Raw genomic sequence first — 112,019 nt, 5'->3', positions numbered from 1 at the left:
GTAGAACACCTCCTCGAACGCCGTCACCGCACCCGGGTTCAGACCCGCGTCGCCCGGCGCGAGGTCCAGCGCCAGCTCGCCGTCCGCCCCGACAGACGCGTACTCGCTGTCGGTCGCCGGCAGCAGCTCCACCTCGCCGCGCGCGTCCACGGCGTCGCTGGGACCGCCCAGCAGCGGCGCGGCTGCCGACGGGAGGACGAGTGTCCCCGCGAGCGCGAACGCCGCAGCGAGTGCGAGTGTGCGTCGACCCATGTGCCTCGTGCCGGACGACCCCCGTCCAGTCACCCGGGACAACGACCCACTAGCGGGTAGTATTGGGGAGCCTGAACGGAGTCAAAATGGCATTATCCGGCAGGGGCTTCACCCCAGAATCTCGACGTGATATCTTCCAGCAGCGGTACGCGGTCGAATTAAATGGACAAGACCCGTCAGGGTTTGTCCCGGCGGTCTTCGGTTAACGAGACTATTCGGTACTATCTGTGAAGAGGTCCGCTATCTCTTCGTTGATTGCCTCCCGGCTTATGTCCTGGTCGGAGAGGTCGAACTCGGTGTTGATCATCTCTCCGTACGTGCTCAGTGTTGGGTCATCTGCCATGGTTTACATCTCCCGAGCGTGGATCTCGACTTGGTCGCTGATGCTGGCGTTGCCTATCGCCTCGGCTGACACCACCAGTCCGATGAGATTGAACGTCAGTTTTTGTCCCGGATCCAGGTTCTTAATCCCAATAAATGAGATATCTTCGGGAACAGGGAACCATCCCGAATAGTCCCATTCAATGTCGACCTCGACGTTGTCGTCTGGGTTCTCTGGAACGAGCAGAACTGCGAGTGCGCCATCAACTCCCGGCGGGAACACCGAACCCTCGATGTCACCATACGCGAGCGGGGTGACCGTCACTTCGACAGTCTGCGCCTGCTGGTTCTTGATCTCGAACACGTTCGCGATGCTGGTAATCGCGTTGGCGTTCAGCCCCTGGCCGCCATGGAGGCCGTCACCAATATTGTTGTTGCTCCCCGTGAGATTAATCGCCAGCGCGTCGTTCGAGGTTGTGTCGACGTAGTTCCCGTTGGGGCCATCAGTCGGCTGAATTCCTAGAAGCGCATTCGAGTCACTGGCGACGGTTACGTCGATGTTCCGTTCTGCTTCAGTACTACTGAATGCACCCGTTCCGATGGCAGCTGCGCCCCCGCTTCCAATCACCCCCAGGCTAGCTATGAATTGTCTCCGGTTCATGTGTCAATCCTCGTATTACGGGCTAGACGTCGCCGCGGCGGTGAAGGTGACCGAGTCGAGCAGCTCGTCGCCGTCGCTGACACCCTCTCCTTCAGTGTCGATCTTGATGCTGATGGTCTCCGAACCACCAGCCGCCAACGTGAGTGGGTTACTACTGATCGAGTCGGCGTAGCTGGTGCTGGGATAGAACTTGACTAGGCCGTCGTTGTCTCCCGCTTTACTGATGGAGAGTTCGACCTCCTGAGTCCCCTGGTTCTTGATCTTGAAGACCTGGTTGATTTTCGTGACTGCATCGGGGTTGACTCCGTCACCACCGTTCGCCGTGCTGTTACCGGAGTCCAGGTCGATAGAGAGCGTGCTACCGCTGCCGTCGTCGGTCACGTAAGAGGAGCTCGATGCAAGACCTTTGAGCTGAAGGTACGCCGAATTGTCTCCCGCGACTTCGACATCCACGTTCCGCGTTGCAGTCACTTGCGTGAACGCGCCCGTACCAATTCCTGCTGCCCCGGCGGCAGCGAGCGATCCGAGTCCTGCGATGAACTTGCGACGTTGCATTGTTGTGGATACCTCGTTGCTGCACTCCCGCGGGCACCGCACGCCCCGGAAGCGCTCACTCGACCCATCATCCCCTTGGTAGGTAGTATTGACACACCAGAGACAGATTCACGCACGGACTGAGAATCGGCGGCGCGGCGAAAGGCGCGGTTATCGGTCGGAGCGAAACCGGATGGAGCGCTCTGACCGCAGGGGTCGGACACGGTTCCGAGCGAACGACACGCCTGAACGACCGCTTAATCTAGGCGGAGGTGCGCCGAACCGTCACCGATGGCGGGTGGAAAAACCACCAGCTTGAGACGCTGTCTCGCGTCATCTCGTTCGGCAGCCGCATCGTATCGCGCCGATTACAGCAGATGCGTAACCAGTCAGCGAGAAATAAAAGGTAGCCAACATTTATTAGCCGTGCAACTGGTTGTCGGATTGTTGTGTCATCCACACGTCAGCGGGGGGACGTGGCGGAGTCGCCGGAGCCGTCGGAGCCGACGGAAGACGAGGTCTTCGACGTGCTGTCCAGCCGACGCCGCCGGTACGCGCTCCACATGCTCAAGGGGAGAGACGAAGCCGTCGAACTCGGCGACGTCGCCGAGCAGGTCGCCGCGTGGGAGTACGGCGAGGACGTGGCCGACGTCTCCTACGACGAGCGCAAGCGCGTCTACACCGCACTCCAGCAGTCCCACCTGCCGAAGATGGACGACGCGGGAGTCGTATCGTTCGACAAGAACAGGGGGGTCGTAGAGCCGACGCCAGCCATCGACGACGTCCGCGTCTACATGGACGTCGTGAAGGGGCGAGAGATTCCGTGGAGCGAGTACTACCTCGGACTCTCCGCCGTCGCGGCGACGCTGCTCGGCGCGGTCGCGCTGGACGCGTGGCCGTTCGCGATGCTTCCGGACCTCGCGTGGGGGGTGGCCGCCGTCGCAGCGTTCGCCGTCTCGGCCGTCGTCCACCGGTACTACGCCCGGCAGACGGCGCTTGGACGCGGCCCCGCGCCCGCGGAGCTCGACAATGCGTAAACTCAGAGCCGCGAGCGTCGCGCTGCTGGTCGTCGCGAGCGCCGGCCTCGTGTTCGGCTCGATGGGGTTCAGTTCGGTGGCCGCCGACCGCGGTGTCAGCGTCGCAGTCGCCGACGACGACAACGCCCTCGTCGGCTACCATACGGAGGACCTCGAGAAGGTTGAAGACGGCCGATTCACCCTCGTGGCCGTAGAGAACCAGCTGGCGAGCGACGCGAATGTCACGGACGTCACCGTGGGGACCAATGATGACGCGGTCGAGGTGAACAATGTTTCAGAGCCGTTCGTCGGCACAGGCCAGACGAGTAAGGTCCGCGCGGACGTCGACTGCCAGCCGGGCGGGTCGGCGACGCTCACCGTCTCCGTGACCGTCGAGGCCGAAGGCGTCACGGCGGAGATTTCCGGCGACACGGCGACGCGGACCTTCGACGTGACGTGCGAGGACATGGAATCCCGCGACAGCGACGTCCGGTTCGACGGCTGGGGGAACGTCCACTTCGACGGCTGGAATCAGGAAGCGTTGAACGTCACGTACTGGGTCAAGTCGAAGGGCGGTTTCGACCGCGACACCGTCGAAGTCGGTCACTCGGAGACCCTCAAGCACGCGATTAGTGGGAAGGACACGAAGTTCGTCGCCGTCTACGTCGAGGCGACCAACAGGACGTACTTCAATTCGAAGTTCGAGGACGCGCCCGACGAACACAGCGTCGACGGCAAGCAGGGCCCGGGCGACGACTGACAGCGGCCGAGTTCACATCTGCTGCACCGGAGGCGAGACGAGGACCCCTCAGAGACGACAGGAACCCACACGACGCGACTATTCTGGAGAGAGAGTGGGTCGAGCGAATCGACGGCAGTCCGGCAGTCACTCCCCGACGGCCCGGCCCGACCCGCCTCGCCGGCCGCCGAGCGTGACGAGGTACAGCAGCCCGAGCCCCACGAGGTACATCGCGACCATCGGGAGCGCGATGACGAACATCGTGTAGAGGCTGTCCGGGGTCAGCAGCGCGGACGCGGCGAAGATGGCGAGGACGGGCACCCGCCAGCGTGCCCGCATCGTGTCGAAGGAGACGATGCCGCCGACGTGGAACAGCACCATCGTCACGGGGATGTCAGCGAGCAGCCCGATACCGACCGTCAGTAGGAAGATGAGCCACGCGAACGTGCTGACGGTGTAACTGATGACCATCCCCTCCCGGAGCGCGTCGTACACGAGGTAGGAGATGACTTCGGGCGCGATGAAGCTGTACCCGAGGTAGCTGCCGGCGGCGAGCGCGACGACGATGCTACCGCCCCAGACGAGGATGGTGCGGCGGTCGCCGGTCACGACCCCGCGGTCCGAGAGCGCCGGCCAGAGGTAGTAGACGATCATCGGGAGGACGGCGATAGCCGCGATGACGACGGAGAGTTTCACCTGGAAGACCAGCGCCTCGACCGGGTGGAGGGTGATCGGCCAGGCCGCGGCCTCCGGCTGGACTTCGGCGGGGATGCGGGCGATGAAGTCGTCCCGGAGGTCGCCGAAGCCGCCGTAGTACAGCCAGCCGAACAGCGCCACCATGACGACCATGAACGTCCCGACGATGTGGAACGCCCGCGAGCGCAGGCTGGAGAGCACGAACCGGATGTCGTAGTAGTAGCCGCCGATGTCGTCTTCCGTGGTCTCTTCGTCGGTGAACGCGTCCATCATGCCCGCCGCCGTGCTCTGGACGGGGTTCGAGTCGTCGCCCGCTGCCTCGTCCGCGTCCTCGGCCTCGGCCGCCTCCTCGGCGGCCGCCTGGATTTCGTCGAAGCGGTCGAGGACGAGCTGAGCTTTCTCGTCGTCGCCGTCGTCGAGCGCGCGCTGGGCCGTCGCGAGCGCCTCGTCCTCGCTCAGCGCCGCGAACGCCTCCGGCGGCGCGCCGCGGACGCCCGCGGCGTCGAGTTCGTCGAGGTCGATGGCCGCCGGGTCGGGCCGGCGGTTCCGTTCGGCGACCACGCGGGCGGCGCGGTCGACGGCGACGTACGCGTAGTACAGCGCCGCAGCTACCAGTGCGAGGACGGCGACGAGGCCACCGAGAAGCAGGTAGCCGGTCTCCGGTGGCACGCCCAGCGCCTCCGCGACTGTCGGTACCCGTACCTGGGAGCCGATGAACGCCAGTCCGTCGTTGAACGCCCCGACGGCACCGTACATCCCGGCCGCGTAGCCGCCCGCGAACCCGAGCACGCCGACGCCGAGGATGCGGTTCCAGCGCTCCCGGAACACCCCGGAGACGTCGACGTGTTCGCGGCCGCGCTTCATCGTCACCAGTATCTTCGAGATGTAGAGGCTCAGGCCGTAGAGGAGGATGAGCGGCGTCGCCCACAGAATCTGGGTGAACGGGTCCGGCGGGGAGAAGAACGCGCCGAACGCGAAGATGCCCATGACGGCGTACTTCCACTTGTCGCGGAACACCTCGTAGGGGACGACCCCGGAGTACGACAGCGCCCCCATCAGGAGGGGGAGCTGGGCGGCCAGCGCGAACGACAGCGCGAGGAAGAAGATGAACTCCGTCCACTTCACGATGGAGTACTTCGGCGCGAGTCCCGCGCCGACCGCGTTCCCGGCGAGGAAGTCGAACATCAGCGGGAAGAACAGGAAGTACGCGTACAGGATACCGAGCGTCGCGAGCCCGATGCACAGCAGGCCGACGACGGCGGCGTGCCAGCGTTTGACCGTCACGTCGGGGATGATGTCTCGGTCCCGGAGCGGCTCCCGGGCGTGGTAGAGCAGAACTGGAACCGCCGCGGCGACGCCGCCGAACAGCCCGATTTTCACCTGCATCAGGATGACGTCGAACGGCGTCTGTGCGATGACCTGCGCTTCGGCCGCCAGCAGATCTGCCTCGAGTTGCGGCCAGATGTACAGCCGCATCAGGAAGATACCGCCGAGCAAGCCGACGACGAACGCGATGAAGACGTGCTGGAGGCGCTCCTGGGCAGCGCGGAGCACGACGCCGATCGACTCCCGGCCAGTGCCGATGGCGCGCGCCGTCTCCGGGCCGACGATGCCGTCCGAGCCGGAGCTACTCATTGTGACGGCGTACCTCCCTCGCAGTTATCAATCTTCCCGTCGACTGGCAAAAGAAAGCCTATAACGGACCGGTCGACAAGAGCCACACGAATGGCCGAGGAATCGGACGGCGGACGCGACCTCGCCGGCGAGCGCCCGTCTCGCCCCGACTGGGAGAGCCTCCAGTCCGCCGTCCGCCGCGTCGACGAGTCGAGCGACGACGCGCCAGCCGCGTCAGCCGAGGAGTCGGCCGGTCCGACGCCAGCAGCACAGCGGGTCGACGACACCCCGAACCGGGTCGACTGGGACGACCTCGACACGGCCGTCGAGCGCGCCGACGACGGCGACAGCGGCGACGGCTGGGAGTGGGGCACCGACGACGGGGTGCCACCGGACCTCGCCGAGGGCGAGTCCCCGGCGACCGACCCGGAGCTGCTCGCCGACGACGACCACCAGTCGGACGGGCCGGCCGCCCACGAGGGAGACCGGCCGGCCGCCCCGGGCGAGGACGACAGCGTCATCACGGCCGACTCCGCACCGGAGCCTGCGGGCACCGGCGGCATGGGGATGAGCGCCCCGGAGACTGACGAGGAAGCGCCGCTCGCGGAGCACGTCGAGGAGATGATCAAGCGGCTCGCCATCGTCATCACCATCGCCGGCCTGGCGAGCGTCATCGTCTTTCCGCTCACCGAGTCACTCATCTCGACCATCTGGAACGGCGTGTTGCCGAGCGGAGAGGCCGTCGACCCCCGCATCTACCAGCCCCTCGAACTCCTCATCACCCAGTTGAAGGTCGCGAGCCTCGCCGGCCTCATCGTCGCGCTGCCCGCGTTCGTCTACGAGTCCTACGCGTTCATGCGGCCCGGGCTCTACCCGAACGAGCGGCGCTACTACCTCGCCTCGGTTCCGACGAGTCTGGTGCTCGCCGTGCTCGGTGTCGTGTTCGCGTTCTTCGTCGTGCTCCCGTACACGATGGACTACTTCGTCGGGTACACCAACCCGACCGCCGACGTGGCGTTCGCGCTCGGCACCACCTTCAATCTCATTCTGATGGTGATGGGGTATCTCGCGGTCGTCTTCCAGATTCCGCTGTTCATCATGCTCGCCATCATGCTCGGCGTCGTCACGCGACGCTGGCTGGAGGACCGCCGGCTGCTGTTCTGGGCGGCGTTCGCCGGCATCTCGGCCGCGACCGGTGCCATCGACCCGACCGGTGTCCTCCCGGTCATCGTCGCCGTCACGATGATTGTGCTGTTCGAAGGGACGCTCGCGCTGCTGCGGTGGACCGGGAACTGAACGGCACGTTTTGCGCTGCGGGGGTCGCCTCCGGCGCACCTCCTCGGCAAAAACGTGCGGGAAAGCACTCCTCACTCCCGCCGGTCCACGAAAACCCTTTCACCCAGGGCGCGTACACCTCGCCCGATGGAGTTAGAGGCGATTCCGGGCGTCGGGGCGAAGACCGCCGACGCGCTCCGGAGCCTAGACGACCCCGAGAGCGCGCTGGAACGCGGCGACGTGGCGGCCGTCGCGGGCGCGCCCGGCGTGACCGAGGGGCGGGCTGCTCGCATCGTGCGGAACGCGATTCGGGCGCGCCACGACGACCCCGGGGGGTTCCTGGCGACCGACCGCGCAACGGAGATTCACGAGCGCGTGCTCTCGCTGCTGCAGGACCGTGCCGTCACCGGGTACGCCCGCCAGCGACTGCGCACGTTCTACCCGAGCGCGGCCGACTCCCGCATCCGGGAGGTCAACGAGTTCGCGGAGCGCGCGGTCGAGCGCGACCCCGACCCCGCCGTCGTCGAGGCGCTGGACGGCGTCGAGCCGCTGTCGCGGCCGGCCGGGCTCTCCGTCCGCGACCGGTGTCTGGCGACGACGGACGCAGAGACGTACAGCGAGGCCCAGGACGTGTTCCCGGAACTCTCCGTGGAAGTCGTCGAGGACGCCCGGGGACTGGCGGACCTCGCCCGCGGGTACTCGACGGTCGTGGCGCTCGACGAGGCGTTTGTCGGCGTGGAAGTCGACGGCGACGTCAGGGTGGAGCCGGACGCCCTCGACCGACCAGAGGAGGTCGTGCCCGAGCGCGTGCTATCGTTCTTCGCGACGAACCGCGACCGCATCCGGGCGGCCGTCGAGGTCCACGAGGCCGCGGGCCTGGAGACGGACGTCGACCTCGGAGAGCTGGACGACGCGCTCGCGCAACTGGAGGGTGACGGCTCTGTCGCCGGCGACGACGAGCTCGACCGGCTGACGGTCGCCGTGAACGATTTGGACGCCGCGGTCGGCACGGCCGAGTCGGTCGCCAACGACCGGCTGCGGGAAGCCATCCAGGAGCAGGACGTCACCATCGAGGGCGCGGACCTCCTGAGCCTCGTGGAGCGCGGCGCGGGCGTCGACAGCCTCCTGAGCCGGGAGCTCGCCGACGAGTACGCCGACGCGGTGGCGGCCGCCCGCGACCATCTCGTGGACAGCCTCGACCTCGACGGCAGTGAAGTGGACATCGCGCAGCGCGCGTTCCCCGACGAGCCGACGTTCCCAGTCGACCGCGACGAGGAGGCCGTCTCCCGGCTCCGCGAGGAGCTGACGGCGGCCCGGGACCGCCGGGCGGCCGAGCGCAAGCGCGACCTCGCCGCGACGCTCGCGGACCTCCGAGAGCCGACCAGAGGGCTCGTGAACGACGCGCTCGACCTGGACGTCGAACTCGCCGTCGCGCGGTTCGCCGAGGACTTCGACTGCGTGCTCGCGGAGCGCGGCGGCCGCGGCTTCGCCATCGAGGGCGGCCGCAGCCCGCTACTGGACGTCGCGTTCGAGGACGTCGACCCCGTGGACTACGGCGTCGACGGCGTGGCGCTGCTCTCGGGCGTGAACTCCGGCGGGAAGACGAGCACCCTCGACCTGGTGGCGGTCGTCGTCGTGCTCGCACACATGGGCCTCCCGGTCCCGGCTGAGTCCGCCCGAGTCCCCGAAATCGAGGAGCTACACTACTACGCGAAGACCCAGGGGACGCTCGACGCGGGGGCGTTCGAGGCGACGCTCCGTGACTTCGCGGGACTCACCGAGGGAGCGAGCAGCCGGCTGGTGCTCGTCGACGAACTGGAGTCAATCACCGAGCCCGGCGCGTCCGCGAAGATCATCGCCGGCATCCTCGAAGAACTCCACGAGGCGGGGGCGTCGGGCGTGTTCGTCTCCCACCTCGCCGGCGAGATTCGGGACCAGTGCGGGTTCGCCGTGACCGTCGACGGCATCCGCGCGGAGGGCCTGGAGGGCGGCGAACTCGTCGTGGAGCGCTCGCCCGTGAAAGACCACCTTGCACGGTCGACACCGGAACTCATCGTCGAGAAGCTCGCCGACGAGTCCAGCGGGAGCGCGGGCGCGGCGGCCGACGGCCGGAGCGACGGGGCGTCGGGCTCGGGGTTCTACGGCCGGCTGCTGGAGAAGTTCTAGTCGGCCGAGTGCGCCTCGGGAGCGCCCGACCTGCTGGCGGCCGCGAACACGCCCGTGGGAACGGTTAAGTGGCTGCCCGGGCGTGGTGAAAGTGATGGACGAGGACCCCGAGGAGGGGATGCTGGGCTGGGACGAGACCGTGTTCCGGGACGAGCACGTCTTCGAGATCGACTACGTCCCGGAGGTGTTCCGGCACCGCGAGTCCCAGCTCCAGACCCTGCAGTACGCGCTCCGCCCCGCAGTCCGGGGGTCCCGCCCGCTGAACGTGATGGTCCGGGGGCCGCCGGGCACCGGGAAGACGACCGCCGTCCAGAAGCTGTTCGGCGAGCTGGGCGGCCAGCCCGGGGTGCGGACGGTGCGCGTAAACTGTCAGGTCGACTCCACGCGGTACGCCGTCTTCTCGCGGGTGTTCCAGGAGATATTCGAGTACGAGCCGCCGTCGTCGGGCATCTCGTTCAAGAAGCTGTTCGGGCAGGTGGCCGAGCGCATCGCGGACGACGACGAGGTGCTCGTGGTGGCCTTGGACGACGTGAACTACCTGTTCTACGAGGACGAGGCCAGCGACACGCTGTACTCGCTGCTGCGGGCGCACGAGACCCACGCCGGCGCGAAGGTCGGCGTCATCGTGATATCGTCGGACCTCGACCTCGACGTCATCGAGGACCTCGACGGCCGCGTGCAGTCCGTGTTCCGGCCGGAGGAGGCGTACTTCTCGGCGTACGACCGGTCGGAGATTACGGACATCCTCCGGGACCGCATCGAGGTGGGGTTCCGGGAGGACGCCGTACCGACGCCGGTGCTCGACGAGGTGAGCGAACTCACCGACGAGGCGGGCGACCTCCGGGTCGGCATCGACCTGCTGCGGCGGGCCGGCCTGCACGCCGAGTCCCGCGCGAGCAAGACCGTCGAAGTCGAGGACGTCGAAGCGGTCTACGAGGAGGCCAAGCACGTCCACCTCTCCCGGAATCTGCGGGCGCTATCGGACAACGAGCGCGCGCTCGTGGAGACGGTCGCGGACCGCGACGGCGACCAGGCGGGCGACGTCTACGACGCGTTCAACGACCGCACGGACCTGGGGTACACGCGGTACACGGAGATCGTGAACAAGCTCGACAAGCTCGGGCTCATCGACGCCGAGTACGAGCAACTGGAGGGCCGCGGCCGGTCCCGGACCCTGCGGCTGACGCACGACCCCGAGGCGGTCAAGGAGCGGCTCTGAGCCCGACTCCTCTTCTTCAGTGCGGCGTCGTCGACTCGAAGAACACCTCGCCGTGGGAGAGGACGTCCTCGCAGTCGTGGCAGTGCAGCGTCCCGCCGGCGGCGGCGACGCGACCGGCGACGACGGCGAGCCAGCGCTCTGTCGCGCGGTCGCTGGCGTACTCGCGGACGGGGTCGAGCGTGTCGACGCAGACGGCGGGGGTCGCCGCGTCCGGAGTGGTGCGGAGGAACTCCTCGACTGCGGCGGCAATCGTCGTGAGACTGCCGGGGTCGGCAATCGTGCGCACGCAGTCGGGGTGGGGGTAGGTGGCGACGAACGAGGGGCGGACGGTGGCGTCGCAGTCGGCGAGCCACTCGCGGGGGGTGTCGTCGAGCGTGACGACGAGCGCGTCGTCGGCTCGCGCGAGCCGGCGTCCGCAGGAGCCGGCGTCTGCGAGCGCGTCGCGGGCACCCCGCATCACCAGCGGCTCCCGCGTGGAGGTCATTGTATTCGGTCGACAGACACCCCACCACCTTCGGTAATTGGGCGTTAACCCTCGGACGCGCACCACAATCACCCGGATAGTGCGGCGTGAACGCGGTCAGAGTGCCCCTGACGGATGGGGCTTTTTGCCGGCCGGCGACCGAGTGGGCTGCATGAAACAGTCCGGCGGCAGCGAGGAGCAGAAGCGGCGGGCGGGCGAGGCCGCCGCAGACGAGGTCGAGGACGGGATGGTCGTCGGCCTCGGGACGGGGAGCACGGCAGCGCACGCTATCCGCGCGCTCGGTGAGCGCGGCGTCGAGGTCGAGGGCGTGCCGACGTCGTTCGAGTCCAGGCAGCGCGCCGTCGACGCTGGCATCCCGCTGACGAGCCTCGACGAGTCGAGCGTGGACCTCGCCATCGATGGTGCCGACCAGGTGGCCGGCGACGCGCTCGTGAAGGGCGGCGGGGCGGCCCACGCCCGAGAGAAGTACGTGGACGCGAGCGCCGACCGGTTCGTCGTCGTGGCCGACCCGTCGAAGGAGGCCGACGCGCTCGACGCCGCGATTCCGGTGGCAGTGCTGCCGGACGCCCGGCCGGTCGTCGCCGAGCGCGTCGGAGGGCTGGGCGGGGAGCCGACGCTGCGGGCCGCCGAGCGCAAGGACGGGCCGGTGGTGACAGACGACGGTGCTCTCGTGCTGGACTGCGAGTTCGGGCGTATCGAGAACCCCGGCGAACTGGCGACCGCTCTCTGCGGGATTCCGGGCGTCGTCGAGCACGGACTGTTCGTGGACCTCGCCGACGCCGTCTACGTCGGAACGGCCGACGGCGTCCGCGTGACCGAACTGTAGCCGGTGGTAGCGAGGGAGGCCGGACCGAGTGGGTGGTCAGCGATGGGACTGACCGAGTGCGAATCCTGCCGACCGGGAGTCGCGTCGCTGGCCGGCTGGAAAATACTGAGAAGGGTCGCCGTCGTTACAGGTCGCGCGGCTGAACGGTCTTGCGACCGTTGGACTCTGCACGCTCGGCGGCGTCGGCGAGGAGCTCGTCGACTTCGTCGTCGAGCGCCTCGTAGAAGTCGGAGGCAACGTTCTTGTCGTCGAGTGCTTCCTTCACTGCGGCCTTGACGATGAGGTCTGCCATACACCCCGGCTTTTCGCTGCCCTGCTTATAAGGCTTCCCATAATCGGGCGCGTAACGGCCCGGTCACGGCTTGTGCATGCCGAACTCTGCGTTACCAATACCCGTTGCAGGTGAAACGAAGGGGGTGAAGCAGCCCGCGACCGCTCCGAACTCAGATTCGGTCTGGGTGAAACTATGTTCCAATTTGGGAAAACTGCTTTATTTCCATGCGATGTATACTCATAGTGCCGGCGTCCAGTCGGCACCCCCTATGCCCCGTTGCACCCACTGCGATGGCCACGTCTCCGATGACTTCGTCCGCGTCTTCGCGGCCGAAGACGGACAGGTGCGTGCGTGTCCGAACTGCGCGGCAAACGCGGGCATCGCCGAGGTGTCCCGCGACCGGGGACGGAAGGCCTGACCGAAAGAACAGTACCGGCCCGAACACTCGTCTCTTCTGTGCACCACGTGTACGTCGTCGAGTGTAGCGACGGCACCTACTACACGGGCTACACCACGGACGTCGAGCGACGGGTCGCCGAACACGACGCCGGCGAGGGCGCGAAGTACACCCGCGGCCGCACCCCGGTCGAACTCGTCCACACCGAGTCCTTCGAGTCGAAGTCGGCCGCGATGTCCCGGGAGTACGAGATCAAGCAGCTCTCGCGGACGGAGAAGGAAGCGCTGTTCTGACGGTCAGTCGTCGCCGGCAGCCGCCGACCCCGACACAGCCATCCGGCGACGAGCGGCGGCGACCACGTCCTCGGCGACATCGTCGATGCGGTCGGCGATGTCCGGGTCCGCGACGGTCCCGTCGTCGTCGAAGTTGTCGCTGGCGTTCCGGATGCCGACCTGCCCGGGAATCACGTCGGCGTGGACGCCCCGGAGCGTGATTCGCATGTGGTCCATCGTGGACGCGATGGTGCCACCGCCGGCGACGACGAGGATGCCGACGACGGTGTCCTCGTACTCGTCGAAGCTGCAGTAATCGTGGAAGTTCCGGAACGTCGATGAGTAGCTCCCGTGATAGACCGGAGAGCCGACGATGACGGCGTCGGCCCGGCGAACGCGCTCCATGAGGGCAGCGGCGTCGCCGGAGTCTGCGGTGCTGCGGTCGGGGTTGTACAGCGGGAGGTCGACGGCCCCGAGGTCGACGAGGTCCGTCTCGGCACCGGCCGCTTCGGCGGCCGAGAGCGCGCGGCGGACGCCTTTCAGGGTGTAGCTGCCGTCGCGGCGGCTGCCGGAGACGCCGACGACGAGCGGGGTGGCGGTCATCGCCCTAGTGTTGGGCCTCCTGTCGTAAGTTCAGCGCGGTCTTCGACCGGAGTTCCGGCGGTTCGTTTCAGTCCAGTCACCGCTATGTAGCGGCAACACAACCCGGTTCGTCCGCCCGACCACAGCGCCTTTGGGGAATCACAGCGACGATTCGGGTATGGACGCCATCAGCTTCGGGACGGACGGCTGGCGGGCGACGCTCGACGAGTTCACGAGCGAGCGCGTGCGCATCGTCGCCCAGGGGACCGCCGACTACCTCGCGGACGCCGGCCACGCGGGCGAGACGGTCGCCGTCGGGTACGACGCCCGCGCGACCTCCCGCGGGTTCGCCGAGGACGTCGCAGACGTGCTTGCGACCAACGGCTTCGACGTGGTCCTCCCGGAGCGGGACTGCCCGACTCCGGCGGTCTCCCACGCCATCGTGGAGCGCGACCTCGCCGGTGCACTCGTCATCACGGCCTCCCACAACCCCCCGGAGTACAACGGCGTGAAGTTCATCCCGGGGGACGGCGCGAGCGCCCTGCCCGAAGTCACGGAGGGCATCGTGGCGCACCTCGCAGAGCCAGTCGAGGGCGAGCAGACCGGCGAGATTCGGGCGGTCGACTTCGCCGGCCCGCACGTCGCGCAGTGCCGGGACCTCGTGGACGCCGACCTCTCCGGCCTCACTGTCGTCTACGACGCGATGCACGGGAGCGGGCGCGGCGTCACCGACGACGCCCTCGAAGCGGCTGGCGCGGACGTCGTTCGGCGGCGCTGCACGCAGGACGCCGAGTTCGGCGGCACGCCCCCGGAGCCGACGCCCGAACACCTCGCGGAGCTGGCCGACGCCGTCCGCGAGCACGACGCCGACCTCGGCATCGCGAACGACGGCGACGCCGACCGAGTCGCGGCCGTCACGCCCGAGCGCGGCGTCCTCGACGGGAACTGGTTCTACGTCTTGGCATACGACTACCTCCTCGAATCAGACGCTGGTCCGGCAGTTCGGACCGTCTCCACGACGTTCCACGTGGACAAGCTCGCCGAGTCCCGGGACTGCGAGGTCGTGGAGGTCCCGGTCGGCTTCAAGTGGGTGGCCGAAGCCGTCGGCGAACACGACGCCCTGTTCGGCGGCGAGGAGTCCGGCGGGTACACGATGCGCGGCCACGTCCGCCAGAAGGACGGCGTGTTGATGGCGCTGCTCGCCGCTGCCGCCGCGAGCGAGACCGGCCTCGACGAACGCATCGACGCCATCGAGGCCGCCCACGGCGAGATTCACCAGGACAAGGTGAGCGTCGACTGCCCGGACGACCGCAAGCAGGCCGTCCTCGCCGACCTCGCCGAGGCACTCCCCGACTCGGTCGCGGGCGTGAGCGTCGAGGAGGTCAACGACACGGACGGCTTCAAGATTCTGCTCGCGGACGGCTCGTGGCTGCTCGTGCGCCCCTCGGGCACGGAGCCGAAGATGCGGGTGTACGCCGAAGCCGGCAGCAGCGACCGCGTCGGCGCGCTCCTCGACGCCGGCCGCGACCTGGTCGAACCACTCGTCTGAGACCGCCCTTTCCAGTTATCCCAGCGTGCCCCGGTAGCGTTCGCCGCGGCGCTCGCAGTCGAAGCCCAGCGCGTCGTAGAACGGTTTCACGCCGGGGTCGAAGTCGGCCGTGACGGGACGCCAGCGGGCCACCGCGGCACCGACGAGCCGCGAGCCGATGCCCTGCCCGCGGCGGCGACGCCGGACCGCGATGGCTTCCACGTGCATCCCCGTCCCGTCCCGTGGGACGCCGAGGAGCGCGCCGACGATGCGGTTGGCGTCGTCGGCGACGAGCACGGTGCCGGCGTCGATGCGGTCCTCGACGACGCTCGCGTCGACTGCGAGGTTGGCACCGTCGAGCACCCGCATCACGCCGAGGTGGTCCCGGGAGCCGGCGGGCCGGACTGCGAGGTCGCTCGCGGCCGCCACGCTACCCGCCCTGAATGAGTCGCAGCACCCGGACGTGGTCGGCGTCGACCGGCTGGTCCTCCGGGACCGGCGTCCCGTCGACCATCACGGACACCTCGTGGGGACTCAGGTCGAGGTCCGCGAGGAGGTCGGCGTACGTCTCGTCGGTCACGTCGAACTCCCGGGTCTCCCCGCCGACCACCTCCACGGTCACGCGCATACCGGCAGTTGCCCGCCGACGCCCTTCAGCCCCGCGGTCAGGCCGCCGCGGTGTCGGTGTCGTCGCTGCGGCGACGCCGAACGTGCCGCCAGCCGGCGGTCGCGAGCGCGCCGAGCCCGAGCAGGAGCACGACGAACTCCACGATGCCGCCGACGAACGGGACCCGGCCGACCGCGAACACGGCGAGCACGCCGACGAGCAGCGCCACCCACCGGTTCTCGAAGTCCGCCAGCGACAGCAGCCACGCGCCGACCGCGTACTCGCCGAGCACGAACCCGACGAGCAACAGCAACACGTAGACGAACAGCCACAGCAGCGCGAGCGGGATGCCGACGACGGTCAGCAGGAGCGCGATGAATAGCGCGGGGCCCGCGATGAGCGCGACCAGACCCGCGCCCGCCGTTCTGGCGGGCTGTTCGCGGCTGTCGAAGCCGGCCGCGGCGGCGACGCCGGGCGCGAGCAGCAAGAGGATGGCACCGAAGACGAACGTCAGCGCGAGGCTGTACGCGGTGAACAGCCATTCCGCGACCCCCGTCAGCCCCTGAAATTCGGCTCCGGAGAGGCTGGGGTCCTCGCGGACCTCGCCGTCGACAGTCGCGCCGTCGGCTCGTTCGAGGTCGCCGTCGTAGACGAAGTCGCCGCCGACCGACGCCGTCGACCCGAGCAGGATGGAGCCGGCCCCGACCCGGACCGTGCCGTCGACGCGGCCGTCGAGGCTGAACGACCCCGCGCCGGTGTCGACGTCGCCGCCGATGGTGGCCGACTCCGCGATGTCGATGCTCCCACCGGCGATTTCGACGTCTTCGCCGACTGTCCCGGCGATGGTGATGCTGCCGGCCGCGCCCTGTACGTCGCCGGTGACGGTCCCCGACTCTTCGACGACGACCGTCCCCGCGAACGCCTGGAGGTCGCCGTCGACGGTCCCGCGGACGAGGACGGTGCCGCCGACGGCCTGAAGGTCCTCGTCGACCGTCTCACCCGCCTCGACGACCATGGTGCCGCCGGTTCGTTCCTCGGCCGCCGCCACGCCCGACAGCACGGGCAGCGCGGCGACCAGTACGAGCGCGAGCGCGACGGCGCGGAGCTGCGTTCTGTCCATGGTCGGAGTGTCAACGCCGCCCGCCTTAAACGTGTACGTGAGTTGATTTATCGGTCGTCGGACGCTCGGTCGCGCCTCGCGGGTCGCTCCGCTCCCCCGCTCGTCCACTCCGAGGCTCTCACCCACGTCTCGCGGCTCACTCCGTTCACCGCTCGCAATCCCGAGACCCTCGTTCGCTGCGCTCGCTCGGGTCTCGCACTGTTTAAGTCGAACACGCTCCTGTCTCCGGGCATGGCAGACGCCGCCGGCGGACGGCAGGAAATCTGGGTCGAGAAGTATCGACCGGAGCGCCTCGAAGACGTCGTCGGGCACCCCGACATCACGGAGCGCCTGCAGAGCTACGTCGACCGCGACGACCTCCCGCACCTCCTGTTCGCGGGCCCGGCGGGCACCGGGAAGACGGCGTCGGCGGTCTCCATCGCGAAGGAGATCTACGGCGGCGACTGGCAGGACAACTTCCTCGAACTGAACGCCAGCGACCAGCGCGGCATCGACGTCGTCCGGGACCGCATCAAGGACTTCGCGCGGTCGTCGTTCGGCGGCCACGACTACCGCGTCATCTTCCTCGACGAGGCGGACGCGCTCACCGACGACGCCCAGTCCGCGCTCCGCCGGACGATGGAGCAGTTCTCGAACAACACGCGGTTCATCCTCTCCTGTAACTACTCCTCGAAGATCATCGACCCCATCCAGTCCCGGTGTGCGGTGTTCCGGTTCGCGCAACTCGGCGACGACGCGGTCGCCGACCACCTCCGCACCATCGCGGAAGAAGAGGGACTCGACTACACGTCGGACGGCATCGACGCGCTCGTGTACGCCGCCGACGGCGACATGCGGCGCGCCATCAACGCCCTGCAGGCGGCCTCCGCGACCGGCGAAATCGTCGACGAGGAAACCGTCTACGCCATCACGGCGACCGCCCGCCCCGAAGAGATAGAGGACATGGTCACGGAGGCGCTCGGCGGCGACTTCACGGCCGCGCGCGCCACCCTCGACGACCTGCTCACGAATCGCGGGCTCGCGGGCGGCGACATCATCGACCAGATTCACCGCTCCGTCTGGAGCTTCGACGTGGAGGAGGCCGCCGCCGTCCGGCTGCTCGACCGGCTCGGCGAGGCCGACTACCGTATCGCCGAGGGCGCGAACGAGCGCGTCCAGCTCGAAGCCCTGCTCGCTTCGGTCGCGCTGAACGCCGAGGCGTCGGCATAACCGCGGACCCGGCCGCCGGCGAGTAACAGCACCTTCTTCAGCGCGCGGACGAACGCTCGCGCATGGTAGACCTCACTGACTTCCAAGAGGACGCCGTCGAGATGATCAGCGCGGACGAGGAGTCCCCGACGGCAGTCATCCAGATGGGCGACGAGGGCGGCGCGAACATGCTGCTCAACGACGGGAAGTTCGCCACGCAGGGCCCGAACCCCCAGTTCGACCTACTCGCGGCGTACGTCCTCCACCTCGCGAACGAGAACGACCTCGACGTCGGCGAGGTGTTCGAGGCCGTCGACGAGCGCCTCGAACTCTGGAGCGAGGAAGGCGGCATCCAGGTCGGTCACGAGCAGCGCTAGTTCAGCGTCCAGAAGCCGTAGTTGAGGACGGCGGCGAAGCTCACCCACGCGAGGTACGGGACGAGCAGGTAGCCCGCCGCGCGGCGCACGCGGACGAACGCCGCGAGCGTCGCGACGATGAGCAGCCAGAGCCCGGTGATGACGGCGAGCCCGCCCGTGATGTTCTGGTCGCCGAAGAAGACGAGCGTCCACGCGACGTTCAGGACGTACTGTGCGACGAACAGCCCGAACGCGACGGTTCGCTGTCGGCCCTCGCCGTCCCGGAGAACGAGGTAGGCGGCGACGCCGAGCGCGGCGAACAGCGCGGTCCACACGGGGCCGAACACCCAGTTCGGCGGCGCGAACGCCGGCTGGGCGAGCGAGTCGTACCACGTTCCGGAGCCGGTGGCGGTGACGAGCGCGGGGGACGCGCCGACGGCCTCGCAGACGAGGACGGCGAGCGCGAGACCCGGGAGGTCGTCGCGGGAGAGGTCCATGCGACCGGAGACGGCTGGCGCGCGGAAAACTGTTCAGTCCAGCAGCGCCTCGGGCGGGCCGCCGGGCAGTTCGTCGCGGTCGTGGGGCGCGGAGAAGTCCGGGTTCGGGCCCGTGGCGACGAGCCGCTTCGGGTTGAGCTGGCCGTGGCTCCGGTAGTAGTGGTTCTTCACGTGGTCCATGTCGAGGGTGTCCGCGACGCCGGGGAGCTGGCAGAGCTCCCGGAGGTACGGCCAGAGGCTGTCGTACTCCGCAATCTGGCGGCGGTTGCACTTAAAGTGCGTGTGGTAGACCTCGTCGAAGCGGTAGAGCGTGGTGAACATCGCGACGTCCGCGAGCGTGAGGCGGTCGCCAGCGAGGTACCGCTGGTCGGCGAGCAGGTCGTCGTAGCGCGCGAGCGCCGAGAACAGGTCGTCGACGGCGTTCTCGTAGGCGCGCTGGGTGTCCGCGAACCCGGCGCGGTAGACACCGTTGTTGATGGGGTCGTAGATGTCCTCGATGCGGTGGTCGATTTCGTCCCGGTAGCCCTCCGGGTAGAGGTCCACGTCGCGGGCCGCGAGGTCGTCGAACGCGCCGTCGAACATCCGCATGATCTCCTCGCTCTCGTTGTTCACGATGGTGTCCGTCTCGGTGTCGAACAGCACCGGCACCGTCACGCGGCCCGAGTACTCGGAGTCAGCCTCGGTGTACACGTCCCGAAGGTAGTCGTGACCGAACAGGTGGTCCGGCGTCGACCCGGGTTTCTCCGCGTCGAACTCCCAGCCCTGGTCGTACCGGACGGGGTCGACGACGCTCACCGAGACGGCGTCCTCCAGCCCCTTCAGCGCCCGCACGAGGAGGGTGCGGTGTGCCCACGGGCACGCGTACGAAACGTAGAGGTGGTAGCGTCCGGACTCGGCCGGCACGTCCTCGCCGACCCAGTCACGGAAGCTCGTCTCCTCGCGCTCGAACTCGCCGTCCTCGCCGTGGTCTATCATCTCCTCGTCCGTGTGCCACTCGCCGTCGACCATTCTGCCCATACCCCCGGCTACACGAGCCGAGGGTAAAGTACCGCGGGCGACAGCCGGCCTCGCCACTTCGCTCCGCGACGGGCGGGCGAGTCGCCGCCGGGCTACGTGTAGGCACGGACGTAGTTGTCGTATCGGGCACCCATCTGGTCCTTGATGCAGACGCCGACGAACAGGGCGTCGCCGGCCGCGACGGGCGCGCCGTACGCCCCGTGGTACTCGTCGACCGGGAGGTCGAAGCGCACGTCGCCGGTCGCCGTGTCGAGCGCGAACAGCGGTTCGCCGCCGACGTAGAGCGTGTCGTCGGCGACGGTCGCGCCCGTCATCTGGGTGCGCTCGCTGCCGGCGCGCCACGCCTCCTCGCCGCCCGCGTCCAGCGCGACCACGTCGCCCACCGTCACGACGAACAGCCGGTCGTCGGCGTGCGTCGGCCGCGAGTATATCGACGCACCAGTGTCGGCGGTCCACGCGGTGTCGCCGGCGAGCGTGAACGCGTGGACAGTGCCGTCGCGGGCTGCGGCGAACACGCGGTCGCCGGTCACGACCGGTGCCACGTCGAGCGCACCGGGCGTGCCGACCGACCACGCCACGCTCCCGTCGCTGGCGTCGAGCGCGTACAGTCGGCCGCTCGTCGACCCGTCGCCACCGGTCAGGGTCGCGGTCACGTAGACGACACCGTCGGCGTGCGCCGGGGTGCCGGTGACGGAACTCCGGTCGGCGTCAGGGACGTCGAACCGCCAGCCGCGGTCCCCGGACTCCGGGTCGAGCGCGCGGACGTACCCCGCGCCGTTCTCCTTGGCGGCGACGTACAGCCGGCTGCCGTCGTGGGCGACCGTCGACGTCGCCGGCACCGACGTCGACCACAGCTTCCCACCGGAGCTGGCGCTGAGCGCCTGCACGGCCCCCGACGCGCCGGTGTCGACGCCAGCCCCCTGCTTCGAGACGGTGTACAGCGTCCCGTCTCGGTGGGTGGGCGCGAAGTGGTGTGCCATCCCGCCGAGGTAGGTCTTCCACTCGTCCTCGCCGGTGGCCGCGTCGAACGCCCACATCGTCTGCTTGCTCCCGACGAACAGCCGGCCGTCCGCGACCGCCGGCTCGCGGAGCGTGTAGATGCCGTCGACGCCCGACTCCCAGACGGAGACGGCGGTGTCGCCGACCGACGACGCGTCGGGGTTGTAGCCCGTGTGTCCGCCGTCGTAGCCGTAGGTCGCCCACCGGTCGTCGCCGGACAGCGACAGGTCCGGGTCTGGCGCGTCGCTGTCGCTCTCGCTCGACCGGGAGCGCGTCGTCGACTGCGTGGTCTTCGTCGGCGCGGTACAGCCCGCTGCGGCCGTCGCGGCGGCCGCGCCGACGCTGGTGAGGAGGGCGCGTCGGGAGCATCGTCGGGAACCCATTGCCCCACGGTTGGCACACTGGCGTCGTAAGCGTGTCGGACGTTGACAGGCACCGATTCGGGGTCGCCGTTCGCACTATTCGAGACCCTGACGGCGTCTCGCAACTCACGGCGCTACCGCGCCATTCGCCCGTTCGGAGACGCCTCGCGGCGCTCGGCGTCTCGCGGCTCACGCATCGCTTCGCTCCGCGTTCGCGTGTACCGAGACGGCGCGTTCGCGATGCTCACGCGCCGTCTCGCGCTCCCGGAACTGTTTTACTCACTCGTCGGCACCCTACTCCCAATGAGCGACCTCGAATCCGCCTACCGCCTCGACTACTTCGAGGAGGAGGGGTTCGCCCGGAAGGAGTGCGTGGAGTGCGGCGCTCACTTCTGGACCCGGGACGACACCCGAGAGACCTGCGGCGAACCGCCCTGTGAGGACTACCAGTTCATCGACGACCCCGGCTTCGGCGAGGAGTACTCGCTGACGGAGATGCGCGAGGAGATGCTGTCGTACTTCGAGCGCGAGGGCCACGACCGCATCGACCCCTACCCCGTCGCGGCGAACCGCTGGCGGGACGACGTGCTGCTCACGCAGGCGTCCATCTACGACTTCCAGCCACACGTCACGTCCGGCGAATCCCCGCCGCCCGCGAACCCGCTGGTCGTGAGCCAGCCCTGCATCCGGATGCAGGACATCGACAACGTCGGGAAGACCGGCCGGCACACGATGGCCTTCGAGATGCTCGGCCACCACGCGTTCAACGCCGACGAGGGCACCGACTACGCCTACGACGGCGAGGTGTACTGGAAGGACCAGACCGTCGAGTACTGCGAGGGGCTCCTCGAAGAAGTCGGCGTCCCGCTCGACGAGGTCACGTTCATCGAGGACCCGTGGGTCGGCGGCGGCAACGCCGGCCCCGCCTTCGAGGTCATCTACCGGGGCCTCGAACTGGCGACGCTCGTCTTCATGAGCCTCGAACTGGACCCGGACGGCGAGTACGAGATGAAAGACGGGAACACGTACGCGGAGATGGACCGCCGCGTCGTCGACACCGGCTACGGCGTCGAGCGCTGGACGTGGATGAGCCAGGGCACGCCGACCGTCTACGAGGCCGTCTACCCCGAGACCATCGACTTCCTCAAGGAGCAGGCGGGCATCGAGCACACCGACGAAGAGGCCGACCTCGTCCACCGCGCGTCGAAGCTCTCCGGGAACCTCGACATCGACGAGATCGACGACATGGACACGGCGCGCGCCGCGGTCGCCGACGAACTCGGCGTCGACGCCGACTACCTCACCGAACTCGTCGAACCGCTCGAAGACATCTACGCTATCGCCGACCACTCCCGCGTCCTCGCGTACATGTTCGGGGACGGCATCGTGCCGTCGAACGTCGGCACCGGCTACCTCGCGCGCATGGTGCTGCGCCGCACCAAGCGCCTCGTCGACGATGTGGGCGCGGACGTGCCGCTCGACGAACTCGTCGACATGCAGGCCGAACGCCTCGGCTACGAGAACCGCGACTCCATCCGGAGCATCGTGCGCTCGGAGGTCGAGAAGTACGCCGAGACCCTCGAACGCGGCGGCCGCCGGGTCGAGCAGCTCGCCGAGGACTACGCCGAGCGCGGCGAACCCGTCCCGACCGACGAGCTCATCGAGCTCTACGACTCCCACGGCATCCAGCCGGACATGGTCGCCGACATCGCGGCCGAGGTCGGTGCCGAGGTCGACGCCCCCGACGACTTCTACTCGCTGGTGGCGGCCCGCCACGACGAGGGCGACGGCGGGACGGCGACCGCCGGCGACGAGGACGAGCGGCTCGGTGACCTCCCGAACACGGAGACGCTGTACTACGACGACGCCTACCGCTCCGAGTTCGAGGCCGTCGTCCTCGACGTTTTCGAACGCGAGAACGAGGACGGCGAGGCCGCCTACGACGTGGTGCTCGACCAGACGATGTTCTACCCGGAGGGCGGCGGTCAGCCCGCCGACACCGGGACGCTGTCGACCGACGACCGCACCGTCGACGTGGTCGACGTCCAGAAGCGCGGCGACGTGGTCCTCCACCGGACCGACGAGAGCCCCGGGAAGGGCGAGTTCGTGCGCGGCCAGATCGACGTCGAGCGCCGCCGCCGGCTGATGGCCCACCACACCGCCACACACGTCGTCGTCCACGCCGCCCGCGAGGTGCTCGGCGAGCACGTCCGGCAGGCCGGCGCGCAGAAGGGCACGGACTCCTCGCGCATCGACATCTCGCACTACGAGCGCCTCGACCGTGAGACCACGAAGGAGATCGAGCGCGTCGCCAACGACATCGTCACGTCGAACACGAGCGTACAGCGCGAGTGGCCGAACCGAAACGAGGCCGAGGAGAAGTACGGCTTCGACCTCTATCAGGGCGGTATCCCGACCGGGGAGAACATCCGGCTCGTCCACGTCGCCGAGGACGTGCAGGCGTGCGGCGGGACGCACGTCGACCGCACGGGCGAAATCGGCTCCATCAAGATTCTGAACACGGAGCGCGTCCAGGACGGCGTCGAGCGCATCACGTTCGCCGCGGGCGCGGCCGCCGTCGAGCGCGTGCAGTCGATGGAGGACGACCTGCTCGCGGCCGCCGACATCCTCGACGTGACGCCGTCGGAGGTCCCCGAGACCGCCGAGCGGTTCTTCACCGAGTGGAAGGAACGCGGGAAGACCATCGAGGACCTCAAAGAACAGCTCGCCGAGGCCCGTGCGTCCGGCGGCAGCACCGGCGAGGAAGTCGATGTCGCCGGGACGACCGCCGTCGTGCAGCGCGTGGACGGCGACATGGACGAACTTCGCGCGACCGCGAACGCACTGGTCGACGGCGGGAAGGTCGCCGTCGTCGGGTCCGGCGCTGACGGCGCGCAGTTCGTCGTCGCCGTGCCCGACGGCGTCCCCGTGAACGCGGGCGAGGTCGTCGGCGAACTCGCGGGGATGGTCGGCGGCGGCGGTGGCGGCCCCGCCGACTTCGCGCAGGGCGGCGGCCCCGACAGCGACGCGCTGGACGACGCGCTGGAGCGAGCGCCGGACGTGCTCGCCGACGTCGCGAGCGCCGAGTAACTAGTACGTCTCCTCGGGGTCGAACACTTTCTCACCGACGACATCGCCGTCGAGCGTGCGGTGGAAACAGGACTCGTAGCCGGTGTGACAGGCACCGCCGGACTGGTCGACTAGATACAGCAGTGCGTCACCGTCGCAGTCCACGCGAATCTCCTCGACGGCTTGGGTGTTGCCGCTGGTCGCGCCCTTCTCCCAGAGTTCGTCCCGGGACCGCGAGTAGTAGTGCGCCCGCCCCGTCTCAGCGGTCTTCGCGACGGCCTCGCGGGTGGCGTACGCGAGCATCAGCACGTCGCCGCTGTCGGCGTCCTGCGCGACCACGGTGACGAGGCCGTCGCCGCCGTCCGTGCTGCCGGCACCCCCGAAGTCGAGGTCGACGTCGAACTCCATACCGGAGCGTGGCGGGCAGCGGGGTTAGTGGTTGTGTCCCGGCGTCAGGCCGCGACGCCGAACGCGTCCAGGACGTAGAACAGCACGTCGCCGAACGTGAGCGCGACGACGAGACCGACGAACAGCGGCACCAGGAACGGGACGCCGGGCGTCACCCAGACGTCCTCGCGGTCGGCGACCAGGTCGAGTCCCTCCCGGAGCTGGGCGGGCGTCGTGCCGTAGGCGGAGTGGTCGATGTCGTCGAGGAACGCGGCCGCGCCCCAGGGGTCGCCGCTCCCGTCCGTGACGACAGCGCCGTCGGTCGGCTCGTTCGGCTCGTCGGGGAGCGTGTCGGGGTCCCTGAGTTCGGGGTCCACGCGGAGGTCCGACAGCGTCAGGCCGCGCCACCGGAGGTACATGCGGAGCGCGTCGAGGTCGAGCCCGTTCCGCGTGAAGCCGCTGCCGTCCTCGAGGAGGCTGCCGTGGACCTCGGGGAGGTCGTCGACCGCGACCCGACGCCCGACGAACATCACGACCGAGAACTCACCGGCGAACGCGTTCCGCAGGCCGAGCACGAGCGGGTACGCCAGCCCGATGAGGACGGTATTCGTCAGAATCGTCAGGGAGAAGACGCCCAGCGTGGTCTGGACCTCGGGGAACGCCGAGCCCGCCACCTGATAGTAGGGGTACGTCGGGAACAGCACCGCGAGCACCATGAACGCGCGAGCGTCGGCACCGCCGAACCCGCCGACGTACCAGAAGCCGTACGCGAGCGGAATCACGAACAGGAGGCTGAACGCCGCCCGCACGACGAACGGCGTGAACGCGCCCGGCTGGCCGAGCGCGACGAAGCCGTCCCACAGCAACAGGAGCAGGCCGAGGAACGCGAGCGGGCCCCAGAGGTCGTTCGGCACGCGGCGCGTGCTCACGTCGCGTATCGCGGCCCAGCCGAGCGCCGGCACGGCAACGAGCCGCAGGAGGTCCGGTATCGAAGCGTCCACCACTACCGGGTGACGGACCCGTGGTTGCTTAGCCCTTTTGCACGCGTCCGGCGAAAAAACGGTGTGGGTCGTCGCGTCGCCGCGTTAGATGACGCGGTTCTGCAGGTAGTCGAGGTGCTTCGCGTTGTAGACGATCTTGACCTCGTCGGCGGCCGGCGAGCCGATGCAGGTCAGGCGAACGTTCTTCTCCTCGACCTCCTCGTCGCTGAGGATCTGCTGCATGTCCATGTCGATGTCGCCCTCCTTGACGATGGACGCGCAGTTCGCACAGGCACCGGCGCGGCACGAGAACGGCCAGTCGTAGCCCTGCGCCTCGGCCGCTTCGAGGATGTACTCGCCCTGTGCGACTTCCAGGGAGCCGTAGTCCTCATCGTCGAGGCCGGCGTCGGCAGCCTTCTCGAAGAGGTCGTCGTCGTCCATGTCCCAGCCCTGGTCGTCCAGAGTCTCGTAGTTGAGGTATTCTACGGTCGGCATCACCTCAGCAGTTGGATTCCCCGAGTCATAGTAGTTGTTGTTCGCTCCCGGTCGGGGCGGCTCTCCCGCCGCCCGTCCGGGATGTGACCGGCCGGAGACCGCCGCCAGCGTGGGGTTTTATACGCGGCGGCTCGTGGTGACAGTATGACCTTCGAGTCGTTCGCGGTCGTGCCCGCCGTCGACATGCAGGACGGGGAAGTCGTCCAGCTCGTTCAGGGGGAGCGCGGGACGGAACGGACGTACGGCGACCCCGTGGAGGCCGCAACTCGGTGGGTCGACGAGGGCGCGGACACGCTCCACCTCGTGGACCTCGACGGCGCGTTCGAGGGCGCTCGCGCGAACGCCGACGCCGTCGACAGCATCCTCGACGCGACCGACGTCTCCGTGCAGGTCGGGGGCGGCATCCGGACCGCCGAGGACGCCGTCGACCTGCTGGACCGGGGCGTCGACCGCGTCATCCTCGGGACCGCCGCCGTCCAGAACCCCGACATCGTCGGCGAGGTAGCCGCCGAGTACGGCGACGGCGTGATGGTGAGCCTCGACGCGAAGGGCGGCGAGGTCGTCGTCGAGGGGTGGACCGAGGGCACCGGCGTGGATCCCATCGAGGCCGCCGAGCGCTACGTCGACCTCGGCGCGGCCGCCATCCTGTTCACGGACGTGGACGTGGAAGGCCGCCAAGAGGGCGTCCGCACCGAGCCCGTCCGCGAACTCGCCGAGCGCGTCGACATCCCCGTGATAGCGAGCGGCGGCGTCGCCACCGTCGACGACGTGCGCTCCCTCAGGGACGCGGGGGCCGCCGGCGTCGTCGTCGGCACCGCGCTCTACGAGGGGTCGTTCACGCTCGAAGAAGCGCAGCGAGCAGTGGAGTAACTGGTTTTCGGGCAGACTCCGACGAGCGCAACGACCATGAGGCCGGGGCCGAGACAGACAGCCATGACAGACCGCGCGGCCGCGGTGACGCGGGAGACGGCCGAGACCGAGGTGGAGGTCACGCTCGACCTCGACGGGGACGGCGAGAGCACGGTCGACACGGGCGTCGGGTTCTTCGACCACATGCTGGCGTCGTTCGCGAAACACGGACTGTTCGACCTGACGGCGCGCTGCGACGGCGACCTGGAGGTCGACGACCACCACACCGTCGAGGACGTGGGCATCGCGCTGGGGGACGCCTTCGACGAGGCCGTGGGCGACAAGCGCGGCATCGAGCGGTTCGCGGACCGCCGCGTGCCGCTGGACGAGGCGGTGGCGTCGGTCGTCGTGGACATCTCCGGCCGGCCGCTCTACCGGTTCGACGGCGAGTTCAGCCAGAGCGAAGTCGGCGGGCTGACGAGCCACATGGCCACGCACTTCTGGCGGAGTTTCGCGACGAACGCGGGCGTCACGCTGCACTGCGAGGTCACGGGCGAGAACGCCCACCACGAGATAGAGGCGCTGTTCAAGGGCGTCGCGCGGACGCTCGACGACGCGACCCGCGTGGACGAGCGCCGGGCGGGCGAGACGCCGTCGACGAAGGGCGAGCTCTGAGCACGGCGTGCCGACGGCTCGCTGGCTCGGTCAGTCCGCGTCGTTCGGGTCCATGAGGTAGTAGACGACGGTCATCGCGACCGCCATCGTGACCGCCGAGAACGCCGACGCGTCGCTGAACAGGCCAACCACGAACACGCAGACGCCGGCGACGAGCCCGGCGACCAGCGCGTACTGCCCGCGGGAGAGCGCCCGCGCCCAGTCGTCCAGCCGGCGGTACAGTCCCTTCGCGTCGCGCATACGTCACGTCGAACGGGAACCGACAAGAGTGTTCGTCCGGTCGACAGTCGCTGCGAACCCGGGGCCGGTCCGACAGGCGCTGCCCGCTACGTCCGGCGGAGGCCGCCGCTCGTGTCCTCGACGTCGCCGTTCTCGACGGCGGCGTCGACGGCCGTCTCGAACGTCCGCTCGTCGAGGTCGTAGGCGTTCGTCGCGAGCGCGCGGAGGTCCCCGCGGGGCATCCCGCCGTCTCGGTTCTCCAGCAGGCGGAGGACTTGCGCGTAGCCGTCCGGCCGCTCGGCGGGCGTACTCCCACCCGACTCGATGGTGACGCCGTCGTCGTCCGAGGAATCGGCGTCGGTGCTGTCGGCCTCGTCCGCGTCGGGCGAGTCCCGCATCGCCGTGGGCGTGTTCGGTGCCGCGTCGGCGGCGTCGTCGCTGTCGTTGCTATCGTTGCTGTCGTCGCTGTCGGCGGTGGCGGTCCCGTCGCTGGCCGGCTCCGTGTCGCTCGCGTCGGCGGCGAGCAGCGGGTCGACAACGGTCTCCAGCGTGGTCCGGCAGTCAGCGCAGAGCGCGAGCCGGACGGGGCCGTCGGAGACGGCCGCGGGCACCACCTCAAAGACGCCGTCCGGGGCGTCGCCACAGAAGTCACAGGTGTCTACCTGACGCATACGCCAGCGGTCGGGGTGCGGGACCAAAAGCCTGCTCGCCGACTCGCGGCGGCGGGCCACGCGGCTCGTTCGAGGCGGTGTCGCTCACCGCGGCGCGAGCGGCACGGAGCCGCTAGAATTGCCTACGTTGTGCAACCCTGAGGGCGTGGTGAGAGAGTATCCGCTGCCTTCGTGCGTTTTCACTGTTCGGGAATTGTGCGGAGTCGACTTAGACGTGAGTCGCGAACGCCACAACGAGCACGACCGCACCCACACCATGACCGACCACAATCACCACGACGAGTGCGGGCACAGCCACCGCGAGGCCAGCGATTCTCGCGGCGTCTCGCGGCGGCGCATCCTCGGTGCGACCGCCACGGCCGTCGCCGCCACCGGTGGCCTCGCCGGCTGCCTCTCCGGGGGCGACGGGAGCGGCGAGGCACCCGAGCCGGTGACCCTCGACGAGTCCGACAGCTGCGATGTCTGCGGGATGGTCGTCCCAAACCACCCCGGGCCGACCAGCGAAATCTTCTACGCCGACGAGGAGCCCGCGGGGCACGCCAACCCCGCGCGCTTCGACTCGACGTGGGAGGCCTTCCAGTTCGACTTCGCGCGTCAGGACGATGGCTGGAGCAGGGAGGCGTTCTACGTCACCGACTACTCGGCCGTCGACTACGAGGTCTTCGAGGACGGCGGCGACACGCTCGTCTCCACGCACCCGGAGGCCGACGCGTTCGCAGAGGCCGAGTCCGTGACGTTCGTCGTCGGCTCGGAGGTCGTCGGCGCGATGGGACGGGACCTCCTCGGATTCGGCGGCGAGAGCGACGCCGAAGCGTTCCAGTCCGAGTACGGCGGCGACCTCGCGGAGTTCGGCGACATCGACGAGTCCACCGTCGCCTCCCTCGGGATGTAGCGATGGCGGCCAGAGCCCTGGCGGGCGCGCTCGTCCTCGTGCTGGCGCTGCTGAGCGTCTCGCTGGCGGTGCCGGCCAGCGGCGGCGCGGACCGCGAGCCCGTCGCCTTCGAGGACACCTTCGACCTCGGATTGACCGGGACGACCGTTCAGGCGGTCCGCGAGCGCGGGCTCTCGGTGCCCCGGGTTCAGGCGTTCTACTCGGGCTACGAGTACGTCGTCGGCTACTGGGGGCTGACGGCGTTCGCGTCCGAGCACGCCCGCACCGGCCACGACCGCCAGTTCGGGCGCACCGTCGCCGTCTACGTCACGGACTTCGCCGGCGCGAACGTCTCCCTGACCGACGACGGCTACCTGCGGGCGACCCGCCACGTCGCCTTCGCGCCGGCCGACGACACCCACGTCGTCGTCGGGAGCGAGGCCCGCGTCCCCCACGGTGGCGCGGTCGCCGTGCCGTTCTCGGGGCGGGCCGCTGCCGCCGCGTTCGCCGACGAGTACGGCGGCGAGGTGGTGTCGTGGCGCGACGCCACCGACCGGCTCGCGGACAGCGACCGGCTCTCACAGGACCGCTTCGAGCGGCGGGTCGACGCGCGGTCGGCGTGGGCGAACGACACCGTGGCGGACGCCCGCGCGCTCCGTGACCGCCCGACCTCGATAGTCGTCGGCGAGGACGCGCCGACGCTCGCGGCCGCGCTCGACGCCGCGCCGCCGAACACCACCGTCGAACTGCCGCCCGGCACCTACGACACTGACGGCGTCACCGTCTCGAAGCCCGTCACGGTCGCGGGCGCTGGCGACGACGCCACCACCGTCCGCGGCGACGGCAACGGCTCCGTGGTCGACGTCGACGCCGACCGGGTCGGTCTCGTCGACCTCCGAGTCGAGGGCGTCGGAGACGTCGGCAGCCGCCGCAGCCAGCTGAACGAGTCGGAGCTGGACGTCTCGTGGTCGGAGAACGTCGAACTGGCGTACGGCCGCGGCGACGCCGCCGTGCGGCTGTTCGGCGCGAACGAGTCGCTGGTCGCCGGCGTCCGCGTCGAGACGCCGTCCAGCGGCGTCATCGCCGTCGACAGCCGCGCAACCGTCGTCCGCGACCTCGACCTGAACGGCACCGACACGCCCGAGGACGGCTTCATGGGAGTCGTTGCGATGTACGAGCCGGTGGTCGTCGAGGACAGCGCGTTCGTCGGCGGCCGCGACGGCGTCTACACTCACCGCGCCGACGGCGTCGTCGTGCGGGACAACCGCATGCGCGAGGGCCGGTTCGGCGTCCACGAGATGTACACGGACGGCGCGCTCGTCCGGAACAACACGGTCCGCGACGCGAACGCGGGCGTCATCGTGATGACGCGGCCGACCGGCAACCTCGTCGTCGGCAACGACGTCCGGCGCTCGGAGACCGGCGTCTCGACAGCGGGCAGCGACTCGTACTTCGCGCGGAACGTCGTCGTCGACAACGGCTACGGGGTCGCCGTCCTCGGCCTGCGGTCGCTGCTCGCGGAGAACACCGTCGTCGGCAACGACGTCGGGCTGCGCGGCGAGGCGTCGCTGCCGACGAACCTCGTGACGCGCAACGACGTGGTGGACAACGGCCGCCCGGTGTCGAGCCGGCTCGGGTCGCTGCGCGTCTGGACCGTCGGCGATACCGGGAACTACTGGGGGGCGCTGCCCGGCAGCGCCGACGCCGCCACCTACGACCGGCCGTTCCGCGCGACCGGCGGCGTCGACGGCCACATCCACGACGCTCCCGGAGCGTACACGCTCGCTCGCTCGCCGGCGACGAGCCTGCTGCGGGCCGTCCAGGGCTCCGTGCCGGGGCTGCGGTCGACCGGCATCGTTGACACTGCGCCACTGACCGAGCCGGCACGCCCCGGCGTGCTCGCGGCCGCTCGGAACACCTCGGAGGTGCGCGCGTCGTGACCGCCCCCGTACTCGCCCTGGAGGACGCGAGCTTCGCGTTCGGTGACCTCACCATCCTCGACGAGGAATCCGTGGCCGTCGAGCGCGGCGAACTCGTGGCGCTGGTCGGCCCGAACGGCTCCGGGAAGACGACGGTGCTGGAGCTGCTGGCCGGCCTCCGCGACCCCGACTCGGGGACGGTCAGGCGGCCGGCGAACGCCGCGCGGTCGACGGCGTACCTCCCGCAGTCGCCGGGGTTCCGGAGCGGGTTCACCGTCCGGGAGACGCTGTCGTTCTACGCCGGCCTCGTCGGCGGCGGCGTCGACGCGGACGCCGTCCTCGACCGGGTCGGGCTCGGTGACGCCGCCGACCGCCGCGTCGAAGCGCTCTCTGGCGGGATGACGCGGCTGCTCGGGCTCGCGCAGGCGCTCGTCGGCGACCCGCCGGTCGTCGTGCTGGACGAGCCGACCAGCGGCCTCGACCCGGACGTCTCGGACAGCGTCTTCGACGCGACGGCCGCGCTCGCGACAGACGACCGCGCGGTTGTGGTGTCGAGCCACGACCTCGCCGCCGTCGAGGCGCGCGCCGACCGCGTCGTGCTGGTCGCTGACGGCGCGATCGCCTTCGACGGGCCGCCCGAAGACCTGCTCGCGGAGACCGGTGCGGGCACGCTCCGAGCGGCGTTCTCGCGGGCCGTCGCGGGCCGGGAACTCGACGCCACCGCTGCGGCTCCATCCGGGGGTGACGCGCAGTGAGCGACGCCGCCGAGACGGGGGCTGACGCTGCGGGGCTTCGGGCGGCCGTCGACCGCGTGTTCGTCGTCGCGGAGCGCGAGCTCCGGACGCTCGCGCGGAACCGCGCGCTGCTCGCCGTCGCCGCGGCGTTCGTCGCCGTGGTCGTCGGGCTCGCGGGTGCCGCCGCGGGCTCGCCGGGCGGCTACGTCTCCCTGACGTTCGACCTGCTGTTGCCCGTCGAGGTGCTGGTGCCGGCGGTCGCGTTCGCGTTCGCGTACCGGACCGTGCAGGGCGACGGCGAGCGCGGCGAACTGGCGGTCTTCCGGACGTACCCGCTGACGCGTCTGGAGTACGTCCTCGGCGTGTTCGTCGGGCGCGCGAGCGGCGTGCTCGTGGTCGTGCTGGCGTCGCTGGCGGTCGCCGGCGTCGTCGCCACCACCGGTGCCGAGCAGCCGGTGTCGTTCTTCGCGTCGCACAGCGCCGGCGACACGCCGGTCGTGTTCGCTCGGTTCGCGCTGTTCACCGCGGGGTACGCGCTGGTCGCGACGGCGCTCGCGGTCGCGGTGTCGGCCGCCGTCGGCACCACCCGGGGCGCGCTCGGCGGGAGCGTCGCCGCGCTCGTCGCGCTCGCCGTCGGCCTCGACCTCGCGCTCGTCGCCGCCGTCTCCGGCGGGCTCGTGGACGCCGGGTCGATAGCCGTCTTCGCGGGGTTCAGTCCCGCGAGCGCGTTCCGCGGGCTGGTGTTCGAACTCGCGCTCGCGCCGGCGCTCGCGACGCCGCCCGTCGCCACTGCCTCCCCGGCGGCGAGTCTCGCCGGCCTGCTCGCGTGGCTCGCCGTCGGGCTCGGCGGGGCGGCGCTCGCCGCGTGGCCCGACACGGGGTAGGCGAGGAGACCCCCACGGTTTTCACCGCACGCCACCACCTCCGGGGTATGTTCGAGGACATCATGCAGAAGTTCGAGGGGAGCCCGGGCCAGCAGGCCGTGATTCGGCTCCTGCTCGAACGCGGCTTCTCCGTGAACGACGACGGGCGGGTGGTCTCCGGGGACATCGAGATTCCCTACACGCAGGTCGCCCAGGAGGCGGGCGTCGACCGGCGGGTCGTCGACTCGACGACGGAAGCCATCCTCGCTGACGACGAACTCACGCGCATCTTCCAGAACATCAGCCAGATTCCGAGCCTGATGGACCTCGCGCCCGTGCTGGACCTGCACGTCGTCACGGTGGCGGTCCAGGACGCCGACGAGCCCGGCATCGTCGCGGACGTGACCGGGCTGCTGGCGGACCGGGGCATCTCCATCCGGCAGACGATCAGCGAGGACCCCGAGTTCACGGACGAGCCGCGGCTCTACCTGGTGACGGACGAGGAGTTGCCGGGCGAGGTGTTCACGGAGCTGGCGTCGATGCCGTTCGTGCGGTCGGTCGAACTCTCCTAGTCGGCCCGGTAGACGACGCTCCCGAGGATGAACAGGTAGCCGACCGTCGTAATCGCGTAGTTGACGGTGAGCAGGAGAATGGCGTTCTCGAAGTTCTGGGCGAACGCCGAGACGGTGGTGGCGATTGCCGCCGCGACGACGATGCTGAAGCCGAGCGAGAGGAACAGCATCTCGCGGTGCTCGGTCTGGAGGTAGGCGTTGGCAGCGAACGCGACCATCGTGAGCCCCGACAGAGAGAGCGCGACGCTGGCGGCGACGTACAACAGTTCGAGCGTCGTCAACGCGGCCATCTGACGGTGCTTGCGTAGACGCACGCATAACCTTTTGGGGCGACGAACCGCAAGCGGGAACTCGCTCGCGGCCCGAATCCGGAGTGTGACTGACGCGTACCGCACGGTCGCCGGCCGGGGGGACGCCAGCTTCGAGGTGCAGGGGTCGGAGTTCGTCGGGTACGCGAGCCCGGCGGCCACCGTCGAGGCGGCGGAGGCGTTCGTCGACGAGGTGCGGGAGCGCCACGCGGACGCGACGCACAACGTTCCGTGCTACCGGGTTCGGGTGGAGTCCGGGGGCCCCGGTTCCGGGCACATGCTGCGGGAGTACCAGAGCGACGACGGCGAGCCGACTGGCTCGTCGGGGAAGCCCGCGCTGAACGTCCTCCAGCAGCGGGACGTGGAGAACGCCGTGGTGGTGGTGACGCGGTACTACGGCGGGACGAATCTCGGCGTCGGCGGGCTGGCGCGGGCGTACTCGAAGGCCGTGAAGGACGCCGTCGACGACGCCGGCGTGGTCGAGCAGCGCCCGCAGGAGCGGTTCACGGTGACAGTGGCGTACGACGATTCGGGCACCGTCCGGGGGATTCTGGAGAGCGCGGACTGCGAGTTCGACGCCGACTACGGCGAGGACGTGGGGTTCGACGTGACGGTGGCCGTGGCGGACGCCGACGGCCTCCGGGAGCGAATCGCGGACGCGACCAGCGGCCGGGCGGACGTGGCGTAGTTTTGGCGCGCCTAAAAATCGAAGCGCGTAAGTATTGTTAGGCGAGCCTAAAATCATGCGCAGCGACGACAGCACACCGACGCGACGGCAGTTCCTCGCCGGGAGCGCCAGCCTCGCAGCCGCAGGCGCGGCCGCCGGCTGCACCACGAGCACCCCAGAGGGCAGCGACGGCGGCGACTCGTACACCGTCTCGATGGCACCGGTCGGCGACGTCGAGTTCGAGTCCGTCCCCGAGACGTGGGTCACGAGCAACGGCAGCTGGGCCGACATGGGCATCGCCCTCGGTCTCGAACCGCCGGAAGCAGTCACGCTGACCGACCGCTACCACACCCACTACTACGACAGCATCGACGGCGTCAGCGTCGACACCAGCGAGATGACGTCGCTGTACCAGGACGGCGTCAACGTCGAACGGTTCTACGACCTCGACGCCGACGTCCACGTCATCGACCCGAACTTCCTCGAGAACCGCACCGAGAACGTCTCCGGCGCGGACATCAAGGACATCGAATCCCGGGTCGCTCCCTTCTTCGGGAACTGCATCTACGCACAGCACTACCCCTGGCACGACGACTACCGCTACTACACGCTCATGGAGGGCTTCGAGAAGCTCGCGACGGTCTTCCAGCGCGAGGAGCGCTACGAGGCCTTCGAAGGCGTCCACGACGACTTCCAGTCGAACCTCGCGCCGGTCGTCCCCGGCGAGAGCGAGCGCCCCTCCGCCGCCGTGGCGTGGGGCGTCGGGAAGGAGCCCACGAAGTTCTACCCGTACGTCATCGGCGGCGGCACCGGCTTCAAGAACCTCCGCGACCTGAACGTCCACGACGCGTTCGCCGCGTCCGGCGTAAAGGACTTCCACGGCACCCGGGCCGCCATCGACGTGGAGACGCTGCTCGACGTCGACCCCGAGGTGTTGCTGCTGCGCGGCTACGAGAACCTGAGCGAGGCCGAGTTCCAGGACGCCGTCGTGTCGTTCCTCCAGAACCACGAGACGGCCGGCCGCATCACCGCCGTTGCGGACGGCGCGGTGTACCGCGCCGGCGGCCTCTACCAGGGCCCCATCACGAACCTCGTGCTGACCGAGCGGCTGGCCGGCGACCTCTACGGCTTCGACGGCGAGCTGTTCGACCGCGAGCGCGTCGCCGACATCGTCGCGGGGGAGTTCTGACGTGACCGACTCCGACGTCGACGAGGACCGCGACGTGGTGGTCGTGGGTGGCGGTCCGGCCGGCTGCTCGGCGGGCGTGTTCACCGCCCGGTACGGCCTCGACACCCTCGTCTTCGACCGCGGGAACGCGGCGCTCCAGCGCTGCGCGTTCGTCGAGAACTACCCCGGGTTCCCGGGCGGCGTCGACGTGCCGACGCTCCTCGGACTGTTCCGCGACCACGCCCGGGAAGCGGGCTGCGACCGCGTCGAGGACACCGTCGAGCGCGTCGACCGGCCGAACGACGGCGACGGATTCGTCGTCGAGACCCAGGACGGCCGGCGCGTCCGAGCGAGCTACGTGCTCGCTGCGGCGTGGTACGACGGCTCGTACCTCCGGCCGGTCGTCGGCGAGGCGGGCTTCGAGGTCCACGACCACCACGGCGAGACCAGCGAACGCTTCGACCACGAGTACGCCGACGACGACGGCCGCACGCCCGTCGACGGCCTGTACGTCGCGTCGCCCGGCGGCGACCGCAGTGCGCAAGCCGTGATTGCGGCGGGCAACGGCGCGCACGTCGCTCGCTGTCTGCTGGCGGACCACCGGCGAGCGCGGGGGTTCCCGGACGGGGTCGCCGCCCACTACGACTGGAAGCGCCCGGACTCCGAGTTCGCGGGCGAGTGGGGCGACCGCGACCGCTGGCGGGAGTGGTTCGAACGCGAGGCCGGCGACGACCACGGACTCGACGACGAGACCTTCGCGGAGCTCCGGGAGTCCGACATCGACCGCGCGTTCGACACGCTGCTGACCGACGAGGAAATCGAGCGCCGGACCGAAGCGGGCTACCACCGGCTGCTCGACCACGTCGACGACGAGTACATCGAGTCCTACCTCGACGCGCAGAACTGACGGGGCATGTGACGGTTCCCCGAACCAAATCGTTTTGCGAGCCCCGGGCGACCCACCGGTATGCAGCCAGTCGAGGCCAGCGACTACCGCGAGTTCGACAGGCTCGGCCACCCGGCAGTAGCGCCGGGCGGCGACCGCGTCGCGTTCGTCCGGACGACGCCGGACGGCGACGACGAGTACGAGGCGACCGTCCACGTGGCGAGCGTCGGCGGCGAGGGCAGCCGGCGGTTCACCGTCGCAGAGGGCGTGGACTCGGAGCCGGCGTGGAGCCCCTCGGGCGACCGCCTGGCGTTCGTCTCCACCAGAGGGGCGGACGACGACCGCCCCCAGCTGTGGGTGCTGCCGGTCGGCGGCGGCGAGGCCGAACAGGTCACCGACGTGGTCGGCGGCGTCTCCAGTATCGCGTGGGGGCCTAACGGCGACCGCATCGCGTTCCTGCAGTCCGTGCGCGACGAGGAGCGCGACGAGGACATGGACCTCGAACGCGACGAGGAGTACGAGCGGGAGGCCCCCGACCCCCGCGTCATCGACCGGCACGTCTACCGCGCTCACGAGAACTACCGGGACGGCGCGCGCAGCCACGTCTACGTCCTCGACCTCGAATCGAGGGGCGTCGACCGGGTCACCGAGGGCGTCGCCGAGTGTCTCGGGCCCGCCTGGGGCGACGACGAACTCTACTACCCGATTCGACGCGGGCTGGAGGGCGACGACCGACTGGAGTGGGAGGTCGAGGCCTACAACCCCGACACAGGGGACAGCGAGGTCGTCACGACCGTGGAGGGCTGGGGGCCGACGCTGGCGGTCGACGGTGCGCAGGTGGCGTACACGACGACGCCGAAAGACGACTCGACGCTCGCCCAGACCGAAATCGACGTTCTCGACCGTGAAACGGGCGATATCGAGCGGCTAACCGCCGGCCTCGACCGCACACTCGAACTGTGGAGCGCGAGCCACGCGCCCGAGTGGGGGCCGGACGGCGAATACCTCTACGTCTGCACCCCCGACGAGGGCAGCTACGTCGTCCGTCGGCTGGACGCCGACTCGGGCGACGACCACGTCGTGCTCGGCGGTGACCGGCACGTCGACGGCTTCTCCGTCTCCGCGGACACCGTCGGCGTCGTGCAGTCCGAGTGGGACCACCCCGGCGAGGTCCTAGCGTCGACGCCAGCAGGCGGCGAAGAACACGTCCTCACGCGCGCCAACCGCGAGTTCCTCGACGACCGCCAGGTCGCCCAGCCCGAGGAAGTGTGGTTCGACGCTCCCGGCGGCGAAGTCCAGGGCTGGGTGCTCACGCCGCCGGACTTCGACCCGGACGAGGAGTACCCGCTGGCCGTCGAGATTCACGGCGGGCCCCACCGGATGTGGTCGACCTCGGGGTCGATGTGGCACGAGTTCCAGACGCTCGCGGCCCGCGGCTACGTCGTCTTCTGGTGTAACCCCCGCGGGTCGACTGGCTACGGGGAGGAGTGGATGCGCGCTATCGAGCGCGACTGGGGCGATGTCACGCTCGAAGACGTGCTGGCCGGTGCCCGAGCGGTCGCCGACCGCGACTACGTGGACGACGAGAACGCCTTCGTCACGGGCGGCAGCTTCGGCGGCTACATGACGGCGTGGGCGGTCAGCCACACCGACTTCTTCGACGCCGCCGTCGCCCAGCGCGGCGTCTTCGACCTCACGGGGTTCTACGGGTCGACGGACGCCTACCAGCTAATCGAGGGCGACTTCGACGCCGTCCCGTGGGAAGACGCCGAGTTCCTCTGGGAGCACTCCCCGACGGCCCACGTCGAGCACGTGGACACGCCGACGCTCGTCGTCCACTCCGAGAACGACTACCGGACGCCCGCCAACACCGCGGAGCTGTTCTACATCTCCCTGAAGAAGCAGGGCGTCGACACCCGAATGGTGCGGTACCCCCGTGAGGGCCACGAACTCTCGCGGTCCGGCGAGCCCGCCCACGTCGTGGACCGCATCGAGCGTATCGCGCGCTGGTTCGACGGCTACAGCGACCACCACGACGCCGACCGCGCGCTCGACCGCGAGCGCGGCGACGGCCTCACCGCCGGCGAGGACGCGGACGACGAGTAACGGCGTCTCGGGAGCTCTCCGGAGCCGTCGGGGGGACCGTTTCCGACTCCCACACGGACGGGGAGAACCGCACGACCGCGGCGACCCGTGGAGGTGAAAGAAGGGGGTTCAGTCGACGATGATGTCGGTGTCGTCGTCGACCGGCGTCGGCCCGGGGTCGGCGGACTCGTCGGCGTCGTCGGACCGCATCTCGGTCTCGTAGCGGTCGATCCAGTCCGCGAAACACTCGGGGCAGAGCCGCTGGCTGTCTATCTCGGAACGGTCGACCGTCACGCGGACCGTCCGCGAGAGCGGGTCGGCGACCGGCTCCCCGCACCAGTTACACGGCTCGATGTCGGCGTCGTCGCTCATACGCGGCGACTCGCGGTCGAGCGCCTTCAACGTGGGGGTCGGCGGTTACGTCGTGCGGAACGCGCGGTCGCCGGCGTCGCCGAGACCGGGGACGATGAACCCCTCGTCGTTGAGGCGGTCGTCGATGGCGACCGTCAGCAGGTCGGCCTCCGGGAACTGGTCGCCCACCCGGAGCAGGCCGTCGGGCGCGCTCACGGCCGACAGCACGAAGAGGTCCTCGACGCCCGCGTCGGGCATCTCGTCCGTGACGTGGTCGAGGACGGTGCACATCGTCGACCCCGTCGCGAGCATCGGGTCGGCGACGATGACGGTGTCCGTCTCCGAGATTTCGGGGAGTTTCACGTAGTCGATGGTGATGGGGAACTCGCCGTCGTCGTTCATGCCGGCGTCCTCGTCGCGGCCGGCGCTGATGACGCCCTGCTTCGCTCTCGGGAACGCCTTCAGCAGCCCCTCCACGAACGGCGTCGCCGCGCGCAGGACGTTGATGATGACGACGTCGTCGAGGCCTTTCACGCGCTCTCCAGTGGTCTCGGTGAGCGGCGTCTCCAGGGACGTGAACTCCGTCTCCATCGCGCCGTCGATGATCTCGTACCCCGAGATGCGGCCGAGTTTCACCAGCCCCTTCCGGAAGCCGACCTGCTCCGTCTCGACGTCTCGCAGCCGCGAGAGCGTGTCTTTCGCCAGCGAGTGCGTGATGACGTTCGCGTCGCCGCGGTCCTCGATGGTCATTGTCGTCTAGCGCGTGAGCGGGCGGCTTCAAACCTGCTATCCGGTCGAACGCGGGCGGCAGTGTCGCGCTACGAGCCAGCACACCGCCGGCAAGAGGTTTAAGCGGCGCGCGCCTAGACGGACCAATCATGGAGGAGAGCGTCGCCGGGTTCAAACGCCGCGGCACGTGGGGTGACGTGGTCGAACACGGGGAACGCATCACGACTGCGCTCCGGGAGGCGGACGCCGACGAGGCGTACCCGGACGCCTTCGAGGCGTGGGACGAGTGGCGGCCGAAGTCCCACGAGCGCATCGAGGAGGAGGTCAACGAGAAGACCGCCGACCAGGCGAGCGTCGCCGAAGGCGAGGGCGAGAAGGCCGGGAAGTCGGCCGACGAGGACCTGCAGGCGGCCGGTGAGGAACTCTCGGAGTCCTACGAGGCCCTGGAGGACGGCGAGAACGGCGACGCCGTCGAGAAGTGGCAGGACTCCCTCGGGCACGTGAAACGCGCGGCGGACACCGCCGGCCGGAAGGCCCTCCGCAAGGTCGAGGACGTCGTCTACCGGAACGTGATGACGCAGGTCGCGCCGTACTACTTCGACAACGACCTCGTCTCCGCGAACGTCCAGCGCGTCCGCAGCCAGCAGGAGTTCGTCTTGGAGGTGAACGTCAACGACGACGACCTCAAGGACGCCGTCCGCGCGTACCTCGACTCCTTCGAGGAGGACATCGACCGCTGGCACGTCGACACCGAGCGCGAGACGGAGGCCGCCGAAGCCGCCGAGGGCGTCGAACCCCCGGAGCAGCGCGAGGACGCGAAGTCCACGACGAACTGACCGCGGTCAAGATAGCCGACGGTCGCGGCCGCCGCGGAGTCCCGGCGGGACGGCGGCGTGTCGGTAGGCTCTTTGCTCGTCCCCACGGAACACGGACAAGAAACGATGGTTGGTGCTGGACTGGCGACGCTTGTCGTCGCCGCCCTGGCGAGTCTGTTCATGGCGTGGGCCATCGGTGCCGGCTCGTCGGGGTCGACTCCGTTCGCGCCCGCAGTTGGCGCGAACGCCATCACCGTGATGCGGGCGGGGTTCGTCGTCGGCATCCTCGGGCTCGCGGGCGCGGTCCTCCAGGGCGCGAACGTCTCTGAGGCGGTCGGCAGCGAGCTCGTCGTCGGCGTCACGCTCTCGCCGGTGGCGGCGACCACGGCGCTGTCGACGGCCGCGATTCTCGTCGCTATCGGCGTGTTCGCCGGCTACCCGATCGCCACCGCGTTCACCGTCACGGGTGCCGTGGTCGGCACCGGGCTGGCGATGGGGGGCGGCGCGGCGTGGCCGAAGTACCAGCAGATTGCGACGCTGTGGGTCCTCGTGCCGTTCGTCGGCGGCGGCACCGCGTACGCCACCGCGCGCGGCCTCCGTGACCTCGACCGGGACGCCGTGCTCGTCCCGCTGCTCGCTGGCGTCGTCGGTGTCATCGTCGCCAACATCCAGTTCGCGTTCCTCGGTGCGCCCGGCGAGGGCGCGTCGCTCGCGTACAGCGTCGCCGAGGCGGCCGGGAGCACGGCACTCGCGGCGCAGGCTGCCGTGACACTCGCGTTCGCGGCGCTGGTCGCGGCCGTCCTCTACCGGGACGTGGCCGGCGACCCCGAGCGCGGCCAGCGCCACTTCCTGCTGGCGCTCGGCGGGCTCGTGGCGTTCTCCGCGGGCGGCAGTCAGGTCGGACTCGCCGTCGGACCGCTGCTCCCGCTGGTCGACGGCGACGTGCCGCTCGTGTACGTGCTGCTCGGCGGCGGCATCGGGCTGCTCGTCGGGTCGTGGACGGGTGCGCCACGGATGATAAAGGCGCTCGCGCAGGACTACTCCTCGCTGGGGCCGCGACGCTCCATCGCCGCGCTCATCCCGAGTTTCGCCATCGCGCAGTCCGCGGTCTTCTTCGGCATCCCCGTGTCGTTCAACGAGATCATCGTCTCCGCCATCGTCGGGTCGGGCTACGCGGCCGCGAACAGCGCCGGTGGCGGCGTCAGCGGCCGGAAGATGCTGTTCACGGTGCTGGCGTGGGTGGCGTCGCTGGCGCTCGCGCTCGCGGTGAGCTACGGCGTGTTCGTCGGCGTGGACGCGGTCATCTAGCCGGCGCGAGCAGGCGGACGCTCGCCACCGCTGCGGCACGTCCGGCGGCAGCCACTGCAACCGCACCAGCCACGGCGACGGCGAGCCCGACGCAGGCCGCGCCGAGCGCCATCGGGAGCGTGTCGACGGTCCAGGCTCCCGCGACGCCCACGGAGACGTCAGGCCGGTCGTAGACCAGTGGCGTCGCCAGCAGCGCCGCCGCGGTCGCCAGCCAGGTGACGACGGCCGCGAACCCGGCGACGCCGACGGCGAACCGCGTGAGCAGGTAGCCGGTCGCGCGGTAGCTGTCGGGGCACAGGAGTTCCGCTCTCGCCGTCGCGAGCAGTCCGCCGTCGACGCACGGCGACGCCAGGTCCGGCACCGGTGTGTCGTACAGCCGAGCGGCGAGTCGGGCGTCGGCCACCGCCAGCCGGCGTGCGACGGCGACGCCACCGGCGAGCACGAACACGCCGACGACGAACACGAGCAGGGAGACACCGGCGGACGCAGCGCCGACGACGAACGCGAAGTACGCGACGCCGAGCGGGAACGACGCGAGGAGGTACGCGGGAGACCGGAGGACGTCGAGCGGGCGGAGGGCCATCGACCGGAGTGTCACACACCGACCACGTAAAGCCCTGTGCCGTCAGTGACTGCGAGAGAACAGCGCCAGCAGCGTGAGTTACGCGTCGTCGTCGCCGTCGCCGTCCGCGGTCAGCGTTTCGGCGTCGGCGTCCACGGCGTCCTCGGCGGGCAGCCGCTTCACGCGTGCCTTCATGATGCGCGTGTTCTCGACGTGCTCGACGGTGAGCTCGACGTTCTCGTACTGGAACGTCTCGCCCTCCTCGACCAGCCGGCCGGCGCGGTTGAAGATGAACCCCGCGATGGTCTCGAACTCCTCGCCTTCCGGCAGGTCGAGTTCGAGGGCCTCGTTGACCTCCTCGATGTTCACCTCGCCGCGAACCCGGACGGTGTCCTCGTTCACGAAGTCGATGGGGAGTTCCTCCTCGCCGTCCAGAATCTCGCCGACGATCTCCTCGGTGATGTCCTCGGTCGTGAGCAGCCCCTCGGTCGTCCCGAACTCGTCGATGACGACGACGAGCTGGACGCGCTCGTCCTGCATCTCCTGGAGGAGTTCGTCGACGTTCTTCGACTCGGGGACGTGCAGCGTCGGCTCGATGAGGTCGTCCAGCTCAACGTCTTCGGTCTCGCCGTAGAGGTACTCGCGGACGAGGTCTTCGAGGCTGACGACGCCGATGACGTTGTCGAGTTCGCCGTCGTAGACGGGCACGCGCTCGTGGCCGGCCTGCGTGCACGTCTGGATGGCTTCCTCGATGGTGGCCTCCTTCGAGACGGCGACCATGTCCAGCCGCGGCGTCATCACCTCTTTGGCGATGGTGTTGTTGAACCGGAAGATACGCTGGAACATCTCCCGCTCGTCCTCCTCGATGACGCCCTCGCGCTCCCCGGTCTTGATCATGTCCTGAATCTCGGAGCGCGTGACGTAGCTCGTCTCGATGGCCGCCCGGCCGCCCGTGACCTGATTGAGGATGCGGGTGAGGTAGTCGAACAGCACCACCAGCGGGTACAGCAGGCGCTCGCTCCACTTCAGCGGCCCCGCGATGGACAGCGCCCACGACTCGGAGTTCTCGACGGCGTAGGACTTCGGCGCGCTCTCCCCGAACAGGAGGACGAGCGCGGTCACGCCGAACGTCGCAGCGAGCACGGCCTGACCCTGTGAGAGGAACATGCCGAACAGCCCCGTGGCGATGGAGGACATCGCGATGTTGACGAGGTTGTTACCGACGAGAATCGTGATGAGCAGCCTGTGTGGGTCCTGCTTGAGGTCGGCGACCGTCTCCGCGCCCGGAATGTCGTCCTCGACGAGCGCGTCGATGCGGTGACGTGCCAGCGAGAACATGGCGATTTCCGAGGACGAGAAGAACGCCGACAGTACCATCAGCACGACCAGCGTCGCGACACCGACGCCAATGATGACGTTCTGTCCGATGTCGACGCCGAACACCGACGTGGCGAGCAGGGACATCAGTGAGCCCATTCAGTAGTGGGTCTTGCCGCCCGGCCGTTTAATGCTTTGCTCACCGAAGCCGCGGGGACCGCCGGTGGCGAAGCGTTTACCCGAGATTCCGGCGAATGTGCGAACATGAGCGCAGCAGAGACGCCGCCGCGGCCGCCGCACAGCGACGCCCACATCACGCTCTACCGGCTGCAGGCGTGCCCGTTCTGTGAGCGCGTCGTGAACCGACTCGACGAACTCGGGCTGGAGTACCAGTCGCGGTTCGTCGAGCCGATGCACGCCGACCGGGACGCGGTCAAGCGCATCGTCGGCGCGCGCACCGTGCCCGCCATCGTGGACGACGAGACCGGCGTGGCGATGGCCGAGAGCGCGAACATCGTCGACTACCTCGACGCGACCTACGGGGGTGGGGAGTGATGGAACTGGACTTCGACGTCGTCGACCTCCCCGAGACGGACCACGTGGTGGAGGGCGACGAGGCCCCCGATTTCACCCGGCCGCTCGTGAACGACGAGTACTGGGAGGACGTCTCGCTCTCGGACCTGCTCGCCGAGGGACCTGTCCTGCTGGTGTTCACGCCGATGGACGGCGCGTTCCCGGCGACCTACGTGTACAACGAACTCCGCGACCGGGGCGTCGACGAGCACGCGCAGGTCGTCGGCGTCTCCGTCTCGTCGCCGTACGAACACAAGACCACCATCGAGGAGCGCGGCATCGAGCACTTCACCGGGCTGTTTAGCGACCCGCAGGCGGGCATCGCCGAGGCCTACGGCGTCGTCAACGACCTCGACGGGATGGCGGGTGTCAAGGAACATCGCCCGTCGACGTTCGTCGTGGCCGAGGACGGCACCGTGGAGTACGCGTGGGTCGCCGAGGAGTGGCCGGACTTCCCGAACTACGACGAGCTGGAGGGCGCGCTCGACGACCTGTAATCCTTTTTCGCGACGGCCGCCTCGACGGACACATGGTCACCGACGAGGCACTCGACGAGGCCGCCGCGGCGCTCCGCGACGGCGGGCTGGTCGTGTTCCCGACGGAGACGGTGTACGGTCTCGCGGCGGACGCCCTCGACCCCGACGCCATCGAGGCGGCGTTCGAGGCGAAACGACGCCCCCGCAAGAAGCCGCTGTCGTTCGCGTTCCCCGACCACGAGGCCGCGCTGGAGCACGTCCGCGTCGGCGAGACGGAGCGCGCGTTCATGGCCGAGTTCCTGCCCGGTCCGGTCACGGTGGTCTGCGAGAAGACGGAGGCGGTCCCGGACGTGCTGACGGGCGGCCGGGACCGCGTCGGGGTGCGGGTCCCCGACCACGACGTGGCGCTCGCGCTCCTGGAGCGAGTCGCGCCGCTGACGGCGACGAGTGCGAACGTCTCGGGCGAGCCGAGCGTCACCCACCCGGACGACCTCGACCCCGCGTTCCGAGAGCGCGTCGACGCCGTGGTGGACGACGGCGAGACGCCGGGCGGGACTGGAAGTACGGTTGTCGACGCGGCGAACGGCGAGATTCTCCGCGAGGGCGCGGTCGGCGACGCCGTCCGCGAGTGGCTCGCCGAACACCGATAACAGCCGCGCCGCTCAGTCGTCGCCGAACGACAGCAGCGACCCGAGCGTCCGGGTCTTCGTCCCGCACTCCTCGCGGTACTCGCAGGCCCCGCACTTCGCGTCGTCGTGGATGCGCGGCGGCGGGCCGTCGAGGGCGCGGGCGGTCCGGAGCGCGCGGCGATACGCGGCTTTCTTGCGGGTGGTGAGTTCGACGCGGCGGACGACGCCGTGGCGGGCGTACTCCACGAACGCGTGGTCGACGGGCGTCTGCTCGCGCCACGACAGGGCTTTCGCGGCCGCGACGGCGCGCACTGCCTGTGGCTCCCAGACCCCCGCTTCGGGTGGGCTCCCCGGGGTCACCAGCGAGGGGGCGAGGGGACCGCGGTGGACTTTCGCTGCCTTGCCGTGCGCGTCCTTCCCACGTAGGTAGACGGCAGTCTCGGCCGGGTCGTCGACCGAGTGAGCCGCGAGGCTGGCGGCGAGGTTCGACTGGAACTCGGGGGGTTCGACGGCGAGGTCGTAGGTGGCGAGCGCGGCCTCGGAAGCGACCGAGAGCGACCCGTACTGGGTCGCGAGTTCCCGGGCAGCGTCGTGTGCCTCGGGCGGGTCGCGGTCGTCGCGACGTGCGTAGTAGAGCTGTCGCGGGCAGTAGGCGGCGAGCGCGAGGTCACTGAAGGAGACTGAGTCGGGGGCCGGCTCGGGCGTCGTCTCGTCGGACACGGGGCGTGGTGGTCTCGTCCCCGTACTTGAACGTTCGCGGGCTACTGGCCGCTGCGAGTGAGCCACCAGTCCTCGACGGTCTCTGCGACGCCGAGGAGGTGGGCCTGCCCGAACACGGCGACGATGAGCGCGCCCAGCGAGTTGTACATCAGGTCCTTGATCGTGTCCTCGAGGCCGTGCTGGGCGAGCGGCATCGTCAGACCGGTCGCCTGCGAGACGACGTCGAGCGCGAACTCGAAGAGCTCCCAGACGACGCCGAACGAGAGGACGACGACGAAGATGTAGATGAACGCGACCTCCCTGGGGAGCGTGATGTCGTCGTGGTGGAGGTCGATGGCGCGCGCCACCGTGTAGCCAGCGCCCGCAATCAGGGACGCCGACAGCGAGTGCGTGACGTGGTCCCACCACGAGATGTGGGCGTACAGCCCCGAGGAGCCGAGCGAGTGGAGGAACGCGGCCGCCGAAATCCAGAGGACGAGCCACGGGTCCATCGGGAGGTTGTAGTTGCGTTCGAGGATGGCGGGGAGGAACGTGATGAGGAGGGTGATGGAGCCGTTCACGACGGCTTTCGAGTTCCCCTGCAGGAAGCCGTAGGCGACCATACCGACGAGGACGACCTGCATGGCGCGCGTGAGCAGGCGCTGGTTCGCGACCGACGGTCTCGGGAGCAGCGTCATCGGCGCACCACCCGGTTGAACGCGCGGCGGAGCCAGCGGTCGCGCCGCCGGAAGTACGCGTCAAAGACGAGTCCCGCCGCGAACCCGGCGAGGGTCATCCAGAGGAACTCCACCATCAGGGCGTCGTTCGTGCTGATGTACGGCGCACCGAGGTACTGGGCGGCGTTCCACTGGACGACCGCCCACGCCGCGCCCGAGGCGAGCGTCGTCATCACGACGAGGACGATGGCGAACCAGTGCGTGACTTCCATCGACGTGAACAGGTGGAGTTCGACGACAACGACGAGCGCGACGGCGGCCAGCGAGAAGTAGACGGCGAACGTTCCGACGGTGCCACCGAACAGGCCGCGGACGAGAACCGGGAGGAGCGCGAGCACGAGCAGTTCCCACGGGAGCATGACGCGCCACGACCGGAACGCGGCGGGCGGCACGAGGACGATGGCTCCGACGACGGCGACGAACAGCATCCACTGCTGGTCGAAGTCCACCACGCTGTCCACGAAGACGCCCGCGAGCACCGCGACGAGCAGCCAGCCGATGATGGCGTTCACGACGCTGTCCCGGAACAGCCGGTCGAAGACGTCCTCCGCGCTGTGGATGTCCAGTAGCTCCTCGACAGACTCGACGTCCGTGCGTTCGCTGTCAGCGCGCTCCCCGTCGCTCATTCGTAGACGTGGAGGCACGAAGCGAACTTAAAGCCGCTGGCATGGGTCGTCGGGGACGGACACAGCAGAGAAGACAGCGCGTGGTGTGAACGCCGCCGTCAGCTACATGTCGACGTCCGTCTCCTGACCCTCGGTGGCGTCGTCGAGGCCGTCCTCGTGGACGGTAGCGGTGAGGCGCTCGGAGAGTTCGCGGTCGCGGAGCGCGTTCTCGAACTCGGCGCGGTAGCGGTCGTTGACGCGCTGAATCTCGTTTCTCGTGTGCAGGACGGCGAGAGAGCGTTCGACCGCCGCGGGGTCGGCGTCGACGCGGTCGACGACGGTCCCGAGGTCGGGGTCGGTGGGGTCGTCGGCGGCGTCCCGGACGGCGTCGAGGTCGACTGGGGCGTCGTCGTCGCGGACGAGGTGGAGGTCGTGGCGGGCGTCGCGGACCGTCTCGGCGTCGACGTCGACCTCGTCGGCGACCTCGGCGTCGCTGTCGCCGGCGTAGAACCGTCGGACGACGGTGGCGAGTGCGTCGGTGTCGAGGCTGGTCTGGAAGTCGAGCCGGTCGCGCATCGTGGAGACCGTGTCCCGCAGGCGTTCCTCGACGTCCGCCTCGGAGGCGAGGGAGCCGTGGGTGTCGGCCTGGGACTCCGTGACGGTGTCTTCGTCGGTGACGTTCTGGAACAGGTCACGGAGTTCCTCGGTCTTCTCGTCCATTGGGTACTGCGAGAGTCTGTGCTCGCGGCGACAAATGTCTGACGCCTGAACGCGCAAGGCGTAAACCGCTGATTTGAACTTGGTTGACGAGACAGAGCGAACCATGAGTACCGAGACAGACAGCGTGGAATTGGTCGGCGACGAGACCGTCGAGAACGTCGCGCGAGCCGCCGTGTTCGCGGCGCTCACCGGTGCGATGGCGTACGTATCGTTCCCGAACCCGGTCTCACCGGTGGAGGTGACGCTGCAGGTCCTCGGCGTGTTCCTCGCCGGGCTCTACCTCGGGCCGCTGTGGGGCGGGCTGTCGCTGTCACTGTACGTTGTCGCGGGCGCGGTCGGCGCGCCCATTTACGCCGGCGGCGGGAGCGGGCTCGCCGCGCTGCTCGGCCCGACCGGAGGCTACCTCTTCTCGTACCCGTTCGCAGCCGCGCTCACCGGCTTCGTCGCGCACGGCACGAGCGGGCTCGCAGACCCCCGGAACGTCGGCGTGCCGCGACTGGTCGCCGCGATGGTTGCAGCCACTGCGCTCATCTACGCGGCCGGGACGGTCGGGTTCTCCATCGCGCAGAACGCCAGCCTCGCGGCTGCGATGACCCCGTCCGCGCTCGTTGACGCGTTCCTCGTCGCGGGCGCGGCGTTCGTCCCCGCCGAGGCGTTCAAGATTGCGGCCGCAATCGGCATCACGCGTAGCGACCAGTTGAACGCGGCCTGATGCTGTCGGTCCGGAACCTCGTCCACCGGTACGGCGACACAGTGGCCGTCGACGGCGTCAGCCTCGACGTCGCGGACGGCGAGTGCGTGCTCGTCGCGGGCGCGAACGGCTCCGGGAAGACGACGCTCGTCCGGCACTTCAACGGCCTCCTGGAGCCCGACGAGGGCGACGTACTCGTGAACGGCACGCCGGTCGAAGACGACCTCGTGGCCGCGCGGGCGAGCGTCGGGATGGTGTTCCAGAACCCCCGGGACGGCTTCGTCGGCGCGACAGTCGGCGCTGACGTGGCGTTCGGCCCGGAGAACCTCGGTCTGTCCCGCGACGAGGTCGACGCCCGCGTCGAGGAAGCCCTCGACGCCGTCGAACTCGGGGGCCGGGGCGACGAGCGCGTCGCCGACCTCTCCGGCGGCGAGCAGGAGCGAGTCGCTATCGCCGCCGCGCTCGCGATGCGGCCCGACCACCTCGTGCTCGACGAACCGTTCACGGGTCTGGACTGGCCCGCCCGCCAGTCCGTCCTCGACCGCCTCCGGGCGCTCTCCGAGCGCGGGACGAGCCTGGTCGTCGTCACTCACGACCTCCGAGACGTCTGGGAGTTGGCCGACAGCGTGGTCGCGATGCGCGACGGCGAGGTGGCGCTCCGCGGGACCCCGGACGAGGTGCTGGACGGCCTCCCCGGCGTCGGGGTGCGGCCTCCGTGACACTCACCTACCGACCCGGCGACGGCGTACTCCACCGCCTCGACCCGCGTGCGAAGCTCGCGCTCCAGGCCGGGTTCGCCGCCGCCGCGTTCGCGCACACGACGGCGGTCGGGCTGGCGGTGCTGACGCCGTTCGCGGCGGTCGCACCCCGGCTCGCCGGAGCCTCCGTCCGGGACGCAGTCGGGGAGTTCCTGCTGGTCGCGCCGTTCCTGCTGGTCGCGCCGCTCGTCGCGGGACTCACGCTCGGCGAGCCGTGGTTCCGGACCGCTCCCGCCGTCCAGGCCGCGCTCGCGTCCTACCGCGTCGTGCTGTTGTTGCTGGTCGCCGCCGCGTACGTCTACAGCACGCCCGTCCGGGACTCGCGGGCGGCCCTCCGCTGGCTGCTGCCCGGGAAGCTGGGGGCGGCGACGGGGGTCGGTGTCGCACTCGTCTTCCGGTTCCTTCCCGTGCTCCAGGGCGACCTTCGAGCGCGCCGAGACGCCGTGAACGCCCGGCTCGGCGACGACCGGTCGCTGCGCGAGCGCATGCGGCTCGTCGGCGTGGGCGGACTCGGGCGCGCACTCTCGCGGGCCGACCGGCTCGCCGTCGCGCTCCGCGCCCGGTGTTTCGCGTGGAATCCAACGAGCCCGCCGCTGGCGTACGCGCGCCGGGACTGGCTCGCGACGGCCGGTGCGCTCGCGCTCGCCGCGGCCGCGGTCGCCCCGCTCCTCGCAGCCTGAAGAAACCACTGGCGCGTGGCCGTCCGGTTAACAACCTTTATGCGAATCCTGTCCGGGGATATGGGTATGTATTGGACCGTGCTTTCCCAGGCGGGGGGCGAGACGACCCGCCCGACGTTCTGGCGCATCGGGCACGTCGGCGAGGCCGTGTTCTACGGGCTCTCCGCCATGGCCATCGCGCTCTTCCTGTACGGCGTCTACCACCGGTTTGCGACGTACGCGAAGGGCAGCGAAGACCCGACCGAGCGGCTGTCTGACCTGCCGGGACGAGTGGTGTCGGCCGCGAAGCTCGTCGCGTCGAACGAGAAGCAGTTCGACCGCGACCTGGTCGCGGGGCTGATGCACACGTTCATTCTCTGGGGCTTCCTGACGCTGCTCATCGGGACCACCATCCTCGCCATCGACATGGACATCTGGACGAAGGCGCTCGGCCAGGAGTCGTTCTTCGTCGGCGACTTCTATCTGGCGTACTCGCTGGTGATGGACGGGATGGGGCTGCTGTTCGTCGTCGGCGTCGGCGTCGCGCTCTACCGCCGCTACTGGGTGCGCAACGAGCGGCTCTGGGGGAAGCACACGAGCGCCGAGGACGGCCTGTTCGTCTGGGCGCTGTTCCTGCTGGGCGTCGGCGGCTACGTCACCGAGGGCATCCGCATCCTCGGCACGGGCTTCCCGGACTTCGAGACCGTCTCGTTCGTCGGCTGGTTCGTCGCCGACGTCTTCCAGCTCGCGGGCGTCAACGCGGACGCGGCGGCCAGCGCCTACCCCATCGTGTGGTGGAGCCACTCGATACTCGCGCTGGCGTTCATCGCGGCGCTCCCGTACGGGAAGCCGTTCCACATGATTTCGAGCTACGCGAACCTCGTCACGCGCGACGAGGACGCCGGCCGCCGGCTCCCGAAGGTGCCCGAGGACGCTAGCCCCGAGGAAATCGGACCCTCGGAGATCGAGGATTTCACCTGGAAGCAGTTGCTCGACCACGACGCCTGCACGAAGTGCGGCCGCTGCTCGTCGGTGTGTCCGGCGAAAGCGTCCGGCCGCCCGCTGGACCCGCGTGACGTGATTCTCGACCTGAAGAACTACCGCGAGGACCTGGAGTCCGGCGACCGCGAGGAGGTCGACATCGTCGCGGACGGCGGCACCTCGGTCATCGACGCTGAGACCATGGAGTCCTGCATGTCCTGTATGGCCTGTATGGACGCCTGCCCGGTCGACATCGAACACGTCACGCAGTTCACGGAGATGAACCGCCGCCTCACGGAGTCCGGCCAGATGAACAAGAACGTCGAGGACGCCGTGATGAACGTCTTCCAGAAGGGCAACACGTTCGGCGACCCGGACCGCAAGCGCCCCGACTGGACCGAGGAACTCGACTTCGAGGTGCCGGACGCCCGCGAGGAGTCCGTCGAGTACCTCTGGTACGTCGGCGACTACCCGAGCTACGACGAGCGCAACCAGCACGTCGCGCGCTCGCTCGCCAAGGTCTTCGAGGAGGCCGGCGTCGACTACGGCATCCTCTACGAGGACGAGCAGAACGACGGCAACGACATCCGCCGGGTCGGCGAGGAGGGCCTCTTCGAGATGGTCGCCGAGGACAACATCGAGGCCTTCGAGTCCTGCGACTACGACAAAATCGTCTGCACCGACCCGCACTCGTACAACACGTTCTCGAACGAGTACGACCAGTTCGGCTTCGAGAACGCCGACTCGGTCTACCACTACACGCAGGTCGTCGAGGACCTCGTGAACCGGGGCGCGCTCGGGCTCTCCGGCACGGAACTCGACGACACGGTCACCTACCACGACCCCTGCCACCTCGGCCGCTACAACGGCGAGTTCGAAGCGCCCCGCGAGGTCGTGCGCGCGACGGGCGTCACGCTCGACGAGATGCCGCGGAACCGCAGCGATTCCTTCTGCTGCGGTGGCGGCGGCGGCGGCCTCTGGATGGACTTCGACGAGGAGCCCAAGCCCAGCGAGGAGCGCCTGCGTGAGGCCCTCGAAGACACGGACGCCGGCCACGGCGTCGACCGCTTCGTCGTCGCGTGCCCGATGTGCATGACGATGTACGAGGACGGCCGGAAGACCGGCGGCTTCGAGGACGACATCGAGGTGACGGACGTCACGGAACTGCTCGTGGAAGCCATCGAGGCGAAGGGCGGCGCGGCGGGTAGCGTCGGCGAGACATCCGCAGCGGCCGACTAGCGAGCTGTTTTCACCCCAACAGTTTTAGTACGAGTGACAAATGGTGTGGTATGGCGAGTGCCGCCCTGAACTCTAACGAAGTACAGGCGTACGTCTATGACCACGCACAGGACGGGTTTCGGGGATTGGCTGTCTACGACGGTGACGACCTCAACGTCCGCTACACGCGGACCGACATCGAAGCCGACGTCAGGGAACGCCTCAACTCAGTCCACGACTGCATCCAGTCTGCGAGACGGGCAGCCGAGGACAGCGACGGGGACTGCTGGAATCCGCTGTGTGCCGGCCGGGCAAGCATCCAGTTGTGGGACGACGCGGCCCTGATGCATCTCCGACCGGACCAGTCGCCGTCAGTCGAACGGGGGATACTCGTCGAACTCGACCCACGGGTCGCCGCGTCGTGTGCCGATTTCGTCTCGTCCGTCGAAGAGATCGTGGTCGACGAGTCGTGACCGAGTGAGAGAGTGTGCGCTGCCGTCGTGAGCCGGGTCAGTCGTCCAGCCACTCGCGGTCGAGCAGACCGTAGGTGTAGGTGTCGACGTACTCGCCGTCCACGATGGCGTCGTCGCGCCGCCGTCCCTCGCGCTCGAAGCCGAGTTTCTCCAGAGCGGCCGCCGACGCCTCGTTCGGCACGAGCACGCGGGCGTCGACCTTGTGGAAGCCGCACTCGCCGAACGCGTAGTCGAGGAACAGTTCCGTCCCCTCGGTGACGTAGCCGTTGCCCTGGTGTTCGGGCGCGACCCAGTACATGAGGTTGCCGCGCTCGCCGGGCGAACTGACCCAGCCGAACGCCACGACGCCGACGGGCTCGGGGTCGCCGTCGTCGCTGCTCGCGGCTGCGCCGCTCGCCTGTTCCGTGGACTCGCGTTGCTCGTCCACGCAGATGAGGAAGTGGTAGTCCTCGTCCTCGAGCATCTCGGCCACGTCGTCGACGGACTTGATAGACGTGTCCGTCAGCGGCACCCGCACGTCGGGGTGGTTGCGGCCGTACTGGATGAACTCGTGGTCCTCGTCCTCGATGGGGTGGAGGGAGACGGTGTCGCCCTCCGCGAACGCTGGTCCTGGCATAGTCGACAGTGACGCCCGCGAGCGGTTATAGCTTCGCTGAAGCGAGTTTCACCCGGCGAGGCGGGCTACCACTCGGTGAGCGCTTCGGCTCCGTGGTCGCGCACCAGAACGGCGACGAAGATGGCGACGGCGGTGAGCGCGAACGCGCCGCCGACGTAGAACGCCCACTCGATGCCGTACTCGGCCATCAGCCAGCCGCCGAGGACGGGCGCGAGCACGCTGCCGGGCCGCCAGACGAGCTCCCGGATGCCGAAGGAGGACGCGACGCCCTCGCCGTCGATGCCTTCGTCGGCGAACAGCGCCATGCTCGCGGGCTCCCGGAAGGAGTCGGCGACGCCGAGCAGGCCGTTGACCGCGACCAGCGGGAGGAACGCGGGCGAGAGGTCGCCGAGGACGGGCGCGGAGGCCGCCAGCCCGAGTGCGTCGCCGACGGCGGGCGTGAGCGGGACGAGCATCGCGGCGACGCCGTAGCCCGCGCCGCCCGCGGCGACGAACAGCGACCGGCCGAAGCGGTCCGAGAGCCGGCCGGTGAACGGCTGGCAGAGCATGTTCGTGAACTTCTCCGCGCTGAGCACGACGGCGAGCACGACCCCGGTGTACGCCAGCCCGCCCCGGGATGCTTCGAGGCCGGCGTAGACGGCGACCCACGACCGGACGAGGGTGACGGCGACGGCGTACGGCGCGCGGAAGCTGGTGAGCGTGAGGATGCGGCGGTTCACCGCGAGGTCGCTGAACGGGAACCCCCGGATGCGGGTGTCGTCGGCGTCGAGCAGGACCCAGACCGCGGCGAACGCGACGACGAACAGCACGGCGAGTACGTAGAAGACCGGTTCGAAGCCGTAGCGGTCGTAGAGGACGCCGGCGGTGCCCAGGCCGAGCAGCGATGCGGCGAGCCGCCACGCGTTCGCCTTCCCGATGCGGTTCGCGCGGGTGCCCTTCGACGCGAGTTCGCCGACCAGCGAGAGGCTCAACAGCCCCATGCCGGTGGCGAGGATGCCCTGACCCCCGCGGACGGCGACGAGCTGCCAGGACGTCTCGACGAAGGTGAACGCCAGCGAGACGACGACGCCGAACGCGAGCAGCCCGAGGAAGATGGCGCGCTTGTCGTAGCGGTCGCCGGCCCACGCCATCGGGACAACGATGAGCGCCTGCGACACGGTGAAGCCCGTGTAGAACAGGCCGATCATGAGGTCGGAGGCGACCAGTTCGTTGGCGTACTTCGGGAGCAGCAGGGCGAGCGCGCTGAGGCCGAAGCCGCCGGCGAATCGCGAGACGTACAGCGAGTAGAACTGCAGTTGGTCCCGGTCCACACTCGCGGGTGGGCCAGCCCCGGCAAGGCCGTTGCGGATTCCCCGCAGTCGGCGGGGCTGTCGGGTCGATTCGGCACCGGTGGACGCTCCGACGCGGCGGGAACGGGTGCGAAGGTGTTCGGGTGAAGGCGCTTGCTGGCCCGCCGTCTACGCCCGCACATGTACCGTCGCGCCGGTCGTCCGCCAACGGTTTGTGGAGCCGAGTCCGCGAGGGGGCGGCGATGAGCGAGTGCGCGCTCTGCGACCTGCCGACGCCGGACCCGCCCGTCACGGAGGACGGCGTGGACGGCGAGTACTGCTGTCGCGGCTGCCTGGAGGTCGGCCGCCGGCTCGACGACGTGACGGCCGCCGACCCCGAGAACCTGAACGCGGCCGCCGTCGACGACTCCACCCCAGACGACAGCGACGTGCCCGAGAGCGCCGAGACCGCCTACCTCGACGTCGACGGCCTCCACTGCTCGGCGTGCGAGCTGTTCTTACAGGCCGAAGCGACCGACACCGCGGGCGTCCACGACGCCGACGTGAGCTACGCGACGGACGCCGCCCGCGTGACCTACGACCCCGAAGTCGTCGACCCGTCCGACCTCCCGGGCGTGTTCGACCGGCTTGGGTACGGGGCATCACTTCCGGACGGCGACGAGTCGGGGATGGGAGACGCCGGCGGCTGGCTGGCGGGCGACGACCGCCGGGTGGTCGTGGGAAGCCTGCTGGGAATGGTCGTGATGCTCGGCTACGGCCTCGTGCTGTACGGCTCGTACCTCGACCTCGCGCCGACGGCCGAACTCGGGGTGCTGGCCGCCACGCTCGCGCTCGGCACCGTCTACTGCGCGGTGACCTTCGGCCTCGTGTTCGGGCTGCTGGAAGCCGTCGCGCTGCTTGCCGTCCTCCAGAGCGTGTCGTTCGCGGCCATCCTGAACGCCGACTCGCTCTCGGTCGGCACCGCCGTGCCCGCCGTCGCCGCCCTCGCGTCCGTCGTCGTCTTCCACACAGGTCGGCCGTTCCTCAGGGGGGCGTACGTGAGCCTGCGGGCCGGCCGCCCGAACATGGACCTCCTCGTCGCGCTCGCCGTGCTGGCGGCGTGGGGGTACTCGGTGGCGGCCTACGCCGCCGGCAGCGCGCACGTCTACTTCGACGTCGCCGTGATGGTCGTCCTCGTCGTCACGCTCGGGAACCGCATCGAGGAGCGCGTCAAGTCGCGTGCCGTCTCCGGCCTGTCGGCGTTCGCCGCCGCCAGCGTCGACGACGCCAGCAGGCGGACCAGCGAGGGCGGCACCGAGACCGTCCCCGTCGACGACCTCGGTTCAGGCGACGAGGTCGTGGTGCGGGCCGGCGAGCGCGTCCCCGTGGACGGAACAGTCGCGGAGGGCGCGGCGGCGGTCGACGAGTCCCTCGTCACGGGCGAGTCCGTGCCGGACAGGAAGCGCCCGGGCGACGAGGTGCTCGGCGGTACCGTCGTCACCGACGACGCGCTCGTCGTGGCGGTGGGCGAGGGACCCGACTCGACGGCCGACCAGCTGGTCGAACTGCTGTGGGACGTCCGGAGTGCCCGGCCGGGCGTCCAGCAGGTCGCCGACCGCCTCGCCGCTGTCTTCGTCCCGCTGGTCGTCGCGCTCGCCGTCGTCACGGCCGGCTACTATCTCTGGAGCGGTGCAGGCGTTGCCGACGCCGTGCTAACGGGCGTGGCGGTGCTGGTCGTCTCCTGCCCGTGCGCGCTCGGCCTCGCCACCCCGCTGGCCGTCTCGGCAGGCGTCCGGGAGGCTCTGGACGCCGGCGTCGTCGTCACGGACGCCGGCGTCTTCGAGCGCGTGCGGAACGTCGACGTCGTCGTCCTCGACAAGACCGGGACGCTCACCACGGGCGAGATGGCCGTCGAGGCCGTGACGGCGGTCGGCGGCATCGACCCGGAGAGCGTCCTCACGCGGGCTGCCGCCGTCGAACAGTTCTCCACGCACCCCGTCGCTGAGGCCGTCACCGACCGCGCCGACCCGCCTGCGGTCGAGGTGACGGACTTCGACCGGAAGCCGCGGGGCGTCACCGGCACCGTCGACGGCGACCGCGTGCTCGTCGGTCACCCCGGGCTGTTCGACGACGGCGAGTGGAGCGTCCCAGACCGCGTCCGGGAAGCGACCGACTGCGTCGACGGCGTGCCCACGGTGGTCAGCTGGAACGGCGAGGCGAGAGGGGTGCTCGCGGTGGCAGACCAGCCCCGCGAGGAGTGGCTGTCGGTCGTGGAGGACCTGGCCGCCGCCGGCCGCGAGGTGGTCGTCCTGACTGGCGACGACCCCGACGCAGCAGACCCGTTCCGCGAACACGACGCCGTGTCGGACGTGTTCGCTGGCGTTCCACCCGAGGGGAAGGCCCGGGCCGTCCGGGCGGTCGGCGAGAACGCGACGGTGGCGATGGTCGGCGACGGCAGCAACGACGCGCCCGCGCTCGCCGCCGCCGACCTCGGGGTCGCTATGGGATCGGGCACCGAACTCGCGGCCGACGCCGCCGACGCCGTCGTGACGGCGGACCTCGACGCCGTTCCCGAGATGTTCGGGCTCGCGGACGCCACTAGGTCGCGCATCCGACAGAACCTCGCGTGGGCGTTCACGTACAACGCCGTCGCGATTCCTCTGGCGGTGGCAGCCCTGCTAAATCCGCTGTTCGCGGCGGCGGCGATGGCCGGCTCCAGCCTCGTCGTCGTCGGGAACTCCGCGCGCCCGCTGCGTGGCGGCCTGCTGTCGGGGCTGCTCGCGGGGTAGCGGCCACGGGCGTCGGTTCCGCGAACCCTTTTGGCGCGGCGGCCGGAGGAGCCGGTATGGACCTCACGCACCGCCCCCGGCGGCTCCGCCGGGACGGCGTCCGGGGCCTCGTCTCCGAGACGAGCCTGTCGGCCTCGGACCTCGTCGCGCCCGTGTTCGTGGACGCGACGACCGACGAGCGCCAGCCCATCGAGTCGATGCCCGGCCACGAGCGCGTCCCGCTCGACGACGCCGTCGCCCGGGTCGAGGAAGTGCTGGAGACGGGCGTCGAGGCCGTCATCCTGTTCGGCATCCCCGAGTCCAAAGACGAGGTCGGGAGCCGCGCGTACGCCGACGACGGCGTCGTGCAGGAAGCCACGCGGCGCATCACGGGCGAGACGGACGCCTACGTCATCACGGACGTCTGCCTCTGCGAGTACACGAGCCACGGCCACTGCGGAGTGGTCGAGGACCACGCCGCCGACGACCCGGACCTGACTGTGGACAACGACGAGACGCTGGACCTGCTCGCGGAGACCGCCGTCTCCCACGCCGAGGCGGGCGCAGAGATGGTCGCGCCGTCCTCGATGACCGACGGGATGGTGGCGGCGATTCGCGAGGCGCTGGACGACGCCGGGTTCTCCGACATCCCCATCATGAGTTACGCCGCGAAGTACGAGTCCGCGTTCTACGGGCCGTTCCGGGACGCCGCCGACGGCGCGCCCGCGTTCGGCGACCGCCGGCACTACCAGATGGACCCAGCCAATCGGCGGGAGGCCGGCCGCGAAGTCGCGCTGGACGTCGAGCAGGGCGCGGACGTACTGATGGTCAAGCCCGCGCTTCCCTACCTCGACATCGTCTCGGACGTGCGCCGTGAGTTCGACCGCCCGGTCGCCGCCTACAACGTCTCCGGCGAGTACGCGATGCTGCACGCCGCCGCCGAGCAGGGCTGGCTCGACCTCGACGCGGTCGCCCGCGAGAGTCTGCTGTCCATCAAACGAGCGGGCGCGGACCTCATCATCACGTACTTCGCAGAGGACGTGGCCGAGAGCCTCTGACGGCGGATGGACCGGGTGGTCGTCCTCGTCGGCCTCGCGCTCTCCTTCGGCGGCTTCGAGGCGGTGTCCCGGCTGCAGGACCGGCTCGGCCGGCCGAGCGACGGCCTCGAAGCCCACGCCTGGAAGTGGCTGGTGCCGGCCGCCGTCGCCGGCTACGTGCTCGCCGTCGAGGGCCGCCCGCTGGCCTCCATCGGCTGGACGTTCGCCGGCCCGCTGCCGTTCGCGTACCACACCGCCGTCGGGCTCGCCGCGATGCTCGGCAGCGCAATCCTGCTCTCGCCGCTCTGGGAGGCGCTCGGCACCGCGGACGCGATGCAGGACGGGATGGCGGCCTTCACGGACTTCTCGGTGGCCGAGCGGCTGGTCGTCGCCGGGACGGCCGGCGTCACCGAGGAGGTGCCCTACCGGGGATACGCGGTCGAGCGCGTGACCGCGCTCACCGGGAGCCCGCTGCTCGCGGCCGCCGTCTCCCTCGTCGCGTTCCTCGCCGCCCACGTCGGCGAGCACTGGTCGCGGGCCGCCGCCGTCCAGATGGCCCAGCCGACCGTCGTGTTGCTCGCGCTCTACCTCTGGACGCACAGCCTCCCGGTCGTGATGGCCGTCCACGCCCTCAACGACGCCGTCGGCCTCCTGCTCGCCGACCGTGCCGGCGAACCGGACTCGGCGTGAGCGTGCCGAACCGGACGGGACTGCACGCGCTGCGAGCACGCGATGGGTTTTCGGTGGTCACCCACCCAGCCGGCGGTGTGCATTCGACATCGAGGGTGAGTGCGCGTGCTCGCTGAGGCCGTCGGCGTGGCGCTCGTGCTCGCGGTGGCGCTCGGGCTTTCGACCCGAGAACTGCCAGAGGAGTACGACTGGGCGACGTTCCGCCGCGCGCAGGGCCGCGTCTGGCTGCTCGGCGCGGGCGTGCTCGGCTGGGTCGTCGCCGTCGAGGGTGCGGGGCTCGCGTCGCTGAACCACCCGCCAGTCGTCGGTTTCGCGTGGTCGGCCGCGCTCGCGTTCGTCGCCGTCGGCGTCACCGGCATCGCGACCGGACTGGTGATGCGGCGGGCGGGACACGGTATCGACCCCGCGACGCGTGCGCTCCTCGAACTCCCCAAGAGCCGGGCGTTCGTGCTCGTCGTGTCGACCGGTGTCGCGGAGGAACTGGTGTTCCGAGGGTTCGTCCTGACCCGCGTAGCTGCCCTGACCGGCAGCGAAGTCGCCGCAGTCGCCGTCTCCGCGGTGGGGTTCGCCGCGTCCCGGGCGGCTGGCCTGAAGCGCGCGCAGGTCGCACAGGTGGCCGTCCTCGGGGTCGCCATCGCCGCCGCGTTCGCGTACACCGGGAACCTCCTCGCGGTGATGGTCGCGCGGGCCGGCTACGACACCCTCACGACGCTGTCGACGGACCCGGCGGACGTCCCGAACGAGTGACCCGACACCTATTTTCGGGGACCGACCCAACCCGAGAGCATGAACCGCGAGACGTCCCGGGAGCTCTACGACCGGTCGCTCGACGTGCTCGTCGGCGGCGTGAACTCCACCGTGCGCGCCGCTCCACAGCCGTACCCGACGTTCGTGCAGTCCGGCGACGGCGGCCACGTCGTGGACGCCGACGGGAACCGGTACGTGGACTGGGTGATGGGCCTCGGCCCGCTGCTGCTGGGCCACGACCTCCCGCAGCCAGTCGAGTCCGCCATCCAGCGCCGCGCCAGCGAGGGACCGATGTACGGCGTGCCGACCGAACTGGAGGTCGAGCACGCCGAGTTCGTCGCGCGCCACGTCCCGAGCGTGGAGATGCTGCGCTTCGTGAACTCGGGCACCGAGGCCACGGTGTCGGCCGTGCGGCTCGCCCGCGGCTACACCGGCCGGAACAAGATTGTCGTGATGCAGGGCGGCTACCACGGCGCACAGGAGTCGACGCTCGTGGAGGGCGACGCCGACCACCGCGGTCCGTCGTCGGCGGGCATCCCACCCGAGTTCGCGCAGCACACGATTCCGGTGCCGTTCAACGACACCGACGCAGTCACCGAGGTCTTCGAGGAACACGGCGACGACATCGCCGCCGTGCTGGTCGAGCCGATTCTCGCGAACAAGGGCATCGTCGAGCCGGTCGAGGGCTACCACGAGACGCTGCGTGACCTCACCCACGACCACGGCGCGCTCCTCGTCTGGGACGAGGTCATCACGGGCTTCCGGGTCGGCGGGCTGGGCTGCGCGCAGTCCGAGTTCGGCATCACGCCCGACGTGACGACGTTCGGGAAGATCATCGGCGGCGGCTTTCCGGTCGGCGCTATCGGCGGTCGAACGGACGTGATGGAGGAGTTCACGCCCACCGGCGACGTGTTTCAGGCGGGGACGTTCTCCGGCCACCCGGTCACGATGGCCGCGGGGCTGGAGACGCTCCAGTACGCAGCCGAGAACGACGTCTACGAGCACGTGAACCGGCTCGGCGACCGGCTCCGCGAGGGCCTAGTCGAGGTCGTCGCCGAGCAGGCTCCCGAGTACACCGTCGTCGGCCGCGACAGCATGTTCAAGGTCGTGTTCACGCGCGGCGGCAGCGCCCAGTCCGGGCCCTGTGCGGCGGGCTGCCGGCAGGACCCCGACTGCGAACGCCACGACGCCTGCCCGACGGACGCCAGCGACGTGGGCGACGCCGCCGTCGACCGCTGGAACCGCGTGTTCCGCCCGCAGCTGCTCGACGACGGCGTCATGCTCTCGCAGAACCAGTTCGAGTCCCAGTTCGTCTCCTACGCCCACACCGAGGAGGACGTCGACCGCACCGTCGAGGCGTACCGCGACGCGCTGTAGCGCGGCCGGCGGCTTTTTCTCGCGACACGTCGAACCGCCGGCTATGGTCCCCAACACCGACGACAGCGGCGACGACAGCCCCGGCACCGGGGGCGCGGCCGCCGGGAACGGCGACACGGCAGCGAGCGTCGACTCGAAGCGGTGGTACTGGGTGGCTGCCCTCTCACTGTACTGGGTGGTGGCGACGGTCGCCGGGTCCGTGTTCACGCTCGTGGTGCTGGCGTTCGCGGTCACGGGCGTGGCCAGCGTCGGGACAGTCGCGGGCGAGCCGACCGTCGCCATCACCGGTGGGCTGGGCCTCGTCGGCCTCGTGCTCGTCGCGCTCGCGATACTGCTGGTGTTCGTCGGCGGAGTCCTCTCGCTGGTGTTCCCGGTCGCCATCTACCTCGACGCCGAAGCCGTCACCGACGCCCGGCTGGACTGGCAGCCCGACCCGGCGCTGTACGGGCTGCTCGGGCTCGCCGGCGTCGTCGCCCAGCCGCTTCAGGTGCCGCTCGCCGTGTACTACCTATACAAGAGGCACGAGTCCGTAGGGCGACCGTGAGCGAACTCCGAGTCCGGTCCCGGTGGTGGTACTGGGTCGCCGCGGTCCCGCTCGTGGCGGCGTTCTGGGTAGTCACCGCGCTCTGGATGGTCGCCGTCGTCGCGCTCGTTCCGGAGGCCGGCGCATCGACGACTAGCGCCGTCGTGTCGATTCCCGCCGTGGCGCTCGGCCTCCCGGCGCTGGCCGCCTACCTCGTGATGCCGCTGGCCGCGCACATGGACGACCGCGCGATTCGAGCGGCGGGCGGCCAGCTCCCCGGGCTCGCCGCCGACACCGCGAGAGTCACCGCGGTCGTCGACCTCGTACTCGTCGCCGGCGTCTACCGGTTCTTCGAGGGGAGCAACGTCGTCAGCGAGCCGGACCCCGTCGGCACGCTGCTGGTCGCGGCGGCGGTCGTCGCCGGCGCGTGGCTCGCGGTCCGGTACGTGCGCGCCCGGCGCGAGGTGGTCGTGATGCCGTCGGGCTTCAGCGAGTGGCGGGCCGAACTCCGCGAGGGCGAACGCGTCTAGGCGCTGCCACGACAACGCTGAAGTGAAGGGGCGGCGAGCGTCCAGTCGATGCAGCGCCGAACCCGCTCTCGGGAGGTGACGGCGAGTGGTCGGTGACCTCGCCGCCGTCGACTTCCCGACGTGGGCAGTCGTCGCCCTGCTCGCGCTCCCTGTCCTCGACTTCCTGCACAGTCTGACGCCGTGGTCTCGGCGGCTCTGGACGCAGTTCGACCACGAGCCGTGGTCGCGGTTCTGGAGTGTCGCGACCGGCATCCGCTGGGTGCAGACCGTCGTCGCCGGCTGGCTGGTGGTCGCCGTCGCGGACGCCCCGCTCTCGGCGGTCGGTGTCCGTCTGCCGTCGCTGCCAGTCACTATCGGCAGCGCCGCGGCCGCCGTCGGGCTCACGGCGTGGTACGCCTACGCCGCGGCGACCGAGCCGTCGGTCCCGGTCGCGGACGCGCCGACGGACTTCACGACGACGTACCCCGCGAACGGCCGGGAACGCGCGCTCTGGTACGTCGCGGGCGGCGTCACGGCGGGCGTCTGCGAGGAGTTCGTCTACCGGGGCGCGGTGCTCGCCGCGCTGCTCGGAGTCGGGCTTCCGTGGCCGGTCGCGGTGCTCGGCGCGGCGCTTGCGTTCGCCGCGACCCACGGCCTCGCCGTCCTGAACCCCGTGGCACTGGCGTTCTACGTTACGTTCGCGCTGGTGATGACCGCCGTCGTCGCGCTCACGGGGAGTCTGCTGCCGGCAATCGTCCTGCACGGCGCGACCAACCTCTGGGAGGTCGTGAGCGCGTTCCGCGCGGACGGGCTGCCGCAGGCGGACGACGCCCCGGCCGCCTGACGCCGCGACCGGGAACGCAGGGGGTTTCAAGCGGGAGCGCGGAGTTCTAGACATGAGCAGTCAGATTCGGCTCGCGACACGGGGGTCGGACCTCGCGCTCCGACAGGCGAGCGAGGTCGCCGACGCCCTCGAAGACCGACGCCACGACGTGGAACTCGTGGAGGTGGAGACGGAGGGCGACCGCGTGACGGACGCCCTGGTCAACGAACTCGGGAAGACCGGCGCGTTCGTTCGCGCGCTCGACGAGGAAGTCCTCGACGGCAACGTCGACGCCGCCGTCCACTCGATGAAGGACGTGCCGACGGACGTGCCCGAGGACCTCGTGGTGGCGGCCGTCCCGCACCGCGAGAACCCCGCGGACGTGCTCGTCACGCCGGACGGAACGGGGCTGGAGGACCTGCCGGCTGGCAGCGTCGTCGGGACGGCGAGCCTGCGGCGGGGCGCACAGGTGCAGGCCCACCGGCCCGACCTGGAGGTCGAACCAATCCGCGGGAACGTCGACACGCGCGTGGAGAAGCTGCTGGCACCCGACCTCCAGCGCGAGCACGAGCGCCGCACGGAGGCCGCGAAGAAGGCGCAGTCCGAGGACGCCCGCGAGCAGCGCCGCGGCGACTACAGCGCGGACGTGGAGGCCGGCGTCGAGAACATCGAGAACGAGCGCGAGGACAGCGAGCGCCAGAGCGAGGACGGCGACACCGACAGCGGGAACGGGGAGTTCGACCAGTCCGTCGAGGAGTGGTTCGCCTCGCTGACGCCGCTCCAGCAGTCCGCACTCGAACGCGACCCGGACACCGAGTACGACGCGCTCGTGATGGCCCGCGTGGGCCTCGACCGAACCGGCCTGCTGCACCACGTCGGCATCGAGGAACTGCCGACGAACACGCACGTGCCGGCGACCGGACAGGCGGCGCTGTGCGTGACGGCGCGCCGGGACAGCGACGTGGTCGACGACCTCCGGGACGCGCTCGAACACGTCCGCACGCGGGTCGAAGTGACCGCCGAGCGCGTCGTTCTCGAGGAGCTGAACGGCGGCTGCATCGCGCCCATCGGCGTCCACGCGCTCGTGCAGGGCGACGTGGTTCGGACGGCGGTCCAGGTGTTCAGCCGGGACGGCAGCGAGCAGGTCGGCGAGACCCGCGAACTAGACGCCAACAACTACGCGGCAGAGGCCCGCGAACTGGCCGCAGACCTCCGGGAGCGCGGGGCCGCCGACCTCGTCGAGGAAGCGCGGCGGGAGGCCTGAAATGCCCGGCACCGTCTACCTCGTCGGCAGCGGGCCCGGCGACCCGGAGCTGTTGACGGTGAAGGCCAAGCGACTGCTGGAGGAGGGGGACGTGGTGCTCCACGACAAGCTCCCGGGCCCCGACATCCTGGAGTCCATCCCCGCCGAGAAGCGCGAGGACGTGGGGAAGCGCGCGGGCGGCGAGCGCACCCCGCAGTCGGAGACCAACGCCCGGCTGGTCGAACTCGCGGAGGCCGGCAACGACGTGGTGCGGCTGAAGGGCGGCGACCCGTTCGTCTTCGGGCGGGGCGGCGAGGAGATGCAGTACCTCTCCGAGCACGGCGTCGACTTCGAGGTCGTGCCGGGCATCACGTCTGCCGTCGCGGCACCCGCGGCCGCCGACATCCCCGTGACTCACCGCGACCACACCTCGTCGGTCTCGTTCGTCACGGGCCACGAGGACCCCGAGAAAGACGAGTCCGCGGTCGACTGGGAGGCCCTCGCCGAGACGGGCGGGACCATCGTCGTGCTGATGGGCGTCGGGAAGCTCCCCGACTACACGCAGGCGCTCCGCGACGCCGACATGGACCCGGAGACGCCCGTCGCGCTGATAGAGAAGGGGACGCGGCCCGGCCAGCAGGTCGCGACCGGTACCCTCGACACCATCGTCGACGCCCGGGACGAGGCGGGCATCTCGCCGCCCGCCGTCACCGTCATCGGCGGCGTCGCGGGGCTGTGGAGCGAGGATGACGAGACGAAGGGGGAGGACGCGTGAACGTCGCCGTCTTCCGGCCGGACGACGAGCGCCTCGCGGACGCCGTCGCGCTCCTCGAAGACCTGGGCGCGGAGCCGGTGCCGGACCCGATGCTCGCCGTCGAGCCGACCGGCGCGGCTCCCCGCAGCGACGCCGCGTTCGTCGTCGTGACGAGCAAGACCGGCGTCGAACTCGCCGCGGCCGAGGGGTGGACGCCCGGGGACGCGACGCTGGTCGCCATCGGGCCGGCGACCGCGGACGCCTGCCGCGAGGCGGGCTGGACCGTCGACAGGGTGCCCGAGGAGTACACGAGCGCCGGCCTGGTCGCCGAACTCGGCGACGAGGTCGACGGCGCGCGCGTCGAGGTCGCGCGCTCGGACCACGGTTCCGCCGTGCTCACGGACGGTCTGAACGACGCGGGCGCGTTCGTCCACGAGACCGTCCTCTACGAACTCGTGCGGCCGGCGGGCGCGGGCGACTCCGCCGACCTCGCCGCCGACGGCGACCTCGACGCGGCGCTGTTCACCTCCTCGCTGACCGTCGAACACTGGCTCGACGCCGCCCGCGACCGCGGCGTCGAACGAGAGGCGCGGGACGCGCTCGCCGAGGCGACGGTCGGCGTCATCGGCCCGCCGACCGCCGAGACGGCCGAAGCCCACGGCATCGACGTGGACGTCGTCCCCGACGACGCGGGCTTCGAGGAGCTCGCGCGGGCCGTCCTGGAGTAGCCCGGAGTTTTTACGCGGTGGCGCGCAACCACAGAGTGATGGACGGCCCCGTTCCGGAACTCGACGAGCGCGCGGCGGCCTGTGCGGACGCCATCGAATCTGCCGACAGCGTCCTGCTCGCCTCCCACATCGACGCCGACGGCCTGACGAGCGCGGGCGTCGCGTCGACCGCGCTGGAACGCACCAGCGTCCCCCACGACGTGGTGTTCTCGAAGCAGCTCGACGACGAGGAAATCGCGGGCATCGCGGCCCACGACCACGACACCGTGCTGTTCACGGACTTCGGGAGCGGTCAGCTCGACATAATCGCCGAGCACGAGGAAGAGGGCGACTTCACGCCCGTCATCGCCGACCACCACCAGCCCGCCGACGCCGACACCGAGTACCACCTGAATCCCCTGCTGGAGGGCGTCGACGGCGGGAAGGAACTTTCGGGTGCGGGCGCGAGCTACGTGCTCGCTCGGGCGCTGCTCGGCGAAGACGCCACTGACCTCGCGGCGCTCGCGGTCGTCGGCGCGGTCGGCGACCGCCAGACCGTCGACGGAGAACTCGTCGGCGCGAACACCCGAATAGCCGCTGAGGGCGTCGAGGCCGGCGTGCTGGACACCGCGAAGGACCTCGCGCTGTACGGCACCCAGACCCGCCCGCTCCCGAAGCTCCTGGAGTACGCCAGCGAGGTGTACGTCCCCGGCATCACGAACGACGAGCAGGGCGCGATTCGGTTCCTCGACGGCCTCGACGTGGACCTCCACGACGGCGGCGACTGGCGGACGTGGGCGGACCTCTCCCACGAGGAACGCCAGACGGTCGTCAGCGCGCTCGTCAAACGCGCGGTGCGGAACGGCGTCGCCGGCGACGAGGTGACGAAGCTCGTCGGCACGACGTACACGCTCACCGAGGAAGCACCGGGCACCGAACTGCGGGACGCCAGCGAGTTCTCCACGCTGCTAAACGCCACGGCGCGCTACGAGCGCGCGGACGTGGGGCTCGCGGTCTGCCTCGGCGAGCGCGGCGAGCCCCTGGACGCCGCCAGAGAGCTCCTGCGCGAGCACCGCCGGAACCTCTCGGAGGGGCTCGGCTGGGTGGAACGCGAGGGCGTCACCGTCGAGGACGAACTCCAGTGGTTCCACGCCGAGGACCGCATCCGGGAGACCATCGTCGGCATCGTCGCCGGGATGGCCCTCGGGTCGGACGCCACGCGGAGTGACCGCCCCATCGTCGCGTTCGGAAAGAAGAGCGGAGACGACGACGGCGGCGAGCCCGAAGTGAAGGTGTCGGCGCGCGCGACCGGCAGCCTCGTCGACGACGGCGTCGACCTCTCGGCCGTGCTGCGGGACGCCTCGCAGGCAGTCGGCGGCGACGGCGGCGGCCACGAGGTCGCTGCGGGCGCGACCGTCCCGGCCGGCGAAGAAGGCGCGTTCCTCGATGCCGCCAGCGACATCCTCGCGGAACAACGCAACGACGGTTGAAGAACGCCTATTCCGGCCGACCGCCAACCCCGGGCCGTGCTGCCGACGCTCTCCGACCTGCGAACCGAACTCTACCGGCTCGGGTTCTCCTACTACCCCTCGTACTGGACGACGGGCGCGCGGGTCGTCTCACTGGCGAACGACTTCTCGCGCATCCGCGTGAAACTCCCGCACAACTGGCGGACGAAGAACCCGATGGGCGTGACCTTCGGCGGCAGCATCTACGGTGCCGTCGACCCCATCTACGTGGTGTTGCTGCGCCACCGGCTCGGCGACGACTTCACCGTCTGGGACAAGGCCGCCGACGTGCGCTTCCGGAAGCCCGGCGAGTCGACGCTGTACGCCGACGTCCACCTGCCCAACGACGAGGTCGCCGCGCTCCGGGACCTCGGGCCCGGCGAGTCGACCGACCGCGTCTACGACGTGGAACTGGTCGACGGCGACGGCGAGTGCCACGCCGAAGTGGAGAAGACCGTGTACGTGCGTCGGGACGACTGACTACGACGCCCAGACCGCGTCGAGCACGCGCAGCCAGTTCTCGTGGGCGAGCTTCCGCAGGTCGCGCTGCGAGTAGCCCGCATCCCGGAGCGCAGTGAACAGGGTCGGGAGTCCGGCGGCGTCACCGATGGAATCCACGACGGTCGCGCCGTCGAAGTCGGAGCCGAGCGCGACGTGGTCGACGCCCATCCTGTCGACGAGGTAGTCGACGTGTTCGACGACCACCGACAACGGGACCTCCGGGTCGTTCTCGCCGTCCGGCCGGAGTGCGTTCGCGGCGAACGTCAGGCCGACGACGCCGCCCGTGTCGGCGACAGCGTCCAGTTGGTCGTCGGTGAGGTTCCGGGAGAGCGGACAGACGCCGTGAGCCGCCGCGTGCGAGACGACCAGCGGGTTCGTCGACACCTCGTGGACATCCCAGAACCCCTCGCTGGCGAGGTGCGCGCAGTCCACGAGCACGCCGCGGTCGTCACAACGCTCGACCAGCCGGCGGCCCGCGTCGGTGAGTCCGTCCGCGCAGTCCGGGCCGCTCGGGTACCGGAACGGCACGCCGTCGGCGAACTGCGTCGGCCGCGACCACGCCGGGCCGAGCGACCGCAGTCCGCGGTCGTAGTACGCCTCGAAGTTCGAGAGGTCCGGCGCGATGGCCTCCGAGCCCTCGAAGTGGAGGACGGCACCGAGTTCGTCGCCGTCGACGCAGGCCCGGAGGTCGTCGACCGTCGTGCACTTTCGGACGCCGTCGAATCCCGTGATTGCGTCGAACACCCCGATCAGGTCGTCGGTGACGCGGCGGGCCGCTGCCGGGGACAGCGGGGGCGGGCGCTCGATGCGGTAGCCGTCGGCCGTGTCGCTGCGAGCGCGCTCCGGGCCGAAGCGGTCCTCGGAGGGGACGAAGATCGCAAACAGACCGGCTGCGAGACCGCCCTCGCGGGCCCGCGGCAGGTCGAGGTCGCCCCCTGCGTGGCCGTCCCGGAACACCGACGGGTCGGCGCTCGCCCGTCGGAGCGCGAGCAGGCTGTCGTTGTGGCCGTCGAGGACGGCCGGCAGTTCAGTCACACCCACACCTCCAGCGGTGTCCACAAAAGCGTTCGCTGGCAGGGACGCGGGAAGCTCGGCGTACCGCGGCCACCCCTTATTCTGTATCGTGGTATGTGGTTTATTGGCGAGAGATAGGTGCGACCAGCCGAAATGGAGGGCGAGGTACAGAGCCGTGCAGAACACGTCCGGGAGACGGTTTCTGGAGCAAGCAGGCGGAGATTCACCACCAGAACTAGAGCGTCACCGGCGGCTACACCGGGCGGAGCGAACAGCGCCGGCGGGGTCAAGCGGCGGTTGCGGTCGGTCGAATCGGTCACTCCGGTGTTCCGGCGAGCTGGCTCCGCGGGAGCCCGGTCGGCGAGTCTGTCAATCGGCTGCCGGTGTATCGAAGGAGCCCTGAAACTGGTTGGTGATGTCTGGGACGAGCGGCGGTGCCAGCCGCTGGCAGTTCACGGCCCAGTGCGGCCTAGTGTGTGTCTTCGTTGCGAGCATCTCACTGAAGTCCGGCGAGAGTGACGAAGGCTCGGTGGCACGGGTGCGGTGGCCAGCGAGTACCTGACGCAATCGGTCGAGAGTCCCGCGTCCGCGAGACGGCGTGATGAGCCGCCACACTGACCAGTGGTTCGCTGACTGAGAGACTCCAGGCCGTCAACCCACAGATTTCGAGCTGTATCGCCGGTCCAGCCCCTGAATCGAGCCGACGTGCAGCGAGCGACAAACAGCCCACCGCACCATCTATAAACCGCATGCTGCGATATAGAATTAGCTAATGGGGCCAGTCACCGACCGACGGGCACTTGTCCAGCGGCGTCCAATCGCCGGCAATGAGCGAGCTGACGGCCGAAGAGTTCGAGGAGCAGAAGTACGTCGACTACTTCCCGAAGCTCGAAACCGCGTACAAGCGGGCGTTCGACGACGTGAACGGCAAGTACGACCGAGACCTCGTCCACGCAATCGACCAGATGGTGCTCTCCGAGAGCGAGCCTCACTACGAGGACGGCGAGTTCACGGTCGACCTCCCCGAGGACCCGCTGGGGCGAATCAGCGGCGTCGACTTCGACGAGGAGTACGGGCAGGAGGCGCTCGACGAACACGTCGAACGCATCCGCGCGCACCTCCGCGACCAGTTCGAGGTCGGTGACGCGGGGGACGAAAAGGCCTAAGCAGGGTGAGCGCCAACCCGGGGACATGAGCACAGAGAGCCAGGACGGGAGCGACCTGGAGGAGCGCGTCAACAACTTCCTCCGTCGGAACTTCCCCCAGATTCAGATGCACGGCGGCACGGCCGCGATTCAGAACATCGACCGCGAGAACGGCGTCGTCGACCTCCAGCTCGGCGGTGCCTGCTCGGGGTGCGGTATCTCTCCGATGACGATTCAGGCCATTAAGTCCCGGATGACCAAGGAGATTCCCGAAATCGACACCGTTCACGCCGACACCGGCATGGGCGGCGGAAGCAGCGGTATGAGCCCGTCGTTCCCCGGCGAAGAAGACGGCGAGGAGTCCGGCGACGACGAAGGCCCGCAGGCCCCCTTCTAGGTCGGTCCGTCCGGCTCAGTCTTCCGTCCAGTAGTAGATGTCTTCTTTCTCTGTCCCGCAGCTCGGGCACTCCTCGGGGAACGAGTCCCGGAGCGCACCCATTTCGCCGCACTCCGCGCAACGCCACATGAGTTCGACTTCGCCGAACTCGTGGCCCGAGCGCTCGTGTTCGACGGACAGCGACTCGATTCCCTCCCGAGTAGTGACGTAGAAACCGTCGCCGTCGAACCCGCGGACGGTACCGAGCGGTTCGCCGTCGTCGCTGTACACGGTCGCGCCGAGGCCGAGTGCCGGTGGGTCGTCGGTCATGGCAACTCGTTCGTCACGAGCCCGCATAAACCCAGTCGCCGCCGTACCGGAACCGCAGGACAGCAGTGGGCTGCGAACGACAACTGGTTGGCGAGCAGTGGCAGTTGCTGCTCGTGGCCGCGACATCGAGTGGCGACTGGGCCAATGACCATAAACCAGATAGCGATTCAGCGAACCTCGTCAGGGTGCCGACCGGACCAGCATCCGGACGGTCGCTGGATGCAGTGCAGCCACCGAATGCACGGTACAGCAGGCAAAGTAGAACAGCGGACTGCAGCGAGCAGGAGCGTCTACGAGCCGTCGCTACATGAAATCCGCAATCCCTGACTGTTTGTTCTTGTCGTTCTCGAAGATAGAGGACAGCCGGCGGTCCATGATTTCGAGGCGCTGTTTCGTGTACTCCCGGCAGTCGTAGTCCTCCGCGACCTGGATGGCGGTGTCCATGTACTTGTTCACCGAACCCTGGTGGACAGTGAGGTTCACGCGGCCGCCACACTCCCGGCAGTCCCCGGTGAGCGGCATCCGGCGGTACTTCTCCCCGCAGTCCAGACACCGCGTCTCCTGCCGGCTGAACGCCCGGAGGTTCCCGATGAGGTCCGGGAGGAAGTGGTACTCGATGACGCGCTCGGCGACGTCCGTCTCGTCTACCGCCCGGAGCTTCCGGGAGAGCTCCAGTTGGGCGTCCATCTTGTCCATCATCGACCCGAGCGTCTTGTACGCTGACAGCTCCGGTCCGAGGTGGATGTTCGATGTGTCGTGCGTGTGCCCGAATCCAGTGTACTCCTCGTCGGTCTCCAGCGTGGCCTCGGCGATGGTCACGAGGTCCTCGACGTCCTCGGGGTCCGCCAGTTCTCGGGTCGCCTCGTAGAACTCGCGCGGGTATTCGCGGTCGATGTCCACGTTGTGCGCCTCGTCGTCGATCTCGCTCGGGTCGATGCGCGAGGACATCACCAGCGGCGCGTCCATCCGACCGCCGCGCTTGTCCGGCAGGAACGACTTCGAGAAGTTCACGAGGCCGTCCATCAGGAGCATCACGCAGTCCTCGTCCCCGTCGCACTGGCCAGTGAACAGGTCGTTCGCGACGAGCGTGTTGGTCTCCTCGACGGTCAGGGAGTACGTGTGCTCGACGCCGGACTGGACAGTCTCGACGGACACGACTTCGTCGACCCACACGTCACCGCCGTCGCCGAGGAGGCGCTGGGAGCGCGTGTCGATTCTATCCAGCGCGTTCGAGAGGGTCTCGGATTTCCTGTCGAGATGGAAGCCGACACGGGCGTCGAACCGAACGGCGTTCTGCGACGTGACCTTGAGAACCCACGTTTCGAACGACCGCTCGTCGTCGTAGAATTCGGCGACAGCGCCCGTCTTCGGGGTGCGTTCCTCGCGGTAGACCTTCGTCGCAATTCCGAATCGTTTGAGCGCCGCAACGAGGTCGGACTGCAGGTCGTCGCTCACCGTATGAGCGCGGATTTCGACGCGGTCGCTCGATGCGCTGCCGTCCCCGGAGAAGTACGCGGCGAGGAACGCTCGCACGACGGGGTCTGGCGCGGACATGACACAGTTGGGGACTCGCTTCGTCTCCGCGCGACTGCCAGCGTCGAGGACGTCCGAGAACAGTGTCGCGACGAGTCGGCTGGAGACCGTGACTTTCCACTCGTTCTCCTCGAACGCCTCGACGTTCAGTACGTCGTCGAAGACGTCGATAATCTCGGCGCGGGGTGCGTCGTCCGGCGTGCAGATGGTCGTCTGGTAGAACGACCCGACTTCCCGCCGAGTGAACCCCTCAGCGGCGTAGTATCCGAGCATCGTGCCGACAGTTTCGTCGACCTCGAATTGGCGGGAAACCGAGGCGGTGTCGCGGCGAACACCGAGCAGCACGTCGTCCGGAGTACGGTCGATGGCCGTCGCGCGGTCGAACAGTTCGAGCAGGACACTCGCGGGGATGCTGTCGCGGGACACCCAGTTGTACACCGTCGACTGACTCACGTCGAGCCGCTCGGCGACTGACTTCAGGTAGCTGTCCGCGTCCGTCGCGTCGTCGAGTAGCTGCTTGAGTCCGGATTCGCCGATTCCGCGGACCATCAGGTCGTCGTTCGGAATCGCGTCTGCATCGAGGAACTCGGCGAGCAGGTCGAACGTCGCCGTCTCGCCCTCGACGGGAATCTGCTTCGGTGCAGGGACGGCGTCACTCGCCGTCAGTTCCCGGGCTTCGACGCGCTCGATACTGTCACCGGTCCACCGCCGCATGGAGTGGTCGGGTGTCACCGTCAGTTCCCGTCCGCTCTTCGTTTCGATTTCGACGAGGTGGTCCGGAGCGCGGTGTTTCGAGACGGCTTCGACACGCTGGAGCGTCTCTTCACCGTCCTCGGTCACCGAGGGGACGAGCACGTCGCCGTCGAGTTCCTGCACGAGCGTCCCGAAGTCGTCCTCAGAAATCGAAGATTTCTGATGGGCTGCACCGGACTCTGTCCGAGGAACGTCTTCCTCAGCCGTCTCGGGGTCGAGACGGTCCTCGACCAGTGCTTCAATGCGCTCGTAGTACCACTGGTCATCCTCGTCCTCGAACCAGACCTTCGTCTCAGGATGGAAGCAGTTCCGGCGTTTCGCGGCGTGAAAGTACGGGTGTGCGTACCCGACGGACGCCGACGTGAATCCGATGACTCTGCCGACGACGGCGGCGGAAGTGTGGGGTGCCATCCCGAAGACGAGTTCGCCGACGAGGTCGTCGCGCTCCTCGACTTCGTAGAAGGCGTCGAGGCCGTAGTACTGGGTGAGAAGGTCGTCGACGAAGTCAGCGGTCTTGAGCATGTGTTCGGCCGCCCCGTCCGAGAGCACGACGTCCTGCACGCGGAGTTCGACGACCTGGTCGTCGTGTTCGAGGGGGTCGCCGTGGACGTCCTCGGTGTAGCCGAGTTCTCGGAAGTGGTCGGCGGTGACGTCGAGTTCGCTCGGTTTGACCGCGGTGACCGGGAGGTCGGTCATGTCGTAGCGGACGGTACCGTCCTTGAACGCGGTGACGCCGTGTTTGGCGCGGAGGACGCCTTTCTCCATCGGTTCGGGGACTTTCTCCGCGGACATCAGTCCCTGAACGCCCTTGAGCTGGTCGAAGGCGTTCTCGCGCTCGCCGACGGCCTGAAGGGCGCTGCGGTATTCGTCGCCGACGTCGACGACCTGCGTGGTGACGTTGTCCAGTTCGCGCTCGCAGCGCGGACACTCGACCCGCCCGGACTCGTCGGGTTCGGCTTCGACACCGCAGTCCTCGCACTCGTAGTAGGGGTCGGTCCACTCGCCGCAGTCGGGGCACCGGGCGTCGTACGTGTGCTCGCCGCAGTCCGGACAGACGCGGTCCCCGAGCCGGACGGGAATCTCGCCCGGGGTGTCGGCCATGTCGGGCGCGTACCGGGCGGCGTCGCCGACGTCGCGCTGACTGCCGCCGGCCTCCCCGATGGGGAAAAGGGTGTGGACGGCCGGCGAGAGGTCGCGGGACTCGGACTTCTCGGGGCGGCCCATGCGATTGCCGATGCGGGTGGGGGCGCGCTCCTGAACCTCGAACGGCGCGACCTCGTTGACGGCGCGGAGCGCGTTCGGCCAGTCGCGGGCGTCCGCGGAGAGGTCGTCCCACGCTTTTTCGAGAGACTCGGTGACGCCGAGCGAACGCGCGAGCGGCAACCAGTCGTCCACCCGGAGGGCGTCGTCGTCCTGGTGGTGTGTGACGAGCAGGGCCTCCAGTGATTCGCGGACGGCCTCGGTTCGGTCGAGGACGAGTTCGTCGCCCTCTCTGTCGGCATCGGCGACGGCGTCGGCCAGCACCTCGAAGTGCTCGACGTCGAGGTCGTGCCAGAGGTACGTGTACGCGGGGTGCAGCGGGGCGTCGTACTCGGTCGCCCACTCGATGGCCTGCTCGGCGTCCGGGTTCTCGAGGTCGACGTACGGCGAGTCCCGGAGCGCCTGCACGTCTGCACCGGCGGCCTCGATGTCCTGCACCCACCACTCGGGAGCGTAGGACGCGGGCGCGAGTTCGTGGTTGTTCTCGACGAACTCGCCGTAGTTCACGAGGTACTCGCCGACGTCCAGAATCTCCTCGACGCCGTTCCTGACTTCGAGAGCCTCAGCTGGGTCCTCGATGTGCCGAACGTCGCCGTTCGCGAGCTTCACGGTCGGCCCCTCGATGGAGTCGACGGGGACGACCCCCGCCGCCTTCCCCGGGAGTTCGGTCTTGATCTGGGTGCCGGTCGCGAGGAAGTCGTCCAGCAGGTGCATCGTCGCCGGGTGGACGCCCGCCGTCGCGTTCCCGTGGTTCCGGGCGCGACCGTACCGCAGCCGGAACCCCCCCTCCTTCGACGGGTGGCCGAACACCGGACGGCCGGCGATGAGGTCGCGGAGGAACTTCTCCGAGGCGTCCACGCGCGGCGGACCGTCGGGCTCGTCGTCGACTGCCTCGACTTCGCCGTCACCGTCGTCGCTCGCGGCGTCTGCTGCCTCCGCCTCGTCGGCGTCGTCGCTATCGTCTTCTCCGATAGTGCCGTCGATGAGGTCCTGAAGCCACGGCCACTCGACCTCGTCGAGGTTCCGGGTGTAGCGCTGAATCTTCGGTGCCTTCAGCGCGATGCCCTCCGCGAGCACGAGACACATGCCGCCCCGCGGGGAGTTGGTCTCGATTCGCTCGAGGTCTCGGAAGCCGTCGACTTCCTCGTTGCCGGTCGCCTCCCCGTCCAGCATCACCGGACAGTGCTCCGTGATGAACTTCGTCTCCTTGTCCTTCGGCGAGTACTGGAGGCCGGTCTCGGAGTCGTAGAGCGCGACCTCCTCGGCGTACCGCTCGACCTCGTCGTCGCGGGGCGCGAACTCGTCGATGTCGAGGAGGGACCGAGCGTAGTCGGCGACGAGCACGGAGAGCGCCTGCGCGGTCCCGCCAGCGGACCGAATCGGACCCGCGTAGTAGACGGCGACGTACTCGCTGCCGTCGTCGTTGGCGTTGACCTCGACGCGGTCGATCCCCTCGATGGGTGCCGCGACCACGCCCTCCGTCAGCAGCGCGACGGCCGTCCGGACCGCGCCCTCGACTTTCCCGGCCTTCGTCTCGTAGTCGCCGACCCGGCCCTCGACGAAGTCCTCGACGAGTTCCAGCGCGGCCTCCTCGCGGCTCATCTCGCCCTCCAGGTCGCGGACGCGCTCGGCGACCCCGTCGATGCCGAGGATGTTCTCGACGCGGTCGGCCATGTCCTTCGCGACCGGAATCTCGACCTCGGGCTCGGGGTCTTCGCCGCGCCGCTTGGCGCGCTCTGCGACATCGAATGCGTCGTCGAGACCCGCCTCCAGAGACGCGAAGTAGCGTTCGTCTTCCGGCCGCATTACAGCCAGAGGTCGAGGTCGGTCGTCGGGTCGTGCTCGCGGACGAGTTCGGTGTCGAGTTCCCGGACGTACACCTCGCCGGCGAAGACGGTGGCGCGCTCCAGGTGGCCGGCGAGCGCCTGACCGGACCGTCTAGACAGTGTTACGTGCGTGTGTGCGAACGGCTCGCCGTCTAGGTCGGAGATGTTGCCGACGCAAGTGGCGACCTCGAGTGGCTCGTCGAACTCGGCGGACTTGTACTCGAAGTCGTCCTGATCGTAGTACCAGAGTTCGGCGTCCTGAACTGCCCCCATTCCGACGAACCAGGCGGCGTCGAGGCCCTCGTCGGCGGCCAGCGTCTCGAGTTCCCCGCGCCACTCCGCGCCGTGGTCGAGGCTGACGACGAACTCGCGGTCGCCCGTGACTTCGCGGACGTTCATGGGGCGACCAACGGGGTGGGTGAGGAAAAGTCCTCGCGTTGGGGTCGGCTGCGCCGTCCTTACCGCCACGCCGAGAGCGGCGTGGCGTCGGCTTCCGTTACGGACATCCACGCGTCGTCCGTGGAGATGTCCGCGATGACGAGTCGGGACTCGGGGCCATCGTCGTCCAGTGAGGCCATCACGTCGGTCCCGCAGTGTGCCGGGTTGGCGGCGTCAGTCGACATGACGTGTGACACAATGTGACAACCAGTACTTAAGTTCGTCGGACCGCGCGTGGAGGCAATACCGTGGTGCATGCTACCGCGTTGTGCGAGACGGCGGTGGAGAGCGGCCCCGTACCCCGAAAACCGAGTGGATTCTACCCTAAAGAAGCGGTAAGTTTATCACTATAGATTAGTAATCCGAGGGTGGATGACAGATACTGACAACCTCTCCCGGCGTCGGTTCCTGCAGGGAACTGGTGCCGCTGCGACCGCAGCCGCCCTGGCTGGATGTACTGGCGACGGAGACGGCGATGACTCCGAAACCACCGCGCCCGGCGACAGCGACGACGACGACGGAATGGGCGAGGGAGAAGTCGACACGAGCAAGCGCGTGCGCTCGCTCAACGGCGGGACGATGGACACCCTCGACCCGATCAAGGCGACGGACTCGACGTCCGGCGCGAACATTCAGAACATCTTCGACACCCTGACTAACTACCCGAACGGTCAGACCAACGTCGAGAATCTCCTCGCGAAGAGCCTCGAAACCGAGGACAACGGCGCAGTGCTGACGTTCACGCTCAAGGAGGGTGCCCTGTACAGCAATGGCGACGAAGTCACCGCACAGGACTTCGTCTACTCCTTCGAACGGCTCGCCGCCTCCGACAACTCCCGCCGCAAGACATTCATCCTGAACTCGCTCGGCGTCGCACACGAGACGATGACGGACACTCGGGAGAACGACGACGGCGAAGAAGAGGAGGTCGAGGTCTACAAGCCCGGCACGCTCGCCGTCGAAGCCGAGGACGACTACACGCTCCGCATCGAGCTCGAAGAGCCGTTCTACGGGGCGACGAGCCTGCTCGCGTACACGTCGTTCTCCGCTGTGCCGGAGGGCATTGTCGGCGACATCGATGACTACGAGGGTCAGATGGAATACCGGAAGTTCGCGACCGAGGAGCCGGTCGGTGCCGGCCCGTACGTCCTCGCTAGCTGGGAGCAGTCCTCCGAGGTCAAGCTCGACGCCCGCGACGACTACCACGGCAAGGAGCCGCGGAACGCCGGCATCGACAAGGCCATCTTCAACGAGACCAACCCGCGGTACACGTACGCGACCGTCAACGTCAACGCCGACTCTCCGGTCTTCCCGTCTGCCCAGTACGACCCCGACCTCCGGAACTTCGAGGGCACCGACGACCGTGGCCGCCGCTACGGTACCTACGGGCCGATGGAGGAGAACGGCATGACCGCACAGTACTACGAGGTCGCAACGCTGTCGACGTTCTACCTCGGGTTCAACGCCCTGAACGTCCCGAAAGCGGTCCGCAAGGCCGTTGGATATACGTTCAGCCAGCAGCAGTTCGTCAATGAGGTTTACCCGCGGCCCGCAAAGCAGGCGTATCACTTTACGCCGCCGTCCATCTTCCCGGGTGGCCCGTCCGAGTACACGAGCCGCGCAAAGGAGTACGAGTACGGCTACCAGACAGGGCCGCAGCTCCAGAAGTCGATCGAAGTCATGGAGGAGGCAGGATACGGGCCAGACAACCGCTTCTCCATGACGTTCAACATGTCGTCGAGTACGGCGTCGTCGTGGGGCAGCGACCTGTTCACGCTGCTGCGCGACCAGCTCACCGAAGCGTACATCGACATCGAACTGCAGTCCGCTGACTGGAACGCGTTCCTCAACACCGGACGGCAGGGTAACTTCGACATGTTCTTCCTCGGCTGGATTGCCGACTATCCGGGTGCCGACAACTTCCTGAATCTCGCGTACCCGCCGGCGACGAACACCTCGAAAGGCGAGCAGGTCGGCTACACTAACTGGCGGGGCGACAACGCGACTGCGGCTCAGAAGGCCAAGGACGGCTGGGCGAAGATTCAGGACAACTACGGTTCCGGTCAGAAGGAAGGACGCGCGGAAGGCGGCCAGATGATGGAGGAAGCAATCAAAGAGGACGCCATCTACATCCCGATGATCCACCAGATAGCGCAGTTCTACGACTATCCGTGGGTCGACTCCCCGCGCGTCGGTGCGATGGACAGTTCTCGCTCGAAGTCCAACAGCATCGGCATCGGCGACCGCGGCGAGTACGAGTAATCGAATCAGTCGGCGAGCCGACCGAACCGTCCCCCGTTTTTTCGAACGCGGCAACGACGTAGTCGTATTTCGGTACGAACGCCCTCAACGCGCCCCGAACCCTCCGAAGCGCAAGACCTAAACGCGAATATGAGACAGAGAAGAATGCAAACCAGTCGCACAACCCGAGGCACGCACATATGAGCCGGTGGACATACTTCGCGAAACGACTCGTACTGTCGATCCCAGTGATAATTTTCGGTACGTCACTGACGTTCTTAATCATCTACGCCGGGCCGATAGACCCGGCGGCGGCAATCCTGGGAATGCAAGCAACCTCGGAGCAGATTGCAAACCTCGAACGGTCACTGGGGCTGAATCAGCCGCTCTGGGAGCAGTACTTCAGGTTTATGGTGGACATGTTCACCTTCGACCTCGGAGAGTCGTGGGTCATTCGACCCGACGTTCCTGCGAACGAGGTCATCCTCTCGTACGCGCCCCGGACCGTGCTGATGGGGGCGCTCGCAGTCATCCTCCCGCTGTTCGTCGGTATCCCGCTCGGCTTCTACGCGGGACTGCGGCCGAACACGCTGGGTGACTACACGGCGTCGTTCACCGGTATCGTCTGGCGTGCAATGCCGAACTTCTGGCTCGCGGTCCTCATGTTGCTGGTGCTGTCCAAGTCGGAGACCTTCCTGTTCGGCTTCGACTGGCAGAACTGGATCGTGTCCACGAACGTGGCGGGGACGCCGGACATGGACAACCTCCTCCAGCCGATGAACTTCATCGCGGCGGTGAAAGTCGTGCTCCCGGGCGCGCTCGTGCTCGGGTCCGCGTCGATGGGCAACGAGATGCGCATCGGACGGACGGCGTTCCTCGAAGCCAAGAACTCCAACTACGTCGAGATGGCGCGGGCGAAAGGCGTGCCGGGGCGTAGCATCGTCTGGAAGCACATCTTCCGGAACGCCCTCATCCCGCTGATTCCCGTCATCACCGCCGAGGCTGGCGTACTCGTCGGTGGGTCCGTTCTCATCGAGAACGTCTTCGGTATCAATGGAATCGGGTTCCTATTCTTCAGCGCGATGACACGCGGTGACCTCCCGCTGGCCGTCGCGATGATGTACCTCATTATCCTGCTCATCGTCGGGCTGAACATCCTCCAGGACTTCCTGTACACAATTGTCGACCCCCGCGTCGGCTTCGAGAGTGAGTGAACAATGTCAGTGAGTGAGAACAAAAACGACAGCATTGTCGCGCGAGTGAAAGAGAACCCCGGCCCGGCCGCCCGCTGGGGAGCCGTCATGGCGTTTCTGGTACTGCTGGAGTTCGGTGCCATCTGGAGCGCAATCATGTCCATTCCGTGGGGGGTGCCGGTCAACGGCGTCGCCGACATCCTGCCCGCAGCTATCGGCGGCGTCATCACGGGCGTCGCTGGCGTGTTCGCGGACATCGGGAACGCACTCGCCAGCGTGCCGACGCTGCTCGAACGTGGATTGGTTCCGAATCAGGGCTACCACGTTCCGGGCGAAGGCTGGCAGGGAACGTTCCTCGGTCTGGAGCCCGCGTACGCGTGGCTCGTTCGACTCACGCTCGTCTACGCCTACGCCGCGGTGACGCTGTACTGGGCGTGGCGCGGCTACATGACGTTCCGGCGGCACTACCGGTACGCCGACTGGACCCCCGGCGACGACATGGTCGACCGGTTCCGCAGCCACAACTGGGGCCGATTCGGTCTGGTCCTCGTCGCCGCATTCCTCGTCATGGCGCTGTTCGCGCCCGTGGTGAGTCCGACAACGGAGTCCCAGAACCTGACCAACCCGTACGGCAACCAGATCGAGTACTACAACGACGACGCCGGCGAAGTCCAGACGACGACGGTCGGTACCGCAAACGTCGCGGCGAAGTCGAAGGGCGACCGGCAGAACTTCGGCGTGTGGTCGTACGACAAATTCGATCGGTTCCACCCGGTCGGGACACTGACGACCGGAAAAGACCTGTTCACGTTCATGGCGTTCGGGGCGCGAATCTCGCTGTTCATCGGGATATTCGCGTCCGCGCTCGCTGGCGGCATCGCGCTGTCGCTGGCGCTACTGACATCGTACTACAAGGGGCTGGTCGACCTCGCGGCCGTGTTGACCAGCGACGCGTTCTCCGCGATGCCACGGCTACTGGTGCTCATCATGTTGGTTACAGTACTACAGGACCACTGGATATCAGACATCTACAGCGGTGCGTTCATCCTCGCGTTCCTGTTCGGTATCTGGGGATGGATGGGGCTGTGGCGCGCCATCCGCGGCCCCTCGTTCCAGATTGTCGAGAACGAGTGGGTGACCGCCGCGAAAGGCTTCGGTGACCGGCCGTGGAGCATCGTGAAGAAACACGTGGCTCCGTACGTCATCGGCTACCTGCTCATCTACCTCTCGATGAGCCTCGGCGGCTACATCATCGGCTCCGCCGGCCTAGCGTACCTCGGCCTGGGCGTGACCGCGCCGACGCCGGAGCTCGGTCGCGCAATCGCTGGTGGGCAGAGCTTCATCACCACTGATTCCTGGCACATCTCCGTGTTCCCCGGTGTGATGATTACGCTCATCGTCCTCGGGTTCAACGCGCTCGGTGACGGCATCCGTGACGCGATCGACCCGCAGAGTTCGAGCGACGACTCGGCTGGTGAAGCCGCGGCCGCAGGGGGTGGTGCGTGATGAGCGACAGTCAGTACGCACCCGACAGCCGCGTCGACGAGGAGGCACTGCTCTCCGTCGACAACCTCCAGACCGCGTTCTTCACCGACAAGGAGACGATTCGCGCCGTGGACGGCGTAAGCTTCGAAATCGACCGTGGTGAGTCCGTCGGCATCGTCGGCGAGTCCGGCTCCGGGAAGTCCGTGACCGCCCGGTCCATCATGGGGCTCGTCGACTCGCCGGGCCGCATCGTCGGTGGCTCCATCCAGTACAAGGGACGGGAGCTCGTCGGCAACACCGAGAAGGAGTGGCAACAGATTCGCGGCGGTGAAATCGCGATGGTGTTCCAAGACCCGCTGTCGTCGCTGAACCCCGTCTACACCGTCGGGAACCAGATCAAGGAGTCGCTGCGACTCCACCAGGGGATGCGTGGCCGGGAGGCGACCCAGAAGGCCATCGAGCTGCTGGAAGACGTCGGCATCCCGGACGCGCCGCGCCGCATCGAGGAGTACCCTCACGAGTTCTCCGGGGGGATGCGTCAGCGCGCCGTCATCGCGGTGGCGCTGGCCTGCGACCCGGACCTGCTCATCTGCGACGAGCCGACGACGGCGCTGGACGTCACCATCCAGGCCCAGATTCTCGACCTCCTGCACGAACTGAAAGAGGAGAAGAATCTCGGCATCATGTTCATCACGCACGACATGGGCGTCATCGCCGAGGTGGCCGACCGCGTGAACGTGATGTACGCGGGCGAGGTCGTGGAGAAAGCGCCCGTCGACGAGCTGTTCTCGAACCCGAAACACCCCTACACGCAGGGGCTGCTGGAGTCGATCCCGAGCCGGAACGAGCGAGGGTCGGAGCTGACGACCATCGAGGGCGAGGTTCCGACGCCGAACGAACCGGCGACGTACTGCCGGTTCGCTCCGCGGTGTCCGAAGGCGTTCGACGACTGCGAACAGGTGCACCCAGTGCCCGTCGAGGTCGACGACGAGACCGACGACCACGAGGCCGCCTGCCTGCTGTACCCCGAGGACGTCAATCAGAGCGAAGCCGTGGAGCTACACCGGTCGCGTGAGGACGCAACCGAACAGGAGGTGCCCGAATGACGACACTCTACCAGGAGCGACGCGAGGACGCGACAGTTGGGACGCAGACGGGCGAGACGCTCGTCGAGATAGACGGTCTGAAGACGTACTACGGCGGCGACGGCATGTTCAGCGGGAAGCCCGTGAAGGCCGTCGACGACGTGAACTTCGACGTGCGCCGGGGGGAAACCCTGGGACTGGTCGGGGAGTCCGGCTGCGGGAAGTCGACGCTCGGCCGGACGCTGATGCAACTGGAGACCGCGACCGCCGGCGACGTCCGCTACGACGGAACGGACATCACGACGCTGTCCGGGAAGGAACTCAAGGAGTGGCGGCAGAACGTCCAGATGGTGTTCCAGGACCCCGACTCCAGCCTGAACACCCGGATGACCGTCGGGGAGATCATCATGGAGCCGTTGAACGTCCACGGCTGGAAGACGCCGCAGAAGCGCCGCGAGCGCGTGCGAGCGCTGCTGGAGATCGTTGGGCTCGCCGAGGAGCACTACTACCGGTATCCGTTCCAGTTCTCCGGCGGCCAGAAGCAGCGCGTCGGCATCGCTCGCGCGCTCGCGCTGGAGCCGGACTTCCTGGTGCTTGACGAGCCCGTGAGTGCGCTGGACGTCTCCGTGCAGGCGAAAATCCTGAACCTCCTGGACGACCTGCAGGACGAGTTCGGGCTGACGTACCTGATGATCGCGCACGACCTCTCCGTCGTCGAGCACATCTGTGACCGCGTCGCCGTGATGTATCTCGGGAAGATCATGGAGATCGGACCGGTCGACGCAATCTTCGACGATCCGGCGAACCCGTACACGAACTCGCTGCTGTCGGCGATTCCGGAGCCCGACCCGAGCCAGGAGAAGAGCCGAATCACGCTGCGTGGGACGCCGCCGAGCCCGCGGGACCCGCCGGCTGGCTGCGTGTTCAGCACGCGGTGTCCGTTCAAGATTCGGCCGGAGAAGTACGAGGACCTCGACGACGACGTCTGGGAGGCCGTCGAGGTGTTCCGGGAGGTGCTCCGCGAGCGCAGCGACGTGACGAAGTCGGCCGGCGAGCGCGTTCGGGAACTCCTCGGAATGGAGACGAAGGGGATGGACGTCGAGGAGGTCGTCGAGGACGCGTTCGGCGACCTGAACACGCCGAGTGACGTCCGCCAGACGGTCGACGAGGCCGTCGAGTACGTCGAACGCGACGACCTGGAGTCCGCCCAGGAGACGCTCCGCGACGAGTTCGGGAGCGTCTGTGAGGGAGAGCAGCCCGAGCAACACCAGGTCGGCGGCACGGACCGAGTGAGTCGGTGTCACCGCCACCGCGAGGAGTACATGGACACCCAGGAGTACCTGCGGACCCACGACTTCTCGTAACTGATGTCGGTGCCCTCCAGCGACTCGGGACGCTCCGGCGTGGCGGACGTCGAGACGGACCGAGTGGCACAGCTGTTCGACCTCGTGACGTACGTCGGCGTCCTGCTGGCGGTGTTCGTGGCGCTGTCGACGCTGGGGGCGCTGGCCACCGGGAGTGCAGTTGCACCGGGCGTGAAGCTGGGGTTGTTCGTGTTCGGGTGGCTGTCGGTGTTCGCGGGAACGATGATGCTGCGGCCGACGTCCGCGTGGAAGAACGACGACGACGACGGCCTGCTGGCGTTCAGTGGAGAGACCAGCGAGGACCCGGAGACGAAGTTTCAGGGGTTCGTCCAGCAGTTGCCACCGGCGAGCCTGCGGCCGCTGCCGCCGTCGGGGCGGCTGCCGACCGGGGTGCGCGTGTTCCTCGGCGCTATCGTGACGCTGCTGGTGTCGCTGGCGATGGAACAGGTGTTCGGCGTCGGGGTGTAGGTCGGCGTCACGGAAGGATACTTGAGTGTGAGTCGATAACGCGGCGACATGGTAGACGCACCCGGTCACGTCGACGGTGACGACGACGTGCCGACGACCGCGGCGACTGACACCGCGGAGGCCGTCGAGGAGCAGAATCGACGCGCCGACAGAATCGAAGCGCAGGCCGGCCAGCTGAAGGCCGCGTGGAAGGACACCATCGCGGACATGGAGGCCATCGCCGAGGAGTGGCGCGAGGAGGGGTACGAGGTCACGGACATCACCTCCGTAGACGCGGGTCCGATCGGCCGCGACTCGAACGACGACGACGGCGAGTACGGGATGGAGTTCGTCATCCCGGACGACGACGCCGACGAGTTCGTCGACGCGTTCGAGGCCGGCGAGTACGGCCAGTACGACGTCTACCGCGGCGAGGTAGAGGCCGACGCGTTCATCGTGGAGGAGTTGGTCGACCACGATGTCGAACGCGTCATTCTACTGGCCGGTGCGTACCAGCTGCGCGACACCCAGATGTGCGCGTACGCCGCCCGCGAGGAGGGCGAGATGTTCACGTTCGTTCGGACGCTCGACAAGACGCGTCTGGGGACGTTCCGGCACGACGGCTACCGGAAGTTCTTCCCGCGGGCCGACGACCTGCCCGAGGACCCGATGGAGTTCGAGCTGCTCTGAGCGGCCGCGAATCGGTGGAACGCGGTGTCGTAGCCTACAAATGGATGGGGGCCCACCACGTCGGTATGAACGTCGCTGACGCGATGACGCCCCGGTCGGACGTGGTGACGGTCGAGCTGCCGGGGACGCGGGACGACATCCTCGAATACCTCCAGGAACGGGCGTTCTCTTCCGTGCCCGTGGTGAAGCCGGGCGAGGACGGCGAGCAGTACCGCGGCCTCATCTCTCGGAACGACCTCATCGAGCGGCCGGAGGAGGACCAGCTCGCGCTGTTGATGCGTGACGTCCCGACGACGACCAGCGACACGACGATTCCCGAGGTGGCGTCGCTGATGGTCGATGCGAGGACGCGTCGCGTGCCCGTGGTCGAGGACGACCACCTCGAGGGGATCGTGACCGTGACCGACGTGGTGCGTGCCATCGCGGACGGGCAGGCCGACGGCGACACGGAGGTCGGCGGGCTCGCGCGACGCGACGTGAACACGACCTACGAGGGGACGCCGCTGCCGGTGGCGGAGCGCGAAATCTCGTACGCGCAGGTCCCGTACTCGGTGGTGCTGGGCGACGAGGGCGACATGGCGGGCGTGCTGACGGAGGTCGACATCCTCGAAGTCGCCCGAGTCGTCGAGGGCGAGGACAAGACGGGCGACTCGATGGCCGCCGACGACGACGACTGGAAGTGGGAGTCCATCAAGGCGGTGGGGAGCCGCTACCTGCCGACGCGGAACGTCCAGATTCCCGCGGAGCCGGTTCGTGGGTTCATGACCGAGGACGTGGTGACGGTGACCGGCAAGCGGAAGGCCCGGGAGGCTGCGCAGACGATGCTGAGCAAGGACATCGAACAGATTCCGCTGGTGTCCGGCGACGAGCTCGTCGGCATCGTTCGGGACGTCGACCTCCTCACTGCGCTGACCGATGAGTGAGGAGCTGAGTGAGCTCGCGCGCCGCCGCGGGTTCTTCTTTCAGGCGAACGAGGCGTACGGCGGTGTCGCGGGGTTCTACACGTACGGCCCGGAGGGCGCGGCGCTCAAGCGGAACGTCGAGGAGACGTGGCGGGACCGGTTCGTCACCCGCGAGGGCAACATGGAGATCGATTCGCCGACAGTGACGCCGGAGCCGGTGTTCCGGGCGTCGGGTCACCTCGACGACTTCGACGACATGCTCGTGGAGTGCCCGGAGTGCGGCGAGAGCCACCGGGCGGACCACGTCGTCGAGGACAACACGGACGTGGAGGACGCCGAGTCCGTGCCGACCGGGGAGGTCGAAGACCTCATCGCCGAGCACGACCTCGTCTGCCCGGACTGCGGAGCGTCGCTGGTCGGCCAGCCCGTAGAGGGCTTCAACCTCATGTTCGAGACGACCATCGGGCCGGGGTCGGGGCAGGCCGGCTTCCTGCGGCCGGAGACCGCACAGGGGATGTTCACGGAGTTCCCGCGGCTCAAGGAGTACGCGCGGAACCAGCTGCCGTTCGGCGTGGCGCAGGTCGGAACGGGCTACCGGAACGAGATTTCGCCGCGGAACGCGCTGCTGCGGACCCGCGAGTTCACGATGGCCGAGCTCGAGCACTTCGTGGACCCGGAGAGTGAGGGGCCGGACCTCGACCGGGTGGCGGACGTGGAGCTGCCGCTGTACCCCGTCGAGGCGCAGCAGGCCGACGGCGAGGAGTACGTCCACCTGACCCCCCACGAGGCGCTCGACGAGGGCGTCGTCGCGGGCGAGTGGGTGGCGTACTTCCTCGCGCGGTCGAAGCAGTGGTTCGAGCGCGTGGGCGTGGACATGGACCGGTTCCGGTTCCGCCAGCACCTCCCGGGCGAACTCGCACACTACGCCTCGGACTGCTGGGACGCCGAGGGCGAGGTCGGCGGCGACTGGGTGGAACTGGAGGGCGTCGCGTCCCGGACGGACTACGACCTCTCGAAGCACGAGAAGCACGCCGACGACAACTTCACCGTGTTCCAGGCGTACGACGAGCCGAAGACCGTCGAGCGCGCGACCGTCGACCCCGAGATGTCGTACCTCGGGCCGGAGTTCGGCGGGGACGCGGCAGACGTTGCTGACGCGCTCGCCGACCTCGCCGCCCGCGACCGGTCGGCGTTCGACGACGATACGGTGACCGTCGAGGTCGACGGTGAGGAGTACATGATTCCGGCCGAGAAGACGGGCTTCGAGGTCGCCGAGGAGACCGAGTCCGGCCGACACATCGTCCCGCACGTCGTCGAGCCGGCGTTCGGCGTCGGCCGCGCCGTCTACACGGTGCTCGCGCACCGCTACGACACCGACGAGGTCGACGGCGAGACCCGGGACGTGCTGCGGCTGCCCGCCGAGGTCGCGCCGACCACCGTGGGCGTGTTCCCGCTGATGGACAAGGACGGCATGGGCGAGACCGCGCGTGACCTCGCCGCCGACCTGCGCGAGGCGGGGCTGGCCGTGACCTACGACGACTCCGGGAACATCGGCCGCCGGTACCGCCGGCAGGACGAGGTCGGGACGCCGTACTGCGTCACCGTCGACTACGAGGGGCTGGAAGACGGCACGGTGACGCTCCGCGACCGCGACACCACCGACCAGACCCGCGTCGAACTCGACGGGCTCGCGGAGCTGCTGGGTTCGCTGCGGGACGGCGAGGTCTCCTTCGAAGAGCTGTGAGCGAACTCGACCGCCGGCTCGTCCACGCCAGCGGTGCAGTCGTCCCCGGCGCGTTTCTCGCGAGCGTGGTGTCGTGGACGGCGGTCAAGTGGTTCATGATTGCGGCGTCGGTTCTAGCCGCGGTTCTCGAAGTACTGCGGCTGTACGGTCACGTCTCCTGGTGGGTGTACGACCGACTGACCCGGGAGTACGAGCAGGAGAACGTCGCGGGGTACGCGCTGTACACGTTCTCGTGGACGGTGACGGCGTGGCTGTTCGACCCCACCATCGCCGTCCCGGCGATGCTGATGCTGGCGCTCGGCGACCCCGCCAGCGGGCTGCTCTCGGGGAGTAGCGGCCTCGGCATGAAACCGGGGTGGGTGCTGCTGGCGACGTTCGGCATCTGTCTGGCCATCGCGGGGCTGCTGGACGTCCCGCTCCTTCCGGCCGTCGCGGGCGCGCTCGCGGCGACGCTCGCGGACGGCGCGACGCCCGTGGTTCGCGGGTACGTCGTCGACGACAACGCGACCATTCCGCTGGGTGCGGGCGTGGCGATGTGGGCGGTGTTGGCCGTGCTCTGAATCTACTTTCACCCTGCTACGCGAAGCCTTAACCGCGAGAGCGACGTATCCGTCGTCGAATGACGGAGACGGGGTACGTCGACCACCCGATGCTGACACCGGACGTCATCGAGGCCCGCCAGTACCAGCTCCGGCTGGCAGCGGCGGCGCGGCAGGGCCACACGCTCGTCTGTCTGCCGACGGGCCTGGGGAAGACGACGGTGAGCCTGCTGGTGACGGCGTACCGGCTGGAGGCGGACCTCGCGGGGAAGTCACTGCTGTTGGCACCGACGAAGCCGCTGGTCGAGCAGCACGCCGCGTTCTACCGGGAAGCGCTGACCGTGCCGGACGACGAGGTCGTCGTGTTCACTGGGGAGACGCGGCCCGACGACCGCGAGGAGATGTGGACGGACGCTCGCGTGGTCGTGGCGACGCCGCAGGTCGTGGAGAACGACCTCGTGGGCGGCCGCATCAGTCTGCGGGACGTGGTCCACTGCACGTTCGACGAGTGCCACCGAGCGACCGGCGACTACGCGTACACGTACATCGCGGAGCGCTACCACGCCGACGCTGCCGACCCGCTGGTGACGGCGATGTCCGCCTCGCCCGGCGGGAACGAGGAGGAGATTCGGACCGTCTGCGAGAACCTCGGCGTGGGGAACGTCGAGGTGATGACCGAGGACGACGCGGACGTCGGCGAGCACACCTACGACACGGACGTGCAGTGGGAGCGCATCACGCTCCCCGACGACGTCCTCGAAATCCGGGACGCAATCAACGAGGTCATCGAAGACCGTCTAGAGAAGCTCCGGGACCTCGGCGTGACGAAGGCGTCCAGTCCCGACATCAGCCAGAAGGACCTGAACAAGATTCGCGCGCGCCTCCAGCAGCTCATCGACAACGACGACAGCGACGGCTACCAAGGCATGTCGGTCCACGCGGAGGTGATGAAGCTCAAGCGCGCCGTCGAACTCGTCGAGACGCAGAGCGTCGAGTCGGTGCGCCGGTACTTCGAGCGCCAGCGGAACGCCGCGAACTCCTCGGGGGCGTCGAAGGCGAGCCAGCGCCTCGTGAGCGAGCCGAAGGTCAAGCAGGCGATGCGGACGGCCGACGCCTTCGACGGCCTCCACCCGAAGTTCCGGAAGGCCCGGATGCTGCTGGCGGAGACGCTGGGCATCGAGGGCGGGGACCGCGTCATCGTGTTCACGGAGTCCCGCGACACCGCGGAAGCCCTCACCGAGTTCCTCGGCGAGCACTTCGAGACGCGGCGGTTCGTCGGGCAGGGCGACGCCGACGGCTCGGATGGGATGACACAAAAAGAACAGCGCGAGACCCTCGACGACTTCCGGAGCGGCGAGTTCGAGGTGCTGGTCTCCACGAGCGTCGCCGAGGAGGGCCTCGACGTGCCCGAGGTCGATTTGGTGCTGTTCTTCGAGCCCGTGCCCACAGCGATTCGGTCGGTCCAGCGGAAGGGACGGACCGGCCGGCAGACCGAGGGAAAGGTCGTCGTGTTGATGGCCGAGGACACTCGCGACGAGGCGTACTTCTGGATAAGCCGGCGGCGCGAGCAGGAGATGGAGGACGAGCTCCGCGAGCTGAAGGGTCTCGCCGACGAGCTGGAGACGGAGCTGGGCGGCAGCCAGCAGGCCCTCGACGAGTTCGCCGACGAGGACGGCGGTGCCGAGGAGGCAGCGTCTGGGTCCGCCGGCGACGACACCGAGCAGCCGACGGCGGCAAACGGAAGCGGTGAGGGGAGCGAGACGAGCGCGGACGGCGGTGACGACGGCCAGGTCGGGCTGAGCGAGTTCGACGCGCCGGACCCCGAGGATGTCGAGGCGAGCGAGGACGACGAGGGCGTGGCGGCGCGCGCGAGCAGCGACGGCGGCGAGACGGTCGAGGTGGTGGTCGACCAGCGCGAACTCGACTCGAACATCGCTCGCGAACTCTCGAAGCGCGAGGGCGTCGAGACGCGCCTGGAGACGCTCTCGGTCGGTGACTACGTGCTCTCGGACCGCGTGGCCGTCGAGCGGAAGTCCCACGGCGACTTCATGGACACGCTGCTCGGCGGCGACCGCTCCATCTTCGAGCAGGCCAAGGACCTCACGCGGCACTACACGCGGCCCGTCCTGCTGCTGGAGGGGGACGGCGACCTCTACGCCGAGCGGAACGTCCACCCGAACGCGATTCGGGCCGCACTGGCGTCGCTGGCGGTGGACTGGGGCGTCAGCGTCGTCCACACCAGAAGCGAGGACGACACCGCCGAGATGGTCGAGACCATCGCGGAGCGCGAGCAGACCGAAAACGACCGCGAGGTGAGCGCGCACGGCGAGAAAGCCGCGAAGACCCTCGGCGAGCAGCAGGAGTACGTCGTGTCGTCGATTGCGGACATCGGGCCGGTGACCGCGCGCTCGCTGCTCGACGAGTTCGGGAGCGTGGAGGCCGTGATGACGGCCAGTGAGGACGACCTCACGGCGGCAGATGGCGTGGGTGGCGTCACCGCCGAGCGCATCCGGGAGGTCGTCGGGACGGCGTACCAGCCGTAGTCGGTCGAGTGGTGCGTTCGTACTGTGATAATTAGTGACGCTGGGGCGTGTGATTCCTGTCGTGAGTGCTGGCTGTGGGTCGAGGGGACCTGCGTCGCGGTGCTAGCCCACTAGGGCGGGCTCAGGGCGTCAGCCTGCGGGAAGGGAGGGATGTTGGTGACGATACAGTTCAGGTGACAAACCACTAGTCGTCGATTGAAAAACTATTTTTCATTTTTCTTCGTTGTCTCAGTCGCTCAGTTGTGTATTAAAATATATATACTGCCTCTTGTATGTGTGTGCCATGCCACACGGAGACAAGAGTGAGAGCATCTCACTCATCGAAAAGCTAGCCGACACGGAAAGCAGTTCGTCACGGCGAGATGTGCTGAAGTACCTCGGTGCGACGAGCGTCGCAGCGAGTACTGCAGGTTGTCTCGGTGACGGCAGTTCGCAGTCGTCGACGACCGAGCCAGGTGACGAAACGTCGGAATCCAGCAACACGACGATGCAGCAAGAGAACATCCCGAGCGGCGGGACGTTCAGAACCGCATCGACGGGCACGACCAACGGCCTGAACGCGTTCCGCATCGGCGACGGCGAAACGAGCGACCGCGTCGAGCAGGTGCTGGACGGTGGGTTCACGCGAAAAGGGGAGGCGTACGAGGACATCCTGCCACTGTGGTTCGAGGACTTCTCGGTGAAACAGCCCGTCAACGAAATCGAAGTTACGCTCCGAGACAACCTCCAGTACGGCGAAGGATACGGACAGCTAACGGCTGACGACTACCTCTGGAACATCGAGAACCTCTGGCGGCCGGACTGGTCGGCGTTCACGTACAGCCACCTCTTCCACGTCGGCGAAGACAGAGTGCCAATCGAGTTCGAGAAAGTCGACAAGTACACGATTCGGGAGACGATTCCCGCGTCGCGTCCGTTCTTCCCGTACAACGAACCGCTCGCGGGAATGTTCCCGATTCCGGAAGAACTCGCGAAGCCGTACGTCGAGGAGCAGGACGCCAAGGGCCTCGAACAGGACGAGGAAGTGATGAAAGCCTCGTTCAACGGCAATCTCGGGCCGTGGGACCTCAAGCGCTGGTCCCAGCAGTCGGTTATGGCCTTCGAACGGGCCGAGGACTACTACCTGCGGAAGTGGGCGAAAGAAGACGACCGAGTCCCAGAGGTGATGGCGGAAGCGCCGTTCTTCGACGAGTACCACATTCAGTACTTCAACAAATCGAGTACGGGCCGTGAAGCGCTCAAAGCCGGCGAGATAGACCGCTCGTCCATTCCGTCCACGGACGTCCCAGAGTACCGCGACAAGAAGAACCTCGAGCTGTACAAGAACCCGTACCGCTCGTGGTCCGGCTACCTAGGAATTAACCACCGGGCGAACGGCTGGAGTCAGCTCCGGAACAAGAAAGTCCGGCACGCGATGGCCCACATCTACCACAACGAGTTCATCGTCGAGAACCTACTCAACGGCCGGGCTGGCGTGCAAAATACGCTTCACCCGACGTGGGGACCGTACGCGCCGGAGAATACGAAATCGTTCTCCGGGTCACTGGACAAGGCCCGCGAACTGCTCAAGGAAGGAACGTCCAGCGACTACGGCTACAGTGGCGACAAGTTCGTCGGGCCGGACGGCGAACAGGTCACGCTGAAGCTCGTCTATCAGTCCGGTCAGACCGACGACCTGCGTGCGTCGTATCTGAAAAAGCGCCTCGGGCAGGTCGGCATCAAACTGGAGCAGGACACGACTTCCTGGACGAATCTCCTCGGGAACTACTTCTCGGCGAACCAGAAGGCAAAGGGGTTCTCGGGTGAGATGGGGTACGGCGAGGAGAATCGGCAGCCGTCCAACTACAACAAGGGTCCGTGGGACGAGGCGGTGTCCGCACAGTCCTGGGACTTCATGCTCACGCTCGGGTTCAGTTACGGACCGAACACGCCAGCTAGTACGATTACGAATCTGTTTGGTGAAGACCAGTCGTTCAACGCGTACGGCTACGTGCCGGACAAGAGTCTCACCACGCTGCGTGACGAGGCCCAGACTGCGGAGAGCCGGGAAGCAGCCAAATCGAAGATCACGGAGATGCTGAATTACCTCGCCGAGGAGCGGCCAGTGATCTTCGAGTACAACCCGTACAACTACTACGCGTACAACAAGAACGTCGAGAACGTTCCAGAGAGTCCTGCGAGCAGCTACTACGAGACGCAGAACCACGACATCATGTACTTCTCTGACGGGTCGAGCGGCCGGTAATCACGCAAAATCAAATTTTTCAAATTTCATGAAGTGGTACATCGCTAAGCGCGTTCTCTGGACGTTCGTCGTGATGTGGATCGCGTTGACGCTGACGTTCGGGCTTCTCATGGCCTCGCCGAACGCCGGACAGATGGAGTCCGTCATGAGCTGTTCGGCCGGAGGCGGAGACGCTCAGGAGTGTAAGGAAGACTTCCAAGAGCGACAGAACCTCAACGAACCGGTTACGGAACAGTACGTGACCTACCTGAAGAATATGGCGACGCTGAACTGGGGGTGGTCCGATTCGCGGTCGCAATCAGTCATGTCAGCAATCTCGGAAGCGTGGCCGTACACAGCCCAGTACGCGATTCCCGTGTTGGTCATCTCGACACTACTCGGATACGGGCTCGGGCTGTACTCGGCCTACAAGCCGTACACGAAAGCCGACTACCTCGGTTCGTTCATCGGGTTCTTCGGAATCAGCATTCCGAACTTCTGGTTCGCTCTGGTGCTGATCATCGTGTTAGGGACGCAGTTCGAGTTCATTCCGACGTACTACCAGAGCGGGATACCAGTGAACCAAGGGTGGCTGACACTTGCGAACCTCAAGCAACTCTTGATTCCGATGTTCGTTCTGCTCACGGCGTCGCTCGCGTGGCAGATGCGGTACTCTCGCGCACAGGCAATCGAACAGATGAACCAAGAGTTCGTGAAGGTCGCGAAGGCGAAAGGAGCGAGCCAGTGGCGGCTCATGATCCATCACGTCTTTCGGATGGCAGCAGTGCCGCTCGCGACGAGTTTCGTCAGTAGCTTGCTCGCCATCTTCTGGTCTGGCTCGATCATCATCGAGCAGATTTTCGCCATCCCGGGACTGGGGATGATGACGTTCACGGCGATTACAGAGCAAGACACGACGCTCGTCTTGGCGACGACGATGATTACTGTGTTCCTGGCAATCATCGGGAATCTCATCGAGGACATCTCGTACACCATCCTCGACCCGCGGATAGACTACGGTGATCGATAGCATGGCAACTGAAGACCGCGAACAGACGGCGACGTTCGAAGACATCGACTGGGACACGCAGAAGGTCTCGACGGGGAGCATCTCCCGGTACGGCCTGGCAGAGCTGTTGTCCTACCTCGGCCTCGTCGCGCTGTTCGTGTACGACCACGAAATCGCGGAGGGACCGCTCATCCTCAACTGGGACGTGCTGAGCGTCGAATGGCTGTTCATAGGGACGCTGATTGCGATCTTCTTCCACGCAGTCGTCCCGCTCTACAGGAAACCGCGGCTGCGGCAGTTCTACTGGCGGCGGTTCAAGAAGAACAAGGTCGCCGTAGTCGCGCTGTGCTGGCTGGCGTTCATCTTCGCCGTCGGCATCCTGGGTCCGATATTCATCGACCCGCCGGCGACTCGGTTTACGAACCGCATCGTTCCACCGGTCGGTGTGACCGAAACCATCAGCGGCACCGTGAAGACTGGAACGTGGAAATTCCCGTTCGGGACATCGGCAGAGGGGAAGGGAATTCTCACGCTCATCGTCTACGGGATGCGAGTGAGTATGGAGGTCGGCCTGATCGCGACCGTCTTCTCCGTCATCATCGGGTCCGCCGTCGGTGCCGTCGCCGCGTTCGCCACCTCCGTTGGTCGTGGCAAACTCGACGAGGTGTTGATGCGGTACGTGGACATTCAGTCCGTCTTCCCGACGTTCATGCTGTTGTTGTTGCTGACGTACCTGTTCGGGAGTGAACTCTGGATGATCATCCTCCTGTTCGGTTTCTTCAGTTGGGAGGGTACCGCCCGGGTCGTCCGTGGCGAAGCCCTCCAGCGCGCGTCCGAGGAGTACATCACTGCGGCGGAGGCCTCCGGAGCGAACATGCTGTACATCGTTCGACAACACCTCATTCCGAACTCGGCGAACAGTATCATCATCAGCGCGACAGTCGCAATTCCCGGGTTCATTCTCGGCGAAGCGTCACTGGCGTTCCTCGGGTTCAGTGACCCGACTACGTACTCGTGGGGCCGAACAATCGCCGCTGGACAGGCGAATCTCTCGAGTGCGTGGTGGATTTCGACGATTCCCGGAGTGTTCCTGTTCCTGACCGTGCTGTCGTTCTACTATGTCGGTGAGTCGCTCCGCGACGCGATGGATCCCCGGCAGGAAGTCGAGGGAGGTGGTGGGCTGTGAGCGACCCGCTACTCTCGGTCGAAGACCTCAAGACCCACTTCCACACTGAGGCTGGAACTGCGTACGCAGTCGACGGTGTCAGCTTCGACGTCGACCGCGGAGAGACCGTCGCAATCGTCGGAGAGAGCGGCAGTGGGAAGACAGTGACCAGTGAGTCGATTACGTCGATTCTCGACATGCCACCGGGCGAAATCGTCGACGGGACAATCGAGTTCGACGGCATGGACCTCAGGACGCTGTCTGACACCGAGCTACAGGACATCCGCGGGAACCGCATCAGCCACATCTTCCAGAACCCGCAGAACGGACTGAACCCAGTGTACAAGGTCGGTCGTCAGATCGGGGAGACGATTCGAATCCACCAGAGCGACCTCTCGGACGAGGAGGTTCGGCGGCGAGTTATCGACCTGCTCGACAAGACCGGTATCCCGGAGGCGAGCGCGCGTATCGACGATTATCCCCACGAGTTCTCTGGTGGGATGAAACAGCGCGTGTTGATTGCAATGGCACTGGCGTGCGACCCCGACCTCCTGATTGCCGACGAGCCGACCACTGCCCTAGACGTGACAATTCAGGGCCAGATACTCCGGCTCCTCGAAGACCTACAGGTCGAACACGACATGGGCGTAATCTTCGTCACGCACGACCTCGGCGTGGTGTCCGAAATTGCCGATCGTGTCGTCGTGATGTACGCCGGGAAAGTCATGGAGACCGGGTCCGTCGAGGACATCTTCAGGAACCCAGCACACCCGTACACGAGAGCGCTGATTGACTGCGTTCCCGGTCACGGCGGGTCGGTCGAGCGGATTCCCGGGTCGCTGCCTGACGTGACGAATCCACCAGACGGCTGTCGGTTCTATCCGCGGTGTGAGCACGCGACCATGGACTGCCGGAGCGGTATGCAGCCGGAGTTACACTCTGTCGACAACGAGTCCCACAAGGCCTCGTGTGTCTACTACGGTCCGGGGTACGAGGACCGGGAGTTCGACGACACGACCGCCGATGAAACCGACCGCGGAGATACGCTGGCAGACGGAGGAGAACAATGAGCGAGCAGATGGCGACCCCAGTTCACGAGTCCGAAGAGCCCCTGATCCGAGTTGAGAACCTCAAGAAACACTATCCAATCCAGAAGGGGTGGCTGAAGAAGGAGGTCGGTCAGGTTCGTGCAGTCGACGGTGTCTCCTTCGATGTCCGGCCGGGTGAGACAGTCGGAATCGTCGGAGAGTCCGGGTGCGGGAAGTCGACAGTCGCGAGGTCCATCCTCAGACTCGACGACCCGACCGAGGGAAGCGTCCACTTCGACGGTGAGGACATCACCGAGTACGACGACGAAGAGTTGAAGCGGTTCCGGCGGGAGGCGCAGATGATCTTCCAGAACCCGGATTCGAGCTTCGACCCGCGAATGACAATCGGGGAGTCAGTCACCGAGCCGCTAAAGATACACGGTGTCGGGCCGCGAAAGCGGCGCTTAGAGATTGCAGAGGACTTACTGGAGCGAGTCGGGATGAGTGCTAGTGACGTCGACCGCTATCCACACGAGCTCTCGGGCGGGCAGAAGCAGCGCGTTGCACTCGCGCGAGCACTCGTCGTCAACCCTCGACTCATCGTCGCGGACGAGCCGGTATCCGCACTCGACGTGAGCGTGCAGGCGGAAGTCCTGACACTGCTGAACGATATTCAAGAGGAATTCAATCTCGGGATTCTGTTCATCAGTCACGACATGGGCGTCGTGCGTGAGGTCTGTGACCGGGTCGCGGTGATGTATCTCGGGAAAATCGTCGAGATCGGCACTGCGGAGGAAGTCTTCGAAGAGCCCGAGCATCCGTACACACGAGCGTTGCTCCGGTCGATTCCGACGGTAGGACTGGAGTCGCGCGGGACTGACGCGGGACTTCGCGGTGAAGTCCCACCACCGTCGAATCCGCCGAGTGGCTGTAACTTCCACACGCGGTGTCCGGAAGTCATCCAGCCGGAGGGGTACGACTTCGAACAGGAGAACTGGCGGGGCGTGATGAATCTCCGCGCTGCGATGGAACGCCACGGAATCGACGTCGAGGGGTTACGAACGTTCGTCGGTGTCGAGGACGGCGACTCGGTGTCGTCGTCGGAGGCAGCGGAGATGAAGTCAGAGCTCCGTCGGGAACACGACATCCCGCAGACGTTGACGGATTCGTCGGCTGAGTCCACACTCGAGGACGCGCTCGACGACATTGTTCGCGGGAACGTCGACGAAGCCCGAGAGTTCCTCGCCGAGGAGTTCGAAACCGTCTGCGAGCAGGAAGCGCCGGTGCTCGACGAGTCCGGGAAGCGTCGCCCGACTGCGTGTCATCTCGACAAAGACGCGGGGCAGTCCAGAGCACTCGACGACTGAGACCAGAGACCGAACAGCGGTTCCAGACGCCACGTGGCGGAGGAGTTACGGAATCACCGTCACGGGGACTTTCTCCGAGCGCAGCACCGTCTCGGCGGCGCTGCCGAGGATGGCTCGTTCGATGGTGCCAGCGCCGTGGTGACCCATGACGACGTGGTCGTAGCCGCGTTCGTCGACGAGGTCGAGGATTTCGCTGCCGGCGCGGCCGCCGGAGCGGACATCGACGTCGATGTCGACGTTCGTGCTGACTTCGGGGTCGGCGTCGGCGTCGCGGGCGTCGAGGACGCGCTGGGCGCGCTCGACGACGGCGTCGGTGGCGTTGCTCTCCTCGTCGGCGAAGTGGACGACGTGGAGGTCGGCGTCGTACCGGGCTGCCATGTCCGCGCCGAACCCGAGCGCGCGGAAGCTGCAGTCCGAGTCGTCGACGGGTACGAGGACGTCCATACGTTCTGTCGGGGACGCGCGGGAAAGTCGGTTCCGCTACTGGCGGAGCGCCGCGAGCGCTTCGGCGGCCTCCCGGGCGGCTTCGAGGTACTCGCGGGCGGTCCGCGGGTCGTCGGCGCTGGCGGCGCGCCGGGCGAGCGCGGCGATGGTGGATTCGAGCGCGTCGCCGGCCGGCCCGGATGCGGTGGCGGTCGGGGCGTGTTCGGGGAGGTCGCGGTTCGACGGGTCGGTCCGCGCGGGTGTTTCGGTCGTATCGCGGCCGCGCTGGCCGTCCGGCGTCTGGTCGCCGTCCTGCTGGGAGGGCGGAGTACGACGGCCGGCGGCCGGTGGGCGGTGCTGGTCGTCGGCTCCGGCCTCGTCGGGCCGTGCCGTCGGTTCGGCGGCCTCGGGTCGCGTCTGAGGGTCCTGGCCGCCCTGTCGCTGGGCCTGCTGGTTCGGTGCCTGCTGGCTCTGGTTCTGCTGTGTGCTCTCCGTCTGGGCCTGCCGGGCGGCGTGCTGGCAGTTCGGGCAGAACGTCTGGCCGTCCTGGCGGAACAGGGGGCTGCCACAGCGGTCGCAGTGGTCGTTGGTCATCGTCGCGCCCTGCAGGAGGAGGTCGCTCATGCGAGCGGTCGCCTCTCGGTCCTGCCGTTCGTCCTCGTACTTCTCTCGGAGTTCCTCGCGGACGGCCTCCTCGTCGAAGCCGTCGTCGCTGTCGCTCATGTGCGAGCCAACGGCTGCGACCGTCGAAAAGCCTGCGGGCGCACCCCCGTCTAGATTCGTCGATTGTCGACTATCTTTTCGGCGGCTGTCGCGCTCTCTGAGCGGGGTTCGTGGCGTATTGACGGGGGTATCGAAGCGCTTAACGGCATGCCCGGAGGTATTTCACGTGATATGACGAAAGTAAGCATCGTGGGGGCCGCCGGGACGGTCGGTGCCGCCGCAGGCTACAACCTCGCGCTCCGTGACGTGGTCGACGAGCTCGTGTTCGTGGACATTCCGGACAAAGAGGAAGAGACCATCGGGCAGGCCGCGGACGCCAACCACGGTGTCGCGTACGACGCCAACACCGAGGTCTATCAGGGCGACTACGAGGACACCGCGGGCTCGGACGTCGTCGTCATCACGGCCGGCATCCCGCGCCAGCCCGGCCAGTCCCGAACCGACCTCGCGGGCGACAACGCGCCCATCATGGAGGACATCGGCTCCTCGCTCGCCGAGCACAACGACGACTTCGTCACCGTCACGACGTCGAACCCGGTCGACCTCCTGAACCGCCACCTCTACGAGAGCGGCGACCGCGACCGCCACAAGGTCGTCGGGTTCGGCGGCCGCCTCGACAGCGCGCGCTTCCGGTACGTGCTCAGTCAGCGCTTCGACGTTCCCGTCCAGAACGTCGAAGCGACCATCCTCGGCGAGCACGGCGACGCGCAGGTGCCCGTGTTCTCGAAGGTGCGCGTGAACGGTACCGACCCCGAGTTCTCCGAGGACGAGAAGGAGGAGATTCTCTCCGACCTCCAGGCCTCCGCGATGAACGTCATCGAGAAGAAGGGCGCGACCCAGTGGGGGCCGGCGACGGGCGTCGCCCACATGGTCGAGGCCATCCTCCGGGACACCGGCGAGGTGCTGCCCGGCTCCATCGCGCTCGACGGCGAGTTCGGGCTCGACGACGTCGGCCTCGGCGTCCCCGTGAAGCTCGGGTCGAACGGCGTCGAGGAGGTCGTGGAGTGGGACCTCACCGAGTTCGAGCGTGACCAGCTCGGCGAGGCCGCCGAGAAGCTCTCCGAGCAGTACGACGAAATCGCTTAGAACGAGCTGTAGCGGCGTCTCTCCCCGGTATCCACCACCGTTTTTCGCGCGCTACGAATCGCGAGTGGCGACGCTACCCGCTCGTGTCGAGCCTACGACGGCCCGACTTCGCGGGCGACGTCCTCGAAGCCCTCCGTCTCCTCGCTGTCGTCGAGGTCGTCGGACGCGTCCTCGGCCGTCCAGATGGGCAGTTCCTCCCAGGAGTGGCACATGATACCGTGTAACTACGACTGGAGCCGGCAAAAAGTGTTGGGTCCGTCAGGGAACAATCTGCTCGCCGTCTTCGTCGTAGACGACGATGGCGTCGACCGGACAGGACCGGGCCGCGAACTTCGCGTCGAGTTCGGCGTCCTCGGGTACCTCGCGGACGAACACGTCCGGGTCGTCCTCGCTCGGCTCGCTGCCGGCTAAATTCGCTTTCCCCGCGTTCTCGTCCTTCTCGAAGGCGTCCCACTCCGCCACGCACTGGAACATCCCGATGCAGGTGTCCCGGTCGAACTCGACTCGCATACGTCCGACTGGCGGCCCCGCAGGTAAATCGTTGCCGGGCCGCCCGACAGTTTAAACCGCGGGACGGGCCTACTCCGGGTCAATGAGAGTCGCGGACGTGCCGGGCCTCCCCACCGGCGTCGCGGAGTACTTCGAGGGGGAGGGCATCGAGGAGCTGTACCCGCCCCAGGGCGAGGCCGTGGAGAAGGGCGTCACCGAGGGCGCGAACCTCGTGGCGAGCGTGCCGACGGCCAGCGGGAAGACCCTCGTCGCCCAGCTGGCGATGCTGTCGGCTATCGCGGAAGACGACGGGGACGGCGGCTTCGAGTTCGGCGGCGACGGCACTGCCCTCTACATCGTCCCCCTCAGAGCGCTCGCCGGGGAGAAGGCCGCGGAGTTCGAGGCGTTCGAGCGCTTCGGCCTCTCTGTCGGCGTGTCGACGGGGAACTACGAGAGCGACGGGTCCCGGCTGTCTGACAACGACATCGTCGTCGCCACCTCCGAGAAGGTGGACTCGCTGGTGCGCAACGGTGCGGGCTGGATCGACGACCTGTCCTGCGTGGTCGCGGACGAGGTCCACCTCGTTGACGACGACCACCGCGGGCCGACGCTGGAGGTGACGCTGGCGAAACTCCGCCAGCGCGTCAGCGACCTGCAGGTCGTCGCGCTGTCGGCGACCATCGGGAACGCCGACGAACTCGCCGACTGGCTGGACGCCGAACTCGTGGACTCGGACTGGCGGCCCATCGACCTGCGGACGGGCGTTCACTACGGGGAGGCGCTGCACTACGACGACGGCACGCAGGCCGAACTCTCCGTGGGCTCGGGGAGCCAGACGGCGGCCGTGGTCGCGGACACGCTCAAGGACGAGGGGTCGACGCTCGTGTTCGTGAACTCCCGCCGGAACGCCGAGGCGTCGGCGCGCCGGCTGTCGGACGTTACGGGCGGGACGCTGTCGCCGGACGAGCGCGAGCGACTGGCCGACGTGGCCGAGGAGATTCGCGGCGTCAGCGACACCGAGACCAGCGACGACCTCGCGGACGCCGTGGCGAAGGGCGCGGCGTTCCACCACGCCGGGCTCGCGCGCGAGCACCGCGAACTCGTCGAGGAAGCCTTCAGAGACCGCCTCGTGAAGGTCGTCTCGGCGACGCCGACGCTCGCGGCGGGCGTGAACACGCCGTCCCGCCGCGTCGTCGTGCGGGACTGGCAGCGTTACGACGGCACCGCGGGCGGCATGCAGCCACTCGACGTGCTGGAGGTCCACCAGATGTTCGGCCGGGCCGGCCGCCCCGGACTGGACCCCTACGGAGAAGCCGTGCTGCTCGCGAACAGCCACGACGAGCTGGAGGAGCTGTTCGACCGGTACGTGTACGCCGACCCGGAGCCCGTGCGCTCGAAGCTCGCGGCCGAGCCCGCGCTCCGCACCCACGTGCTCGCCGCCATCGCGACCGGGTTCACGACCACCGAGGACAACCTCCACGAGTTCCTCGGGGAGACGCTGTACGCCACGCAGACCGACGACCCCGGCCGGCTGAAGTCCGTCACGCGGGACGTGCTCGTCTACCTCGACCGGAACGGCTTCGTGGAGCGCGACGGCGGCGCGCTTCGCGCGACGGCCACCGGCCACCTCGTGAGCCAGCTGTACGTCGACCCGATGAGCGCGGCGACCATCATCGACGGACTCCGAGACGCTGCTCGTGCGGCCAGCGGCGGGGCAGACGGCACCGACAGCGGCGAGCCCGAAGGGTTCCAGCCGGCCAGCGAGATGCGGGCCGAGAACGACCTCCCGGAGGACGCGAGCGTGGACCCGTCGCCGCTCGGGCTCTACCACCTCGTGAGCCGGACGCCCGACATGTACGAGCTCTACCTCCGGTCGGGGGACCGCGAGCAGTACACCGAACTCGCCTACGAGCGCGAGGACGAACTGCTGGGGTCGACGCCCCGCGAGGAGGCCGCGGAGTTCGAGGACTGGCTGTCGGCGCTGAAGACGGCGAAACTCATGGAGGACTGGGCGTCCGAACTCGACGAGGACCGCATCGCCGAGCGCTACGACGTCGGCCCGGGCGACATCCGGGGGAAGGTGGAGACTGCGGAGTGGCTGCTGAACGCGGCCGAGCGCCTCGCCGGCGAACTCGACGTGGCGGCCGCGACGGCCGTTCGCGAGGCCCGGAAGCGCGTGGAGTACGGCGTCCGCGAGGAACTGCTGGACCTCGCCGGCGTGCGGGACGTCGGTCGGAAGCGAGCCCGGCGGCTGTTCAACGCGGGCGTCGAGACCCGCGCGGACCTCCGAAACGCCGACAAGAGTCTCGTGCTCGGTGCGGTTCGGGGCCGCGAGGCGACGGCCGAGCGCATCCTGGAGAACGTCGGGCACCCCGACCCCGGGATGGACGGCGTAGACGCCGACGCGGACGCGACGCCGGACCCCGACTCCGGGAGCGCCGGCGCGAGCGAGAACCAGGCGAACCTGGGTGACTTCTCGTGAGGCTCGTGGAGGGCGTCGCGTCGGTCGACGACGTCGACGCGTTCGTCGCCGCCCTCGGCGACATCGGCGACGAGCACGGGGCGGCGATGCAGGCGTTCGACGCCGACTACGTCGCGGGCGAGGACCACCTGGCGAGTGCGGTGGCGCACGCGAACCGGGCGTTCGAGCGCGGCGAGACCGTCGCCAGTGAGCGCGCCGTCGAGATACTGCTGTACGCGGCGGGCCGCCGCCAGATTCGGCGCGCGCTCGCGATGGGCGTCGACGAGGGCGACAGCGAGGTCGTGGTGGTGATAGACGGCGGCGACGAGGCGGCCGCCGCGGACGCCGTGCGTAGGCTGCTCGCTGCGGAGGAGGCGACGCTCGGCGGCGACGAGGCGACGCTCCGGGACTTTTTCGACGTGAGCGAGGCGGAGTCGGCCGCGGCCGCCGGCGGCCTCGCGGACGTGGTTCGGGAGCGGGTGGCGCTGCTGGACGTCGAGAAGTGACGCGCTAGCACACTTCGTTCCAGTCGAAACGAAGGGGTGTCGGGAGCCCGCAGTCGTGCGTTTCCACCGGAGAGAAAGTAGTCGGAAGTCAGTCGCGCCGGGTGCGGTGTGCGAGCGAGTTCCACTCGAAACGTCGCCCGCGGAGCGACGACGGCCGTCAGACGCCGCGACGGTGACCCCGTCAAATCACCCGTCTACGGCCGTCGCTCACCGCTGGAGGTCCGCGGAGTCGTAGTAGCGCTCGCAACTCCGGCAGTAGTACTGTCCGTCCCGGAGCCGGCGGAGCCGCGTGTGGCCGCGTGGGCACTTGACCCGCCAGCCGGCGGCCGTGTAGTCGTCGTTCATCGGTCGCGTGGCTGCATCGACGGCCGCCGCCGTCAAGTACCGAATCCTGCCGCGGGCTGAAAGTGAAAGTGGAGAGAGCAGCGCGTAGCGACCGCTGGCTAGCCTAAACATTTTTGTCAACACGAGGTTATTTTTGTATGAGGGTTGTTCACACCCGACAGAGGCGGATGCCAAGATGGAATTCAACGGTACGTTCGAACTGGAGGGCACCACCACCGAAGACGTGTGGCTCGCGCTCTCCGACCCCGCACTCGTACAGTCCGCGCTCCCGGGTTGCGAGTTCCTCGTGCGCGTCGACGACGACGACGTCGACTTCGACGCGCTCCACGAGGCGCACGCCGACGACGAGCGCGAACTGACCGGCGACCCCGACGTCATCGAGTCCCGCGCCTTCGAGGAGGGCGGACGGTACGCGGCGCTCGTGCAGGTGAGCGTCGGCCCCGTCAACCCCTCCTTCGAGACCGTGGTGACCATCGACCACCGGGAGTTCCCGGAGATGGAGGCGTCCGGCGAGGGCTCGTCGGGCGACAGTTCCTTCGAGATGACCTCGGGGATGACGCTCTCCGAGACCGACGACGGCGTCGCGGTCGACTGGGAGACCGAAGCCGACGTGTTCGGACGCATCGCCCAGATGGGCCAGCGAGTGGTCAACCCCGTGGCGAACCAGGTCGTCAAACGGTTCTTCTCCTCGATACAGGGAGAGCTGCGGGACCTCCAGCTCGCCGACCCGGACGAATCGACGCCGAAACGAAGCCTGACAGACCGGCTGCTCGGCCGGTCGGCGGGAGACAAGGAATGACGACACACGACATCACACTGACGGTGAACGGCACGGACCACGACCTCGAAGTCGAGTCCCGAACGCTGCTCGTCTACGCCCTCCGCGAGGAACTGGGCTACACGGGCACGAACGTCGGCTGCGAGAGCAGCCTCTGTGGGGCCTGCACGGTGTTGCTGGACGGCGACGCCGTGAAGTCCTGTACGACGCTCGCGGTGCAGGCCGACGGCGCGACCGTCGAGACCGTCGAGGGGCTCGGCGGGCGCGACGACTTCCACCCAATCCAGACCGGGTTCCAGGAGGAACACGGCCTCCAGTGTGGCTACTGCACGCCCGGGATGATGCTGACCTCGGTGGACCTCCTCGAGGAGAACTCGAATCCGAGCGACGAGGAGGTCCGGGAGGCAATCGAGGGGAACCTCTGTCGCTGCACGGGCTACCAGAACATCGTCAACGCGGTGCAGAACGCGGCCGACCAGATGGCCGCGACAGACGGAGGAGAGGACGTCGACCTGACCAGAGAATACCCGACCGGGGACGGCGACGACGGGGGTGAGGGCGCGTGACCATCGACTCCGTCGACCCCGACGACGTCGACGCCGCGGACATCCTCGGGTCGGCCATCGAGCGCCGCGAGGACCCCTCGCTCGTGACGGGGAACGCCGAGTACACCGACGACATCGAACTCCCGAACACGGCGCACATGGCCATCCTGCGCAGCCGGTACGCCCACGCCACCATCGAGGACATCGACACCGAGGACGCCGAGGCGATGGACGGCGTCGTAGGCGTGTTCACGCACGACGACCTCGCGCGGTCGGACACCCCGGGCGACGTGCCGTTCCTGATTCCAGTGGCGTGGCAGCTCCCGAGCCTGAACGACGTCGACCACCCGATGCTCGCCGACGGCCGCGTGCGCTACCAGGGCGACGCCATCGCGGCCGTCGTCGCGGAGGAGCGGACGGTCGCTCGGGACGCGCTGGACGCAATCGACGTGGACTACGAGCGCCGCGAGGCCGCCACCAGCCCGAGCGAGGCGCTCGACGGGGACGCGTCGGAACTGCACGGCGACGCCGACGGCAACGTCGCCTTCGACTGGGAGATCGGCGACGAGGAGAAGACCGAGGCGGCGTTCGCGGACGCCGACCGCGTCGTGGAGTTCGAGGCCGACAACCAGTTGCTCATTCCGAACGCGATGGAGCCGCGGGCCGCCGTCGCGGACTACAACCCCGGCAGCGACGAGCTGGAGGTGTTCATGACCACCCAGAACCCTCACGTCCACCGACTGCTGCTGTCGGGCGTGCTCGGCCACCCCGAGCACAAGCTCCGGGTGAAAGCGCCGGACGTCGGCGGCGGGTTCGGGAGCAAAATCCACAACTACGCCGACGAGGCCATCGCGGCGTGGGCGGCCAAACACCTCGAACGGCCCGTGAAGTGGGTAGCGACGCGCTCCGAGACCTACCTCACGGACGCGCAGGGCCGCGGCCACGAGACGACCGCCGAACTCGCCGTCAGCGACGACGGCGACATCGAGGGGTTCCGCGTGGACACGAAGGCGAACATGGGCGCGTACCTCTCGACGTTCGCGCCCGCGGTGCCGACGTGGCTGTACGGGACACTGCTCTCCGGCCAGTACGACATCCCCGCCATCCACGCGTCCGTGGAGGGCGCGTACACGAACGTGCCGCCCGTGGACGCCTACCGGGGCGCGGGCCGGCCGGAGGCCTCCTTCGTGGTGGAGCGCGTGATGCACCTCGCGGCCCGGGAACTCGACATGGACCCCGTGGCGTTCCGGAAGCGGAACTTCGTCGACGACGACGACTTCCCGTTCGAGACAGAGGTCGCCGTCGTCTACGACTCGGGCGAGTACGAGAAGCCGATGGACGAGGCACTGGAGATGGTCGACTACGAGGGGTTCCGCGAGCGACAGGAGCAGGCCCGCGAGGAGGGGCGGTACCTCGGCATCGGGTTCTCCTGCTACATCGAGGCCTGCGGGCTCGCGCCCTCGGAGCTGGCCGGCCAGCTCGGCGCGCAGGCCGGGCTCTGGGAGTCCAGTCTCGTGCGGTTCCACCCGTCGGGCACCGTGACCGCGTTCTGCGGGACCTCTGGCCACGGCCAGGGCCACGGCACGACGTACGCCCAGATCGTCGCGAACGAACTCGGCATCCCCTACGAGGACGTCGACGTCGTGGAGGGCGACACCGACGAGATTCCCCACGGCATGGGGACGTACGGCTCGCGGTCGGCCGCGGTCGGCGGCAGTTCGCTCGTGAAGAGCGCAGAGAAGGTCGTCGAGAAGGCGAAGTCACTGGCCGCCCACCAGTTCGAGGCCGACCCCGACGACGTGGAGTTCACCGACGGCGAGTTCCACGTCGCCGGCGCGCCCGACCGCTCGGTGGGTATCAAGGACGTCGCCCAGCAGTCGTATCTCGCCCACGACATGCCCGACGACACCGAGCCGGGGCTGGAAGCGACGAGCTTCTACGACCCGGACAACTTCGTGTTCCCGTTCGGCACCCACGTCGCGGTGGTCGAGGTCGACCCCGAGTCCGGCGAGATCTCCTTCGAGCAGTACGCCGCCGTCGACGACGTCGGCAACCAGATCAACCCCAAAATCGTGGAGGGGCAAATTCACGGCGGCGTCGCGCAGGGCGTCGGGCAGGCGCTGTACGAGGGTGCCGAGTACGACGACAACGGCAGCCTGGTCACGGGGTCGATGCAGGACTACGCGGTGCCGAAGGCCGAACACGTCCCGGAGATGGAGACGGCGTCGACGACGACGCCGAGCCCCCACAATCCGCTCGGCGTGAAAGGCGTCGGCGAGGCCGGGACCATCGCAGCACCTCAGGCCGTCGTGAACGCCGTCGCGGACGCCCTGGAGCCGTTCGGCGTCGACGGCGTGGAGATGCCGATGACCGCCGAGCGCGTCTGGGAGGCGGTGAACGGTCAGGCCACTGCAGATGGCGGCGAGGGCACCGCCGGAGGCGGGACGCCAGACGAGACTGCCGGCGGCGACGGGGGTGAGCGCTGATGTACCCCGACGAGTTCGACTACCGGGAGGCCGAGTCCGTCGACCACGCGGTCGAACTGCTGGAAGCGCACGCCGGCGAAGAGGTCGAACTGCTGGCGGGCGGCCACAGCCTGCTGCCAGCGATGAAGACCGGGCTGTCGAGCCCGGACGTGCTCGTGGACATCGGGAGCGTCGACGAACTCCGCGGCGTCTCCGTCGACGGCGACACGCTGTCGGTCGGCGCGTCGACCTCGTACAGCGAGTTCCTCGACAGCGACGCCGCCCACGAGCACGCGCCGACGATGACCGCTGCCGTCGCCGAGGTCGGCGACCGACAGGTGCGCAACCGCGGGACGGTCGGCGGGAACCTCGCGCACGCCGACCCCGCGTCGGACCTCCCCGGGGCGGCGCTGGCGTCGGACGCGACGCTCGTCCTGCAGGGGCCCGACGGCACCCGTCGGGTGTCCGCCGAGGAATTCTTCTTCGGGATGTACGCGACCGACGTGGGGCCGAGCGAACTCGTGACGGCCGTGGAGTTCCCGTCGGCGAGCGGCGCTATCGGGGCCTACGAGAAGAAGCCGAGTCCGTCTTCGGGGTACGCGATGGTCGGCGTCGCCGTGCTGCTGGACGTCGACGGCGGCGGCGTCGTCCAGTCGGCGCGCGTCGGCGCGAACGGCGTCGTCGGTCAGGGCGTGTCGCTGTCGTCGGTCGCGGACGCCATCGAGGGCGACCGGCTCGACGACGACGCCGCCGAGCACGCCGCGAGCCGCGCCACCGAGGACGTCGACGAGGCGATGGCGATGGACGACCTGCAGGCGTCCGGCGAGTTCCGCCTCCAGCTCCTTGAGGTGTACACTGAGCGGGCGCTCCGGTCGGCCGTCGCGGCGGCGGCGGCACCAGCGGCTGACTGACTGGGGCGCGGCGGACGCGCCGCGCTATTCGCGGAAGTCGAGCACTGGAGGCGACACGAGGAACAGGCGGCGCTGCTCGCGTTCGGTTTCGAGAGAATAGTTCCGGGAGGATTCGAACCTCCGTCGTTGCCCCCAGAAGGCAACAGGATTGGCCACTACCCTACGGAACTTCGCACCGGAACAAAGGCGACTCGAATTTATTAGTGTTGCGAAGGCAGTTCGCCGCACGGGAGTGGTTCGCACAGTCCCGCGAGTGAGCCACACCCATCACCAACTGACGCTCGTTCGTGTACACATCGGTGGCTATTTCTCCTGCGAGAATACACGTTCGCGTATGTACGTCGGACGATTCGTCGTCGTGGGGCCGGACGTCGCGGCCTACCGAGTGTCGTCGCGGTCGTTCCCGAACCGGCAGGCCGTCGCGAGAGACGACGCGCTGACGGTGGTGCCGACCGCCGAGGCCGACGAGACGGACAACCCCTACGTGTCGTACAACTGCTTCCGGACCGGCGGCGGCCACGCCGTCGTCGGGAACGGCAGCCACGTCGACCCGATTGCGGAGAAACTCGACTCGGGCTACCCGCCGCGGGACGCGCTCGCGGAGTCCCTGCTCGCGCTGGACTACGAGAAAGACGACTACGACACGCCGCGCATCGCGGGCGTGCTCACGGGGGACGGCAGCGCGTTCGTCGGGACCGTCCGGAAGGACGCGCTCCTGGTGGAGGAAGTCGAGGAGCCGACAGTCGTCGCGACCTACGAGAAAGACAGCCCGGAGCCCATCGGCTTCGACGCCGGGACCGCCGAAGCGGCCGCCGAGGAGGCGTACGGCGCGGCCTTCGAGCACGCGGTCTGTGCGGTCGGCGTGGTGCGGGACGGCGACGGCGGCTACGAGACCGCGGTCAGGAACGGCGACTGACTGACCGGAGCGGGCCGGAGAACTAAGGCAGCGGGCACCGGAGTCACGGGCATGGAACTCGGTGTCGTCTCCGACATCCACTCGAATCTCGTCGCGCTGGAGGCAGTGCTCGCGGACATGCCGGCCGTCGACCGGCTGGTGTGTGCGGGCGACGTGGTCGGCTACAATCCGTGGCCCGCGGAGTGCGTGGACGAACTCAGCGAGCGAGGCGTCCCGACGGTCATGGGCAATCACGACCGGATGGTCGCGACCGGCCGGAACTTCCGCGGGAACGGGATGGCGCAGGCCGGCATCGACCACGCCAGCGACGCGCTGAACGACGTGCAGCGCACGTGGGTGGAGAACCTCCCGCGGTCGCGCCGGCTGGCGGACGGCCGCGTGAAAGTCGTCCACGACCACCCAGAGGTGACGGACAAGTACACGTACCCCGAGGAGTTCGGCCCGCACCTGCTCGGTCGGGACGAGGACGGGTCGAGCGATGACTCGGAGGACGTCCTGATTCTCGGGCACACGCACGTCCAGCACCACGAGGTGTACGCCGACGGCGTCGTCCTGAACCCGGGGAGCGTCGGCCAGCCCCGGGACGAAGACCCTCGTGCCGCCTACGCCGTCGTCGACCTTGACGACCTGTCGGTGACCGAGCACCGCGTCAAGTACAACGTCGAGGCGGTCCAGGAAGCAGTGCGGGACGCCGGCCTGCCGTCGCGGACGGCCGACCGGCTCGCCGAGGGGCGGTAGCGCGCTACTGGAGCGGTTCGAGCCGCGCGGAGAAGTGCCGCAGTTCCGCCATCTCGGGCTCGTCGACGATTTCGTAGCCGGTGACCTCGTCGCCGCGCTCGCAGACCGCCGCGGCGGTGTCGGCGACGTGTTCGAGGTGGTCGGGGCCGTAGGTGCGCCGGGGGAGCGCGAGGCGGACGAGGTCGCGGCGCTCCGTCTCGGGGAAGGCGAAGCGGCCGAGTTCGACGCCGCGGACGCCGCCCTCCAGGTAGAGTTCGCAGACGAACGCCTGCCCGGGGTACTCGTCGCGGGGGAGATGAGGGAGGGCGGCGTTAGCGTCGACGTAGACGGCGTGGCCGCCGGCGGGCTGGTAGACGGGGACGCCGCGGTCGTCGAGCATGCCGGCGAGGCGCTGGACCTGGCCGACGCGCTCTTCGACGTACGGCGGCTCGACGGCTTCCCGGAGGCCGACAGCGAACGCGGCCATGTCCCGGCCGGACATCCCGCCGTACGTCGAGAAGCCCTCGTAGAGGATGCCGCGCTGCCGGCACGCCTCGTACAGGTCGTCCTGCTCGCGGAGGCCGACGAAGCCGCCGGCGTTGACGAGGCCGTCTTTCTTCCCGCTCATGACGCAGGCGTCGGCGTACGAGAGCTGTTCGCGGGCGATGTCGGCGACGGTGTCGTCGGCGAACTCGGGTTCGCGCTGCTGGACGAAGTGGGCGTTCTCGGCGAACCGGCAGGCGTCGAGAACGAACGTGGCGTCGATGTCGTCGGCGAACGCGGCGACCTCGCGGGTGTTCTCGACGCTGACCGGCTGGCCGGCCATCGAGTTGTTCGTGACGGTGAGCACGACCGCGGGAACGTTGTCGACGCCGACGTCCTCGACGACGCGGCGGGCCGTCTCGACGGAGAAGTCGCCCTTGAAGGGGTCGTCGCTGTCGGGGTCGCGAGCGCCGTCGACGGGGCAGTCGACCGGGTCAGCGCCGTTGGCGGCGACGTGGGCCCGAGTGGTGTCGAAGTGGGCGTTGTTGAGGACGGTGTCCCCCTCGTCGACGAGCGCGCCGTAGAGGACGTTCTCCGCGCCCCGTCCCTGATGTGCGGGCACGATGTGCTCGAAGCCCATCACGTCCGCGACGGCGGCTTCGAGGTCCTCGAAGCTGGAGCTGCCGGCGTAGGCCTCGTCGCCCCGCATCATGGCCGCCCACTGGTCGTTGCTCATCGTGCCGGTGCCGGAGTCCGTGAGGAGGTCGACGGCGACGGCGTCGCTGGCGAGTTCGAAGACGTTGTAGCCGGCGTCCGCGAGCGCGGCCTCGCGGTCCTGCCGGGGGAGGAGTTCGACGTCGTCGACCATCGTGGTCTTGTGGGAACGCACGACAGTACAGGGAACGCCGAGCGGCTTAGTTCCGGCGCGAGAGGGCTGTTCGACGGCGTACATGACTGTACGCTGTGGTGCGGAGTCGGTACAGAGGGCGCAGGACCGGACCGCGGTCCGGCCGCCGGTCGGTCAGGACCGGAAGCCGCCCTGAACGACGTCGAGAGCGGCCTCGCGGTCGTCCCAGGAGACGAAGACGGCGACCGAGGTGGCCGAGGAGACGATGTCGATGACGTTGATGTTCTGGTCGGCGAGCGGGTCGACGATGCGCCGGAGGACGCCCGGGCGGTTCGGGAGTTCGCCGCCGAGCACGCGGATGACGGCGATGTCGTCGGTGACCGTCACGGAGGACAACTCGCCGACGTCGATGACCTCCCGATGGAGGACGTTCTCGGCGCGCTCGGCGACAGCCTCGTCGACGTAGAACGTCATGGAGTCCATGCCGGACGCGACCGCGTCGACGTTGATCTCGCTCTCGGACAGCGCCGTGGAGAGCGTCGACATGATGCCGGGCCGGTTCCGGATGGCGCGGCCCGCGACCGTCAGGCAGGCGAGCGGCGACTCACGCATGTCGACCATGTTCTCGAACGTGCCCTCGACGCGCGTGCCGCCGGAGAGCAGGTCGCCGTGCTGGTAGTGGATGACGCGGACGTCGAGGTCGTCGTCCTTGAACGAGAGCGCCGACGGCGCGACGACCTCGGCACCGCGGAAGGAGAGGTTCCGGAGTTCGTCGACGGTGATTTCGCCGACGTTCCGGGCACCCTCGACGACGTGGGGGTCGCCGGTCAT

General features: G+C 68.5%; 114 protein-coding genes and 1 tRNA gene (2 of these 115 only partly in view). 73 read left to right on the top strand and 42 right to left on the bottom strand.

The genetic code is table 11. The features are described from left to right. The 4 genes from BMW35_RS09615 to BMW35_RS09605 form a co-directional block, all read right to left on the bottom strand. Positions 1–252, bottom strand: partial view of a CARDB domain-containing protein gene (locus BMW35_RS09615; protein ID WP_089669228.1) — the 5' portion only. Its footprint begins 1,194 nt before the window's first position; 252 of the gene's 1,446 nt are visible here — the first part of the coding sequence; its start codon is at positions 250–252; its stop codon lies off the left edge, out of view. Positions 253–463: 211 nt separating this feature from the next. Continuing rightward, positions 464–595 carry a hypothetical protein gene (locus BMW35_RS15990; RefSeq protein WP_281242484.1) on the bottom strand — a complete coding sequence of 44 codons (132 nt, stop codon included), beginning with the start codon at positions 593–595 and terminating at the stop codon, positions 464–466. A 3-nt stretch (positions 596–598) separates the two neighbouring features. Then, positions 599–1,234, bottom strand: coding sequence for a hypothetical protein (locus tag BMW35_RS09610; protein WP_089669227.1), 636 nt, complete (start codon positions 1,232–1,234; stop codon positions 599–601). 15 nt (positions 1,235–1,249) lie between these two features. Beyond that, entirely contained in the window at positions 1,250–1,789 is a 540-nt protein-coding gene (locus BMW35_RS09605; RefSeq protein WP_089669226.1) for a DUF1102 domain-containing protein, read from the bottom strand. A 428-nt stretch (positions 1,790–2,217) separates the two neighbouring features. Between BMW35_RS09605 and BMW35_RS09600 the strand changes: the two genes are divergently transcribed. Together BMW35_RS09600 and BMW35_RS09595 are read left to right on the top strand one after the other, a co-directional pair. Then, positions 2,218–2,805 (top strand): DUF7344 domain-containing protein, encoded by a 588-nt coding sequence (locus tag BMW35_RS09600; RefSeq protein WP_245708160.1) that lies wholly within the window; start codon positions 2,218–2,220, stop codon positions 2,803–2,805. Further along, positions 2,798–3,544 carry a hypothetical protein gene (locus BMW35_RS09595; RefSeq protein WP_089669224.1) on the top strand — a complete coding sequence of 249 codons (747 nt, stop codon included), beginning with the start codon at positions 2,798–2,800 and terminating at the stop codon, positions 3,542–3,544. The genes BMW35_RS09600 and BMW35_RS09595 overlap by 8 nt, the downstream gene beginning before the upstream one ends. Positions 3,545–3,670: 126 nt before the next feature. On the opposite strand, the gene tatC is transcribed toward BMW35_RS09595, so the two are convergent. Continuing rightward, complete coding sequence (tatC, locus tag BMW35_RS09590; RefSeq protein WP_089669223.1) at positions 3,671–5,854, bottom strand: Sec-independent protein translocase TatC; 2,184 nt, start codon at positions 5,852–5,854, stop codon at positions 3,671–3,673. A gap of 90 nt (positions 5,855–5,944) precedes the next feature. Between tatC and BMW35_RS09585 the strand changes: the two genes are divergently transcribed. From BMW35_RS09585 to BMW35_RS09575, 3 genes are all read left to right on the top strand, one after another. After that, positions 5,945–7,129 carry a twin-arginine translocase subunit TatC gene (locus BMW35_RS09585; RefSeq protein WP_089669222.1) on the top strand — a complete coding sequence of 395 codons (1,185 nt, stop codon included), beginning with the start codon at positions 5,945–5,947 and terminating at the stop codon, positions 7,127–7,129. Positions 7,130–7,255: 126 nt separating this feature from the next. Then, complete coding sequence (locus tag BMW35_RS09580) at positions 7,256–9,274, top strand: endonuclease MutS2 (RefSeq protein WP_089669221.1); 2,019 nt, start codon at positions 7,256–7,258, stop codon at positions 9,272–9,274. A 94-nt stretch (positions 9,275–9,368) separates the two neighbouring features. After that, a complete protein-coding gene (locus BMW35_RS09575; protein WP_089669220.1) occupies positions 9,369–10,493 on the top strand; it encodes an ORC1-type DNA replication protein in 1,125 nt (374 codons plus the stop codon). A gap of 16 nt (positions 10,494–10,509) precedes the next feature. Here the strand turns inward: BMW35_RS09575 and BMW35_RS09570 are convergent, their stop codons facing one another. Beyond that, positions 10,510–10,977 carry a DUF7504 family protein gene (locus tag BMW35_RS09570; protein ID WP_143052179.1) on the bottom strand — a complete coding sequence of 156 codons (468 nt, stop codon included), beginning with the start codon at positions 10,975–10,977 and terminating at the stop codon, positions 10,510–10,512. Positions 10,978–11,128: 151 nt separating this feature from the next. On the opposite strand from BMW35_RS09570, the gene rpiA reads away from it, so the two are divergent. Further along, entirely contained in the window at positions 11,129–11,803 is a 675-nt protein-coding gene (gene rpiA / locus BMW35_RS09565; protein WP_089669218.1) for a ribose-5-phosphate isomerase RpiA, read from the top strand. Positions 11,804–11,927: 124 nt separating this feature from the next. On the opposite strand, the gene BMW35_RS09560 is transcribed toward rpiA, so the two are convergent. Continuing rightward, positions 11,928–12,095, bottom strand: a complete 168-nt coding sequence (locus tag BMW35_RS09560; RefSeq protein WP_089669217.1) for a DUF1931 family protein — start codon at positions 12,093–12,095, stop codon at positions 11,928–11,930. A 250-nt stretch (positions 12,096–12,345) separates the two neighbouring features. On the opposite strand from BMW35_RS09560, the gene BMW35_RS15625 reads away from it, so the two are divergent. Both BMW35_RS15625 and BMW35_RS09550 read left to right on the top strand, forming a co-directional pair. Next, positions 12,346–12,495, top strand: coding sequence for a DUF7563 family protein (locus tag BMW35_RS15625; RefSeq protein WP_177170814.1), 150 nt, complete (start codon positions 12,346–12,348; stop codon positions 12,493–12,495). A 38-nt stretch (positions 12,496–12,533) separates the two neighbouring features. Further along, the gene (locus tag BMW35_RS09550; protein ID WP_089669215.1) at positions 12,534–12,767 is read left to right on the top strand and encodes a GIY-YIG nuclease family protein; all 234 of its coding nucleotides are present in this window, start codon (positions 12,534–12,536) and stop codon (positions 12,765–12,767) included. A gap of 3 nt (positions 12,768–12,770) precedes the next feature. Here BMW35_RS09550 and BMW35_RS09545 read toward each other — a convergent pair whose 3' ends face one another. Then, positions 12,771–13,349: an NADPH-dependent FMN reductase gene (locus tag BMW35_RS09545; protein ID WP_089669214.1), complete on the bottom strand. Its 579-nt coding sequence runs from the start codon at positions 13,347–13,349 to the stop codon at positions 12,771–12,773. A gap of 157 nt (positions 13,350–13,506) precedes the next feature. On the opposite strand from BMW35_RS09545, the gene BMW35_RS09540 reads away from it, so the two are divergent. Then, a complete protein-coding gene (locus tag BMW35_RS09540) occupies positions 13,507–14,877 on the top strand; it encodes a phosphoglucomutase/phosphomannomutase family protein (RefSeq protein WP_089669213.1) in 1,371 nt (456 codons plus the stop codon). Positions 14,878–14,892: 15 nt separating this feature from the next. Here the strand turns inward: BMW35_RS09540 and BMW35_RS09535 are convergent, their stop codons facing one another. From BMW35_RS09535 to BMW35_RS09525, 3 genes are all read right to left on the bottom strand, one after another. Continuing rightward, a complete protein-coding gene (locus tag BMW35_RS09535) occupies positions 14,893–15,225 on the bottom strand; it encodes a GNAT family N-acetyltransferase (protein WP_089670400.1) in 333 nt (110 codons plus the stop codon). A 61-nt stretch (positions 15,226–15,286) separates the two neighbouring features. Next, positions 15,287–15,484, bottom strand: a complete 198-nt coding sequence (gene samp2 / locus BMW35_RS09530) for a ubiquitin-like small modifier protein SAMP2 (RefSeq protein ID WP_089669212.1) — start codon at positions 15,482–15,484, stop codon at positions 15,287–15,289. Positions 15,485–15,521: 37 nt separating this feature from the next. After that, positions 15,522–16,583 carry a bactofilin family protein gene (locus tag BMW35_RS09525; protein WP_089669211.1) on the bottom strand — a complete coding sequence of 354 codons (1,062 nt, stop codon included), beginning with the start codon at positions 16,581–16,583 and terminating at the stop codon, positions 15,522–15,524. 231 nt (positions 16,584–16,814) lie between these two features. On the opposite strand from BMW35_RS09525, the gene BMW35_RS09520 reads away from it, so the two are divergent. Further along, complete coding sequence (locus BMW35_RS09520; protein ID WP_089669210.1) at positions 16,815–17,792, top strand: replication factor C small subunit; 978 nt, start codon at positions 16,815–16,817, stop codon at positions 17,790–17,792. A gap of 62 nt (positions 17,793–17,854) precedes the next feature. After that, positions 17,855–18,148: a hypothetical protein gene (locus BMW35_RS09515; RefSeq protein WP_089669209.1), complete on the top strand. Its 294-nt coding sequence runs from the start codon at positions 17,855–17,857 to the stop codon at positions 18,146–18,148. Here the strand turns inward: BMW35_RS09515 and BMW35_RS09510 are convergent. The 3 genes from BMW35_RS09510 to BMW35_RS09500 form a co-directional block, all read right to left on the bottom strand. Further along, positions 18,145–18,624 (bottom strand): TspO/MBR family protein, encoded by a 480-nt coding sequence (locus BMW35_RS09510; protein WP_089669208.1) that lies wholly within the window; start codon positions 18,622–18,624, stop codon positions 18,145–18,147. The genes BMW35_RS09515 and BMW35_RS09510 overlap by 4 nt on opposite strands. A 33-nt stretch (positions 18,625–18,657) precedes the next feature. Continuing rightward, positions 18,658–19,641: a glutathione S-transferase family protein gene (locus BMW35_RS09505; RefSeq protein ID WP_089669207.1), complete on the bottom strand. Its 984-nt coding sequence runs from the start codon at positions 19,639–19,641 to the stop codon at positions 18,658–18,660. 92 nt (positions 19,642–19,733) lie between these two features. Beyond that, on the bottom strand, positions 19,734–21,023 hold the full coding sequence (locus BMW35_RS09500) for an outer membrane protein assembly factor BamB family protein (protein WP_089669206.1): 1,290 nt from the start codon (positions 21,021–21,023) through the stop codon (positions 19,734–19,736). 282 nt (positions 21,024–21,305) lie between these two features. Between BMW35_RS09500 and alaS the strand changes: the two genes are divergently transcribed. After that, complete coding sequence (alaS, locus tag BMW35_RS09495; RefSeq protein WP_089670399.1) at positions 21,306–24,092, top strand: alanine--tRNA ligase; 2,787 nt, start codon at positions 21,306–21,308, stop codon at positions 24,090–24,092. On the opposite strand, the gene hisI is transcribed toward alaS, so the two are convergent. The 3 genes from hisI to fer2 form a co-directional block, all read right to left on the bottom strand. Then, complete coding sequence (gene hisI, locus BMW35_RS09490) at positions 24,093–24,479, bottom strand: phosphoribosyl-AMP cyclohydrolase (protein WP_089669205.1); 387 nt, start codon at positions 24,477–24,479, stop codon at positions 24,093–24,095. It lies immediately after the preceding gene. Between the two features lie 44 nt (positions 24,480–24,523). Beyond that, positions 24,524–25,459, bottom strand: coding sequence for a prepilin peptidase (locus BMW35_RS09485; RefSeq protein ID WP_089669204.1), 936 nt, complete (start codon positions 25,457–25,459; stop codon positions 24,524–24,526). A gap of 84 nt (positions 25,460–25,543) precedes the next feature. Next, entirely contained in the window at positions 25,544–25,933 is a 390-nt protein-coding gene (gene fer2 / locus BMW35_RS09480; protein ID WP_089669203.1) for a ferredoxin Fer2, read from the bottom strand. A 144-nt stretch (positions 25,934–26,077) separates the two neighbouring features. Here fer2 and hisA point away from each other — a divergent pair, with 144 nt between their 5' ends. Continuing rightward, complete coding sequence (hisA, locus tag BMW35_RS09475) at positions 26,078–26,803, top strand: 1-(5-phosphoribosyl)-5-[(5-phosphoribosylamino)methylideneamino]imidazole-4-carboxamide isomerase (protein ID WP_089669202.1); 726 nt, start codon at positions 26,078–26,080, stop codon at positions 26,801–26,803. A 63-nt stretch (positions 26,804–26,866) separates the two neighbouring features. Next, positions 26,867–27,457, top strand: a complete 591-nt coding sequence (gene hisB, locus BMW35_RS09470; RefSeq protein WP_089669201.1) for an imidazoleglycerol-phosphate dehydratase HisB — start codon at positions 26,867–26,869, stop codon at positions 27,455–27,457. A gap of 30 nt (positions 27,458–27,487) precedes the next feature. On the opposite strand, the gene BMW35_RS09465 is transcribed toward hisB, so the two are convergent. Beyond that, complete coding sequence (locus BMW35_RS09465) at positions 27,488–27,697, bottom strand: hypothetical protein (RefSeq protein WP_089669200.1); 210 nt, start codon at positions 27,695–27,697, stop codon at positions 27,488–27,490. A gap of 86 nt (positions 27,698–27,783) precedes the next feature. Continuing rightward, entirely contained in the window at positions 27,784–28,347 is a 564-nt protein-coding gene (locus BMW35_RS09460; RefSeq protein WP_089669199.1) for a hypothetical protein, read from the bottom strand. A gap of 214 nt (positions 28,348–28,561) precedes the next feature. On the opposite strand from BMW35_RS09460, the gene BMW35_RS09455 reads away from it, so the two are divergent. The 5 genes from BMW35_RS09455 to BMW35_RS09435 are packed head-to-tail and all read left to right on the top strand — an operon-like array spanning position 28,562 to position 33,306. Then, entirely contained in the window at positions 28,562–29,239 is a 678-nt protein-coding gene (locus tag BMW35_RS09455) for a nitrous oxide reductase accessory protein NosL (protein WP_245708159.1), read from the top strand. 2 nt (positions 29,240–29,241) lie between these two features. Then, on the top strand, positions 29,242–31,158 hold the full coding sequence (locus tag BMW35_RS09450; protein WP_089669198.1) for a NosD domain-containing protein: 1,917 nt from the start codon (positions 29,242–29,244) through the stop codon (positions 31,156–31,158). Further along, positions 31,155–31,892 (top strand): ABC transporter ATP-binding protein, encoded by a 738-nt coding sequence (locus tag BMW35_RS09445; protein WP_089669197.1) that lies wholly within the window; start codon positions 31,155–31,157, stop codon positions 31,890–31,892. The genes BMW35_RS09450 and BMW35_RS09445 overlap by 4 nt, the downstream gene beginning before the upstream one ends. Then, entirely contained in the window at positions 31,889–32,755 is an 867-nt protein-coding gene (locus tag BMW35_RS09440; protein WP_089669195.1) for an ABC transporter permease subunit, read from the top strand. Before BMW35_RS09445 ends, BMW35_RS09440 begins: the two co-directional genes overlap by 4 nt. A 47-nt stretch (positions 32,756–32,802) precedes the next feature. Beyond that, complete coding sequence (locus BMW35_RS09435; RefSeq protein ID WP_089669193.1) at positions 32,803–33,306, top strand: TrpY family transcription regulator; 504 nt, start codon at positions 32,803–32,805, stop codon at positions 33,304–33,306. On the opposite strand, the gene BMW35_RS09430 is transcribed toward BMW35_RS09435, so the two are convergent. Beyond that, complete coding sequence (locus BMW35_RS09430) at positions 33,303–33,596, bottom strand: hypothetical protein (RefSeq protein WP_177170813.1); 294 nt, start codon at positions 33,594–33,596, stop codon at positions 33,303–33,305. The genes BMW35_RS09435 and BMW35_RS09430 overlap by 4 nt on opposite strands. An 85-nt stretch (positions 33,597–33,681) precedes the next feature. Between BMW35_RS09430 and BMW35_RS09425 the strand changes: the two genes are divergently transcribed. The 4 genes from BMW35_RS09425 to BMW35_RS09410 are packed head-to-tail and all read left to right on the top strand — an operon-like array spanning position 33,682 to position 38,441. After that, complete coding sequence (locus BMW35_RS09425; protein WP_089669190.1) at positions 33,682–34,302, top strand: IMPACT family protein; 621 nt, start codon at positions 33,682–33,684, stop codon at positions 34,300–34,302. A gap of 55 nt (positions 34,303–34,357) precedes the next feature. Then, positions 34,358–35,470, top strand: coding sequence for an ABC transporter substrate-binding protein (locus BMW35_RS09420; protein ID WP_089669189.1), 1,113 nt, complete (start codon positions 34,358–34,360; stop codon positions 35,468–35,470). A gap of 1 nt (position 35,471) precedes the next feature. Then, positions 35,472–36,356 (top strand): NAD(P)/FAD-dependent oxidoreductase, encoded by an 885-nt coding sequence (locus tag BMW35_RS09415; protein WP_089669187.1) that lies wholly within the window; start codon positions 35,472–35,474, stop codon positions 36,354–36,356. A 60-nt stretch (positions 36,357–36,416) separates the two neighbouring features. Then, positions 36,417–38,441 (top strand): S9 family peptidase, encoded by a 2,025-nt coding sequence (locus tag BMW35_RS09410; protein ID WP_089669184.1) that lies wholly within the window; start codon positions 36,417–36,419, stop codon positions 38,439–38,441. Positions 38,442–38,549: 108 nt separating this feature from the next. Here BMW35_RS09410 and BMW35_RS09405 read toward each other — a convergent pair whose 3' ends face one another. Together BMW35_RS09405 and upp are read right to left on the bottom strand one after the other, a co-directional pair. Next, the gene (locus BMW35_RS09405; protein WP_089669181.1) at positions 38,550–38,792 is read right to left on the bottom strand and encodes a DUF7569 family protein; all 243 of its coding nucleotides are present in this window, start codon (positions 38,790–38,792) and stop codon (positions 38,550–38,552) included. 45 nt (positions 38,793–38,837) lie between these two features. Further along, positions 38,838–39,521, bottom strand: a complete 684-nt coding sequence (gene upp, locus BMW35_RS09400) for a uracil phosphoribosyltransferase (protein ID WP_089669179.1) — start codon at positions 39,519–39,521, stop codon at positions 38,838–38,840. 128 nt (positions 39,522–39,649) lie between these two features. Here upp and BMW35_RS09395 point away from each other — a divergent pair, with 128 nt between their 5' ends. Both BMW35_RS09395 and BMW35_RS09390 read left to right on the top strand, forming a co-directional pair. After that, complete coding sequence (locus tag BMW35_RS09395; RefSeq protein ID WP_089669178.1) at positions 39,650–40,336, top strand: DUF5828 family protein; 687 nt, start codon at positions 39,650–39,652, stop codon at positions 40,334–40,336. Between the two features lie 105 nt (positions 40,337–40,441). Further along, the gene (locus tag BMW35_RS09390; RefSeq protein WP_089669176.1) at positions 40,442–41,623 is read left to right on the top strand and encodes an inorganic phosphate transporter; all 1,182 of its coding nucleotides are present in this window, start codon (positions 40,442–40,444) and stop codon (positions 41,621–41,623) included. On the opposite strand, the gene BMW35_RS09385 is transcribed toward BMW35_RS09390, so the two are convergent. Next, positions 41,616–42,206, bottom strand: coding sequence for a sensor domain-containing protein (locus BMW35_RS09385; protein WP_089669174.1), 591 nt, complete (start codon positions 42,204–42,206; stop codon positions 41,616–41,618). The genes BMW35_RS09390 and BMW35_RS09385 overlap by 8 nt on opposite strands. Before the next feature lie 78 nt (positions 42,207–42,284). Continuing rightward, a complete protein-coding gene (locus tag BMW35_RS09380; protein ID WP_089669172.1) occupies positions 42,285–43,661 on the bottom strand; it encodes a hemolysin family protein in 1,377 nt (458 codons plus the stop codon). Between the two features lie 105 nt (positions 43,662–43,766). Here BMW35_RS09380 and BMW35_RS09375 point away from each other — a divergent pair, with 105 nt between their 5' ends. The 3 genes from BMW35_RS09375 to BMW35_RS09365 are packed head-to-tail and all read left to right on the top strand — an operon-like array spanning position 43,767 to position 45,201. Further along, positions 43,767–44,057 carry a glutaredoxin family protein gene (locus BMW35_RS09375; protein WP_089669169.1) on the top strand — a complete coding sequence of 97 codons (291 nt, stop codon included), beginning with the start codon at positions 43,767–43,769 and terminating at the stop codon, positions 44,055–44,057. Further along, positions 44,057–44,572 (top strand): redoxin domain-containing protein, encoded by a 516-nt coding sequence (locus tag BMW35_RS09370; protein ID WP_089669168.1) that lies wholly within the window; start codon positions 44,057–44,059, stop codon positions 44,570–44,572. Before BMW35_RS09375 ends, BMW35_RS09370 begins: the two co-directional genes overlap by 1 nt. A 32-nt stretch (positions 44,573–44,604) precedes the next feature. Beyond that, a complete protein-coding gene (locus tag BMW35_RS09365; RefSeq protein ID WP_089669166.1) occupies positions 44,605–45,201 on the top strand; it encodes an L-threonylcarbamoyladenylate synthase in 597 nt (198 codons plus the stop codon). Between the two features lie 12 nt (positions 45,202–45,213). Here BMW35_RS09365 and BMW35_RS09360 read toward each other — a convergent pair whose 3' ends face one another. The 4 genes from BMW35_RS09360 to BMW35_RS09345 all read right to left on the bottom strand — a co-directional run bounded on the left by BMW35_RS09360 (position 45,214) and on the right by BMW35_RS09345 (position 47,941). Continuing rightward, positions 45,214–45,900 (bottom strand): CRISPR-associated protein Cas4, encoded by a 687-nt coding sequence (locus tag BMW35_RS09360; RefSeq protein WP_089669164.1) that lies wholly within the window; start codon positions 45,898–45,900, stop codon positions 45,214–45,216. Positions 45,901–45,941: 41 nt separating this feature from the next. Beyond that, on the bottom strand, positions 45,942–46,577 hold the full coding sequence (locus tag BMW35_RS09355) for a DUF2238 domain-containing protein (protein ID WP_089669162.1): 636 nt from the start codon (positions 46,575–46,577) through the stop codon (positions 45,942–45,944). After that, positions 46,574–47,242 carry a hypothetical protein gene (locus BMW35_RS09350; RefSeq protein WP_245708158.1) on the bottom strand — a complete coding sequence of 223 codons (669 nt, stop codon included), beginning with the start codon at positions 47,240–47,242 and terminating at the stop codon, positions 46,574–46,576. The genes BMW35_RS09355 and BMW35_RS09350 overlap by 4 nt, the downstream gene beginning before the upstream one ends. Before the next feature lie 102 nt (positions 47,243–47,344). Then, a complete protein-coding gene (locus tag BMW35_RS09345) occupies positions 47,345–47,941 on the bottom strand; it encodes a conditioned medium-induced protein 4 (protein WP_089669160.1) in 597 nt (198 codons plus the stop codon). A gap of 103 nt (positions 47,942–48,044) precedes the next feature. Here BMW35_RS09345 and BMW35_RS09340 point away from each other — a divergent pair, with 103 nt between their 5' ends. The 5 genes from BMW35_RS09340 (at position 48,045) to BMW35_RS09320 (ending at position 52,721) form a co-directional block, all read left to right on the top strand. Then, positions 48,045–48,653 (top strand): biotin transporter BioY, encoded by a 609-nt coding sequence (locus tag BMW35_RS09340; RefSeq protein ID WP_089669159.1) that lies wholly within the window; start codon positions 48,045–48,047, stop codon positions 48,651–48,653. Beyond that, positions 48,653–49,351 (top strand): energy-coupling factor ABC transporter ATP-binding protein, encoded by a 699-nt coding sequence (locus BMW35_RS09335; protein WP_089669157.1) that lies wholly within the window; start codon positions 48,653–48,655, stop codon positions 49,349–49,351. Before BMW35_RS09340 ends, BMW35_RS09335 begins: the two co-directional genes overlap by 1 nt. After that, complete coding sequence (locus BMW35_RS09330; protein WP_089669155.1) at positions 49,348–50,070, top strand: energy-coupling factor transporter transmembrane component T family protein; 723 nt, start codon at positions 49,348–49,350, stop codon at positions 50,068–50,070. Before BMW35_RS09335 ends, BMW35_RS09330 begins: the two co-directional genes overlap by 4 nt. 66 nt (positions 50,071–50,136) lie before the next feature. Next, entirely contained in the window at positions 50,137–52,269 is a 2,133-nt protein-coding gene (locus BMW35_RS09325) for a (Fe-S)-binding protein (RefSeq protein ID WP_089669153.1), read from the top strand. 50 nt (positions 52,270–52,319) lie between these two features. Beyond that, the gene (locus tag BMW35_RS09320; RefSeq protein ID WP_089669151.1) at positions 52,320–52,721 is read left to right on the top strand and encodes a DUF7522 family protein; all 402 of its coding nucleotides are present in this window, start codon (positions 52,320–52,322) and stop codon (positions 52,719–52,721) included. A 37-nt stretch (positions 52,722–52,758) separates the two neighbouring features. Here BMW35_RS09320 and BMW35_RS09315 read toward each other — a convergent pair whose 3' ends face one another. Both BMW35_RS09315 and BMW35_RS09310 read right to left on the bottom strand, forming a co-directional pair. Continuing rightward, complete coding sequence (locus BMW35_RS09315; protein WP_089669150.1) at positions 52,759–53,337, bottom strand: GNAT family N-acetyltransferase; 579 nt, start codon at positions 53,335–53,337, stop codon at positions 52,759–52,761. A gap of 65 nt (positions 53,338–53,402) precedes the next feature. Then, positions 53,403–54,647 (bottom strand): MFS transporter, encoded by a 1,245-nt coding sequence (locus BMW35_RS09310; protein ID WP_089669148.1) that lies wholly within the window; start codon positions 54,645–54,647, stop codon positions 53,403–53,405. Between the two features lie 221 nt (positions 54,648–54,868). On the opposite strand from BMW35_RS09310, the gene BMW35_RS09305 reads away from it, so the two are divergent. From BMW35_RS09305 to BMW35_RS09245, 13 genes are all read left to right on the top strand, one after another. Further along, positions 54,869–57,394, top strand: a complete 2,526-nt coding sequence (locus BMW35_RS09305; RefSeq protein ID WP_089669146.1) for a heavy metal translocating P-type ATPase — start codon at positions 54,869–54,871, stop codon at positions 57,392–57,394. Positions 57,395–57,450: 56 nt separating this feature from the next. Then, entirely contained in the window at positions 57,451–58,431 is a 981-nt protein-coding gene (gene hemB / locus BMW35_RS09300; protein ID WP_089669144.1) for a porphobilinogen synthase, read from the top strand. A 6-nt stretch (positions 58,432–58,437) separates the two neighbouring features. Beyond that, on the top strand, positions 58,438–59,100 hold the full coding sequence (locus BMW35_RS09295) for a CPBP family intramembrane glutamic endopeptidase (protein ID WP_089669142.1): 663 nt from the start codon (positions 58,438–58,440) through the stop codon (positions 59,098–59,100). A gap of 99 nt (positions 59,101–59,199) precedes the next feature. Then, positions 59,200–59,847, top strand: a complete 648-nt coding sequence (locus tag BMW35_RS09290; protein ID WP_089669140.1) for a CPBP family intramembrane glutamic endopeptidase — start codon at positions 59,200–59,202, stop codon at positions 59,845–59,847. Between the two features lie 39 nt (positions 59,848–59,886). Then, complete coding sequence (hemL, locus tag BMW35_RS09285) at positions 59,887–61,224, top strand: glutamate-1-semialdehyde 2,1-aminomutase (protein ID WP_089669137.1); 1,338 nt, start codon at positions 59,887–59,889, stop codon at positions 61,222–61,224. 43 nt (positions 61,225–61,267) lie between these two features. Then, positions 61,268–61,768, top strand: coding sequence for a hypothetical protein (locus BMW35_RS09280; protein ID WP_089669135.1), 501 nt, complete (start codon positions 61,268–61,270; stop codon positions 61,766–61,768). After that, positions 61,765–62,277, top strand: coding sequence for a hypothetical protein (locus tag BMW35_RS09275; RefSeq protein WP_089669133.1), 513 nt, complete (start codon positions 61,765–61,767; stop codon positions 62,275–62,277). The genes BMW35_RS09280 and BMW35_RS09275 overlap by 4 nt, the downstream gene beginning before the upstream one ends. Before the next feature lie 85 nt (positions 62,278–62,362). Continuing rightward, positions 62,363–63,100: a CPBP family intramembrane glutamic endopeptidase gene (locus tag BMW35_RS09270; protein ID WP_089669130.1), complete on the top strand. Its 738-nt coding sequence runs from the start codon at positions 62,363–62,365 to the stop codon at positions 63,098–63,100. Between the two features lie 52 nt (positions 63,101–63,152). Further along, positions 63,153–64,343 (top strand): hydroxymethylbilane synthase, encoded by a 1,191-nt coding sequence (gene hemC / locus BMW35_RS09265; protein ID WP_089669127.1) that lies wholly within the window; start codon positions 63,153–63,155, stop codon positions 64,341–64,343. Between the two features lies 1 nt (position 64,344). Then, entirely contained in the window at positions 64,345–65,097 is a 753-nt protein-coding gene (gene cobA, locus BMW35_RS09260; RefSeq protein ID WP_089669124.1) for a uroporphyrinogen-III C-methyltransferase, read from the top strand. Further along, positions 65,094–65,804 carry a uroporphyrinogen-III synthase gene (locus tag BMW35_RS09255; protein ID WP_089669121.1) on the top strand — a complete coding sequence of 237 codons (711 nt, stop codon included), beginning with the start codon at positions 65,094–65,096 and terminating at the stop codon, positions 65,802–65,804. Before cobA ends, BMW35_RS09255 begins: the two co-directional genes overlap by 4 nt. Positions 65,805–65,842: 38 nt before the next feature. Continuing rightward, positions 65,843–67,273 (top strand): RecJ family nuclease, encoded by a 1,431-nt coding sequence (locus tag BMW35_RS09250; RefSeq protein ID WP_089669119.1) that lies wholly within the window; start codon positions 65,843–65,845, stop codon positions 67,271–67,273. A 36-nt stretch (positions 67,274–67,309) separates the two neighbouring features. Further along, positions 67,310–67,771, top strand: a complete 462-nt coding sequence (locus BMW35_RS09245; RefSeq protein ID WP_218138600.1) for a DUF4442 domain-containing protein — start codon at positions 67,310–67,312, stop codon at positions 67,769–67,771. Here the strand turns inward: BMW35_RS09245 and BMW35_RS09240 are convergent, their stop codons facing one another. Further along, complete coding sequence (locus BMW35_RS09240) at positions 67,772–68,827, bottom strand: dipeptidase (protein ID WP_089669117.1); 1,056 nt, start codon at positions 68,825–68,827, stop codon at positions 67,772–67,774. Between the two features lie 806 nt (positions 68,828–69,633). On the opposite strand from BMW35_RS09240, the gene BMW35_RS09235 reads away from it, so the two are divergent. Next, positions 69,634–69,972, top strand: a complete 339-nt coding sequence (locus tag BMW35_RS09235) for a DUF5783 family protein (RefSeq protein ID WP_089669115.1) — start codon at positions 69,634–69,636, stop codon at positions 69,970–69,972. Between the two features lie 25 nt (positions 69,973–69,997). After that, the gene (locus tag BMW35_RS09230; RefSeq protein ID WP_089669113.1) at positions 69,998–70,348 is read left to right on the top strand and encodes a NifU family protein; all 351 of its coding nucleotides are present in this window, start codon (positions 69,998–70,000) and stop codon (positions 70,346–70,348) included. A gap of 15 nt (positions 70,349–70,363) precedes the next feature. Here BMW35_RS09230 and BMW35_RS09225 read toward each other — a convergent pair whose 3' ends face one another. The 4 genes from BMW35_RS09225 to BMW35_RS15620 form a co-directional block, all read right to left on the bottom strand. After that, entirely contained in the window at positions 70,364–70,657 is a 294-nt protein-coding gene (locus BMW35_RS09225) for a DUF7130 family rubredoxin-like protein (protein ID WP_089669112.1), read from the bottom strand. A 303-nt stretch (positions 70,658–70,960) separates the two neighbouring features. Beyond that, positions 70,961–76,009, bottom strand: a complete 5,049-nt coding sequence (gene polC, locus BMW35_RS09220) for a DNA polymerase II large subunit (protein ID WP_089669110.1) — start codon at positions 76,007–76,009, stop codon at positions 70,961–70,963. Beyond that, positions 76,009–76,428, bottom strand: coding sequence for a PPC domain-containing DNA-binding protein (locus tag BMW35_RS09215; protein ID WP_089669108.1), 420 nt, complete (start codon positions 76,426–76,428; stop codon positions 76,009–76,011). The genes polC and BMW35_RS09215 overlap by 1 nt, the downstream gene beginning before the upstream one ends. A 59-nt stretch (positions 76,429–76,487) precedes the next feature. Next, on the bottom strand, positions 76,488–76,652 hold the full coding sequence (locus tag BMW35_RS15620) for a DUF7556 family protein (RefSeq protein ID WP_177170812.1): 165 nt from the start codon (positions 76,650–76,652) through the stop codon (positions 76,488–76,490). Between the two features lie 187 nt (positions 76,653–76,839). On the opposite strand from BMW35_RS15620, the gene BMW35_RS09210 reads away from it, so the two are divergent. The 16 genes from BMW35_RS09210 (at position 76,840) to BMW35_RS09135 (ending at position 97,493) form a co-directional block, all read left to right on the top strand. Further along, positions 76,840–78,729 carry an ABC transporter substrate-binding protein gene (locus tag BMW35_RS09210; RefSeq protein ID WP_089669106.1) on the top strand — a complete coding sequence of 630 codons (1,890 nt, stop codon included), beginning with the start codon at positions 76,840–76,842 and terminating at the stop codon, positions 78,727–78,729. Between the two features lie 179 nt (positions 78,730–78,908). Beyond that, positions 78,909–79,922, top strand: coding sequence for an ABC transporter permease (locus tag BMW35_RS09205; RefSeq protein ID WP_089669104.1), 1,014 nt, complete (start codon positions 78,909–78,911; stop codon positions 79,920–79,922). Positions 79,923–79,925: 3 nt separating this feature from the next. After that, complete coding sequence (locus BMW35_RS09200; protein WP_177170811.1) at positions 79,926–81,407, top strand: ABC transporter permease; 1,482 nt, start codon at positions 79,926–79,928, stop codon at positions 81,405–81,407. Beyond that, entirely contained in the window at positions 81,407–82,492 is a 1,086-nt protein-coding gene (locus BMW35_RS09195) for an ABC transporter ATP-binding protein (RefSeq protein WP_089669100.1), read from the top strand. The genes BMW35_RS09200 and BMW35_RS09195 overlap by 1 nt, the downstream gene beginning before the upstream one ends. Continuing rightward, on the top strand, positions 82,489–83,835 hold the full coding sequence (locus BMW35_RS09190) for an ABC transporter ATP-binding protein (protein ID WP_089669098.1): 1,347 nt from the start codon (positions 82,489–82,491) through the stop codon (positions 83,833–83,835). Before BMW35_RS09195 ends, BMW35_RS09190 begins: the two co-directional genes overlap by 4 nt. Before the next feature lie 3 nt (positions 83,836–83,838). Further along, complete coding sequence (locus BMW35_RS09185; RefSeq protein WP_089669097.1) at positions 83,839–84,303, top strand: DUF7555 family protein; 465 nt, start codon at positions 83,839–83,841, stop codon at positions 84,301–84,303. A 48-nt stretch (positions 84,304–84,351) separates the two neighbouring features. Beyond that, positions 84,352–84,972, top strand: coding sequence for a DUF7529 family protein (locus tag BMW35_RS09180; RefSeq protein WP_089669094.1), 621 nt, complete (start codon positions 84,352–84,354; stop codon positions 84,970–84,972). Positions 84,973–85,037: 65 nt separating this feature from the next. Continuing rightward, the gene (locus BMW35_RS09175) at positions 85,038–85,895 is read left to right on the top strand and encodes a CBS domain-containing protein (protein WP_089669092.1); all 858 of its coding nucleotides are present in this window, start codon (positions 85,038–85,040) and stop codon (positions 85,893–85,895) included. Then, positions 85,888–87,618, top strand: coding sequence for a glycine--tRNA ligase (glyS, locus tag BMW35_RS09170; RefSeq protein ID WP_089669091.1), 1,731 nt, complete (start codon positions 85,888–85,890; stop codon positions 87,616–87,618). Before BMW35_RS09175 ends, glyS begins: the two co-directional genes overlap by 8 nt. Continuing rightward, positions 87,615–88,178, top strand: coding sequence for a dolichol kinase (locus tag BMW35_RS09165; RefSeq protein WP_089669089.1), 564 nt, complete (start codon positions 87,615–87,617; stop codon positions 88,176–88,178). Before glyS ends, BMW35_RS09165 begins: the two co-directional genes overlap by 4 nt. Positions 88,179–88,237: 59 nt before the next feature. Continuing rightward, positions 88,238–90,700, top strand: a complete 2,463-nt coding sequence (locus BMW35_RS09160; RefSeq protein WP_089669086.1) for a DEAD/DEAH box helicase — start codon at positions 88,238–88,240, stop codon at positions 90,698–90,700. 283 nt (positions 90,701–90,983) lie between these two features. Then, positions 90,984–92,945: an ABC transporter substrate-binding protein gene (locus BMW35_RS09155; protein ID WP_089669083.1), complete on the top strand. Its 1,962-nt coding sequence runs from the start codon at positions 90,984–90,986 to the stop codon at positions 92,943–92,945. Positions 92,946–92,973: 28 nt separating this feature from the next. Beyond that, positions 92,974–93,954: an ABC transporter permease gene (locus BMW35_RS09150; protein WP_089669081.1), complete on the top strand. Its 981-nt coding sequence runs from the start codon at positions 92,974–92,976 to the stop codon at positions 93,952–93,954. 1 nt (position 93,955) lies between these two features. Further along, positions 93,956–95,119: an ABC transporter permease gene (locus BMW35_RS09145; protein WP_089669080.1), complete on the top strand. Its 1,164-nt coding sequence runs from the start codon at positions 93,956–93,958 to the stop codon at positions 95,117–95,119. Further along, positions 95,116–96,168: an ABC transporter ATP-binding protein gene (locus tag BMW35_RS09140; RefSeq protein WP_089669078.1), complete on the top strand. Its 1,053-nt coding sequence runs from the start codon at positions 95,116–95,118 to the stop codon at positions 96,166–96,168. Before BMW35_RS09145 ends, BMW35_RS09140 begins: the two co-directional genes overlap by 4 nt. Continuing rightward, positions 96,165–97,493, top strand: coding sequence for an ABC transporter ATP-binding protein (locus tag BMW35_RS09135; protein ID WP_089669076.1), 1,329 nt, complete (start codon positions 96,165–96,167; stop codon positions 97,491–97,493). The genes BMW35_RS09140 and BMW35_RS09135 overlap by 4 nt, the downstream gene beginning before the upstream one ends. Before the next feature lie 45 nt (positions 97,494–97,538). Here BMW35_RS09135 and BMW35_RS09130 read toward each other — a convergent pair whose 3' ends face one another. Beyond that, positions 97,539–97,937 (bottom strand): universal stress protein, encoded by a 399-nt coding sequence (locus BMW35_RS09130; RefSeq protein ID WP_089669073.1) that lies wholly within the window; start codon positions 97,935–97,937, stop codon positions 97,539–97,541. A gap of 36 nt (positions 97,938–97,973) precedes the next feature. Continuing rightward, complete coding sequence (locus tag BMW35_RS09125; protein WP_089669071.1) at positions 97,974–98,639, bottom strand: Sjogren's syndrome/scleroderma autoantigen 1 family protein; 666 nt, start codon at positions 98,637–98,639, stop codon at positions 97,974–97,976. Positions 98,640–98,810: 171 nt separating this feature from the next. On the opposite strand from BMW35_RS09125, the gene mdh reads away from it, so the two are divergent. Beyond that, a complete protein-coding gene (gene mdh / locus BMW35_RS09120) occupies positions 98,811–99,725 on the top strand; it encodes a malate dehydrogenase (RefSeq protein ID WP_089669068.1) in 915 nt (304 codons plus the stop codon). A gap of 258 nt (positions 99,726–99,983) precedes the next feature. Here the strand turns inward: mdh and BMW35_RS09115 are convergent, their stop codons facing one another. Then, the gene (locus BMW35_RS09115; protein WP_089669067.1) at positions 99,984–100,235 is read right to left on the bottom strand and encodes a ferredoxin; all 252 of its coding nucleotides are present in this window, start codon (positions 100,233–100,235) and stop codon (positions 99,984–99,986) included. An 82-nt stretch (positions 100,236–100,317) separates the two neighbouring features. Here BMW35_RS09115 and BMW35_RS09110 point away from each other — a divergent pair, with 82 nt between their 5' ends. Continuing rightward, positions 100,318–102,696, top strand: a complete 2,379-nt coding sequence (locus BMW35_RS09110) for an ATP-dependent DNA helicase (RefSeq protein WP_089669065.1) — start codon at positions 100,318–100,320, stop codon at positions 102,694–102,696. Then, positions 102,693–103,181: a KEOPS complex subunit Cgi121 gene (gene cgi121, locus BMW35_RS09105; RefSeq protein ID WP_089669064.1), complete on the top strand. Its 489-nt coding sequence runs from the start codon at positions 102,693–102,695 to the stop codon at positions 103,179–103,181. The genes BMW35_RS09110 and cgi121 overlap by 4 nt, the downstream gene beginning before the upstream one ends. Positions 103,182–103,388: 207 nt before the next feature. On the opposite strand, the gene BMW35_RS15615 is transcribed toward cgi121, so the two are convergent. Then, on the bottom strand, positions 103,389–103,526 hold the full coding sequence (locus tag BMW35_RS15615; protein ID WP_177170810.1) for a hypothetical protein: 138 nt from the start codon (positions 103,524–103,526) through the stop codon (positions 103,389–103,391). Positions 103,527–103,701: 175 nt separating this feature from the next. Between BMW35_RS15615 and BMW35_RS09100 the strand changes: the two genes are divergently transcribed. From BMW35_RS09100 to BMW35_RS09085, 4 genes are read left to right on the top strand one after another with little or no spacing between them, the layout of a single operon-like run. Next, positions 103,702–104,325, top strand: a complete 624-nt coding sequence (locus tag BMW35_RS09100; protein WP_089669062.1) for an SRPBCC family protein — start codon at positions 103,702–103,704, stop codon at positions 104,323–104,325. Beyond that, positions 104,322–104,870 (top strand): (2Fe-2S)-binding protein, encoded by a 549-nt coding sequence (locus BMW35_RS09095; RefSeq protein WP_089669060.1) that lies wholly within the window; start codon positions 104,322–104,324, stop codon positions 104,868–104,870. Before BMW35_RS09100 ends, BMW35_RS09095 begins: the two co-directional genes overlap by 4 nt. Then, complete coding sequence (locus tag BMW35_RS09090) at positions 104,867–107,335, top strand: xanthine dehydrogenase family protein molybdopterin-binding subunit (RefSeq protein WP_089669059.1); 2,469 nt, start codon at positions 104,867–104,869, stop codon at positions 107,333–107,335. The genes BMW35_RS09095 and BMW35_RS09090 overlap by 4 nt, the downstream gene beginning before the upstream one ends. Then, positions 107,335–108,225, top strand: coding sequence for an FAD binding domain-containing protein (locus BMW35_RS09085; RefSeq protein ID WP_089669056.1), 891 nt, complete (start codon positions 107,335–107,337; stop codon positions 108,223–108,225). The genes BMW35_RS09090 and BMW35_RS09085 overlap by 1 nt, the downstream gene beginning before the upstream one ends. Positions 108,226–108,322: 97 nt before the next feature. Here the strand turns inward: BMW35_RS09085 and BMW35_RS09080 are convergent. Continuing rightward, positions 108,323–108,395: transfer RNA gene (locus BMW35_RS09080), tRNA-Gln, on the bottom strand. A gap of 164 nt (positions 108,396–108,559) precedes the next feature. Here BMW35_RS09080 and BMW35_RS09075 point away from each other — a divergent pair. Together BMW35_RS09075 and BMW35_RS09070 are read left to right on the top strand one after the other, a co-directional pair. Continuing rightward, complete coding sequence (locus BMW35_RS09075; RefSeq protein WP_089669054.1) at positions 108,560–109,141, top strand: IMP cyclohydrolase; 582 nt, start codon at positions 108,560–108,562, stop codon at positions 109,139–109,141. Between the two features lie 51 nt (positions 109,142–109,192). Further along, positions 109,193–109,879 carry a metallophosphoesterase family protein gene (locus BMW35_RS09070; RefSeq protein ID WP_089669052.1) on the top strand — a complete coding sequence of 229 codons (687 nt, stop codon included), beginning with the start codon at positions 109,193–109,195 and terminating at the stop codon, positions 109,877–109,879. Positions 109,880–109,883: 4 nt separating this feature from the next. Here BMW35_RS09070 and BMW35_RS09065 read toward each other — a convergent pair whose 3' ends face one another. Beyond that, the gene (locus tag BMW35_RS09065; protein ID WP_394327263.1) at positions 109,884–111,209 is read right to left on the bottom strand and encodes a tryptophanase; all 1,326 of its coding nucleotides are present in this window, start codon (positions 111,207–111,209) and stop codon (positions 109,884–109,886) included. 153 nt (positions 111,210–111,362) lie between these two features. Beyond that, positions 111,363–112,019, bottom strand: partial view of an aspartate kinase gene (locus tag BMW35_RS09060; protein ID WP_089669048.1) — the 3' portion only. Its footprint extends 528 nt past the window's final position; only the last 657 of its 1,185 coding nucleotides appear in the window; its start codon lies beyond the right edge, outside the window; its stop codon occupies positions 111,363–111,365.

Origin of the sequence: Halobacterium jilantaiense (assembly GCF_900110535.1) — an archaeon.
GTDB classification, from domain to species: Archaea; Halobacteriota; Halobacteria; order Halobacteriales; family Halobacteriaceae; genus Halobacterium; species Halobacterium jilantaiense.
The sequence above is the reverse complement of the archived record's forward strand: the minus strand, read 5'-3'. Positions and strand labels throughout refer to the sequence as shown.

Excerpts from the sequence above, each read along its gene's own strand:
- mdh (WP_089669068.1), top strand. The coding sequence starts at position 98,811 with ATGACGAAAGTAAGCATCGTGGGGGCCGCCGGGACGGTCGGTGCCGCC.
- BMW35_RS09465 (WP_089669200.1), bottom strand. The coding sequence starts at position 27,697 with ATGCGCGACGCGAAGGGACTGTACCGCCGGCTGGACGACTGGGCGCGG.
- BMW35_RS09545 (WP_089669214.1), bottom strand. The coding sequence starts at position 13,349 with ATGACCGCCACCCCGCTCGTCGTCGGCGTCTCCGGCAGCCGCCGCGAC.
- hisI (WP_089669205.1), bottom strand. The coding sequence starts at position 24,479 with ATGGAGTTCGACGTCGACCTCGACTTCGGGGGTGCCGGCAGCACGGAC.
- BMW35_RS09195 (WP_089669100.1), top strand. The coding sequence starts at position 81,407 with ATGAGCGACAGTCAGTACGCACCCGACAGCCGCGTCGACGAGGAGGCA.
- BMW35_RS09075 (WP_089669054.1), top strand. The coding sequence starts at position 108,560 with ATGTACGTCGGACGATTCGTCGTCGTGGGGCCGGACGTCGCGGCCTAC.
- BMW35_RS09115 (WP_089669067.1), bottom strand. The coding sequence starts at position 100,235 with ATGCGAGTCGAGTTCGACCGGGACACCTGCATCGGGATGTTCCAGTGC.
- BMW35_RS09520 (WP_089669210.1), top strand. The coding sequence starts at position 16,815 with ATGGCAGACGCCGCCGGCGGACGGCAGGAAATCTGGGTCGAGAAGTAT.
- BMW35_RS09340 (WP_089669159.1), top strand. The coding sequence starts at position 48,045 with ATGAGTACCGAGACAGACAGCGTGGAATTGGTCGGCGACGAGACCGTC.
- BMW35_RS09405 (WP_089669181.1), bottom strand. The coding sequence starts at position 38,792 with ATGAGCGACGACGCCGACATCGAGCCGTGTAACTGGTGCGGGGAGCCG.
- BMW35_RS09180 (WP_089669094.1), top strand. The coding sequence starts at position 84,352 with ATGGTAGACGCACCCGGTCACGTCGACGGTGACGACGACGTGCCGACG.
- BMW35_RS15990 (WP_281242484.1), bottom strand. The coding sequence starts at position 595 with ATGGCAGATGACCCAACACTGAGCACGTACGGAGAGATGATCAACACC.
- tatC (WP_089669223.1), bottom strand. The coding sequence starts at position 5,854 with ATGAGTAGCTCCGGCTCGGACGGCATCGTCGGCCCGGAGACGGCGCGC.
- BMW35_RS09235 (WP_089669115.1), top strand. The coding sequence starts at position 69,634 with ATGAGCGAGCTGACGGCCGAAGAGTTCGAGGAGCAGAAGTACGTCGAC.
- BMW35_RS09345 (WP_089669160.1), bottom strand. The coding sequence starts at position 47,941 with ATGGACGAGAAGACCGAGGAACTCCGTGACCTGTTCCAGAACGTCACC.
- hisB (WP_089669201.1), top strand. The coding sequence starts at position 26,867 with ATGACAGACCGCGCGGCCGCGGTGACGCGGGAGACGGCCGAGACCGAG.
- BMW35_RS15615 (WP_177170810.1), bottom strand. The coding sequence starts at position 103,526 with ATGAACGACGACTACACGGCCGCCGGCTGGCGGGTCAAGTGCCCACGC.
- BMW35_RS09145 (WP_089669080.1), top strand. The coding sequence starts at position 93,956 with ATGGCAACTGAAGACCGCGAACAGACGGCGACGTTCGAAGACATCGAC.
- fer2 (WP_089669203.1), bottom strand. The coding sequence starts at position 25,933 with ATGCCGACCGTAGAATACCTCAACTACGAGACTCTGGACGACCAGGGC.
- BMW35_RS09395 (WP_089669178.1), top strand. The coding sequence starts at position 39,650 with ATGGAGGAGAGCGTCGCCGGGTTCAAACGCCGCGGCACGTGGGGTGAC.
- BMW35_RS09200 (WP_177170811.1), top strand. The coding sequence starts at position 79,926 with ATGTCAGTGAGTGAGAACAAAAACGACAGCATTGTCGCGCGAGTGAAA.
- BMW35_RS09535 (WP_089670400.1), bottom strand. The coding sequence starts at position 15,225 with ATGCGGGTGCTCGACGGTGCCAACCTCGCAGTCGACGCGAGCGTCGTC.
- cobA (WP_089669124.1), top strand. The coding sequence starts at position 64,345 with ATGCCCGGCACCGTCTACCTCGTCGGCAGCGGGCCCGGCGACCCGGAG.
- BMW35_RS09185 (WP_089669097.1), top strand. The coding sequence starts at position 83,839 with ATGTCGGTGCCCTCCAGCGACTCGGGACGCTCCGGCGTGGCGGACGTC.
- BMW35_RS09575 (WP_089669220.1), top strand. The coding sequence starts at position 9,369 with ATGGACGAGGACCCCGAGGAGGGGATGCTGGGCTGGGACGAGACCGTG.
- BMW35_RS09370 (WP_089669168.1), top strand. The coding sequence starts at position 44,057 with ATGGAACTGGACTTCGACGTCGTCGACCTCCCCGAGACGGACCACGTG.
- upp (WP_089669179.1), bottom strand. The coding sequence starts at position 39,521 with ATGACCATCGAGGACCGCGGCGACGCGAACGTCATCACGCACTCGCTG.
- BMW35_RS09325 (WP_089669153.1), top strand. The coding sequence starts at position 50,137 with ATGTATTGGACCGTGCTTTCCCAGGCGGGGGGCGAGACGACCCGCCCG.
- BMW35_RS09380 (WP_089669172.1), bottom strand. The coding sequence starts at position 43,661 with ATGGGCTCACTGATGTCCCTGCTCGCCACGTCGGTGTTCGGCGTCGAC.
- BMW35_RS09540 (WP_089669213.1), top strand. The coding sequence starts at position 13,507 with ATGGACGCCATCAGCTTCGGGACGGACGGCTGGCGGGCGACGCTCGAC.
- BMW35_RS09335 (WP_089669157.1), top strand. The coding sequence starts at position 48,653 with ATGCTGTCGGTCCGGAACCTCGTCCACCGGTACGGCGACACAGTGGCC.
- BMW35_RS09355 (WP_089669162.1), bottom strand. The coding sequence starts at position 46,577 with ATGACGCTGCTCCCGAGACCGTCGGTCGCGAACCAGCGCCTGCTCACG.
- BMW35_RS09315 (WP_089669150.1), bottom strand. The coding sequence starts at position 53,337 with ATGCCAGGACCAGCGTTCGCGGAGGGCGACACCGTCTCCCTCCACCCC.
- BMW35_RS09250 (WP_089669119.1), top strand. The coding sequence starts at position 65,843 with ATGGACGGCCCCGTTCCGGAACTCGACGAGCGCGCGGCGGCCTGTGCG.
- BMW35_RS09580 (WP_089669221.1), top strand. The coding sequence starts at position 7,256 with ATGGAGTTAGAGGCGATTCCGGGCGTCGGGGCGAAGACCGCCGACGCG.
- BMW35_RS09435 (WP_089669193.1), top strand. The coding sequence starts at position 32,803 with ATGTTCGAGGACATCATGCAGAAGTTCGAGGGGAGCCCGGGCCAGCAG.
- BMW35_RS09350 (WP_245708158.1), bottom strand. The coding sequence starts at position 47,242 with ATGAGCGACGGGGAGCGCGCTGACAGCGAACGCACGGACGTCGAGTCT.
- BMW35_RS09365 (WP_089669166.1), top strand. The coding sequence starts at position 44,605 with ATGGTCACCGACGAGGCACTCGACGAGGCCGCCGCGGCGCTCCGCGAC.
- BMW35_RS09110 (WP_089669065.1), top strand. The coding sequence starts at position 100,318 with ATGAGAGTCGCGGACGTGCCGGGCCTCCCCACCGGCGTCGCGGAGTAC.
- BMW35_RS09515 (WP_089669209.1), top strand. The coding sequence starts at position 17,855 with ATGGTAGACCTCACTGACTTCCAAGAGGACGCCGTCGAGATGATCAGC.
- BMW35_RS09070 (WP_089669052.1), top strand. The coding sequence starts at position 109,193 with ATGGAACTCGGTGTCGTCTCCGACATCCACTCGAATCTCGTCGCGCTG.
- BMW35_RS09510 (WP_089669208.1), bottom strand. The coding sequence starts at position 18,624 with ATGGACCTCTCCCGCGACGACCTCCCGGGTCTCGCGCTCGCCGTCCTC.
- BMW35_RS09100 (WP_089669062.1), top strand. The coding sequence starts at position 103,702 with ATGGAATTCAACGGTACGTTCGAACTGGAGGGCACCACCACCGAAGAC.
- hemB (WP_089669144.1), top strand. The coding sequence starts at position 57,451 with ATGGACCTCACGCACCGCCCCCGGCGGCTCCGCCGGGACGGCGTCCGG.
- BMW35_RS09175 (WP_089669092.1), top strand. The coding sequence starts at position 85,038 with ATGAACGTCGCTGACGCGATGACGCCCCGGTCGGACGTGGTGACGGTC.
- BMW35_RS09225 (WP_089669112.1), bottom strand. The coding sequence starts at position 70,657 with ATGACCGACGACCCACCGGCACTCGGCCTCGGCGCGACCGTGTACAGC.
- BMW35_RS09125 (WP_089669071.1), bottom strand. The coding sequence starts at position 98,639 with ATGAGCGACAGCGACGACGGCTTCGACGAGGAGGCCGTCCGCGAGGAA.
- BMW35_RS09585 (WP_089669222.1), top strand. The coding sequence starts at position 5,945 with ATGGCCGAGGAATCGGACGGCGGACGCGACCTCGCCGGCGAGCGCCCG.
- BMW35_RS09420 (WP_089669189.1), top strand. The coding sequence starts at position 34,358 with ATGCGCAGCGACGACAGCACACCGACGCGACGGCAGTTCCTCGCCGGG.
- glyS (WP_089669091.1), top strand. The coding sequence starts at position 85,888 with ATGAGTGAGGAGCTGAGTGAGCTCGCGCGCCGCCGCGGGTTCTTCTTT.
- BMW35_RS09570 (WP_143052179.1), bottom strand. The coding sequence starts at position 10,977 with ATGACCTCCACGCGGGAGCCGCTGGTGATGCGGGGTGCCCGCGACGCG.
- BMW35_RS09595 (WP_089669224.1), top strand. The coding sequence starts at position 2,798 with ATGCGTAAACTCAGAGCCGCGAGCGTCGCGCTGCTGGTCGTCGCGAGC.
- BMW35_RS09280 (WP_089669135.1), top strand. The coding sequence starts at position 61,268 with ATGGTCCCCAACACCGACGACAGCGGCGACGACAGCCCCGGCACCGGG.
- BMW35_RS09095 (WP_089669060.1), top strand. The coding sequence starts at position 104,322 with ATGACGACACACGACATCACACTGACGGTGAACGGCACGGACCACGAC.
- BMW35_RS09205 (WP_089669104.1), top strand. The coding sequence starts at position 78,909 with ATGAGCCGGTGGACATACTTCGCGAAACGACTCGTACTGTCGATCCCA.
- BMW35_RS09385 (WP_089669174.1), bottom strand. The coding sequence starts at position 42,206 with ATGGCCCTCCGCCCGCTCGACGTCCTCCGGTCTCCCGCGTACCTCCTC.
- BMW35_RS09295 (WP_089669142.1), top strand. The coding sequence starts at position 58,438 with ATGGACCGGGTGGTCGTCCTCGTCGGCCTCGCGCTCTCCTTCGGCGGC.
- BMW35_RS09460 (WP_089669199.1), bottom strand. The coding sequence starts at position 28,347 with ATGCGTCAGGTAGACACCTGTGACTTCTGTGGCGACGCCCCGGACGGC.
- BMW35_RS09500 (WP_089669206.1), bottom strand. The coding sequence starts at position 21,023 with ATGGGTTCCCGACGATGCTCCCGACGCGCCCTCCTCACCAGCGTCGGC.
- BMW35_RS09430 (WP_177170813.1), bottom strand. The coding sequence starts at position 33,596 with ATGGCCGCGTTGACGACGCTCGAACTGTTGTACGTCGCCGCCAGCGTC.
- BMW35_RS09505 (WP_089669207.1), bottom strand. The coding sequence starts at position 19,641 with ATGGGCAGAATGGTCGACGGCGAGTGGCACACGGACGAGGAGATGATA.
- BMW35_RS09135 (WP_089669076.1), top strand. The coding sequence starts at position 96,165 with ATGAGCGAGCAGATGGCGACCCCAGTTCACGAGTCCGAAGAGCCCCTG.
- hemC (WP_089669127.1), top strand. The coding sequence starts at position 63,153 with ATGAGCAGTCAGATTCGGCTCGCGACACGGGGGTCGGACCTCGCGCTC.
- BMW35_RS09375 (WP_089669169.1), top strand. The coding sequence starts at position 43,767 with ATGAGCGCAGCAGAGACGCCGCCGCGGCCGCCGCACAGCGACGCCCAC.
- BMW35_RS09610 (WP_089669227.1), bottom strand. The coding sequence starts at position 1,234 with ATGAACCGGAGACAATTCATAGCTAGCCTGGGGGTGATTGGAAGCGGG.
- alaS (WP_089670399.1), top strand. The coding sequence starts at position 21,306 with ATGAGCGACCTCGAATCCGCCTACCGCCTCGACTACTTCGAGGAGGAG.
- BMW35_RS09130 (WP_089669073.1), bottom strand. The coding sequence starts at position 97,937 with ATGGACGTCCTCGTACCCGTCGACGACTCGGACTGCAGCTTCCGCGCG.
- BMW35_RS09560 (WP_089669217.1), bottom strand. The coding sequence starts at position 12,095 with ATGGCAGACCTCATCGTCAAGGCCGCAGTGAAGGAAGCACTCGACGAC.
- BMW35_RS09215 (WP_089669108.1), bottom strand. The coding sequence starts at position 76,428 with ATGAACGTCCGCGAAGTCACGGGCGACCGCGAGTTCGTCGTCAGCCTC.
- BMW35_RS15620 (WP_177170812.1), bottom strand. The coding sequence starts at position 76,652 with ATGTCGACTGACGCCGCCAACCCGGCACACTGCGGGACCGACGTGATG.
- BMW35_RS09605 (WP_089669226.1), bottom strand. The coding sequence starts at position 1,789 with ATGCAACGTCGCAAGTTCATCGCAGGACTCGGATCGCTCGCTGCCGCC.
- BMW35_RS09305 (WP_089669146.1), top strand. The coding sequence starts at position 54,869 with ATGAGCGAGTGCGCGCTCTGCGACCTGCCGACGCCGGACCCGCCCGTC.
- BMW35_RS09450 (WP_089669198.1), top strand. The coding sequence starts at position 29,242 with ATGGCGGCCAGAGCCCTGGCGGGCGCGCTCGTCCTCGTGCTGGCGCTG.
- BMW35_RS09065 (WP_394327263.1), bottom strand. The coding sequence starts at position 111,209 with ATGGTCGACGACGTCGAACTCCTCCCCCGGCAGGACCGCGAGGCCGCG.
- BMW35_RS09320 (WP_089669151.1), top strand. The coding sequence starts at position 52,320 with ATGGCGAGTGCCGCCCTGAACTCTAACGAAGTACAGGCGTACGTCTAT.
- BMW35_RS09525 (WP_089669211.1), bottom strand. The coding sequence starts at position 16,583 with ATGGACAGAACGCAGCTCCGCGCCGTCGCGCTCGCGCTCGTACTGGTC.
- BMW35_RS09085 (WP_089669056.1), top strand. The coding sequence starts at position 107,335 with ATGTACCCCGACGAGTTCGACTACCGGGAGGCCGAGTCCGTCGACCAC.
- BMW35_RS09230 (WP_089669113.1), top strand. The coding sequence starts at position 69,998 with ATGAGCACAGAGAGCCAGGACGGGAGCGACCTGGAGGAGCGCGTCAAC.
- BMW35_RS09155 (WP_089669083.1), top strand. The coding sequence starts at position 90,984 with ATGCCACACGGAGACAAGAGTGAGAGCATCTCACTCATCGAAAAGCTA.
- BMW35_RS09210 (WP_089669106.1), top strand. The coding sequence starts at position 76,840 with ATGACAGATACTGACAACCTCTCCCGGCGTCGGTTCCTGCAGGGAACT.
- BMW35_RS09390 (WP_089669176.1), top strand. The coding sequence starts at position 40,442 with ATGGTTGGTGCTGGACTGGCGACGCTTGTCGTCGCCGCCCTGGCGAGT.
- BMW35_RS09160 (WP_089669086.1), top strand. The coding sequence starts at position 88,238 with ATGACGGAGACGGGGTACGTCGACCACCCGATGCTGACACCGGACGTC.
- samp2 (WP_089669212.1), bottom strand. The coding sequence starts at position 15,484 with ATGCGCGTGACCGTGGAGGTGGTCGGCGGGGAGACCCGGGAGTTCGAC.
- rpiA (WP_089669218.1), top strand. The coding sequence starts at position 11,129 with ATGAAACAGTCCGGCGGCAGCGAGGAGCAGAAGCGGCGGGCGGGCGAG.
- BMW35_RS09150 (WP_089669081.1), top strand. The coding sequence starts at position 92,974 with ATGAAGTGGTACATCGCTAAGCGCGTTCTCTGGACGTTCGTCGTGATG.
- BMW35_RS09190 (WP_089669098.1), top strand. The coding sequence starts at position 82,489 with ATGACGACACTCTACCAGGAGCGACGCGAGGACGCGACAGTTGGGACG.
- BMW35_RS15625 (WP_177170814.1), top strand. The coding sequence starts at position 12,346 with ATGCCCCGTTGCACCCACTGCGATGGCCACGTCTCCGATGACTTCGTC.
- hemL (WP_089669137.1), top strand. The coding sequence starts at position 59,887 with ATGAACCGCGAGACGTCCCGGGAGCTCTACGACCGGTCGCTCGACGTG.
- BMW35_RS09410 (WP_089669184.1), top strand. The coding sequence starts at position 36,417 with ATGCAGCCAGTCGAGGCCAGCGACTACCGCGAGTTCGACAGGCTCGGC.
- hisA (WP_089669202.1), top strand. The coding sequence starts at position 26,078 with ATGACCTTCGAGTCGTTCGCGGTCGTGCCCGCCGTCGACATGCAGGAC.
- polC (WP_089669110.1), bottom strand. The coding sequence starts at position 76,009 with ATGCGGCCGGAAGACGAACGCTACTTCGCGTCTCTGGAGGCGGGTCTC.